The sequence below is a fragment of the Verrucomicrobiota bacterium genome, assembly GCA_038744685.1.
In the GTDB taxonomy this organism is placed as follows: Bacteria; Verrucomicrobiota; Verrucomicrobiia; order Opitutales; family Puniceicoccaceae; genus Puniceicoccus.
Window position 1 is genome coordinate 1 of record JBCDMB010000010.1, and the last position, 104,176, is coordinate 104,176.

The following is a 104,176-nucleotide window of genomic DNA, read 5'->3' on the forward strand; positions in this document are numbered from 1 at the left end:
GCCGCCGGCCCCCTGGCTGCCCCGAACTCTTTCAGTCCGAAGCGACTTTTTCCAGTCCTTCCTCCGACGAATGAAAGATATCCATTCTCGGAAGAACTGTAAAAACTGACTCATGAGGTTTATCCTACAAGTCCGCGGTCCGTAAGCAAAAAGAATATCCTGTTCAGAACACCGATCCTACCCGCGCTTCAGCAACTTCCCGCGGCCCATTCGACCAACGAAAGAACCATCTCTCACGCAGACTCCGCCCCTTACCGTCACGACAGAAGGCCTTCCTTTGATCGGCATACCTTCGAATCCAGAATAGTCCGTGTTCATCGAATGGGTCGCAGCGGAGATTTTACCTTCGTAATTCGGATCGTAGACAACGATATCTGCATCAGATCCGATCTCTAGAGCTCCCTTACGGGGAAAGAGACCGAATTGCTTCGCTGCATTCGTGGAGGCAACCGCAACAAATCGTTGGAGATCAATTCGACCCGAGACAACGCCGTAGGTATAGAGCAGGTTCACACGGTCTTCGATACTGGGTATCCCATTCGGAATCAGGGTAAAATCCGCGCCCTCACCCCGCAGCTGAAAATCCGCAGTCACGGCCTTCTCCGGATTAGGGTGACCCATATGTTTCTGCGTCTCGAAGTCGAAAGGTGCGTGATCGGTTCCAACGGTATCCACCGTGCCGTCAGCTAACTTATCCCAGAGAAAGTCTTGATGTTCTTTTGCCCGCAAAGGTGGAGACATCACATATTTTGCCCCTTCGAAGTCGGGTAACTCTGCATAGGTTTTGTCCAGGACCAAATAGGGTATGACCGTCTCTATCCCAGCCTTCACCCCTCGGCCTCTTGCAGCTAGTATCGCCTCAACAGCAGGGATACAAGACGTGTGCACGACGTATACCTCGGCACCAGTCAACTCAGCAAAGGTCATCAGATGGTGGCAGCCCTCTGCCTCCACCGCAATTGGTCGGGACGGTTCGTGCCATTCGGGCCCAGTCTTCCCCTCGGAGACCAGCTTCTTCTGAGTCTCGGACACTAAGTCTGCGTTCTCGCAGTGAGCCGTAACGACCACCCCCAATTCCTTCGCCAATCGCAACGTGGAATAAAGCTCCCAGTCGTCGATCCCAAACGCACCTTTGTAGGCAAGGAAAACCTTAAAAGAGGTAATGCCAAAATCGGATACAATAGTCCGCAATTGGGCCTCTGCCGTCTCATCGAACCGTGTGACGCCCATATGGAAAGTGTAATCACAGGCAGAAACACCCTCTGCTTTCGAATTCCAAAGATGGAATGCTTCAAGAGGCTCTTCCAGCCGGGAAGGGCAGCACATCTCAATCAAAGTTGTCGTTCCCCCAATCAAGGCAGCTTTACTGGCGGATTCGTAGTTGTCCTTCGAATACGTTCCCATGAAGGGGAGGTAGATGTGGACATGGGGATCGATAAAGCCGGGAAAGACATACTTTCCTCTGGCATCAATCACCTCGTCGGCCTCGACTTCCAGATTCTCACCAATTCTGGTGATCTCTTCTCCTTCGCAAAAGACATCGGAGAGAAATCGTCTTTCTGCGGTTACAACTTCGCCGTTTTTGATGAGTAGGGACATAATCTTGTGATAAAGAACTTACTACTTTGTGATCCGTCGCCAAACAAGTTGCATTCAAGTAAACCTTCCCTGGAGGGACATTGTCCTCAATGTCCGGAGACCCTTCCAGTGATATGGATCGGATTCCGCGATGCACACCAACCCGCACGATTCACCCCATCAATCCTTGTGCCAGATATCACCCTCACCAGGGGCAAACCAACGCTCCGTGTAAACTTTCGCCCTCGTGAAAAACAGGACTGACTCACGTCCCTGTAAATGGAGATCTCCAAAAAAGGAATAGTCCCATCCGGAAAAAGGAAAATAGGCCAATGGGGCCGGCACTCCTACATTGATTCCAACCATACCCGCTTTCACCCGGTGCCGAAACTCCCGGGCAGCCCGTCCGCTTTGGGTGTAAATACAAGCACCGTTTCCGAAAGCTACTTTCCCAGCCAAATCCAACGCCTCATCCAGATCGCTCATCCGCATCACGTTGAGGACCGGGCCAAACACCTCCTCCTCAAAAATAGTCATCTTGGTAGTAACCCGGTCAATAACCGAGGCTCCCAGGTAAAAACCGTCTGGATGATCGGCCACAGTAACGTTGCGCCCATCGACGATCAGGTCACCCCCTTCGTCAACAGCAGAATCGATCAACGATACAATCCGATCACGGTGACTTGGGGTAATCACTCCTCCTAGTTTGGCAGATGGTGACAAGTGGGTAGGTCCTACGGGCAAAGCGGCGGCGGAATCGGCCATCGCCGGGATAAAACGATCGGAAGCATCTCCGACGGTAAGTGCCGTGGATCCGGCCATGCACCTTTGGCCCGAACACCCAAAGGCCGCGTCAGTCAATCCCTCGACAGCCTTCCCGAGATCAGCGTCAGGCATAACGACCACAAAATTCTTAGCACCACCGGCTGCCTGCACCCTTTTGCCGTTTGCTGTCCCGGTCTTGTGAATGTACTCAGCCACCGGCGAGCTGCCGACGAACGAGATCGCCGCCACATCCGGATGGGTCAGGAGAGCGTCTACACACTCTTTACCTCCATGAACGACCGAAAAAACTCCGGGTGGAAGACCAGCCTCCTCCAAAAGTTCAATCAGGCGAATCCCTGTCAATGGAACCTTTTCGCTGGGTTTGAGGATGAAACAATTCCCGCAAGCGAGAGCCATCGGGAACATCCACATGGGAACCAGTGCGGGGAAATTGTATGGGCAGATGCCGACGCAAACCCCAACCGGTTGGCGCACCATCGAGCAGTCGATCCCAGATGCAACGTTCTCCAGCACCTCACCTTTCAGCATGTCAGTAATCCCGCACGCATATTCTGCCACCTCGATACCCCGGCGCAGATCGCCACGGGCTTCTGTTCGGGTTTTCCCATGTTCCTCGACGATCATATTAACCGACTCCTCGAAATTCTCTTCGAGGAGTGCACAATAGCGCATCAGAATCCGAACTCGCTGAATCGGTGGCGTCTGCCACCAATTCGTGAAAGCCGCCTTCCCTGCAGTGGTGGCTGCATCGACGACATCCGCACCACAATGAGGCACCTCGGCGATCACCTCGCCAGTCGAGGGGTTATGAACGGGGCTGGTCTCCTGAGTTTCTGGAACAGACCAGTGGCCGTTGATCAGGATGGGACAAGGTCTCAGTGACGTTGCTTTGAGCCTCATACGCAGCAATTTGTCTGCCCTGACTGTAGGGGGTTGTGGGCACAGGCTAAAAGTTCTTCCTGAATCGATATCCTAAGGTCCCCGTGCAAACGCTCTGAATAAGGCGGTGCTGTATTCCAATCATAGAAGAATGGCGGCATCCTTTTTAATTCCTCTGGTTCATCTTCGAATCTAGGGAAAATGTGAGCATGTAGCTCGGGCTCAGCATTTCCAAGGATCTCATAGTTCATTCTTTTTGCTCCGACTACTTTCTGGATGGCTTCACCCACGATCGTCATCTCTTTCAAGAATTCGATTCTCTTTTCCATCGGCAAATCGTTAACCGTTGGAACCACTGGGTCTGAGAGAAGCAGGCAGTACCCTCTCAATGGTTGAACGTCTCCTATGACGACCCATCCGGACCTCAGGCGACAGATCACCTTGTCGTTCTTACCCTCGTTTGCTAAGTCAACTCGTTCCTGGATAAGAGCCATGTCTATTTCTCTTTTTTTGAGAGCTAGTTTGTCGCCAGTTCGCTGGACTGCTTCACAAAATCATCGCCGTCCCACTCGCCGTCTTTCACCACCATCGATTCTTTGGCCGCTTTTTCGGCAGCTTTACGCTCCGTCTGCATCCGCACCAATTCTGCATGGGTGGTAAAGTAACCGAGAGCGTGACCCTTGAAGTCATCGAGCGTATCGAAGTTCTTGGTCTCCATGAAGGCCAACAGCTCATCACACATCTTCTGCACGTGCCCATAGCCGAACTTCATCACGCCAGTGCACACCTGAACGGTATCGCCACCCATGAGGATGAATTCCGCAGCGTCTTCACCGGTTTCCACTCCACCAAGAGCAGACAGGGTGCGACCAGGGAACTCCTGTCGAATCAATTGCGCCACTTCCATGACCATCCGCAAAGCAATCGGTTTCACCGCCCGAGAAGAATAACCTCCAGGCGTTGTATACCCTTCCACGGTGGGCATGGGGCGAAGGGTTTCCAAATCGACTCCCATCACCGAGCGGATGGTGTTGATTGCGCTCACTCCTTCGCATCCCGCGGCAAGAGCCGCACGTGTTGGATCTTCGATGTGGGTGATGTTCGGGGTCATCTTCGCCCAGACCGGAATTGTGGCGACCTCGTTTACCCATGTGCAGACCTCCTCCAAAATCTCCGGGTCCTGACCCATTGCTGCCCCCATCTTCCGCTCCGGTAACCCATGCGGGCAGGAAAAGTTCAACTCAAAGGCGTCCACGCCTGCATCCTGACAGCGGGTCACGATTTCGCACCAAGCGTCCTTATTGTATTCCTCCATAATGGAAGCGATCAGGACCCCATCGGGATACGCATCTTTGCTTTCTTTAAACTCATCCAGCCACTTATCGAAGGGTCGGTCGCTGATCAGCTCAATGTTCTCCCAGCCGATGACTTCCTTTCCGTCGCTGGAGTGGAGCTTCGCGTAGCGGGGTCCTACGTTGACTACCTTAGAGCAATCCAAGCTTACGGTTTTTGCAATTACCGCACCCCAACCTTCTTTGAAAGCGCGCTTGATCACTCGAACATTCGTGCCGGGAGGGCCAGACCCTATCACGAACGGATTGCTCATTTTCAGCCCATCTACTGTTGTTTCCAGTGTGCTCATTTCTTATCTTTCGTTTCAGATTTTTTGTAGTGTTTCATCTAATACGTCCGCAGCAAAATCAGCATCTTCCACCGTAAGACACATGGGTGGTTTGATTCGCAGAACGTTTCCAAAAAGTCCCCCTTTGCCTAGCAGGAGCCCCACATCTTTACAGCGATTCCACGCAGCCACACAGGCTTCTGTCGCTGGTTCTTTCGTCTTTCGGTCGGCTACCAATTCAATTCCGAGCATGAGTCCTCGGCCTCGCACTTCTCCGATGATGGAGTGCTTCTCTTTCAATTCGGTCAAGCGGTCCATGAAGTGTCCTCCAACAACTAAACTGTTTTCCTGCAAACCATCTTCGTCGATTGCCTCGAGAACGGCCCGACCGATACGGGAGATAAACGGGTTTCCCCCAAAGGTGTTGAAATGAATGTGGGTCGTCAGGGACTTGGCAATCTCCGGTGTGGTCACCACTGCAGCCAGCGGAAACCCGTTTCCAATACCCTTGGCCATAACCACTATGTCTGGCTGAACCCCCTGCTCCTCAAAGCCCCAATAGTAAGATCCCGTTCGCCCAAATCCAGCCTGGACTTCATCCGAAATACAAACCCCTCCGTGAGCGCGGACGATTTCATAGGTCTTCCGAAGGTAGCCGTCGGGAAATACGACCGCCCCGCCGACTCCCTGAATGGATTCAGCTATGTACCCGGCAACTCTTCCCGGAGTCGAGAACTCAATTAGCTCCTTCACATCGTTGGCGTAATCTGTCGCCTGATCATTATGACCGGCAAAGGGCCCTCGATAAGGGTCCGGATTTAGGGCGTGGTGGATACCAAATCCTTGCGGTGTATTGAACTTCCAGGTTCCATGAGCGGTAAGCCCCATCGTAGAATGAGAGCCTCCGTGATAGCAGTTCCTCAAGGCAATAAGGTCGTAGTTACCCGTGTGTAGTCGCGCCATCAGCAAAGCAAGGTCGTTGGCCTCCGAACCTGAGTTCACAAAATAACAAACGGAGAGGTCGCCTGGCAGTTTATCCGCCAAGGCTTTTCCATAAAGCGCCACTTCGGGATGAAGGTAAATGGTTGTGCTATGGACGAGCGTGTCCATCTGCTCCTGCGCTGCCGCGTTAATCTTTGGGTGGGAATGGCCACAGCTTACGGTGACGATACCACCAAAAGCATCGAGGTATCGCTTTCCTTTTTCGTCGTAGAGATATTGCATCTTCCCCTCGACCAGCATGACCGGCTTTTCATAGTAGGTAACCAGTGCCGGAGTCAGGTGTGCCTGACGTAGATGCATGACCTCGTCGTAACCCGGCCCTTCGTAGGGCTTGGGCACATGGTCAAAAGGAGGAAGCGAAATCATTGCAGCTAGTTATCGATCACGGTTGAACCAATGATCCGTAAGACTCCGGCCGACGATCTCTGAAAAACTGCCAGGTATCCCGCACTTCCCGAATCTCCGAAAGGTCGAGGTCCGCGACGATCAACTCATCCTGATCGCGGGATCCTTCTGCGATCAGCTGTCCGCGTGGGTTGCAGAAATAGGATTGCCCGTAGAATTCTCCAATTCCCCATGGTGCTTCGGTTCCGACCCGGTTAATTGCACCTAGAAAGTATCCGTTGGCTACACAGTGCGCGGGTTGCTCCAGTTTCCAGAGGTATTCACTCAACCCTGCAACTGTTGCGGAAGGGTTGAAGACAATCTCGGCGCCATTGAGTGCCAGAGCGCGCGCCCCTTCCGGGAAGTGCCGGTCATAGCAGATATAAACACCGATCGTTCCGACAGCGGTCTGAAACACCGGGTAGCCCAAATTGCCAGGTCGGAAATAGAACTTCTCCCAGAAACCCGGGTGGCAATGCGGAATATGGTTTTTCCGATACTTGCCTAGATAAGTGCCATCGGCATCGATCACTGACGCGGTGTTGTAGTAGATGCCCTCCACATCAACCTCATAAATTGGGACGATCAGCACCATGTTGTGCTTCGCGGCCAGTTCACACATCAATTGTGTCGTCGGTCCATCCGGAATCTTCTCGGTAATGTCATACCAACGAATTTCCTGCTCAGCACAGAAGTACGGGCCATAAAACAATTCCTGTAGACAGAGCACCTGGACACCTTTCGCTGCCGCCTCGGCAATCTTCGTGACGTGCTTTTCGACCATCGCGCTGCGAATGATTGATGGATCCTCTTCTCCCGAGTGGGTCGAAGAAGCCTGAATGAGACCTGCTTTTACAATTTCAGCCATAATTAAGAATCGCTAGAGGGTTTCGTTTGAGATAAGAATGATTCAATTCCCCGTTCGGCATCGGTGCCGGGAATCGTGTTGTCGAGGATTAGCGCAAGAAAGGCACCGACCGCCATTCCGGAGCTACCGATCGTAATGATGATTCCTGCAAACCACTGTAGTGATTCGGGAAACAATCCCAAAATCGCCTCTCCATGAGCGCCAACATACTCCGGTAACGATAATCCGGAAAACAACGCAAAACCAATGATAAAAAGGTTTCGAGAAGAGTTCAGGTCAACAAACTGCAGATTCGATAAACCGACTCCCGTGACCATTGCAAACATTACGCAATACATACCTCCGACCACCGGGCTAGGTATCGATACGAACAGTGCTCCGAACTTTCCAAAGACCGCAAAACCCAACATTAAAAACCCCGCGGCCTGAATCACCCGGCGGCTCCCTACGCGGGTCAATCCGATCGCTCCGATGTTCTCCGAATACGAAGTGGTTCCGTTCCCCGTTCCGAAAATACCAGCGAGCAAGCACCCCAACCCTTCAAACCCAATTCCACGGTTTATGGTTTTGGCGTTTGGAGTGGGTGCTTCGGACATCCGCGCGGCTGCAAAATAGTCCCCTGTCGATTCAATCATGCTGGCGATGTAGCCGGACAACATGCCAACGATTGCCGCCACGCCAAAAATAGGCATCCCCCATTGAAAAGGACTAGGCACTTGAACCCAAGGAGCTTCCTTTACCGCTTCGAAACTAACGTAAGCCGGATGGCCTAGTTCAAAGATCCCAGCGACACTGAGTATTGTTGCCACGAGCCAGGCACTGACCAAACCCAACAAAATCGGGAAGAGATTCAAAAGCGGGTGAGCTTTTCTAAAATATTGGCTGAACAGGATCAAAAGAAGAATCGTCAGTCCACCAATCCCCCAATACTCACCCGCTACGGGTGCCCCGAATTTGAACAGTGCCAATCCGATCAAGGCAATTGTCGGAGCAATCGTGACTGGCGTAATAAATTTAAGAATACGTCCCATCAATCCGCCGAAACCCACCAGCATTTCAAAAAAGGCCCCTGCGATAACGGCTCCCTGAACGTGCTGCATCCGCACTTCGAAACCCGCATCGGCCAAAGACGCCATCCCGCAGATCGCAATGGCTGGACCGAGAAAAGAAAAGGTTCCCCCCTGGACGATGGGTAAACGCGAGCCAAATGTGGTCTGCAACAACGTGGAAATTCCACTGACCAGAAACATCGTGCTGATCAACAAAGCCAACTCCGCATTCGAAGCTCTCAAGTGGGACTGGAGCAACAACGGGATCGCAACCGTTGAACCAAACATGGTCAAATACTGCTGGAAACCCAGCACGATTGAGGTCGGCCAAGGCGGCTTATCTTCGATAGTGTAGAGCATTGAGAAGGGCTGGCTGAGCAATTCTGGGACCAATATCATTTCGCTTCGAAATGGTCTCGCGGTAGAAATCGGGCTTGCTCTCCAGCCGGGACGATTTGATGGTGTATTTTTGATCACTATTTATTGCATCCTGGATTCGATGAGTAAACCTACTGAATTCCTTTGGAAAAAAGTTCCGTTCACCGACGTCCTGAACTACCGACTAGCCGATGCTGCCTCTCGAGCCGACAAACAATGAATGCCAGAAGTAAGAGCACCGAGAAACTGCCTATCCACACGATACGTGGACAAGCGGTCGTTCTGGACAGCAGCCTGGCGAAACTGTATGGAGCCACTACTGGGAACTTCAATAAGGCGGTAGGTCGAAACCTAGCTCGCTTCCCCGAAGAGTTTTCCTTTGTTCTGTCCGATCAAGAATTCGAGGATTTGATATTCCAAATTGGAAGATCAAAGGGACGCGGGGGAAGACGAAAGCCCCCACGTGTCTTCACTGAACACGGTGCCTTGATGGCCTCTACGATTCTAAATTCGGAGAAGGCGGTTTCAATGAGCGTTTATGTGATTCGTGCCTTCGTCGAAATGCGGGAGCAGCTCATGACCAACGCGAAAATCCTCAAAAGGCTCGCCGAAATCGATAAAACTCTCATGGAGCACGACCAAACGCTCTGGGATATCTACCAAAAACTCCTACCGCTCCTTCAGCCAGGTGAGGAAAGCCAAAAACGCCCACTGGGCTTCCACGCCGATACCGACTCATGACGAGTCATCCCCGCTCTCGTAGGCATGCCCCGCCTATACACCGGTTCATCGCTCCCATATCTGTGGTAATTGCTTAGAAGATTGATCACTAATTAAAAGCTGGCACCAGACCGTAGCTGCACTCTTGCAGAAATTATCAATGAGGCCGTGTGAGTCAGTCTGGCGGCGCAAGCGAAAAATAGGGCGCAATCCAGTCCAATTCGTCCACTCAGGACTTTCCGCAGATCCGGTATGTGTTCGGGCGTCGACCTCAACCATTCGGCGTCACTACTGGAATCGATGAAAGAGTGATGTTCCTTCTTGACGTAAATTCATTGGTTCATGCTCACCGGGAAGATGCCGATCAACACCTTCCAATCAATGAATAGCTCATGAAGGCACTTGCCAGGGGAAACGATGTCGACGTCAGCGAGCTAGTGCTTGGTGGGACGCTGCGTATTCTGACTCACCCCAAGGTATTCCAGAATCCAACGCCACTCCCAGAAGCGGTCGACTTCATCGAAGATTTCCGTGCTCGCCCCACGGTTCACATCCTTTCGCCGGGTGATCCGCACTGGCCAATATTCGTCACACTTTGCCGGAAGTACGAAGCGCTGGGCAATCTAGTGCCTGATGCCTATCATGCCGCGCTGGCAATCGAGCATGGCTGCCATTGGGCCTCGCTGGACCGGGGGTTTGCTCGGTATGAGAGCCTCGAATGGGTTCACCCACTGGATTAGCGAGAACAGTAGGAAGGAAGAAACGACTTTCTTCGGTCCTTTACGCTTTGGGGGAGACTTTCGGGAGGGTCAGGTAGCGGAGGAATACCCTCAGCGTGCCTAGAAACATTGCTGTGAGGAGAAAGGCGACGAACTTTTTGGATTCGTCCCCTCCCAGGTAAGCCTGCCAGGAAACCCATGAGCGCCATGTCGAGGCGGCAAGGACAATGATCAGGGTTACGCCCGCGCCGATCCTTGCCACTCGGAACTTTCTTTTCCAGAGCCAGGACCAGAATATGTGGATGCCTCCGAAGAAGCCCCCAGTAGCAAGTGCGGTCTGTGCTTTCGTTGGATTATTCAGGTAGCCAGCAACCCCAATCGCCACCAAGAAGATCCCGTAGCACAAGAGAGTGAAGGAAAAGCTCCGAACCTTGCGGGGCATATTGTCGAAGTCAGATTTCAAATTTGAGATCTGAAATTCTAAATCAGGCCCAGCTCCATCTTGCCAGTCTCGGAGATCATGTCCTGATTCCAGGGCGGATCCCAGACGATATCCACTTGCGCTTCTTCAACTCCCGGCACCTGAACCACTTTGTTGCGGGCGTCCTCGGCAATTGAAGGACCCATTCCGCAGCCCGGAGCGGTCAAAGTCATCGCTACGTTTACTTTGTAACCCCCGTCATCGCGCTCGAGGCTTTCCATGCTGTAAACCAACCCTAGGTCTACAATATTCACTGGTATTTCCGGATCGAATACCTTTTTAAGCTGTGACCAGATCGCCTCCTCATCCGGTGGACCTTCGCCGGATGCCTCAGAAGAACCAAAGTCGGTGACTTCAGGCTCTTCTCCGAGTGCGTCGGCGTCTTCACCGCCAATTCGGAACATCCCGTTTTCAGTCATGATTGTATAATTACCCCCCAAGCGATGGGTGATTGTTACACGGGATCCTTCCGGCAGCTCCATCGATTCGCCATGGGGAATCAACGTCGCTTTGACGTCACGGGAAAGGATACGGTCAGTCTCCTCGATCATTGCAGGAATCCCTCTACGCCGAAGCAACCGCCTGGAGTTGCTTCTTTGCGAATTTCTCCCGGATCAGCTCCCTCAAATTCTCTTCCATTTCGGCGCTTTCAAACTGTTCAATGACCTCTTCAAAAAACCCGAAAACCATAAGCTGCTGCGCTATGGTCTTGGGAATCCCGCGCTGGAGAAAATAAAACAGCTCTTCGCGATCCAGCTGTCCCGTAGTTGCACCGTGACTACACTTCACATCATTCGCCTCGATTTCCAATCCCGGAAGCGAATTCGCTTGAGCCGTCTCGTTCAGTAAGAGGTTTCGGTTGGTTTGGTAGGCGTCTGTCTGCTGCGCGTCTTTTGCTACCTTGATCAAACCTGAAAAGATGGTCCGGCTGTGATCCATCAACGCGTTCTTGTAGAGGAGGTCCGAAACAGCGTTTGGCGCGTTGTGGATCTGCAGGGTTCGTTGGTCGAACTCCTGATCGTTCTCTGCAATCGTAAGTGAGTAGAGCTTCACGTCTGCCCCGGACCCGTTGATGCGCACCTCGTTTTCGAAGCGGGATCGCCGGCCTCCGAGATTCAGATTGATCCCACGAACCGAGGTATCTCGATCCACGTTGTTGGTATCCAACTGAAAAGCGACTGACTTCTCGTTGTAGTTCTGAACCGTTTTGCGGAAGATCCGTGCACCCGATTCTGCAAACACATTCCCTACCGAGCAGCCAAATCCCTCACGGTCATCGAACAAAGACTGATGAACGTCGACGACCGAGAACCTGCTGTTTTCTCCACCGATGACGAGGATGTGGGGGAAAGTCGCAGTTCCGGGTGCCGACTGCCAGTGGTCGACTACAAATGGCTTTTCAATCTCAACATTCTTGGGAACATAAAGGAAGTACCCTGTCTCCGAGTAAGCGTTGTGAAGCGCGTGAAATTTTTCGGATCCTAGATCTGTCGACTCTTGGAAAAGGTATTGCTCTACGAGGTCGCGGTGTTTCTCGAAAGCTTCCTCAAGAGGGAGGAAAATCACCCCTCGGCTCAGGGTCTCCTCGTCCAAATTGTCGCGATGTACCAAGAAATTATCCACAAAAATGAATCTTCCCGAAAGAGCACCAACGACATTCGAGCGCTTGACTGCCTCAGCAACCACCTCCTCAGAAGGTTTCTCCGCCAGCTGGTAAGAAGAAAGCTCGAAATCGATCCGTTTGGAAAAACGCCAATGCTCGTCCCGACTCTTCGGCATCGGAAGATCCTGAAACTTTCTCCAAAACTCGATTTTCCAATCCTTCCACACCGTAGGCAGAGTTGAGGCGGAAAGATGCCGTTCGAAGGAGGCCTGATCATCAAGGCCGGTCGCGTCCATTGCTAGGTCTGAGACTGCAGTTGTCATCGTGTTGGTTTGAACTGTTTCCATGGTATTCCCTGTGCTCATCCTACCGAACCCTCCATTTCCATATCGATTAACCGTTTCAATTCGACGCTGTACTCCATCGGGAATTGGCGCACGAGATCGTTCACAAATCCGTTTACCGCAAGGCTCATAGCCTCCCCTTCTGACAACCCTCGCTGCATCATGTAAAAGATCTGCTCTGCGCTCACCTTGGAAACACTTGCCTCATGCTGCACAGAGTTCCCTTCGCCTTGAACATTGATCGCCGGATAGGTGTCGGTCCGGCTGTTCGTGTTGATCAACAACGCATCGCATTCGGTGTTGTTCTTGCAGCCCTTGAGGTGCTCCGGCATCTGCACAAGCCCTCGGTAGGTCGCCCTACCCTCTCCCACAGATATGCTCTTGGAGATGATGTTGCTGCTGGTTTCATCCGCTTGGTGAACCATTTTCGCTCCAGTGTCCTGATGCTGGCCATCATTAGCCAATGCGATGGAAATGACTTCACCACGGGCTTTTCTGCCCTTCAGGACTACGCCGGGATATTTCATGGTCAGCCGCGAGCCGATGTTACAATCGATCCACTTGACTTCGGCTCCCTCTTCAGCCCATGCCCGCTTTGTGACCAGGTTGAAGACATTGTTGGACCAGTTCTGAACCGTAATGTATTGGATCTTCGCACCTTTGAGTGCAACAAGCTCAACCACCGCGCTATGGAGAGTGCTCGTCTCGAACTTAGGTGCAGTGCAGCCCTCCATGTAAGTTACCTCTGCGCCTTCGTCGGCGATGATCAGCGTCCGTTCGAACTGTCCGAAACTTTCGGCGTTGATCCGAAAATAAGCCTGAAGGGGCTGCTCTAGTTTCACGCCGGGAGGGACGTAAATAAAACTACCTCCGCTGAAGACGGCACTGTTCAGCGCCGCAAATTTGTTGTCGTTAGTCGGGATGACCTTTCCAAAAAACTTCCTGAAAATCTCCGGATGCTTGTCGAGTCCTTCTGACGACCCTACAAAGATCACCCCTTCTTTCTCCAAGGAATCCTGCATACGGGAGTAGGCTGCCTCGCTGTCGAATTGGGCCTCTACACCCGCGAGGAACTTTCGCTCTTGTTCTGGAATCCCGAGGCGCTCAAACGTCTCTTTCACCTCATCGGGGACTTCTTCCCAAGACCGACTGGGAACCTGACCCTGGGAAAGATAGTAACGGATGTTCTCGAAAACGATGTTTTCCAGGTCTTTAGTCGCCCAGTGGGTCGGCATCGGGAGACGGTTGAAAACCTTTAGGGCTTTCTTTCGGAACTCATTGATCCAGGCCTCCTCGCCTTTCGCCTCGGAGATGTAGTCGATCGTCTCCTCGGAAAGCCCCGTCCCCGCGTCGTATTCATACTCGACGTCGTAGCGGAAGTTCCCCTTCTCGCGATCTATATCGATTGCTTCGGTTTCGTTCATGGCTGCTTTTTTCCCATTCGGTTCCAGATTTTGTCTCGTTCGGCTGAGCTCAGCCAGCAACCGCCAGCTCTTCCCGAACCCATTCGTATCCCTTGTTCTCGAGCTCGACGGCTAGATCCTTATCGCCGGTTCGGACGATTTTTCCTCCATACATGACATGCACCTTGTCCGGCACTATGTAGTCGAGTAGTCGCTGGTAGTGGGTGATTACCAAGATACCTCGATCCGGCCCTCGCATCAAATTCACTCCGTTCGAGACAACTTTAAGGGCATCGATGTCCAATCCACTATCGGTTTCGTCCATCACACAGTAAGAGGGCTCCAGCATGGACATTTGGAGGATTTCACATCGTTTCTTTTCCCCACCCGAGAACCCCTCATTGACCGAGCGAGATGAGAACTTCCGATCAATCTCCAAGAGATCCATTTTCTCGTAGAGCTTCTTGTAGTAGGCAGGAGCGTCGAATTTATCTTCGTCGTCCTGCCGGGCCTGCAATGCTGCCCGGATGAAGTTTGCAATGGACACACCGGGGATCTCCAGTGGGTATTGGAACGCTAGAAAAAGTCCCGCTCTCGCAATCTCGTCAATTTCTTCGCCGAGGATTTCTTCGCCGTCCATCAAGACGGAGCCACTCTCCACCTCGTAGTCCTCATGGCCGGCGAGAACCTTTGCCAAGGTACTCTTTCCCGTCCCGTTAGGACCCATTAAAGCATGCACTTCCCCCTTGGGCACGGTAAGAGAGAAATCCCGGAGGATTGATTGGTCCGCAATCCCGGCGTTTAGGTTTTTAATTTCAAGTTGGCTCATGGTTATTCTACTTGGAAACAGGTGTGTGTGGAGAAAGTTGGTTATCTTCCGCTGAGGTCCCGGCGACACTGATCTCAACATGCTCGGCACGGAGGCCATCCGGGAGTTCTTTTTCAATCAAGCCGCGGATTTTATCGGAGAGAACGACATCAAAGATGTTCCCCGTCCGGCGGCAGAGGAAGTGCGCAAAGTGCCGGCTGCCTTCATTCAGGGGGCAATACCGGGAAGACTGCCTCTGGAAATTGAGCTGGCGGACAAGACCTGCTGCCACAAAGGACTCAAGGCAGTTGTAGACAGTCGCTAGAGAGACCCCTGCCATTTTTTTCTTCGCTCTCTCATGGACCAGCTCCGCGGTCGGGTGGTCCGTCTCCTCGTCAATTACCTCGTAAACGACTTTCCGCTGCCGAGTAGGACGCAGTCCCGCGTCAGCGAGGAGCTGACCGATCGATATTGTCTCTGAGTTGGAAGTTGACATTGGTTGTGTGAAACGTGACCGAACTGGAGTCGGCATTTTCAAAATCGCAACTACAATAGACTTATTTTTATTATTATTCTAAAAACTTCGTGGTTTTCTCCAGTTTTTACCCACCTTTCGATGCCTGCTGTCCTCTTTATTTGCACTGCCAACTACTACCGCTCGCGATTCGCTGAATCCGTCTTCAACCATTTGGCTAACCGTAAAGGCCTCGATTGGAGGGCTTTTTCGAGGGGAATTATTCCAGAAGAAGCACCGGAGGGCCTATCTCCCCATGCCGCGAATGGTCTGAAAATTGTCAAGGTAGACCCTGAATTCATCTCAAAGACAAAGACCCCCCTTAGCGAAAGCGACTTCACGGCGGCAGATCGCATCATCGCACTGAAGAAAGACGAGCATGAACCCATGCTCACCGAGCGGTTCGCCGATTTTGTCAATCGAGTCGAGTTTTGGGATGTCAGCGACATTCCGCTGGTCTCCCCTCCGCAAGCCATGTTGCAGATCAAGGAGGGCGTGGAAAAGCTTATCGAGGAGCTTGAGGCACAGTCAAAACAGACGGAATGAAGTGGATTCGCCATGCCTGCCGGGCGGTTATCATCCGAAACCACCGGTTGCTAGCGATTAAAATGTGTGATCGCAGCGGCATATTTTACGTCCTACCCGGAGGAGGTCAGATCCACGGAGAAACGATGCGGGAAGGTCTCGTTAGGGAGTGCCGAGAGGAAATCAACCTCGATGTTCGCGTGGGCAGACTGCTGTACGTCCGCGAGTATATTGGTAGAAACCACAACTTCTCGAAATTCCACCGCGACTTCCATCAAGTGGAAACCGTGTTTTCCTGTTCCATTCCCGAGGACGCTGAGCCTTCTCCCGGCACCGAAACGGATCGCAAACAGATCGGCATAGAATGGCTGGACCTCAAGACCCTCACCTCGGTCAGATTCCTTCCCACAGATGCCGTTTCAGTGATCCAGAAAGAACTGGAACTAGAAAACGATCTCTATCTCGGGGATATCAATTGAATTTCTGCTTTTCCGGCAGGGATTCACTCGAAATTCAAGGTCGCGGCGACATCCCTGCGGGAGAGGTGGAAACTCGGCGCCGTGAGACAGTGATCGAGAGGAGTCTCCCTACCAAACCAAGAATCCCTGGTATCCTTTTATCGCCCAAACCGAGGCGTTCGAAACGGCATGAGCGACGAAGCATGGGAGCAGCGAATGGCTCTTGTTACCAAACGAAAAGCGAACCACATAAAACCATAGACTATTCGCGAAAACGGCGGCGGTGCTAAAAACGCCTTTTGCCGTCCACTCAATCGAGAGCTTCCCCTCTTCCCAAGTCCACAGGTAAGGGTGGATGACCGCGAAAAGAAATGAAAAGGTAACAACACTTCCGACCAGCCAAGCTTTTCCCTTTTGGTCGATCACCAAGTAACCCCTGAACACCAACTCTTCAATCACAGCTGCTGCCAAGAGCGGGACTATAGCGATTGCCGCCAATTCGGACTGCTCTGCTGTAAGTCCGAGGAGACTCTCGCCCCAAGTCTCGAGAAGCGTGATGACTAACCCTCCAGCACCCGCGATCAATACTGTGCGGGTCGGAGCGAGGGTCGCGCCAGGAAACCCGGTCTGGCTTTTTGAACGCACATCCGAAGCCCACAAATACAAGACCACAAGCGCAGCAGCACCATAAAAAAGACCCATCACCCATCCGCCTGGTTGCAGAAAGTTCATCCTAGCAATCAAGCGAACGCCGGTTGCTATGGGAAGGGAAAAGCACTACCACTCATCCGGTCAGCCTCTGGCCGTCTCATCGCCTCTACTGGACCAGGCGTTTTCGGATCCGGTGAAACGCGACCGCTCCGAGTACGAGTGTGAACGCCAAAAGGATGGTGCCATGCCAAAGGTAGGTAACAAAAACTCCATTACCCCAGACCGTCATCTGAATCAGTCGCACTCCATGATAAAACGGTGAAAACTGGACCACGTATTCAAGGACGGGAATCCCAGACACCGGGAAGAATATCCCCGAAAGATAAAAGATCGGGGAGATTAGGAAGGAGTATATGGTTTGAAACTGGTTGATGTTGCGAACGAAAGACGAAGCGATCAATCCGATCCCGCCGCAAGATAAAGAGACCAGTCCGGCAAGAAGCGGGCACCAGACCAAGGCCGCTGGATTGGGCAGCAATCCAAAAGCCAACAAGACAATGGAAACCCCCAAGGCCATCAGAGCTGCACGAATAAACACCCAAATAAACTCACCGAGGATCACCTCGTTGACGCCGATGGGGGTTGTGAGCATGGCCTTGAAAACCGACTCGAATGTCAAGGTGACGTAGAAACCATAGCTACATTCAAAAAATGCGGTGAACAGGGCTATCGTTGCGATCATGCCTGGAGCCAAATACCCGGCATAGCTCAATCCATCGATTTCGCCTATGAATGGGGACAACCCAAATCCCAAAGCCAGAAGGATCAGGGCTGGGTCCGCGATACTAGGAGAAATATTGGCCAAAAAATCCTTGCGGTACACCGTCCAGTTGCGGACTACCACCTGCCATGCCAATCGCAAACTCTCAGAAACCATTGTCATCCTCTTCCAATACTCGACCTGTCAGTTTCAGGTAAACGTCTTCCAGGTTAGTCGGCCGGAGCTGGCGGGCCTCAAGACCCACTTCTTTCTGCAGTTCAATTAAATCATCGAATCTGGGTGCCCGGACGCAGAACTGTTCGCCCTGAGGGTAGATCTCCCAGTCCGCATTTGCAAAACGGCGCAGGGTGGCCTCGCCCTCTCCCGGAAAAATACCCACGTATCCGGGTGTTTCCCGATCAATCAGTTCTCTCGGTTTTCCGTTGGCTACGAAACGCCCGTTGTTCATGACCACAATGCGGTCGCAGAGTGCTTCTGCTTCGTGCATGTAATGAGTAGTTACCAGGACTGTCCTACCTTCTTTTCGCAGGTCCGCGACCGTATCCCAAAGCAAATGACGGACAGAGGGATCGAGACCTGTCGTTGGCTCGTCGAGGATTAGTAGTTCCGGGTTAGACAGTAGGGCACGAACGAAAGTGAGCCGTCGCTTCATTCCACCCGAGAGGGTCCGAATTTCCGCATTCCGTTTCTTGTCCAAGGCCATGTAGCCCAGTAATTCCTCGATCCTCTTCGTCGAGTTCGCTCTCCCCAAGCCCTCAAACCTCGCGTAGAGCTGCATGTTCTCCACTACCGTAAGCCCCTCGTCGAGAGCGTTTTCCTGAGGAACAACCCCTATTCTCCGTTTGATTGCACGATCATCTGAGGCGGGATCGAGTCCAAAAACCAAGAGCTCGCCGGACGTCCGTCTCACCACTCCATAAAGGCACCCGATAAAGGTAGACTTTCCCGCTCCGTTCGGACCCAACAAACCAACGCAATCTCCCCGACCAACCTCCAGCTCGAAGCCTTCCAGTGCTGTAAATGAGCCAAATTTCTTGGTCACATTTTTAGCTCGTATGACCGTATCCGATAACATCCGCCGAAGAGCCCGTTACTCGTATCTTTTAAAGTGGAATCGGTTGAGTGTAGCAGTGAATGCCACCTCCAGCTTGAGCGAGACCGACTGCTTTCAAGGGAACAACCTCGAAAAACTGTCTGACGATTTCGAGTGCGGTTTCTTCCTCTTCTGATTCTCCCGAAACCGGAACGTAAGCGATCGAACCTCCGCTACCAATGTAGAAATTCATCGTCACAACGTTACCCGCCAGTGGTACCTCAACCACCTCCAAACTGTGGGCCAAAAGTGTTTTCTTGGCGTCCTGGCAAATCTGGTAATTTACATCCGACCTATCGTCAGTTGTGTGGAGTAAAACAGTGTCTTCCGAAACAAACTTCAGCAACCCGTCCACGTGCCCATCAGTAATAGGGTCAGGCATTAAGCCACTTTCGATCCAAATGATTTCTTCGAGGCTCAGCATCTCTTTCAGCTCATTTTCCACATCCTCCTTAGACCAATTCGTTCGGTTTGGATTGAGAACGCTGGATTCGGTCACAATACCGATACCTCCAGCCATCTCGATGGATCCTCCTTCCAACACGAGATCCGAATGAAAGATCGGCCACCCCATTTCCCTAGAAATTTTATCTCTGGAATGAACGTCTGCTCTCCACCCCGGGTATTTTCTGCCCCAGCCGTTGAACCGAAACCCTGCCGAAGCTAGCTCGCCCCCAGGACCTTTTAGAACCATCGGAGCGGTGTCTCTCGCCCAATCGATTGAAAATGGACCCACTCGGATGGTGAGATTAGGAGTTTCTCCAATGAATCTCCGACACTCTTCTTCATCTGAGGAATAACAAAATACAGTCACCGGCTCATTTTCCGCAATCGCCCTTGCTATTGCTGCGAATTCCTCCCGTAGGCCGGTTGCATCTCTTCCGTATTGGTGCTTTTGCGGGAAGATCATCATGGTTCCCTGCCTCTCCTCCCATTCATCGGGAAACGTAAACCCAAGGGATTTCGGTGAATCCGGCTCCGCACCCCTAACCACGATGCCCACTGAAACCACAAAAGTTAGGATCCATCCAATAGAGAATCGTTGGAATAAATCTCTATGGCTCGCGATTCTCAATATCATATCGCCTCTTCATCAGGAGCACCATCCCCTCCGAAAGTGAGGATGCCACTGCTGTACTCTGAACCAAAACTGATCCGTAAGCTGTAAACTTGATAGACTGCGGATAGGACATCATCCGAATCCAATGAACGCAGCGGATGAATGTAGGCTGCGTACAAGACACCTCCACTCACTGCATACCGCGCATCCAGCGCACTGTGAAAGTTAGACTCCATCATCTTATCTTTCTCATTTTCAGTTACTTCTGTATATCGCGTGATCGGGGATATGATTCTCATGCGATTGTGTGGTTCGTCATAAATGCACACCAACTGCAGGTTACGAAACTCGAACTCGATCCAATTTTTACCGACGACAACCTCATCTCCCGCCAGTTCGCGAATAAGATCCTCGAGACGCTCGCCCGTCATAGAATCGACGTCGCTGAAAAGGTTTGTGGTAAACCCAAATAAGAGGGTTAGAAATGCTAGTGTCTTTTCTTTCATTAGAAATAACTCCTTTCCCAAAAGCCTGTTGAAACCGTGTTTTGCCCGCAAGACTCAAGAAACACCACCTACCCTATGCTTCTACACGGTCCGGCACTAAGCATTGAAACTCAACGGTTTCGGTTTGCCAGAACGAACGATCCTGCCATTCTCAGAATTTCCTATGTTCCAAGTCAACTTCAGCGAACAAAGCATTCGTCAGCTCGACGGGTTGGATAAATTCGTTCAGATGGGCTTGGTTGAGCAAATTAGCTCCCTCACCGCCGAAAATCTTAAAGAGCTAAACGAGTCCCTCGGGAAATTCCATCGGAACGGAAAGACTCTTTACCGACTTCGTGCGGGCGAGTACCGACTCTATTTTGAGAGGCATGAAGGTACTCTCTTTTGCCACTACGTCCTCCATAAAAATACCCTGACTGATTTCATCTATCGGTTTAAGCTTCCCATTTCGGAAGAGCAGATGCTCGAGCAGCATGATTCCTTCTGGAAATACTTGGAGACCCTCAAGAAATGACGAAGCCCTGTGTGAACAACACTGTGGAGATCCGGTTGAAGTGGCCGTTGGTGCTCTGTAATAAGTCGACTTGTTCAGATTTTTCCCATCCCATTCAGGCGTGGCGTAACAGAATTGTTGCGAAATAGAAGGTGTTTAGAGCATTGGCATGCAGCGATTTGTGTTTTTATCCACAGTATCCACAGACCATAATAAGAATAATACTGTACTCTTTATTTTCCTCCTATTCTTCATCTAAACTAGGTAGAACGGCACTTCTCTCACTTCATTATGAAATTCAAAGTTAATCGTGACCATTTCAGCAATGGGCTCAATCAGGTCCTCAATGTCGTGAGTGCTCGGCCCACTATGCCGATTCTACGCAACGTTCTGGTAGAAGCGTCCGATGGGATGGTCACCTTCAAAACCACTAATCTAGATCTGGCTATTCGATGCTCGATAAAGGCGGAGATTGAGGAAGAGGGAGGTATGACTTTGCCGGTTAGGAAACTGTCCTCCATTTTTCGGGAGCTTCCCAACCTCGAGGTTTTTGTCGAAACGGATTCTAAGCCATCGGCGAGGATCAAGAGTGGAGGGTCCAGCTACCAAATTCTCGGGATTGCTGCAGACGAGTTTCCACCCCTGCCGACTTTCAACGACCAACACGAATTTCAGCTACCGCAGGATGAGGTCCTCTCTATGCTGAGGAGCGTATCCTACGCGCAATCTTCCGATGAGACCCGTTACATCTTGAATGGAGTCTTTTTCAATTTTGCCGGAGACAAACTAACGATGGTAGCAACGGACGGCAGGCGGCTGGCGATGGTTGGATTCGATGTTCCTGTCGACGATGGTAAGGCAGGGCATTTGATTCTTCCTGCCAAGACTGTTGCCGAGCTGGAACGGCTGCTTGGCCAGGGCGAGTCGGTCAAAATTACTTTTAACGACCGTCAAGTGGCCTTTGAAGTGGAGCTGAACGAGAGCTCGAAGGAAAGCGGCTTAGTTGAGAGTCTCTATCTGGTTTCAAAAACCGTGGAAGGTCGTTACCCGGACTATCAGCAGGTGATACCGAAGGAGACCGAGCACCGAGTGCGGATTGAGCGTGAATTGATGCAGGAATGTGTTCATCGAGCCGCGCTTGTGATCAGCGAAAAGAGTAACTCCGTGAAACTGAAGATATCCGAAAATCTTTTGGAGATTAGCGGTCGGAGCGCTGAGTATGGAGAGTCTCATGAGTCAATGGCTATCAAGTATGAAGGGCCAGAGGTTCAAATCGCTTTCAATCCACAGTTTCTCCTCGATCCATTGAAAGCAGTGGATCAGGACGAAGTGTATCTAGAGTTTAAAGACGAGCTAAGCCCAGGTGTATTTAAAACACTGGAGAACTTCCTTTGTGTGGTAATGCCGTTACGGCTGAATTGAGGAAAATGCCGTTTCAGACCAACCATAGGGTTGGATTAAAACCGGAGAGTTATGACTGATTCGGTGGTAGGCATTTTGGTCGTTGGCTTGGCAGGCCTTCTACTCGCTGTAACGTTAAGAGTCCGCCAGATCCCAACATTTTCCCTGGTCCTCCTGTCAAGGTGGTTACGCTGGATTCTTTTTGGATTCGGAATGGCCTATCTTGCAAGGCTCTGGTTTGAATCGGACCGGCCCTACTGGGCTTTGGCACCCTCGTTTCTTCTACTGTGGATCCTTATTGAGAGCGTCTACACTTGGTTGGTCGTAAGAGCTTTGAGTTTGAGCAATATCCCGGTTTATCCTTCCTATCGTTCCACTGACCGGGAAGTGACCTGGCCCGTAGCGCGGGATTACCTTCGTATCAAGGATGAGATTCACTCTTTGGGTTTCGAGGTGCGGAGTAGTTTATCAGCTGATTTGAGCGGAGAGATTGAAATGGGTTCTATTCTCTACCTAAACAAAGACGGAAATATTCGGCTCCAAGTGATATTTGCGCCAAGGGCGACGGGTCGCCCGGCCGTCTTTTGCGTTTATTCAAGTTATTCTGTGAACAATCGTTGGGTCACGGACAATGCCTGGCTTCCTCACGGCGGAGTGTTTCCTGAGGAATGGAACGTGTTACGGAAACCTTTTAATGGAAGTCCGAAGGCCCTTCTTGGTATACACCGAAAGGAGCTGGAGCAGGCAAAAGAAGATCTCGGGAAGTTTGTCGAAGACCCCGAAGAGTTGATAGACCAGTTGAACGAAGAGCAAGGTGTCCTTGACCGTGAGAGCACGGAAAAGGGAATCCTCTTCCCTCGAGGAATGAGACCGGAGCTGGGTAAACTCACCGGAGACGGTCGTTATCGAGTTTGGAAGCAGATACTGCTGCTCAACTACCTCGGCCGAGTGGGTAAAGAAGCAGCGAAGTGAACGAAGACGATTTACTTCACCCTTCTATTGCTGCATGCCCCATCTATGAGCCGGGTCTACCGATTGAAGAGGTCGTGCTCAGGAAGGGTCTGGATCCTTCGAAGATCGTCAAATTGGCATCGAATGAGAATCCGCTGGGTCCATCGCCCCTAGCCATTGAACGACTGAAAGGTTCTTTGAGAGGGTTGCACCTATACCCGGACGGAGGTGCCTTTTCGCTGAGAGAAAAACTGGCAGAGAAATTCAATCTCGACCCCAACCAAATCCTGGCGGGAAATGGTTCGAATGAGATTCTGGAAATGATCGCTACTGCGTATCTTCAACCAGGTGAGAATGCTGTCATGGGGCAATACGGTTTTGTCGTCTATCGATTGGCAACTTTGCACGCAAAGGCAGAAGCCCGGGCCGTTCAGATGCCGAACCTCGTTCATGATCTCGACCGATTCGCTAATAATATCGATGAACGCACGAAGGTAGTATTCCTCGCCAATCCAAATAACCCGACAGGCGATTTGGTTCCGAGGAGGCAAGTCATGGATTTTGTCGAAGGACTACCCGAGCACGTTCTCTTTTGCTATGACGAGGCCTACGTGGAATATCTTGAGGATCCGGTCGACTTTCGTCCTTTGATTCGGGAAGGCCGACGAATCATCTGCGTCAGAACTTTTTCCAAAATTCATGGCCTTGCAGGGCTTCGGATTGGTTTTGCCTATTCGACGCCTTCAATCGTTGCGAGCCTTCAGCGGGTTAGGCAACCGTTCAATGTGGGAAGCGGTGCACAGCAGGCGGCAATTGGTGCTTTGGACGATTACGAACACCAGAGCAGGACGCGTCAGTTAAATCTGGAAAGTTTGGATTATTTTGAAGGGAAAATGCGAGAGATAGGGTGCACCTTCAGACGAAGTGATGCGAATTTCGTCTTGGTGAAGGTGGACTCTGCCCGAGAGTGTTTTGAAGACTTTCTTGATGAAGGCGTGATCGTTCGTCCTCTGGATGGCTACGGATTGGGAGACTACATCAGAGTATCGACAGGCACGATGATGGAGAATAGGAGATTCCTCGAAGTGCTAACCTCTTGGGTGAGGAATCAACGATGACGCTTAGCCTCTCTATGCTCGTGCCGATTCTCTTGGTGTACGCGTTGCTAGTGGCTGTGGAATTTTCACTGGTAAGAATCCGTTATTCTCACATCACCCCTGAGACTTACGACCGTATCACGCGGCCTCGATTAATTGGCGCGCTCGTTAAAGAACCGGACAGAACAGCGCGAGGTTTGAGGTTTGGAAGGGTCCTGCTGATTTTGTTTTGGAGCGGTTCTTTCTTCACAGCATCTAAACCAATCTGGCTCTCTCTCTATGGGTCGCTCGGCGTGTTTTTGGGCGGGTTCATCTACCTTTGCTGGTGTTTCCTGGCAGGTGCCGTCTTTTATGTCCTAGCGGAACTGCTACCCCGAGCCATAGCGATTCGCAGTCCAGAAAAGGTGCTCAGTCGGAGCGGAAGCGTGGTATCCCTTTCGCTTTTGTTTCTTAGGCCAGTTCTTTGGGTGATTGGAAGGCTGAAAGAAAGAGTCTACGGTCTCCTTCAGCTAAACCTCGACAACGACCTTAATCCTCTCGATATCGAGGTGCAACTGCGGGCGTTGGGCGAGGATCATGTCGTCCTGTCTCCCTTAGTTCGTAAGATTATCGACAAAGCTATCCAGATGCCGGAGCTTGATGTTTCTGACGTCCTCCTCCCGCGAAACCAAGTGCACTGGATTGATTTGCACGAGTCCCCCAAAGAGAGTCTAGCTCTAGCGAGGAAAGCAGGACATACCCGATTTCCGCTGGTAGAGGGAGATCTGGATCATTGCCTCGGGATTATTCACATTAAAGATGTCTTTCGGAGTCCGTTAGCCGATCACGAGATCGATTGGCGAAAGATTCGTCGCCCGATCACCACCTTGGGCCTCAAAGACGATCTTCTTGAGGCGCTCCAAAGACTCTTGGGACTTAAAGTCCACATGGCATTGGTTGTGGATGAGTTTGGTGGGGCAGTTGGAGTCGTTACGCTGGAGAGGATTTTGGAAGAGTTGGTGGGAGAAATTCAGGACGAGTTTGATATGGAGGATGAAGAGATAATTCACCTCGGAGTAAACCAGTTTACGGTTGCGGGTCTGACGCCCATTCACGACCTCGAGGAGCGGCTCGATGTCGAGATGGAGAGAGACGACGTTTCGACATTTTCCGGTTTGATTACTTCTGAATTAGGACGCATCCCGGAAAAGGGGGAAGAAATTCACTACGGCCCGCTGAGTATCCGAATCACAGAGGTCGACGAAAAGCGGGTGATCTTTACTGAAGTCACCGTTGCTTTACCGACTGACGAAGACGAGCAGAATGAGGGGGGACGTTAAGACCCGATCGTTGTAGAGGGACTGACGATGAGCTCTTCGATCCGAAGCAAGAGGGTTTCCCTGTCGCTAAGAAAGAGATGTCGGTCGCTTCCTAGTTCTTGATAAGCCTCAGTGAGAACCTCCTGATTGGGAACCCTCATCCTCAACAGATCTCGGAGGTGATCCACAAAGTCGCGACTTTTCCCCATGGTAATGTCATTCAAAACAAGGGTCGCTAAGACTGGCTGATCGGCGGGATTTCGCTGGTAGCTCTCGGTGAGGATCTCGTTGGCAATATCTGGAGCACCGAGTTCGTCAAACATCCTCGCGACGGCGATGTGAGTCTGTGGGCGGATTTGGTCAGATTTTAAGAATTCCCGCACAAAAATCTGTGCGTCAAGAGTTCTCCCCGCTCCGTGTAATGCTAGAGCGCGCAGACCGTCTTCAAGCGATTGCAAGCGACTGAGCCACTCTGGTTTTTCTTCCCGAAGTTGATCTGAAAACGCAAGTGCGTCGTCATATTCCCCTCCCCTAATCAATGATTCCTGGAGCAAGAGAGTGAAGGGAGCGATGCCCAGATCGCCTTGGAGGGCAAGGTCGTAGGAAATCCGAGCAATATCCGTGCGGCCGGTTTCGGCGGCGAATTGAGCGAGAGGGAACGCGCTTTCGTTTGCCGGGAACTCCGCGACGATCTCTTCCACTCGCGGCAGGACCATTCCTTTGCCCTCAGTTGCTTCCAGCGCATATAATTGGTCAATCCGCGGGCCTACCTTCTCGGGAAACCGAATGCTCCGAATGGTAGCGTGACGAAGAATGAGGTCCCATTCCTCATCCTCGCGGTAGAATCGCATAAGGGCACTGAAAATATCATCTCTATCGGGATTTTGTTGAAGAGCTCGGTGGAGTATCGCGATTGCACGATCTCTAAGACCGCGATTCCATCGTATCTGCGCAAGAAGGATTTGGCCCTGTGGGCTCTGAATAAGACCAAATTCATCCAAGAGGCGCTCCGCCTCTTGGTAGTTTCCTCGAAAAATATTCGCCTGGATAGTCGAGAAAGCGATCAAAGCCGCCTCTTGGCTGTTGGCTGGAAGTTTGGGAAGAAGTTCGGTGGAGAGTTCTTTAATGCGATCATCAAACTGATGGAGAAGTAAAATGCGGAAAAGTGGTTGCAGATAGGAAGGTTGGAGAAACTCTGGGTTTTCGTCGGCATACTGAAGTCCCGTTTCCAGAATCTCTGCTGCTAGATCGGGTCTCTGCAATCCGGATTCAAAGATTTGGGCTAGCACGACTCTTCCTTCAGCATTGGCTTTGGACCTCGCTATACCGATGCGAAGCAAATGAAGAGCGGATCGGAGATCCTGCGCTTGAACCGCCTCCAACCCCCTTTTGACGTGAAAGTCTCCCATCTCTACGCGGTGGTCGTCCATTCGGAAAGGCAACACCAGCATCTTTGGATAGCTGACGGCTTCAAATCCGTGTCGGTGTTTGAAGAAAAGGTAGAGAACCCCTGCACCCGCAAACCAAGCTACAGCCAAAAGCAGAACGAGTGCTGTCAAGACCCGCGACCAGAGGATCCGCAACTGGACCGGACGATTCGGCTCTCGAGTGAGTTTCCCGAATCCAAAGAGTGCGGGTGCCTCAAAAATAGAGTTTTGTTTCGAAGGTGGCATAAGCAGAAGGTCGGGTACTTTGAGTCTAAACTAGAATAGATCAAGTCCTAGAAGGGACTTGACGGAGCTCGTCGATGGAATCATCGTTCAAGTCTCTTCCTGCTACTACTATGAAAAATCTATTTCTCTCTGCTGGGCTTTTCTGCGCCCCACTGTCCACAGTTTTCGGATCGCCTCTTCTTTCGATAGGCGACCACGCGGATCTATTCGCCGAGCTCGACGGATCCGTAGCTTACACGGACAACCTGACTCTCGATGCGAGCAACGAACTCGATGATGTCCGGTTCATCGTGCAGCCAGGATTGGCCTTGGAGATTGGAAGGGGTCTGACCAATGTCGATGCGAGCCTGAACGCGATGTATGGCTTCGTGAGGTATGCTGATAACAGCGATTTCGATACAGAGCTTTGGAATGTTGTTGGAAACGCAGCATTTCGTGGGCCTCGATACAATCTAGGAGTGAGTGGTGGATACATCGAGAAGCAGCAGAACGAGAATGACGTTAACGCTGTCCAGACGTTGGTCTTGCAACAGACCGCCTTTGCTAACGGCAACATAAGGTATGAGCTTTCAGAAAAGTTTGCTCTCGGTGTGGCTGGCCGATTTGACAACATTACCTACGACGGCGGAAACAATCTCGATCGCGATATCTATGCGGTTCCAGTCGATCTGTTCTATGAGCTAACTCCGAAGCTGGATGCGTCCGTAGGATTTCGTTACCGTCAAACCGACGTAGAAAGCGGACAGGACTTTGACGATTACTTTTACAACTTGGGGTTGACTGGAGCGTTGACGGAAAAATTCTCGACAACCGCCAGGATCGGGTATCAAGAACGGGAGTTTGATGGCAGCAACGACAGCGAGGGCACACTAACCCTGATTTCCAGCTCTGATCTTGATGTTTCTCCTCGAGCTACTGCGCGCCTGGTTCTCAACCGTGATTTTGCGACAAGCGGTGATGGACAATCAGTTGAGCGAACTAGCGTTCGAGGCACACTTTTCTACCTGATCACACCGAAACTCACTACCGACATCACCGGTTCGTATACAGTGAGTGACTATCAAACTTCTTCCCGAGAGGACGATACTTATCTCGTGCGTCTTGGTGGTAGCTATCGTTTCAATTCACTGGTTTCGCTAAACGCATTTTACACTTATCGAGACAACGATTCTAATCTCAACCCAGCGAGCTATACCGAAAACCTGTTCCAAGTAGGGGCAAGCCTCCGGTATTAGAGTCATGGGAGATCTAGACTTGTTTTGGTGGTATCGCGCTGGCATAACCGGCGCCACCCACGATGAAACCGAATAAGAATCTCTTTCTCTTGGCAGGAGCGATCGTTTGCGGAACCGTATACTCGCAAGACGACCCACTTTCCTCAAGCACAGGAGTCCCAGTCAATCCGCCGTCTTCAGGTGACGTGGCGGTGCGAGGTGGAGTCCCAGTGGCCCCTCCGAACTATAAAATCCAGCCATCAGATATTCTTTCTATCCAAGTGTTTCAGCAGCAGGATTTGGACAAAGACTCAAGAGTGGAGGCCGATGGAACGATAACTCTCCACCTCATTGGGAGGGTGAATGTGCAGGGGCTTACAGTCGGCGAGGCCAGAGAAAAAGTGACTGAGCTTTACAACCGCGACTTCCTGGTAAATCCCCAGGTGGATCTGCAGGTGACGCAGTTCAAGTTGGAGCAGGTCCAGGTTTTGGGGCAAGTTAGAAATCCTGGTGCAATCGGTATTCCCCCCGACGAGGACCTTTCGTTACTACAGGCGGTTTCGCGTGCTGGAGGTTTCACCCGCTTGGCGAGGAAAGGCTCTGTGCAGATCCGTCGGGAGATTGACGATGAAGAGACTAGAGTCTTTGTGATCAACGCATCAGACATGATTAGTGATCCTGATTCTGAGGTGTTTATCCTTCGCGACGGAGACATCGTCTTTGTTGAAGAGCGTTTGATTTAGGAAAAATCTCCAAAATGCCTAAGAACGAAAACAAGGTGCCGTACGGTGAGGGGTACGGAGGATATGGCGATTACGGTTACGAGGTGGGTCAGACCCAGAGGAATCTAGCCGATTACTTGGTGCTGTTGCGGGAACGGGTTTGGTATATTGTAATCATTTTTTTGGTAATGGTGACCGGTGTCTCCCTATACACCTTTAAGAAAACCAAACTATATACTGCCGGAACATTAATCGAAATCTACAGAGACGACCCGGGCCCGATGGGGGGAACCTCGGGCGATATTGACCTAAGTCAGATCCGATCTGCAGAGGATCTGAACACTGAGATAAATTTTCTAAACAGCGGAAGACTGATTGAAGCAGTCAACAAGAGAATTACGGGTCCTGAACGAGAGGCTTTCATGGCCCCTTATGAGGACACCGTCACATTTTCAGGACCTCTTACGCCTCTCGAAATTCTGGGTAGAAACCGTGATGTAACACCGGCGAGGCTGTCGCTCAATGTGTATCTGTCTTATACCCACCCAGACCCAGCAATAGCCGCGGATATCGCCAACATCTTTGCCGAGGAATATGTCGCTTTCAGTCTCAACCGAGGCTTGGAGTTGACGATTCAGGCGGTTGAAAATTTGAGGAGAGAGGCTGAGGCAAAACAATCTGTCGTTGATGATCTGGAGGCTCAGTTGGCGCAGTACCGCCGGGAAAATGACGCGGTTTCAATAGACCGAGGGGAAAATGTAGCGCTGAGAGAACTTGAAATTTTGACAGGTCGCCTAAATACCGCAGAGTCAGCTTACGCGAACGCAAAAATCCAGTGGGACTTAGTCCAAGAGTTTGAGGCAGAAGATCGGCCGCTTTGGGAGCTGGACTTCATCTCGGTGATTCCCCTTGTCAATGACCTCCTTTCTCGCCGGGCAAACGCGATGATCAATTACTCGACCCTCGGTAAACGGTACCGCGAAAAACACCCTATAATGATTGAGGCAACGGAGAATCTCGCGCAGATTGATATCGAGCTTGATGCTGCAGTAGATATCTCGAAATCGGGTTTCCGAGCGATTTACGAACAAGCTGAATTGAACTTAGTCTCAGCCCAAGAGGCTCTGGCGAGGAGTGAGGATAAAATGCTTCGGTTGGCGGAAGTTCGCACTGGTTATAACTCGATCCTGCGCGAATTTCAGGTTGCTCAGGCAAGTTACCAGCAACTCATTTCACAACTTCAGACACGGGAAGCAGAAACCAGCTGGAAGACGGCCCAAGCAGAGATTATTGATCGAGCTGCAATCCCTCTTAGACCGAGTTCTCCCAACGTCCTACTCAATCTTGCTTTGGGAGTCATTGGGGGCCTTGGATTGGGTGTCGGGTTCGCTTTTGTCCTAGCATTGTTAGATAATCGCGTTAAGAGTGCCTACGATGTGGAGGAGCTTGTGGGGCTTCCGCTATTGGGAATCGTCCCCAAAATTGATCGTCGGCTGTCTTCTCCCGATCGTGCCCGGGCAGTTCTGACCAATCTCGACAGTAAGGTAACAGAATCTTTCCGGACAATCCACTCTTCGATTTCGCTGAGCGATGAGGGTAAACTTGCCCAAGTGATTGCGGTTACCAGCACTCTTCCGGCGGAAGGCAAATCGTTTATCGCAACAAATCTCGCACTTACTTTTGCAGGACAGGGACAGAGAACGCTGATTGTTGATTGCGATATGCGCCTTCCCAACGTTGCGAAATCGTTCGGCCTGAAGCCAAAGACAGGAATGTACGATTTCTTCTTTGGAGAAAAGTCTCTTGACGAAGTGATCATTAGAGAGGTTGCACCAAACTGCGATATCTTGCCTACAGAGAGGGCTCCCGACAACCCAACGCAGGTCCTGAACAGTGTCGAATTTGAGCAGCTGCTAATCCAGCTGAGACATTCTTATCACAAGATTGTCATAGACTCACCTCCCGTTGGAGCTGTGAGTGATACTCTCTGCTTGCTTCCGTTGATTGATGGAGTGGCGTTTGTTCTTAAGTTTAACGATGTTAAGAAGAAGGCCGCTAAATCTGCGGTTCGGACCCTTAGTGAATCCGAGACACCCGTCTTTGGAGCGGTGATGAATGCGATTAGTGCGAAGATGTCGAACTATTACTATTCACACTATTACGATTACAGTTACCACGATTACTATTACACCAAGAATCCAGGAGAACGGCAGTCTCTCAAAGAAAAGAGCGGACCTAACTCTCCTACCCCATCAGGCCAAGTTCCTCTCGAAGAAGATGGCACTCAGAGCAAGGTTACCGAGCCTGCAGGCAAGGCCTAGAATTTATATTTGAGCTTAGCTTTAACGGCGAGGCCTCATTTTTTCTGCAAGGTATATAGCCCGGACACGATCAAAGTCTTCATCCTTGGAACTGGTTTCGAGCAGGTAGTGAAACTCTTTGGCTGACTGTAGTTCAGTCCTTGCGGTCTCTATCCTTCTTTCAATTTCTTCCGTGGAGTCTGTTCCTCGCGCTTTGAGGCGGGTCCTGAGCTCATCAAGGCTCGGCGGTTGAATAAAGATAGTCACCACCCGATTGCGGAGCCATTCAACGGACTCCGCTTTTTCGAGAACCTGCCGCATCCCCTGAACGTCGATACTCAGCAACACGTCTTGAGCATTTTGAAACCGCCGGACCACCTCCGCTTTGGGAGTTCCATAGGCTCGCCCATGGACGAGTGCCCATTCGAGCAACTCATCGTTCTCGACCTTTTGTTCGAACTGCTCCTGTGAGAAAAAGAAGTAATCTTCACCGTCAAGCTCGCCTGCTCTCATTTCCCGAGTCGTTGCGGTGACGATCCGTTCGAGCGTGTCAAACTCTGCAAGAAGCCGGTTGCAAAGAGTAGTCTTTCCGCTTCCTGCCGGCCCGGACAGAATGAAAAGAAGGGGAGTCTCGCTGGATTCCATGGTTCGCGTTCGCCTCCGATAGAAGGTTTTAACCAGTAAAGGTCAGCGCCAGCAAGCAGAGCAAAGCTCCATAGGCAGAGGCCACCAGAGCGACGATTCTACGCAACTTCGGTGCTCCATTGATCTTGTCGATCCAGTCTCTTACGCGATAAGGGGCAGCAGCGAGGTAGAGGCAGACAACGACGACAAAGTAGGCAAATAGAGCTAGGAAAAACTTTGTGTCATACGGCTCAAAATAAGCTGCTGAAAGGAGTTGCCCAGCGAATAGGAGGCCTAAAACGGACAAAGCACGGATACCTAGAAAATCCGGAACGGTAAACCATGCCCCCACCGCCAAAAGTGCGAAAAAGACCATTAATATCTCCTTGTACTTTCCAAAATCTGCCTCACCAAGTTGGCTGACGTTGACGAGAACAATTGCAGATGCGGCAACGAGAAGAACAAAGGTCGCTGGTTTGGATCGAGGGAACCTTTGTAAAAGATGGCGCATCTTCTCTGAGTAGGTCCAAAGGTAAATTCCGATGATCAGCAGGATAGCACCTGCAACGACAGAGGCGACTGCAAGACTCATAGAATGGAAAGTTCTCTTTCTGTTTCGTTGACACCCGTGAGCACGGGTGCGCCAAACAAGGTACTCACTGTGGCAGATTGGATTTCGACAAATACCAACTCACCCACTTGCCTGGGCTTTCCCGGGAAGACTACTTTACGGAAACCACGGGTACGTCCGACAAACATCCCCTCCCCTTTCCGGGCGGGTCCCTCTACCAGAATCTCAATTTTTTTGCCGATGAGAGCTCGATTACGCTCCAGCGAGTGCCTCCCGAGAATTTCGAGAAGCACCTGGTTTCGCCTTTCTTTTTCCTCTTGAGGAACCTGATCTTCCATTTCTGCAGCAGGAGTTCCAGTCCGAGGGCTGTATTTGAAGATAAACGCCATGTCGAAGCGAAGCTCCTCAAACAATCGTCTGGTTTCTTCAAAGTCTTCTTCGGTTTCTCCGGGAAACCCTACAATAACATCGGTGGAGAAGTACATTTCGTTTACCGCACCCCGCAGTGCAGCGACGATCCCACGGTACTTCTCTACCGTGTACGGCCGTTTCATGGCCCTAAGAATGCGATCAGAGCCACTTTGCAAGGGCAGGTGAACATACTCACACAATTTCGGAAGATCGCGATAGGCTTGCACTAAGTCCTCGCGAAAACCTCTCGGATGCGGCGAGGTAAACCGGATGCGCTCAATTCCCCGAATATCGTTCACTTGCTCCAGCAACTGCACGAACGGAGTCTTGCCACCGACTCTGGGAAATTCTCTTTGCCCGTAGCTGGTGACGATTTGGCCGAGAAGGGTAACCTCCTTGGTTCCTGCGGCCGCGAGTTCTTCCACCTCCTGAATGATATCATCTATCGGGCGAGCCCGCTCAGAGCCTCTCGTGGTGGGAACAATGCAAAAGCTGCATCTCATGTTGCACCCCTGCATGATGGAGACAAAGGCGGAAACCTTATCTTTCTCGGAATCATGATGCTTGATCTCATTCTGAGATGCCTTTTCCTCATCCAGATCGATGATTGTAGTAGGCTTCGGGCCCTGTCCCTCCAGACTCTCAATGAGTCGATCCAGATGATCGGGCACCCGGTGGAACTTTTGCGTTCCCACAACAAGATCCAAATCCGGAAGGCGGTCGAGCAATTCTTTACCTCGATTCTGGGCCATACACCCCATAATCCCCAAAAGAAAGTTGGGGTTCTGGCGTTTTCTCCTGCGGAGATATCCCGCCTTTCCAATGGCCTTCTGTTCCGCCTGATCCCGAACACTGCAGGTGTTTAGTAAAACAGTGTCTGCCTGATTCTCCTCATAGACAATTGAATAGCCTCTCGCACGCAGAAGCGCAGCAACAGCTTCAGAGTCACGTTCGTTCATCTGGCAGCCGTAGGTCTTAATATAGACGCGATTCATGAGGGTGGGTCAGATGTTTCTTTGGTATCGGCTTCTGGTTTTGCAACCTTTCTTGCGCGGGTAGGTTTCTTTCTGGCTACCTTTTTTGTCGTTTGTTTCCGCGTCTTTTTCTTGGCTTTCTGGTCGTCAACGACTGTTGTCGCTTCGGCTGCTTTCTCTGGTGAGAAGCTATCGCTGGATCTTTCCGTTGGAGTTTTTTCCTCTCCAGGCCTTTCGGCCAGGGTCTCTTTGTTCTTTGTTCTGGTTCGGGAGGGTCGCCTCCGGCGTTTGGCTTTTTTTGAAGAAGTTTTCTTCTGTGAAATGGACTCTGAATACTCCGCGATCTCTTCTTCTGGGTAGCGCTCGTCGTTTTCCCCTTCGCCATCCGTTATGTCTTTTACCTCGGCAATTTGCACGTAGTGACGTGGCTTCTCAGTTGGAATCAGAATTAAATCCTTCTCAGATTCCTCTTCAACGGACAAAACCGTGGTCTGATAGGGGTCGACTCGTGAAATTAGGTTGGGAAGTTTCGTCACCGGACCTACTCCACGTGGGGTAATGTCTAGTTCCCGAAGGACGCAGGTTTCTTTTTGGCGGAGAATCGTCTCAAACGCGCCTGATACTGCATCCGCGATTTGATAGGTATCGTCATCTCCTGCAACGTCCTCGTCGGGAACAGCGAAAAGGATGCGAGCTGTCCTAAGTCCATGAACTGCGTTCTGTGAGAAGAGATCATCGTAAGCTCTACGCACCAAGTCTTCGCAGTATCCAGCAGCAACCACGAGATCCTTATTTACAGGTCTCCGGTGGGCCTGAATCAAAAAACCTTTACTTTGAATTAGGGCGGGAAGGCAGATTGACGCCGCTAACATAGGTTCGGTGAGGCAGGCACTTATCCGGCGAACCAGTTGCTCTGGCGAGAGTTTCTCCCAACCCGCGACCAGTTCTGCACCACCTAGTCCAACAAGAAGGTCAATTCTAGTTTCAGTTTTTACGATCTCGTCGAGCGCGTTTTTCAGTTCGGACAGTTTCCCAGGTCCGCACGGATGAGCGATGTAATAGCGTTCGTCGTAAGCGGAAGGGTTAGGGTTTTGCCCAAGTGCGTGGATGCGAAAACCCATCTTTAGTAGGGTTCGACAAGCCGCATCGCCGAAGCGACTGTCGGCACCGGTTACGATTGCGACGTCCATTTCGAAAAGGTTGACGATCAAGGTTATGAATGAGGAGGTCAACAGACATATGGAGGGGCGATCCCCGAGAAAGTGCCGGTTGATCGTGCTGGCCATCTCTGACGAGTTGCGCACGGCGATTCGCTTCTCTATTACAGGAGCTCTTTGAAGGTATACTCCCACGAAGGTTATTTTTTCCCACTTCCACTGGGCCATCCGTTTCAAATGGAAAAGTTTCCGGAGGGACGGAGACTGGTCGAAAGCGGAGTTCCGCAAGCGGAGGTACTAGAGGCACGTCCAGCATCTGTAGAGGAGTTGTCGCTTGTGCACTCTAGTGAGTATTTGGCAAAAATCCGGCAGGGGACCTGGACGTCTTCAGAGGCAAAGAAGATGGGCTTGCCAGTGGATCCACTTTTGTTTCGGAGATGTGCGCTTGAGGTCGGTGGAACCGTTCTGGCCGGAGAGGCGGCGTTGACGGAAGGACTGTCGGCGAATTTAGGAGGAGGTACGCATCATGCCGCGCAAAATCGTGCCTCCGGATACTGTATTCTCAATGACGTTGCGGTGGCAATTCGTAGCTTGCGGAAACAGCGGCCTGATTTGTGGGTCATGGTGATCGATACGGATGCTCATCAGGGAGACGGAACGCACGAGATCTTTTGTGATGATCGTCGCACGTTTACGTACTCGATCCACGTGGGACCTAATTTTCCATCCAAAAAGATTTCCGGTGACATGGACGTCGCTGTAGATCGTTGGACAGACGGGCCACGGTACCTGGAGTTGCTAAAACCATCGCTTCGCAAGGTGCTCCTTGATTTCGAGCCGGATCTCGTATTCTGGGTAGCAGGAGCCGATATCCACCGCGAGGACCGCTTTGGGCAGATGGGTCTTTCGGTAACTGAAATTGAAGAGAGAAACCGCTTTGTGCTCGAGCTAGTGCTCGAGTGGAGCATACCGACCGCCATTGTTTACGGTGGAGGTTATAATCGGGATGTCTCCCTGACCAACCACCTTCACGCCTTGCCGGTTCTCCAGGCGGCGGCGTTGATCGACCGAAAGTAGGCTGCAGTTAGTTATAGTGCTTTTGTAGCGTTCGGGGATCTACTCCAAGAATATCGGCTGCTTTTCGCGTAGTGCGATGGACTTCGCGGGCCCGTCTGGCATAGAGCCCAACCCAGTCGGAGAGTGGGATCTCCGCGCTTTGATAGAGGCGGGTGATCTCAGGTGCTTCTGACGGATCCCCGATTTCATATCGGCCTGTGACCACGATGTTGCGAATTGCCTGCTCAAGTTCTCGAAAGTTTCCCGGCCATCCATACCCATCGGGAATTTGATCCCGGAGGCTCTCGCTGATCTCTGGGGCTACCGTAGCGGAGGCCGACTCGCCAAACAGATTCCTGCAGACGAAATAGACAAAGCGCTCCAAATCGTCCGGTTCATCCAAGAGGATTGAGTGAAGCGAGGGGGTCCGCACTTGGTCTCCGCACAGTCGGTAGAAGAGATCCTCCCGAAAGCGGCCTGCCTTCATTTCGGCTCCCAGATCACGATTGGTTGCTGCGATGACTTTGCCGCCGAAGGACTGGGTGCGACTCTCTCCGATTCTCTGAAATTCTCCCGATTGCAGGAGGCGGAGAAGCTTTACCTGGAGGTCCTGCCCGACGTCGCCGATCTCGTCCAAGAATACGCACCCGGAGTCTCCAGCGGTCTCGAACAGGCCTTTGCGGTCGGTATGGGCTCCAGTGAAGGAACCGCGCACATGGCCGAATAGTTCGGACTCCAAAATGGTTGGTGAGAGAGCAGACAGGTTTACGGGATAAAAGGTGGGCTGGGTCTCATTGGAAAAAAGTGCGCTCCCCGAGTCGTAGGACAGAAAGCGGGATTGGCCTATCGCTCGAGAGACTAATTCTTTTCCCGAGCCCGAAGGTCCGAGAACGAGGGTAGGAAATCGACCGACAGCTTGAAACATCCACAACTGGAATCGCTTCATGTCCCGTGTGAAAATAGACTCCCAGATGCGTCCTCGTAGGTCTTGAACTGGTTTCGCGTGACCGGTCACCGAACGTTCGATTTGATTGAATGCCCTCCGCAGTTGAAAAAAGCAGGCGAAAAGATGGGCAGGTTCGAGCCAAGCCGACTCCTCCGCCGCGGAAATAACCGTTTTTCGAGGAGCGAATTTTTCCGAAAACTTGCGAAAGACTCTTCGATTGACGGCGGACTGTGTGCCCCCGGCCTCGACGATTTTATCCAGGTCTACAATCGTCTCGTGATAGAGCCGGGATAAACAAGAGTAGGCGGCGGGCTCCTTGAACCGGGTAGGAAGCGTGTCGGCTGCGATTTGCCGGCCCACCTCTGCTTCAAAAGGATCCAGGACCTCGATAATAGCGGCTATCCTTTCCTCCCAAGAGTGAGCACTTCTTTCCATCGTGCCGAGAATCCGGCATTCAGCCGCGGAACGTTCGGGTAGAAACGGATTTGCAAAAACCAAGGTTTAAAAGCACGGGAGGATAGTAAGAAGTTGGCGAGAATGCATACAAATTCTGTATTTTAGGAATACAAAATTTGCAGTAAAAATCCAAATCTTTTGCTACTAAAGATTTTTGGATTCTATATACCGCGCAATATCAGTGTTTAATGAAAACAGAAAGATTTGTGGCATGGACAGTGTAATAGCTGTAGTCCATGAAAAATCATTCCAAGTTCATCGCACGGCTTTTTGCCGTTACCACCCTTCTGTTGGGGTCGATTTCCCACGGAGCGGGTATACTAACACCTACGGGCAGTGCGGATCTGGGAGTTCGCATGCTGGATCATCATGTCGATGTCCGAATCACTGATGGCTTTGCGCAGACCACGATCTTACAGACGTTCTCCAATCCGAACCCTCATGACGTTGAAGCACTGTACGCTTTTCCGGTTCCGGAGTCAGCAAGCCTTTCATCCGTCGTAATTCATTCGGGTGAAACGGTGTTAGAGGGAGAGGTGATTCCGCGGGAGGAAGCTGAGCGAATCTATGGCGAAGAAAAGGCGAAGGGGAACGATGTCGGAATGGCTTCGAAGGAAAGCTACCAACGGTTCGAGTTTCGCGTTTTTCCCGTTCGACCCAACGTAGAAACGAGGATCGAGGTCATTTACTATCAGCCGCTTTCCCTCGATGCGGGTATGGGGCGCTACCTCTATCCAATTGAGGAAGGAGGAACGGACGAACAGGCGGAATCGTTTTGGACACGGAACGAAGCCGTAGAGCGATCCTTTTCCGCCAATGTCCGGATCCATTCCGGATATCCACTCGATGGAGTTCGGGTAAAGGGCTTTCCGGGTGATCCGGTCCAATTGGACGAGAATACCTGGGAGTGGTCATTCTCTGATGCCGGTGGGACCTTGAATCAGGATCTGATCGTATACTATCGACTGGCCGATAATCTTCCGGGGCGCGTGGACCTTTTGTCTTACCGTAGTTCGGAAAACGATCCGGGATACTTCATGCTAACGCTGACGCCAGGAATCGATTTGGAGCCGATAAAGAATGGAGCCGACTATCTCTTCGTCCTCGACACCTCGGGGAGTATGTCCGGAAAGATTGCAACTTTGGCTGGAGGAATGGAACGGGCTTTGGGAGAACTTCGTCCCGAGGACCGTGTTTTCGTGGTAACCTTTTCCAATAACGCGACTTCGCTGACGCGGGGGTGGGTGCCTGCCACGGAGAAAGGCGTCCTTTCTCTGATTGAGAAAGTTCGCAATCTAAACTCATCCGGGGGAACCAATCTCTACGCTGGCCTCAAGGCCGGCCTCAGGGAGGTCGACGCAGATCGCCCGACCAATCTCATTCTTGTGACGGACGGAGTATCGAATCAGGGAATCCTTTCTCCGGCAAAGTTCCACGAGCTCATGAAGACGGTCGATCTGCGGTTCTTTGGATTCCTCATGGGGAATAGCGCGAATGCGCCGTTGATGAAGGTTCTTTGCGAAGCATCAGATGGATTCTCGGCTCAGGTTTCCAATGCGGACGACATTGTCGGGCAAATTCTCCTCGCGAAGGAGAAAGTCGCCTATGAGTCCCTTCTGGACGTGGAAGTGGAGTTCAAAGGCATTGGTGCTTCGGAAATCACTGAGGAATTCACCGGACGCGTGTTTCGTGGACAGCAGTTGTCGTTGTTTGGCCGATACGCGAAACCGGGAGAGGCTGAGATTGAGCTGAAAACCCGACAAACCGGTGGAGAGAAAATCTACTCCACGACGGTATTGTTTCCTGATAAGAAAATCGATTTCCCAGAACTCGAACGCCTGTGGGTCATGAGCCGGATTGAAGAAGTGGAGCTGCAGCGGGATCTGGGCCGTCTTCCGGGAGAGGAGGCATCGGATGCTATTGAAAACCTAGGCGTGGAATACCAGTTAGTGACCGACGAGACTTCGATGATCGTTCTTTCTGATGAGGGATTCATCCGTCATGGAATCGAGCGCCGAAATAGGGATAGGTTGGCTCTGGAATCCGCCGCCCAGACCGCTCGGATACAACCACCTGCATCTGGTTCGAATGCTCCGGTTCGTCCTCAAACCACGAGGGTCGATGAGAAGAAACCGATGTTTAATCAGTCTGCTCCGCGGATTGGAGGTGGAGGTGCCTTTGGCTGGGAAGCCTTGGTCCTCCTAGGCCTTCTCGTCGGGGCCGGTTGGTCGGGAAGGAAGGCTTTGGAGGCCAGAAGGCGAAACAGTTGGGACGGGAGAAACAGGTAGAGGAAAATGAGGTAAGGTTTCGCGGGCAAAAGGGGTATTTCCGAATCTCTCCATCTCCTAAGAATGGCGATAGGGAAACATCGGGAGCCCCGCCCGTGAGACCGCAACAAACGAGAATATGAACAAGGAAGATTCACGAGGCTTTCATTTATCGAGATCTTCGATTCGAGCTTTAGCGCCTCTTCTTTCGTTGTCTTTGTGCGGTTGTGAGACGTCCATGCTGATCTCGGACAGTGACATTACCGGGGCTCAACAAACGCATGAGAAGCTGATTGGTCTCCCGATTTCGTTAGCTATTGATACGGTTATGCTCCCACTCTTGTTTGGTGCTTACGTGGAGGTCGCTGGGTCACAATTGTTCGGAGACACGGATGACACTTGTGAAAGCCGGAATGTGGTGGCGATAGATTCACCGGTTGTAAACAAATCACCGAACCCTCTCGAATCTTCTCTTAACGAAGCAGACATTTGGTGGAGAAGAGATGAAAACTAGGATGATAGATTTAGGAAACGGGTCCCGTTACGGACTTTTTCTCCTCCCAGCAATCCTCCTTGGCGGGTTCGCGACCCTTTTCCCGGGGTTCGCGTCGATGAACGCTCTCGCGCTGGCCAACGGACATTGGTGGACGCTTTGGACGGGGCACTTTCTCCATTGGACTACTGGTCACCTGATCTGGGATTGGAGCCTATTCATGATCTGCCTCATGTTTCTCGCAAAAGGAGGCTGGAGGGTATGGGGCTGGATTGTAGTCGGGTTGCCGATCCTTGGGATAGGAATTTGGCTGGCTCGTCCCGAGATGTGGGAGTATCGCGGGTTATCGGGGATCGATACCGTCCTCTTTGTGCGGGTTGCAATGGGGTTCTACGGATATCGCAAATGGCTCCCCCTTAGCGGCCTCGGCCTGAAAATCGCCTACGAGTTTCTGACAGTGCAAACTATCTTCAGCGGTGATTTGGGAAGAAACAATGTTCCAGTACCGGAAATACATATGATGGGTCTATTTTTTGGACTGATCTGGTGCTGGGCGAGCAACAGGAATCATGTTACTGATCGACAGCACGAACATCTGATTCCTTCAAAATCTATTCCCGCCGAAGCCTGATTTTTGCGAGGATCAACAGAATCACCAGGGTGCTAAGGAACCAAGGAGCAAAGAATTCGAGGGCTTCCCCGAAAGCTACATCACTTGATGCTCCTTCGCTCCTGAGTCTTTCAATGAGAAAACCGTAGAGGAGAGACAGACCGCCGTAGCCAAGATTCATGGCGAGCCCGCGAAAACTAAGCACTGTGGCCCGATGCCGGGACTCCACTTCCCGGTTTAGGTAGTGGCTAAGGAAAAAGTCAGCGAAGCGCATTGAGACCATCGTGGTCACTGCAAACAGCAGCCCAACTTGCGGTAGAAGAAACGATAGACCAAAGAGCGACGCCGCCAACCACGCTCCTAGTAGCAGTGTGTTTGTGAGAACGCTGAAATTTTCGACCATAAACCTCGCCACCCGCGGTAGGAAGAGGCCGAGAAGAGCAACCCCTGCTCCGATAATCCCGTAATAGGCCTCCGGAATCTGAATCAGGCGGAAGTACTCGCTCACCAGAGTTACGAAGACCCGCGAAACGCTGTCGAAAAAGAGGCCTCCAAAAATGAGAAGGAAAGGAATGGGTGAGCGAAGAATCCACAGTCCCGTTTGTAGGGTCGTTTTCCACGGAGCCGCTAGCGAGGGGTCATCGTGATCTGTTTGGGTTTTTGGCTCTATCATTCGGAAGGCGGCCCAAAGCGCTCCGAAAGCGGTGAGAAGATTCAGATAAAGGGGCCAACGGAGTGTGTCGTCCTGTTGCCATTCCCGCGTGAACCCGAACCATCCGGCCACTTTGCCAACCAGGTTGGGATCGTAGACCGCGGCGCCGACGATCATGGCGATAAAAAAGCCTACGCTTTGCAGCTTCATCAGTGCCTCGAGGACCCTCGGCCATTCCCCTTCCCTACCCCGTTCGGAGAGCGTGTCGTAGGCGAGCGCTTCATCGGCACCACTGGCGGCAGCCTCAGCGGCTCCGGACAAAATGCGGTTCACTAGAAAAATCCAAAAGAGCCATGGCGATGCCCCGATCGGAGCTAGGCAGATCAGGATCATTTCGAGGACCATCAGACAGCCTGCGATACGAACGAGCCGGCGCCTCCCCCAACGGTCTGCCAAAGCCCCCGAGGGAACCTCTGCGATAATAATGGTAGCGGCCCAGGCGGCGTTGAGAATGGCAAACTGTTCGAGGGTGAGCCCGAAATCCAGAAACAGGATCGTAAAGATGGGATAGTAGAACCGGGCGTTAAAAAGAACCCGGAAGGCAATAAACATCCGCACATTAGAGAGCCGTAGAATGCTCTCCGAGCTCCTACTTTCAGTCATGAAAGTAGCCAGGCCTCGAGTTCCTCAAATCCTTCGACGACGGGACACCCTGATTCTCGGAGGCGCTCAGCAGTGTGATGCCCGTGGGCAACCAGAAGACAGCTCACTCCCATGGCATTGGCGACTTCATGGTCGTGGAGAGTGTCTCCAATCAAAAGAGCGCGTGTAGGATCGACGCCCGAGGACTCGATCCAAGAGACTCCCCTCTCCTCTTTTCCATGAGCAAAAATGTCTGTCGCCCCTACCAGGTGCTCAAAGCAGTGTTCCAAACGGTAGACCCGAATAGACTCCTCCAGAGAGGATTGAAGGGCTGCTGAGAGAACGGATTGAGAGACTCCTCGTTCAAAAAGGTGGTTCAATAGCTCCTCTGAGCCTTCGTGGAGGGGACACTCGACGGACCTTTCGTTGTATCGGGCGATGAACTGATGAGAAGTTTTTTCGAAGCGCCCCGGCTCGGTAGGAAAGCCGAGTTCACGATAGAATTGCACGACGGGGAAGTTGAAAGTGGCCCGGTAATGGTCGTCGGTTATGGGCGGGAGTCCGTATTCGGCCATGATTTCGTTCAAAACGGACACACAGACTCCAGTGTCTGCGAGCAAGGTTCCATTCCAGTCCCAAATGAGGTGGTCCCACTTCTCTACCATTCCTTATTGGTTGGAACTCTCTTTAGCCGCTGAGTCAAAGCATCGCTGCAGTTGGATATGATCGAAGAGCGTAAAAGTGGTGAACAAAAGAACATATTTCTTGCCTTTTGGGGGATGAACGGTCTTTTTGGGCAGAAAGGAAAAGTAATGCCCAAACAACCACCCGCTAAAGAGAGTCAAAAGACAGGAAATCGAGATCTCGATCTCGCGATTTCGAGCATCAACCGACAGTTCGGCGAGAACTCGCTGATTCGCCTAGGAGAGGCGAAGAATATGAACATCTCGACGATTTCGTCGGGATCAATTGCTCTCGACCTTGCTTTAGGAGTTGGCGGACTACCGCGGGGCCGTATTTGCGAGGTCTATGGTCCGGAGTCTTCAGGAAAGACCACGCTTTGCCTAAGCTTGATTGCCGAGGCACAGCGAAATGGGGGTAACGCGGTCTTTATCGATGTAGAACATGCTCTTGACCCTCGATACGCGCGGACGGTCGGAGTAGATTTGGACAAACTAATGGTCTCACAGCCGGAATCTGGGGAAGACGCGCTCAATATTACCGAAACACTCATTCGCTCTGGTGCGATCGACATCATCGTAATTGATTCGGTGGCTGCCCTTGTTTCCAAAAACGAGCTGGATGGCCAGATGGGCGATACGACCGTTGGGTTACAAGCTCGCATGATGAGTCAGGCGATGCGGCGGCTTACGGCGGCGATCAGCAAGACGAACTGTCTCTGTCTGTTCACAAACCAGATTCGGGAGAAAATCGGAGTCATGTTCGGCAGTCCAGAGACTCAACCCGGTGGTCGCGCTCTTAAGTTTTTCTCTTCCGTCCGGATGGACATCCGGAGAATTGGGCAAATCAAGGAGCCATCGGGCAAGGTGGTCGGCAACCGGACTCGCGTGAAAGTGGTGAAAAACAAAGTTGCCGCACCGTTCACGGAATGTGAGTTTGATATCGTCTACAACGAGGGAATTTCGCGCTCCGGCTCACTGATTGATCTGGGCGTCGAGCAGAAGATTCTCGAGAAAAAGGGTGCCTGGATATCCTACAACGGCGACTTAATTGGTCAGGGGAGAGAAGCCGCGAAAACCTATTTGCGAGAGAATCCAGAGTTGATGGACGAGCTGACCGCGAAAATTCGGGAAGGAGTCAAGGTTGAGGTGGGTAACGTTCTTGCCGGAGGTGACGACAAGGAACTGAATGGATCAGAACCGGAAAAGAAGTAGATCTTTGGGCAGAGTTAAATTTGGTAAATCATTGATTGACAATAGTTAATAGATGATTTGGCGAACTAAAAAGTCGCCGGAAGAATGACGGATTCATTTTTCTCTTCCATGGCTTTCATCGGTGATTAAGTAGATCCCCGTGAATGACACTTTTCATGCGCTCGCGACGGTGCCGGGGACTTCAGCTATTGGGGTCATTCGAGTGACGGGTTCAAAAGTCGTTGAGTTGATCCGGGGTTCTTTGGATGTTGATGTGTCCGAAAAAGCGTTTCGCAAAGCGATTCTGGGAACCTATCGTGTAATCAGCGGAACACCGGTGGATCAGGTGCTGTGGACTTACTTCCCACCCTACTCTTCTTATACCGGGCGGGATTTGGTCGAGATTTCCTGCCATGGAAATATGTTCCTCGTGGAACAAATCCTCTGGGATTTGGAGAGGCGGGGTTCGCGCCCAGCGGAACCAGGAGAGTTTACGAAAACGGCATTTCTTGAGGGCCGGATGGACCTGTCTCAAGCAGAGGCGGTCGCAGATTTGATTGCAGCTCGGAGTGAGGCTGCAGTGCTGGCTGCCCAGAAACAGCTGGCTGGTGGACTAGGCCATGAGATCGAGTCCTGCGTTTCCAGAATCCTATCGGTTCTCGCCGAGATCGAAGCTTACATTGATTTTCCTGAGGAGGACCTCCCGGGAGAGACTACCGATGGTCCGCGAAAGGAGCTGGCAGTGCTCATCTCGCGACTTGGGGAAATGATAGCTACCGGACGCCAGCGTGAGCTTCTTCACCGCGGCATTCGGACAGTTCTTCTCGGGGAGGTGAATGCTGGAAAAAGCAGTTTGCTGAATCGGCTTCTGGGAGAAGAGCGGGCGATAGTAAGCGCTACCCCTGGTACAACCCGTGATTTTCTTGAGGACTCCTTTACTCTTGGCCGTTTTTGTATCCAAATTTTTGATACGGCGGGGATTAGGGAATCTGCGGACGAAATCGAAAGAGAAGGCGTGCGACGGACACAACGTCTTGCGGGAAACGCAGATTTCAATTTGGTGGTGATGGACGGAACGGAGGATTGCCCTACCCTTCCCCCTGAAATTCAAGCAGGTTTCACGGAAGAGAACACGCTACTGGTTTTCAACAAGTGTGATTTGCCCGAATTCTCAATGAATCCGAGTTTCTATCCGCAGTTGCGACGAGTGAGTCTGTCGGCAACTGAAGGAATGGGCGTAAGTGACTTTCTTTCAATTTGGGAATCGATGATTCGTGAGGATATGCTCAAGGGTGCTGAGGATCGTGTTCTCTACAACCAGCGGCACATAGGATATTTGAAGGAATGTCAGACAGCACTGGAGCGCGCCCGCCTGGCGTTGCAGGAAAAGACTTCTACAGAATATGTGGCTCCGGAGTTACGGGATGCGTTAGACGCATTGGGGTCGATTGTCGGAACCGTTGACAACGAAGCTATGTTGGATGTTCTCTTCGGAGAATTCTGTATAGGTAAATGAGCGTAGCGTTGCGGTATGGGACTTCGTGTCCCTACGAAGTAATTGTATGCGGAGCCGGCCACGCGGGCTGCGAGGCTGCGCTTGCGGCCGCAAGGCGCGGAGGAGACACCTTACTTTTGACCGGAAATCTGGATACAGTTGCTCAGATGAGTTGTAATCCAGCAATTGGTGGTCAGGCGAAGGGTCACATGGTTCGGGAAATCGATGCACTTGGTGGAGAAATGGCTGTGAATGCGGACACCACCGCAATCCAGTTTAAGCTTCTCAATTCATCGAAGGGACCTGCGGTACGGGCTCCGCGGGCGCAATGCGATAAGAAGGCTTACCAGTTCAGGATGAAGCAAACCCTGGAGTGGCAGAGTAACTTGACCTGTTTTCAGGCGCTGGTGACATCGCTGATTTTTCGCAGCGGCCGGGTTGTGGGTGTAAGGACGAATCTAGGCGTTGAGTTTTACGGCCAATCAGTGGTCGTCACCACGGGAACGTTTTTGCGTGGGTTGATGCATATCGGTGAAAATCAAAACAAAGGTGGGCGACTGGGTGATTTCTCCGCAGAAGGATTATCCGGAAGCTTTGCGGAGGCGGGCATCGAACTGGATCGCTTTAAAACGGGAACTCCACCCAGAATCCTAGGCAACTCCTTGGACTTTTCTCGATTGAAGGAGCAGCCAGGTGATTCTGAACCCACGTTTTTTGCCTTTTATGATACGCGGTCCGACGCGGATTTGTTCCACGTGGAACAATCGGGCGAAACCCGTGCGGGATGGGTTCCTGGGTCGGAATCTGTTTCCTGCTGGATGACTGAGACGACCGCTGGGACGGAACAGTTGATCCGAGAGAATCTGCACAGGTCACCACTTTACGGTGGGGAAATTCAAGGCGTGGGCCCAAGATACTGCCCGAGCATCGAAGATAAAATTGTAAAGTTTGCAGACAAGGAGTCTCACCGGCTTTTTCTTGAACCTGAAGGCCTTCATACGAGCGAGTGGTATGTAAACGGTCTCTCGACGAGTTTACCGTTCGACATTCAAGCCGAAATGCTTCGCACAATCCCTGGGATGGAATCCGTTGAGATGTTGCGACCTGCCTATGCCGTAGAGTACGATTTTGCTCCACCTACCCAGCTTTACCCGAGTCTCGAATCCAAGAAGGTTGAACGTCTCTTTTTCGCGGGACAAATCAACGGAACCTCTGGATACGAAGAAGCAGCAGGGCAGGGGTTGATCGCAGGAGTGAACGCGATTGCAAGGGTGAGGGAAGAGGAACCCCTGGTCCTGGACCGCCAGCAGGCCTACATTGGAGTTCTTATTGATGACCTCGTGACGAAGGGGACCAATGAGCCATACCGTATGTTCACAAGCAGGGCAGAGTTTCGCCTCCTTCTCAACATGGACTCCGCTGAAATTCGTCTGGTGGATGCTGCAAAGCAGTACGGGTTGGTGCAATCAGACCGGCTTTCTCGCATGGAAGAGAAAAAGAAACGGGTTCTCGGCAACGTGGAGAGGTTTGAAAACGAGCGGGATGCTTTCGGAACCTGGGGAGATCGAATCCGTCGAGGTGCACAGATGGTAGAGTTTCCAGAGTCTCTCCAGTGGAGTTCTGCAGAAACCGCGGAATTGGATTATCGCATTCGATACCGGGGTTATCTGGAGCGAGAAGCAAGAGAAGTGGAGAAGTTTAGGAATCTCGACTCGATAAAAATTCCAGAAAGTGTTGAATATCAACAAGTAAAAGGACTCAAAAAAGAAAGTGGACAGAAACTTCAAGCCGTCCGTCCAAGGACTCTCGGCCAAGCCCTTCGAATCAGTGGGGTGAGTCCGGCCGATGTTTCGATTCTACAAGTGTTTCTCAAGCGGAACCCATAGTTTCTGGATTGTGACAATCAAGCAGGCGTATGCACTTGCTTTTTTCTTTGGTCAGAGCTTTCACTGGGGGAGACTTGGGTCCCTATGAGTGTAGAAGTGCCTGCAAAGATTTTGGTGGTCGATGATGAAACCGACGCGACCGATTTGCTGTCTTATCAGCTTGAGAGTGCAGGTTTCACCCCGAAAATCACAAACCAGTCGGAAAAGGCCATTTCACTGGCCAGAGAATTCTGTCCTGACCTCATTCTCCTCGATGTGATGATGCCGGGACTGAGTGGTCTGCAAATTTCTCATGCCCTGAAGGCAGATGAGGCTCTCTCCCGTATTCCGGTGATCCTCTTGACTGCGAGGGGTGAACCTGAGGACCGAATCAAGGGTCTTGAAACAGGGGTGGATGACTACTTGGCCAAACCTTTCGACTCTAGAGAATTGATTCTCCGAATCCGTGCGGTCTTGAAAAGGGCAGGGGAAGCAAAATCTGCCAATTCGAGGGAGGTAAGGCTTGGTAAACTATTGGCAGACAAAGATTTAAATCAGGTTGTAGTCGATGGAGAGATCGTGATGTTGACTCTTACGGAGTTTAAGTTGCTACAGCTCTTGATGGAAAACCCACAGGAGGTGTTTTCCAGAGAAGTTCTTCTCTCGAAGGTGTGGAATTACGAAAGCGACACGGAAACCCGGACGGTTGACACTCATGTCAGGCGTTTACGGGAGAAGCTGGGGGTTTATGCAGGAATGATCGAGACAGTCCGGGGGATAGGGTATCGAATGGTCGATATCAATCTGTCTGTCGAACAGTAATTCCATTCCAGGAGACTCCCATTGTTAACGACGGTTCTAATCGCTGCGATTGTCCTGCTTGTTTGGTTCTACGAGCGGCGCTGGCGTAGGATTAGGCGCATCATCCGGGAGCTGGGCGATTCTATTGATGCGGATCGAGAGCTTCTAATGGACGGAGAAAAAACGCTTTCACGAAAGTCAGGTCTTAGCCAGCTAATGACAACTATCGGGGTAAAGATGGAGGAGCGAATGCGCCTGCAGGAACAAAGCACGTCCCAGATGGAACAGATCGATACGACTTTCCGCAACATGCGTGAAGGGGCGGTCGTAATTGACGGAGAGAATCGAATTTTGGTCTCTAACCGGTCGGCGGACCGCCTTTTGAATGAGGGGCTTCCCATGGTAGGTAGAAGGGTCGAACGTTTTGTTCACCACCCCTCATTTCTTGATCTCGTCAGAGAGGTGGGGGAGGAGAACAAATATGGGTATCGCCAGATTGAAGTCGATCTCATGGGCAGAACGGCATGGCTGGAGATATCGGGAGCCTCGCTCGACTCTGGAAGTGGAGAAGGTCTAAGCCTTTACTTAATCAATGACATCACCCGACTGAAGAAACTGGAGGCGATCCGCAGGGACTTTGCAGCGAATGTTTCTCACGAACTTCGAACACCGATTACGATAATCAAGGGATTTGCGGAAACGTTGTACGAAGATGGAGCTTCGTTAAGCGAAACTCAAAAGACATCATTTGTAGAAAAGATTCACCGGAACACCGAACGACTCCACAGGCTGGTCGAAGATCTTTTGAGCCTTTCCCGCCTCGAGTCACGGACCTTGGAGTTGAATAAGGAACGGGTCGATTTAGTGTCTGAGGTTCGCACCTTCACGGAAGAGTTCAGAAAGCCGAAGAGTGCCACGGCTGATCTTAAACTAGATTGCCCGTCAGACCCGGTTTGGGTCGAACTGGACCGGACCTACCTAAACCGCGTTTTGAGTAATCTTGTGGAAAACGCTTTTAAGCACGGCATTTCGTGTAGCTTCGTGGAGATTGGTATCGAAGAAGACGTTGATCGAGGAGTAGTTGAAGTGACTGTGACGGATGATGGGGTAGGGGTGCCAGAACGGGCGCGGGATCGAATCTTCCAACGCTTCTATCGGTTGGACAAGGGCCGGTCTACTCGAACTGGCGGAACTGGACTTGGGTTGAGCATAGTTCGCCATGCTCTTTTGGCTCATGGTGGTAACGTGCGGGTAATGCCGGTTCTCCCCCATGGGACGAGGTTTATTTGCGTTTTTCCTAAAACAACCCGGTCTCCGGAGGAAATTGTTGAGTGACTCCGGGAGAGCGCTGGCAGAGGCCAAACGAACGGCAAGGCTGTCAGAATTGAAGTGCACCCTTGAGGGATTTCTTTCGGAGGAAAAGCGGAGGGTGATTTTGGAATTGGGTTGTGGGCACGGTCATTGGCTTACCTCCCTGGCTGGGCTCCGCCCCAATGAATTGATGGTCGGTGTGGATTTGATCTCGCGTCGCATTCGGCTCGCGAGGGAAAAGCAGGAAAAGCGTGGTTTGGAAAATGTCCTTTTTCTGAAGGCAGAGGGAACGGAAATATTAGAGGCGTGGCCCAAGCAAAATCCGGTGGCTCAGGTTTTCCTTCTGCACCCCGATCCTTGGCCAAAGAAGAGGCATGCGAAAAACAGGATGACCGGAGAGAAATTTCTCACCCGGATCGCTCGGGTAATGGGGGAAGGGGGAGAGATTTATTTTCGAACAGACGATCCCGAATTCTTTTCCTGGAGCAAGGATTCGTTCGCAAACCACCCAGACTGGCGCCTTGTAGATCTACCGTGGCCTCACGAAGCTGGAAGCTACTTCAAAGACTTGCTGGGAGTCCACGGTGCTCTAACGGCTACGCGGACGATGAGTTAAATCGACTAGAGTATTTGGAAGGGAGTTTTTCCACGCGGAGAAAATACCGCGGGCAACAGGTGCGGCGGTAGTTCCACCCTGAAACTGATCTTCCTCGGTGACCCCTTCGATTACAATCGCGACTGCGATCTGCGGATTCTCGGTCGGAGCAAAACCGATAAACCACGCGAGCGTGAGTGGTTTACCTCCGGGATAGACTTGGGCTGTGCCTGTTTTTCCGGCAACTGATAGATCGGTGAACTGAGTACGTCTGGCGGTCCCTTGTTCCACCGCCTGCACCATTCCTTGGACAATGGACTCATACTCAAGAGGGGCTATGGGAAGTGGTTCGAGGTCTTTTTGGGTCGAGTGGTTCGCTTGCAAAAGCGTTGGCTGAAGGCCGGTAGACCCATTTGCCAGACTGGCGGCGACCAAAGCCATTTGTAGAGGTGTGACCCGAAGAAAACCTTGTCCGATCGAGATGTTGGCGGTGTCTCCGGGAAACCACGAAGAACCTTGAGTGTCTCTTTTCCACTGTTTGGTCGGCACGATCATCCGTGAGGTTTCGTGCGGAAGTTCGATGCCGGTTCTTTGTCCCAACCCGAAACGCGTGGCCGTTTCTGAAATCCAATCGATCCCAGCGCGTAATCCGACCTGATAAAAGAAGACGTTGGAACTTCCCGCAATCGCCCGCGGCAGTGCAATTTCTCCAAAACCGGGCGGAGTGTGTTCCGGAAAACTGCGGTTGCCAACCTGGTGTGATGGGCCGCAAAGGATGATTTCGTCAGGTTCCAGAACGCCTCGGTGAAAAGCGGCTACTGCTGTGAGAGGTTTAAAGGTTGATCCTGGAGGATAGAGACCTTGAATCGCGCGATTCAGCCAGCCTCCGGCGAGGTCGATCTCCCGATAAACCTTCCGGGATATGTAGGGAGTAAGATCATTGAGATCGTAGGTTGGACTGCTGGCCATCGCAAGAATCTCGCCGGTTCGGGGATTCAGCGCGACAGCAGCACCCACCTTACCCTCAAGACCACGCTCCGCCGCCTGTTGAATCGCAACATCGATACTCAGCCTCAGATCCTCTCCCTTTTCCGGTGGATCGATTGAAAGTCTTTCGTACTGGAAACCTTGTGGATCCACCCGCCAAATTTCGTTTCCGTTTTTACCATCAAGGAGAGCGTCAAATGACTTTTCTACTCCCGCTTGGCCGACCTTTCCGTAGTGGCTAAAGGTCATTAGTTTGACACTGTCGCTCAAGTCTTCCTCGGCGAGGCTTTCTTCCTGATTGACGACATAGCCGAGCACGTGAGCCGCTAAGGAACCGAACGGGTAGTAGCGGGAGCTTTGGGTCCAAACTTGAATCGGCGAGTTGGGTGCCAACTGATCGACAAGCAATGCGTACTCCTCCTCGGATAAATCGGGGAGCAGTTTTAGAGGAAGCAGGATGCGATTGTTGAAATGGCTCTGCAGCTCTCGGAGAGAAATCTCGTCGGTGCGCCCGAGGATGCGGTTGATTTCATCCAAGTGGCGTTGAACTACGGCAAGGCGAGCGCCCCAAACTAAATCGTTGTTCGAAATATCCACCTCTTGTCCAGTCTCAGCCTCCTGTCGCCGGACCTCATTGATCTGGGCCAGGTATTCTTCTCGGAACTCTTGCCGCAGTGCATTGAGGAAGACAGCGGCAGAAAAGCGGGCTCGGTTTCCGACCAACAATTGGCCGTTTCGATCAAGAATACTACCACGGGGTCCCGGTAAGAGGATCTGCCGCATGTTTTGCTGCTTTTCGCGTGCAAGATGCTCTTCATTTCTGATCACCTGTTCGATGAAGAGCTGGGCTGCAAGAAGGCAAAAACCCAAGAAAGTAAGGACGAAGAAGGGAATCATTCGTCGATTCCGCCGGGTTTGAAAATCGAAGAGTTTCGGTTTGCCGGGCGGCGGAACGGGCTTCTCAGTTTTTTTCTTAATGGTTCCCATGGTCAGGAGAGCTCTTCGGGTGTCGGTTGAGCGCCTACCAGTGAAACAGAAACTTCCTGGAGATCAAAGATCCAATAAGCAAGAAGCACGACAACGGCCTCAGAAAGCAGGAGCTCTATCGCGCAACGGGAAGCGTAGGAAAAGAAAGCCGCGCTGGGGAGGAACCAGACTGAAACAACAAGGAGAAGAATAAAGTTCGTTCCGAGAGAAACCACGGCAAGATGGAAGGTTCGGCGCGACCGGAATCGATTCCGTTGCAGGTAGAGTCCAGCATAGAGAAATCCAAGGACGAAAAGGTAGAGTCCAAATGGAGCAGGGGTGATGGCATCCCAAAGTGCTCCAGTAAGCAAAACCACCGGAAATCCTGTGTTCAAAGGCATTCGTAGCGCGGGATAAACTACGAAGATTCCTCCAACCGTGATGTAGAGGGAGTAGGAGGCGATAAACGAGTTCAGCTCAAGAATGATGAATAGAACGAGACCGTTTGCCAGAAACGCGACCAGAGCCTGTCGGAACAGCTTCATACTTCGGTCGCCCTCATGGATTCGTGGGTAATTCGTAGGAAAAAACTTCCTCAGTGGCTTCGCCTGCCGGAAGCAGAACGGATACCTCATGGAGATCCAGAAGGGCTGGTTCCAATTGCACGATCCCCTGCTGAAAAAGACCCGAACTGTCCGTCTCCATGAAGCGTACTTCGCCAATGTGAAGACCATCGGGAAAGACGCCTCCCAATCGGGACGACACGAGGATTAGAGGGTCTTCCGGAGATGCAAATAGATCCGAGGGAACGTCCCGGACTGAGCCCTTCGGATTCTGAAGAGAGGGAACAATGGCCCCCTCGTACCGCAACGGGCGGGTGTCACCTGCAAAATGGGCGGCCATCCGAAACGTTCGGCTACTGATCAGCTCTACGGTTGAAGTATAGGCGTGGACCGATCGCACCCGGCCAACTACACCGCCGGAAAAAACGACACCAGCGCCCTCGGTAATACCAGCATCACGCCCTTTACGGATGATAATGGTTTGCCACCAGTTGCTAAGGTCACGGCGAACAACCTGTGCGGTCTCGAGGCGAAAATCGGATGGAGCAGGAATGTCGAGAAGTTGACGAAGCCGTAGATTGTAACTGCGAAGAGACTCATTTTCTCCTGCCTGCACCCGATAAAGCGCATTGAGGCGAGCCAGCTCCCTCCCGGTTTCGATTAAGTCTCTCTTGGATCGAGTGCGGATCGACCAATAGGCACCGAGGTCTTCCAGGTGAGACGAAAGAACCGCGGATGGCGCCTGAAACTCGTAGAGAGCATTCTCTCCAAAACGCTTGAGAGTGGGCGGTAAAAGCAGCCAAAGGAGAAATAAAATCCCAAGGATAACGAACGGTCTTCCGGCTTGAGAGCGTAAACGGAGCAAGGTGACAGTCTCCGGGGCGGCCTGTTGGCTCAGTCTTTGCGGTGTATCGCGATTTCCTTAATGAGCGATTCCAGCTCTTCCAGGACCTTTCCAGTTCCCATCGCCACAGCACTGAGCGGGTCCTCGGCCGCAAAGACGGGAAGCCCGGTTCCGTCGCTAAGCATCTGGTCGAGGCCACGGATGAGTGCGCCTCCACCCGCAAGGACGAAACCACGATCCACCAAATCCGCAGAGAGTTCAGGGGGGCACCGTTCAAGTGCGTTCCGGACCAGATCCAGGATAGCGCCGATAGTGTCCGAGAGGGCTTCTCTAATTTCCTGCGAGGAAATGTGGATGGTCTTCGGAAGTCCAGCTACGGAATCCCGGCCTTTCACCTCCATCGTTAACTCCTTCTCCAGAGGGAACGCGGAGCCAACTTTGAGTTTAATTTCCTCGGCGGTGCGTTCTCCGATCGTGAGATTGTAGGCGCGTTTCATGTAATTGATAATCGCACTGTCAAACTCGTCGCCGCCGACGCGAACACTCTTTGTGTAAACCACTCCCGCCAGAGAAATGAGTGCTACTTCGGTTGTCCCTCCACCGATGTCGACAATCATGTTCGCGGTAGGTTCTTGGATGGGTAAACCGACTCCAATCGCTGCTGCCATCGGTTCTTCGATAAGAATAACATCACGAGCACCGGCATTGATGGCAGACTCTTTCACAGCACGTCGTTCCACTTCGGTAATACCTGATGGAACCGCGACGACCACCCTTGGAGGAACAAAACGAACGCCTTTCTGCACTTCGCGAATGAAGTGTCGCAGCATGGCTTCGGTGATCTCGAAGTCGGCAATGACCCCATCTTTCATGGGGCGTAAAGCAGTGATCGTTCCGGGGGTCCGCCCCAACATTCTCTTGGCCTTTTCCCCTACCGCACAGACTTTCCGCGACGCTGAATACACTGCGACTACGGAGGGTTCCCGAAGAACAATGCCTTTGTCCTTTGCAAAAACCAAACTGTTGGCGGTTCCTAGGTCGATGCCAATGTCGTTGGAGAGAAGTCCAAACACGAGTGAGAGTGATCGAAAATTGAAAAAGCTGACCGAAAGACCTGGCCGCGGAATGATTAAACTGTGGAAAAGAGCGAAAAATGTTGTCGCTCAACCCTTTGTTTTGAATGTTGCTCGTCCCATGTCAATTCGTTTCAAGGTGCGTTTGCCTCTTTATCGGTGGCTCCTACGGGGTGTAGCAGTTTCGTTGGTGGCTGTTTTGCTTGGTGGTTGCGGCACCGTTTCACGGCAAACAATCGACATCGAGACGGCCCCTGAAGGTGCTTTTGTTTACGTGAACGGGAAGTTCATTGGTAACTCTCCAGTGGACGTTCGCTTGAATCGGCAGGTGCCGCATCGGGTTGAGCTCCGGAAAGCTGGGTTTGTCACCGAAGAGGTGATGCTTTACCCATCTTTCACCGATGGCGAGGAGCCAACGGTTGTTTTTGGACCTTTACGCACGGCTGGTTACTACCGGGAGCTGAGCCCAAATCCGGTGTCGACTGAACTCGTTTATCAAGGTCTTGCGGAACGGGAAGAGACCCTTGGCGAGGGCGAAGCAGCCGCGGTGCTGGAGAGAATTGCAGCGGAGGTGGAGGCTGGAGAGCTCTCTGCGGAGGATGCCGAAATAGCGGCACAGCAGGTGATGAATCGATTGCCTACCGCCGATCAGACAGAGTAGTCAGCGGGTTTTAGAGAAGAACCTTCACAGTTCGAAAGACCTGTTGATACTGGTCTCTGCTTCTGTGAAGGAGTGCCGCTTCTCTTTGGAAAGAGGTCGAACGACGAATTCGGTATCACCCCTGAAGGTGCGGCGGGTCGGGCTTCTTGATTGAGGAAAAATTCATTCCTGTTTTGAGGGATCGAAGGAGCTGGAAGGGGTTTGCTATCTGTGCCCGAGTCTCCCATGGTAAGGTTCGATCTTTGAAGCACGGGCATTCGCTTTTCTACTTTGGTGGAGGAGAGGAAAGTCCGGACACCGTAGAGCAGGATTCCCTCTGAAAAGAGGGGCACGGCGTGTAAAGGCGACGTGACGGAAAGTGTCGCAGAAAACAAACCGTCCCGCGAATGCGGGATAAGGGTGAAAAGGTGGGGTAAGAGCCCACCGCTCGTCAGGTAACTGGCGAGGCAGGATAAACCCAATCCGGTGCAAGGCGAATAGAGGATCGGGTGGCTCGCCCTTTGGTCCCGGGTTTAGCTGCATTTCGCTTCGGCGAAAAGATCGGTTTGGGCCGATCTAGATGAATGGATGCCATTCCTTGCCAACGGCGAGGGATACAGAATCCGGCTTACAGTGCTTCAAAGGTCTTTTTGATGGTTTCAGGAAACGGTTTATCCCTCGACATCGTTGGCCGAGGAATAAACGCTGTCGGTGAAAGTCCCGGTATCATGCGTTTTTTGGTTCTTAGTTGTAGTCTCAGTGAGAATAGCCGTAGTCGCCGGATGGCAGAGGTCGTCCGGAACGATTTAGACGATGCCGGTGAAGAGGTTGACTTCGTTGATTTGCGGCATCACGCGCTTCCCTTTTGTGATGGTGGGGCAGCTTACGGGGATCCGGCAGTCGCACCAATTGCCGAGCGGGTAAAACGGGCCGACGGTATCATACTCGCCGGACCGATCTATAACTACGATTATAACGCCGCAGCAAAAAATGTAGTCGAAATGACGGGTTCGGGGAGTTGGAGCGGAAAAGTAGTAGGGTTTATTGCTGCTGCCGGAGGGCAGGGGAGTTACTTATCGGTCTTGCCTCTAGCGAACAGTTTGATGGCGGATTTCCGCTGCGTGATCGTCCCCCGATTCGTTTATGCTGATGGAAGCGCCTTTGGAGACGACGGCGAGTTGGACAATGAAGAGGTTCGGGAGAGGATCCGTAGTCTAGGAGTCGACCTCGTCGGATTCACACAAGGTCTTGCCGGAGTCCTTGAGAACCGTTAGCTTGTATCCATACAGGGAATAGCCGGGGCCTCTGGGGCCTTGGGCATTCTTCGGAAGATATCGTTAGGCTACTTCGCAACTAGCGAACAGAAGCTTCGGTGGCAGCGGCACGTCCCTTTTCCAGTCGTTTGAGGAATTCATTTTTCTCTCGAAAGTCATCGCTTGGCCTGAGAATGAACCGCTAGGTTTGCTAAGATGAACAAACGCGTCGGATCGTTTTACTTCGCGGGATTCTTCTTGTTGGGGGCGGCTGGCTGGGCTTTTTACCCTCTGGGTCTGATCTTTCTTTGGCCAGCGGTTTCTCTTGGGGTGATCGGATCCGGATATTGGGGGTTAGGAGCCGGTGTCTATGGAAAGCAGGGTGGATCGCACAGTTGGGCCTTTCGGGCTTTTCATTGCTTTGCGATCCAGGGGCATGAAGTGTCCCGGAGATATTATGCGCGTCAGTGCGACCTCTTGAACGAACTGGCTCCTCGACTTTGGATCGGCCGCCAGTTGACCTCTCGCGAGACCGAGGGGCTAATCGAAAAAGGAGTCACCGCGATTCTCGATCTAACCGCTGAATTCTCGGAACCGTCTCCTTTGAGAAGATTGAACTACCTCAACCTTCCGATTCTCGATCTAACCGCACCGAGTGATGAACAGATCGAGAAGGCGATTCGCTTTATTGATGAGGAAAGGTCTAAGGGCATGGTCTACGTGCATTGTAAAATCGGGTACTCTCGGACTGCGGCGATTGCGGGATGTTATCTCTTGCACAAAGGCCTCGCCAAAGGAGCGGATGAGGCGATGAACTTCATGCGGGAAGCGCGCCCTGGGTTGGTCATTAGACCCGAAGCTGAAGCGACCCTTCGACGTTGGAAGGAGGGAACCTAGTGACAGCTATTGTAACCCATCCTCTTGTTTCCGGGCGTTTTGGCAATCTGGTTACTTTGGCTCGCCGCTACGGCATCTCACCGCGTCACATTCCTGCTTTTGCGGGGGTGATCTTTTTGAGTTTACTGCGGCAACCGGGAATTTGGTTCGAAGGAAGGCGATATGAAAAGCGGATCAGTGGGAGCGAGCTGCCGTCCAATCCGGTTTTTGTGATTGGCCATTGGAGAAGTGGAACCACCCACCTGCAGAATCTCCTCAGTCAGGATCCCCAATTCGAGTCGATGACTATCCGCGAAGCTGCGATGCCTCTTGATTTTTTGACTCTGGGGAAAGTATTTCGACGACAGATTGAAAAGGCCGTTCCGAAGAAACGATTGATGGATAATGTTGCGATGTCAGCCGATTCGCCTTGGGAGGAAGAACTGGCTCTGGTCGCTTCCTGTCCTTTTTCCTTTTATCATGTCTCGTTCTTTCCGAACGCGATGGAGCGCATCTTCCAGAACGCGGTTTTTTTCGATGGTCGGGACCCCACCTTGATCGAAGCTTGGCGGAGAGAGTATCTCTATTTTCTTCGCAAGGTTTCTCTCGTTCGACCGGGAAAACCGTTCCTCCTGAAAAATCCCGCTAACACTGCGCGGATTGATTTGTTGCTGGAGATGTTCCCTCGAGCGCGATTCATCCACATCCATCGCAATCCTTACGATGTGTTTCGTTCAACGGTCGATCTTTACCTCAAGGCACAAACGGAGTGGGGGTTTCATCCGGTAGATCGAAACCGGATCGTCGAACATGTCTTGGAGAGTTATCCGCTGCTCATGACCGCTTACCTCGAGCAGCGTGATTTAGTTCCTAAGGATTGCTTGGTCGAAGTTGCCTTCATGGACCTCGAGGCGAAACCGATGGAAACCCTATCGTCGATTTATTCCGATCTGTCTTTGGAGGGTTCTACGAGGGCCACGGATCGCTTTCAGCATTATCTTCGAGAGGTGGGAAACTACCGCAAAAACGATCCCGGTTTGGCCGAGGAGGAAAAGAGAAGGGTTCGCTCGGAGTGGGAATCCTTTTTCGACGCGTTCGGATATGAGGTGTAGGGCACTTTAGATGGATTTTTCTGTAACGGCGGAATCAATCCGGTAGGATGGAGCAAAGCGAAGGGTGAGTATGGAAACGGAAAACTGGACGGTTACGAGTGACGAGTTCGAGAGCTGGGATGGTACCCGATTGTTTTTCCGAACGTGGGAGCCGAAGGTGAGATCCGATCGCGCCCTGATCGTTATTCATCGGGGGCACGAACATTCGGGTAGGGTAGAGCGACAGATCGAAGATCTTGGACTATCCGATTCTTGGGCCTTTAGCTGGGATGCCCGCGGCCATGGTGAGTCGCCCGGCGAACGTGGAGACGCGGAAAGCTATTACCATCTCGTTAAGGATTTAGACTCTTTCGTCCGATTTGTCTCTGGAAACCACGGCATTCCGGTCGAGAACATGGTCATTCTTGCAAATAGCGTGGGGGCGGTAACGGCGAGTGCTTGGGTGCATGATTACGCCCCCAGAATCCGTGCAATGGTTCTCGCCGCTCCCGCCTTTCGCATTCGGCTTTACGTTCCCTTGGCAATTCCGTTTCTGCGACTCCTCCTTCGGATCAAACCGCGGGCGAAAATCAGTAGCTATGTGAAGTCGCGGATGCTGACCCACGACCCTGAGCAAGCAGCCCTCTATGACAAAGACTCTTTGATTACCCGCGACATCTCGGTGCGAGTTCTCCTTGGGCTCCACGATACGGCCACCCGGATTCTCGCGGACGCGGCTGCAATCGAAACTCCGACCCTCGTCCTTTCCGCAGGAAGCGACTGGGTGGTGAAGAACGGAGCTCAACAGGCTTTTTTCGAGAAGCTCTCGTCTCCAGTCAAAAAGATGAAAAGTTATCCGGGCTTTTTTCATGCAATTCTTCACGAGAAGGAACGGCAGTTACCGGTCGATGCCGCCCGCCAGTTCATTCTCGAGGCTTTTCGGTGCCCTGTCGACCGGAGCAATCTCTCCCGCGGGGATGACTCGGGGTATACGCAGCGCGAATATGACCTTCTTCGGTGTTCGCCGCCGCTTTGGAAGGGTTTGTTCTTCGGCCTTCAGAGAATGGCTCTCCGCACAGTTGGGCGATTGAGTAGTGGGATCTCCATCGGCTGCGAAACAGGCTTCGATTCCGGAACGTCTTTGGATTACGTCTACGAAAACGAACCAAGGGGAAAAACTTTTTTAGGAAAGTGGATCGACCGAGCCTATCTGAATGCGGTGGGCTGGCGCGGAATCCGCGAACGGGGAGAGAATCTCCAAGCGTGTTTGGCGGAGGAGATCCGTAGCCGGGGCGGAAAAGAGGAGTCCGTGCGTGTTCTCGATGTCGCAACGGGCTGTGGCCGCTACGTGCTGGAAGTGATCCGGACGAATCCGGATCTAAGAATTGAGGCCCGCCTCCGGGATAACACACCGCGAAACGTCGAGACGGGAACGAGAAATGCCGCAACCATGGGGGTTGAGTCCGTCGAGTTTGTTTTGGGTGACGCCTTCGATAAAGAGTCGCTTTTGGCTGAATCACCCCCTCCAGATATCGTGATCGTCTCTGGCCTCTACGAACTGTTCCCCGAGAATGCCCAAGTAGTCCAGTCGCTGGAAGGAATTGCCGGAGTGCTTAAGCCAGGCGGGAGCCTAATATATACCAGTCAGCCCTGGCATCCCCAGATTGAGATGATTGCTCGCACCTGCAACAACCGCGAGGGTGAACCGTGGATCATGCGACGGCGGACCCAGGCCGAGATGGACGAATTGGTAGCCAGCGTTGGATTGGCGAAGACGAGAATGCTCCCCGATTTCTATGGTATTTTTTCTGTTTCCGTGGCTCTGAAGCCGGAAGGAAATGGTGGTGAGGCGGTATGAAACGAAAGATCGTTTCCGCCGTGTTGGTGTTTCTGATTCGGTTGGTTTGCGGTGCTGTAGTGCGAAAATCGCCCCGAATTTTGCCGGATGGGCCACTCGTTTTCTTCTCCAACCACACGAGTAACCTCGATTTTCCCGTCATCTGGGCTGGCTTACCGCCGACGGTTCGCAGTCGGGCCCGACCTATCGCGGCCAGCGATTACTGGGATCGCGGCAGGTTGAGATCGTATCTTGCCCGAAACGTGTTCAAGGCGATTCTAATTGAGCGAAGAGCGGTGACGCGCGACAACAATCCCATGGAGGCAATGCAGGCTGCATTGAAAGAAGGTGGATGTTTGATTGTTTTCCCGGAAGGAACGAGAAGTCGCTCTGGGGATCTTGGATCTTTTAAAGCGGGTATCTCTCACTTGGCACAGCTAGTGCCGAGTGTGCCTTTCGTTCCAGTCTATCTGGAAAACCTTTTCCGCATTTTGCCCAAGGGAGAGCGCTTTCCCTTGCCCCTTGTGGCGACGCTCGCCTTCGGCGAACCACTTTTCTTCGATGAAGCAGAAACAAAGGAGACATTCCTAACCCGGGCTACGGATGCATTGATAGAGTTGAGTGACTCTGGATCTCGAGAAGGTTTGCTGGGTCAAGAAGTGGTGAATGAGTCTAACTGACGATCCAGAACTTCTTTTTCTTTTTGGTGGAGTTTACCTTCTCCTGATCGTTGCCCATTTGGCGGCGTTCTTCTTTAGAAAGCGTTGGTTGAGGGTAGACGAGGGCCGTTTCTACAGGAATCTAATTTCGCGGATTCAAGCTTGGTGGGGAATCGTCATCGTTATGACCCTGGCCATGCTTTTCGGGAAAATTGCGGCCCTGATCGTTTTTGCCGTCATTTCCTTCCAAGCGCTCAGGGAGTTCATAACCATAACGCCAACCCGCCCCGGAGACCACCGCGCCCTCTGCTGGTCTTTCTTTTTTATCCTCCCCGCTCAATACGTAGCGATTGGTTTGGGTTTGGAGGTCATGGCGGCGATTTTCATTCCGGTTTACGCTTTCATATTCATACCTATTCGAGCCGCTCTCGCAGAAGACACGACGGATTTTCTCGCCCGCACCGCGAAAGTTCAGTGGGGGCTGATGGTCTACGTATACTTCATCAGTCACGCACCCGCTCTTCTTCTGATCCCGGTCAACGACTACCGCGGTGAAAACATGAAACTGCTCTTCTTCCTTGTCGTGATTGTGCAGCTCTCGGATGTGTTGCAGTATTGTTGGGGCAAAGCGATTGGGAAGAGGCCAATCTCTCAGAAATTGAGTCCCAGTAAAACGGCCGAAGGTCTTGTCGGTGGAATTGTTTCGACTGCAGCCATCGGAACCCTTCTCTGGTGGGCGACCCCCTTTTCGCCATTGGGAGCCTTCGTGTTATCCGTCGTTCTGTGTCTGATGGGATTCTTCGGCGGACTCGTGATGTCGGCTATCAAGAGGGATCGTGGAATCAAGGATTATGGCAGTCTACTATCGGGTCACGGAGGCATCATCGACCGGATTGATTCACTCTGTTTTGCCGCTCCTGTTTTCTACCGCATCATCGTCTTCTTTTACGGATCTTGAGAGATGGTGAGCGTCTATGATCTCAAGACCCGCTTTCAAGCCCTTCTTCGGCCTTTGGTGCTCCGACTCGCGGGTTGGGGAGTGACGCCGAACGCCATAACCGTATTGGCCTTGATCCTCTCATTGGCGGTAGGGATTTGGCTCTTCCTCGCGCCGGAATGCCGGATCGTCTATTTCGCTTACCCGGTCTTCTTGTTCGTCCGGATGGCATTGAATGCAATCGATGGAATGCTTGCCCGGGAGTTTGAGGGCAAAACCCGCTTAGGCGCCTTCCTCAACGAGATAGGCGACATACTCTCGGATGCAGCGCTTTACTTACCTCTGGGTTTTCTTCCGGGAGCGAGCCCCGCCCTAGGATCGGTTTTTGTAGTAATGGCAATTTCTACGGAGTTTTGCGGTCTGATTCCTCAAACGCAGGGAATGTCCCGGCGTTACGATGGCCCGATGGGGAAAAGTGACCGCGCTTTGGTGGTCGGGGTGTTTTTTTTCGTAGCCGGGATCTGGCCCGGAGTTCTTCCGGCGGTAAATCCGATCCTCGCCGTTTTGGGACTGCTTTGTGCCGTGACTTGCTTCCGCCGCGTTGAAAAGGCTTTGCAAGAATGACGCGGTCCTTCTTCACAACACTCTCGCAGTATACGAACCTAACGGTTCTTAAAACACCGCCAATGACATTGTAGTAGCTGCGACGCGGTTCTCAAAAAGGCCTACCGGCCCACAAGGCCATTGCCATACTGCCACGGGAGGCCGCTTTCCCTTAAATCGATCAAAAGCATACTGAGGCTGATCCTAATCGGGAATTTAATCTTGCACCCGAAGTCAAATGATAAATGATAACGATATATGAGAACGATTGTCGATTTGCCAGAGGATCAACTCGACGCATTAGCGCATTTGTGTAAGGAGCAGGGGATTTCACGGGCGGAGGCCATTAGACGGGCGGTTCGCAGTATGCTCGCCGAAGAGGTAGACTCTTCGCGGATCCAAGCTTTTGGTGCGTGGAAGAGGAAAGAGGATTCCCGTTTGATCGTAGAGAAGATTAGGGAAGAGTGGGATCGGTGAAGGCGGTAATAGATTCCGATGTTCTTATCGACTATCTGCAGGGATTTGGGGAGGCGAAAACAGAGATGGATCGATACGACGAACCGATCTATTCGGTGATCTCTTGGATGGAGGTCATGTGTGGTGCGGGGAGTGATCGCGAGCGGGCTGCTGCAGAATCGCTGTTTCGTTCGATGAAAAGAGTGGACGTCTCCATGGAGGTCGCCACGGGCGCTGTGAGGGAACGGCGTGCCTTGCGACTCAAGTTGCCGGATGCGATCATCTTTGCGACTGCTAGCTCGGAAGGTTGTTTTTTGGTGACCCGCAATACGAGAGACTTCGATACAAGCGATCCTCGGGTGCGAATCCCCTACCGGCTGTCATGACATTGCGAGTAACCCAATACGGTGAAGCCGTCCTTCGTGAAAAGGGGGAAGCAATCACGACCTTTGATGATTCTCTGGATGCTCTTGCTCAAGAGATGCTGGCAACGATGTATGAGGAGGGGGGGATCGGTTTGGCTGCACAGCAAATTGGTGAGGCGATCCAGCTTTGCGTTGTCGACCTCGGAGAAGGGGCTCAGAATACCGGCGAAGCTCTGTTGGACGGAAAAGAGGTGCCGCCCCCACTTTTAATGCCGTTGGTTTTGGTGAACCCCGAGATTCTGTATCCAGAACCTCTGGAACTCGAAGTAGTGGAGGAGGGTTGCCTGTCATTATATCAGGTAAGGGGAGATGTGCCTCGACCGAGCGAGATCGGTGTGACCTATCAGGATCTCGAGGGCGTCCAGCATACGCTGAGCTGCGAAGGTCTTTTCTCCCGCTGCATCCAGCACGAAGTCGATCATTTAAACGGAATCCTGTTCATCGACCGGATGGAGAAGGCCGATTTTGCCAAGATTCGGGGAAAGGTTAGGCGCTTAAAAAAGAAGGCGGGAAGGCAGCTCAAAGCTTCTTCATAACGAGCTCTCTGGAGGAAAGGGATACCAGATATCAACGTCTGGCTCCCCGTCTTCATCCATATCGATGTGTCCGGTAAAGATTCCGTCATCAGGGAACTCCTCAACGGGGATTGCGGAAACTACGGAAACCGAACCATCTACCCACCCGACCAAGGTTTCCTTACTATTGACCAAGCGAACACAAATAGAGCTTCCTCCAGCAGTGAGATGGCCTGGAGGCCAGATCATTTCCTGGCTGGCTGCTTGACCAAACCGATTAGTCGCGCTGATGGTGAACATCACGGTTTTGGAAGGGTTGATTACCGCAGATCGAGGATAGGCGTTGTAGTTTCCTATAAAGGAGCCGTCCTCCTCTATTTTCCGCTCCCCCAGATACAAGCCATTATACCCATATCCTAGGTTGCCGGGGACGTTGAAGGCCTGCTCAACGAGCTCCTGCATTTCGGGAGAAGGTTGCCATACCGGGCAAGTAAGCACGTCTTTTGCGTTTTCCAGATAGGGTGCCAATAGACCACCAGAAAAAGGGTTGTCGGTCTGAGGTCCAAACCGAGCGTAGCACCACTCCCTATTCTCTCCCAACTCCTCGTCGAAAACAGCATGAGGAGGAAGCTTTCCTCCGTGATCGTTACTGTAGAGTCCGGCAGCAGCACCCATTTGACGAAGATTCGAAAGACTACCGGCAACGGCTGCGCGCTCTCTCGATGAGCCCATGGATGCAGCGAGGATGCCGATCAGCAGGCCAAGAATGGCTATGGACGTGAGCAATTCTATGAGAGTGAATCCCTGCTCCCCGAATTTATGGTGCCTTACCATTAGTTGCTGTCATCTGGATGCATCTTGACTTGTCGAGACTAATTCTCGAAAACCGGCAATGTCTACCATGAATCTTTCGCAAGCAATCCTATTTACCGCGTCAGCTACTTTATTTGGCTGGCACTTGAGTGCTCAAACCTATGTCGATTTGGGAGGACCCGCGACCGGATCCTTTGCGATTATTGGAGTCAAGAGCTCGTCTACCCAGAATGGTATCGAAGGCAAGGACTCCTTCGGAAACCCAACTGTCGGACACAATGGGTTACCGGATTACCCAAATTTCCAGCAGCCTGGTGGCGGGAACTGGTCTGCGATCATCGCGTCTCCGCTGGATGCTTCCTCCGATTACTCTGGATTGTTTTCCTCGTTTTTCCCCTCCGATCCTGCACCAACGGTCAACAACCAGACCGAAACACAGCCTGACGCTGCAAGTTTAAGTGCCGGTAGGATCGAATTCACACCGGTCTCGGGAGTGGGGCTTCAGGTAATCAGTGTCGGCGATCTTACCTTTGTTTTTGACACCTACACTTGGGATGGGTCGATCAATGGAGATGGAGGCGACGCTGTGGATCCCGATGCAGAGAACACCGCAGTTGTTTCTGGCGGGCCTTTTCAGATCTCTCCCCTGTCTCCTGTCTACACGCCTTATAATGACGCCAGTGGTTTTGGGAACGCAGCGGTTATTTACAACATATCGGTTTCGAACCCAACGGGCACCGGTTTAACCTTTCAGGATGGGGTGCTGACATCCATGGATATCACTGCGGACCTTTCCGTGCAGGCGCGCTTAGCTCAAAATCTTGTATTCCCTGTGACATTCACTGGAACATTTTCCGCGTCTGGACTTTCGTATTCCTTCGACGTTGCGGATACCCAACTCGGATTTAGCCTCTACTCTGATCGCAAAGGAAACGTAACGGTAGTCCCAGAACCGTCTTCTTTCGGAATCGCGCTTGCCGCTCTTGCGGGTCTCTGGACCGGTCTGCGGCGGAAGAAATCTTTCAGAGGTGAGATTGGGACGAAGTCTCAAAAAAGCGTTGACAGCGTATGCGAACCGGAATTCGTACTAGCGAAGACCTCAACTTCCTAATTTATTTGAATGATGATGAATCAGCGGCTCTTTATTTCTACAGGTCTCCTGATCTTGGCGGGGAGTAGTTCAGCAATGGTAATCAACTTCACCCCTGACGGTGGAAGCCAGTTTATTGATTACTTTTCGAACGGCTACGCTCAGTTAGATCTCGATCCCGATGGTATGTACAACATCGGGACGACGGATTTGCAGAATCCGGGAGGTGGAGGTGTCAATGGGTTTGCAACCGACTGGTCCAATATTGGAACACTTACAATCGACGGGACTGAAACACCTACAATTGACGGGACCTTTGATATAATTGGCACCACAGGTTTCGACATTAACTCCTATGTTGATGGAGATTCGTTTTCGATTTATTCCGGCTTTGGGGGAGGGTCATATACGACGACCATCAACAATATTGACCCGAACTCGGAAGTGACGTTTTCTAACGGCATCGTCACAGATCTTCAATTTGACGCTGACATCACCTTTGCGATGCAGGGCCTGTGGCCGTTCAGTGGAACGATACAGATAACCGAAAGTTCGTTTAGTATTCAAGTTGACGAGACTTTTATACAGCCGCCAAGCAACACGCCTATCAGACAGGCATGGAACCTTTTTGGTGGAAGCGCAGCGGTGCCAGTCCCGGAGCCATCTTTCTCAGCACTTCTACTGAGCTTTGGGGCCGCAGCTTTACTTGGACTATATCGGCGCCGGAGAATTAGTTGAACGAAGTTCGGCATTTGTCTATTCCTGTATCTCTGAAACTGCTCGATTTCTGCTCGTAGTAAGGTTTCGCGTATTGACGCCGCACGTTTCGTATCGTGATCGGAATGTTTTTAAAGTGCTATGACCAACGTCTTTTCTTCGTTAGACTAAGAATTTAGGGGAGTGGTTTTTTCGCAAGCGTCCAGTAGATGGCTTGATTTCCACTTGGTTCCGACGATGTGTTGCGGTCTTCAGGTAACGAGCTTTAACAGCGTTTCAATAGCTACTTTAAACCATTTTTTGAAACGGTAGTAGGTAATTGGCCACTCCAGTTTTATCTCCGTGGCTAGTGAAATCGATTTCAAACGGGATTTAAATTTTCTAGTGGAGCACCTTCAAGACAGTTTCTGCGACAGATTCAGCTGGCCCCGGCCCCTTAGGAAAGTTGGATAGATTTGTGAGAACAACGATCTTTGTTTCGGTTTCGTTGTGGATTGCGAAGAAGGCCTGATACCCGGGCACGTCACCGCGGTGCCCGATCCAGTCATTCCAACTTTCAATGCCAAACCCGTATACGACCGCGGACGTTTGGGTATCAGCCCAGTCGAAAAGGTAGGTCTTGGATTCTTCGGAGAGATAGGAGCCCGTCGCTATCGGACCCACCGCTCTGAGTAAATCGTCAGCCGTTGCGAAAAGAGACCCGGCAGCGTTTGTCCAGCTCACGTTGAAATCAGTCACGTCGGTGAGGAAATCACCGTATCCAATCGGCCAGTTTTGTTTAGCGTATCGATAACCCCGGGGCCTTTCCCGCGTATCGATACCATCCAGCCGGAGATACGTTTCCGACATGCCAAACGGGGTAAAGACCTTCTCTTCCAGCAAGGCTGAGAGGTTACCCTTGGTGGCTTCCTCAATGATCTGCCCGAGGAGAATGGTATGGGTGTTGGAATAACGGGCAATTGACGCCTCCTCGGGAGGCTCAGTTTGCTCGAACGCAAAAGGCAAAATCTCTTGGGCAGTCCAACTGTCAGACGGATTGGCAACGAGCATTTTCTGGAAATCCGCGTTACGAATCGCGTCGGGAAGACGGGCGGTGTGATTGCCGAGGCTCCGTATCTGCTTTTCAGATACAAAATCCGGGACACTGAGAAAATTGCCGACGGTCGTCTCACGATCCACGAGACCCTCGTCGGAAAGCAAAAGGAAGAGTGCGCAGACGAAGGGTTTTGCGACACTACCGACCGGAAATACAAGATCGGGCGACATGGGGCGGTTCGTTTCCGGGTCTGCGTATCCAACGGCGAATGTATCGGTTCGTCCCTCCGCCGTTCGATAGGCCACGACCGCACCCGGGATAGCGGTATCCGCAACGAGATCTTGCACGGCGGAGCGCACTGAATCCGTCGCGTTGGCGCGGGTTCCGACCGTAAAGGTGGTGAACAAAGCGCCAAACAAAAGCGTTCTTAAACCGGGTATCGACGAAAAGTGAGTGAGGGATAAGGCGAAGAACTTTTCTGGGATTACAGGAATGAGCCTCCGCAGAAACCCAACGGCGTTAAGAGCTATGACTTCACTGTTCTGGCCAACAGAAATTTTCATCATCGTTATCCCATTTTTAGCTTTAGCAGGGTATCAACAAGAGGCAGATATAAGCCTATGCCCTCCCGACGGCGCAACTTTGGATTATTGATGGCGATGGCGTTTTCTTCGCAGGCGCTAGGTGCCGAATTGGGTTATCCTTCGGAAACGGTGTCTGAAGCGATCGAAACGCTGCAGACTTTTGAGTTCTCGGATGGTTCTGCCGGGGGTGGGGTGGCAGTTGTTTCTGAGGATGGTTGGGTTGTCTTCCAAGGGTTGGGGGTTCTCAGGGACCGTTCTGATGCGATAGCGACCTTTTCTTTTCGAGCCGGTTCGGTGAGCAAATTGATCACGGCTCTTCTGGCGGCTCGATTGGTGGATTCGAGTGTAGTTGATTGGAATGATGTTATGGACGGACCGGAAAGAGGTTGGTTCGAGAATCGGTGGCCGGAGAGTCCAGTTACTCTAGCTCAGCTCTTTGAACACACGGCGGGCTTGGAGGGTTCGGATTATGTGGATTTTGGACAGTGGCCGGCTGATATTACTGCCGGAGAGTACATCAGTAGCCGAAAGCCTTTCGTTCTGCGATGGGAGCCGGGGAAACATTACTCCTACGCGAATAGCGGGGCGGTCCTCGCGGCAGGCTATATCGAAGCCGTCACTGGGATTGATTTCGATCAGCTGGTGGCAGAAGAAGTTTTTGCACCACTCGATATGGGAGCATCGACCTTTTTGCCGGAGATGGATTTGGAACCATGGTCGCGACCAGTTGCAGAGGAGGAACAAGGGATCCGCTGGTTCCCTGGAGTAAGAGCGGCCGGAAGCTTGGAGAGCACGTTACAAGACTTGAGTCAGGTCGTGCTGATGTTTTTGCGCGATGGTGCCGGTTCGGATGGGAGTGTTTTTCTCGAGGAGTCCACTATCGAACGGATACAGCGCTCCGAATCCTCGTTGGCGGCTAATCATGGAGCTGGAGATGCTGCCTATGGAATTGGTCTGTTCCCTTTTGTGATCGATGGCCGTGTTTTTCGCGGGCATTGGGGCCGGATTGATGGTTTTCAGACTACGCTGGGGTATTGTCGAAATACCGGTCGTGGATTCGTTGTGTGGACCGATCTAGCGACTCGCGGTGAAATGGGACAACTTCGATCGAAGGTGGCTGCAGTTATCAAGGATCCTGATCCTGTCAGCAATGGCACGGGCAACCTCCAGGAGGGAAGAGACTGGGAGTGTTTCTCGGGTATCTATCGTAATTTCACTCACGACATGAAGGTGCGCACGGGCCTTTTTGGTCTTTTGAGTGCCATCCGTATCGAGTCCGTCGGAGAGTTAATACAAATAAGTGGCGTTTGGCCATGGAGCCCATCGATGTCTGTCTGGGAGCCAGACGAGAAGGGTGTTTTCCGGCTTCAGGATTTTCCTCTCGCTTCGGGAGTGCTCGTGGAAGAGGGGAACGCCTCTTACTGGATTGATGGGGAGAGTTGGCGGAGAACGAACGCTTTGACATTTTGGGTGGAGGGAGTGGCACTTTTTGGCGGAATTCTGATGTTGGTCATCGGAAGCACTCTCTTACCGGCCTACGTCGCTGGTTCGGCGGTGATTGCAATCTTCCGAAGAACCGCCCTTTTTTGGGAAAGCGTTCGGTTTTGGGGCTGGATCTGGATCACTCTGGGATCGTGGGTGGGCCTTCTGTTTCTTCTTAGCTTTGTCAGCTGGGGCATCTTTGGCGGAACAGGAGATATCGCGGAGCTTTCACGGCCTGGGCCTGAAGCACTTCTGTTGGCGGCCTGTAGTGTGGTCGGCCCTCTTCTCTCGATAGGTTTGTTGTTGGCGTGGAGGAGGTTGGGTGGTTTTCAGCGGATTTTGGCGATCAGTCAGCTGGTGTTTTGGATTGAGTTAGTAGTTCTTGGGCTCGTTCCCTTGATTTCCTGGGTCTGACCAATCGAGGACACAAGATACCTCTTTTTATTCACGTCTCCGTATCAGATTGAGATTGTTGGGTTGTTTCTGAGCGGTTTGCTCAAGGCTTGCGATAGTCGGGCTCAAGGACTCGAAATGCTCCTTGGATAAGGCCGTTGCAAAGAGGGCGACCGCGGCCGGTTAGTGAGAGGGTTTGAAGTGCTTCTTTCAAATGATCGGGTGCGTCACCACACGGCCAAGCGTACCAAATGGGAAATTGGGACTGCCCCTTTTTCTCCGCGAGCAGTGGAAGAAACCCATCAGTGATCCAATTGTGGAAACGGGAGCCACCGACGCCTGGAGTGAAGAACGAGCGGAGGTTCTCCTCGGTCTCACGCAACTTCCAGCCTTTGCGTTTCGATGATACGCGGAGTGGCGTGCCCTTCGTCCAAGTGGCTCGGGGTAGATTGGTTCGGGATTCCAAGTCCGTAGGCCACGCCACGCCGCGCTTTTCGATCCACGCTCCATAGTTCAAAAGCCGTCTTCGTGGATGATTGGCCGGACGAAGGCCGGCTAACTTCCATTGACCTCCCATGGAGGCATACGCCTCATTCGCAGTGGATTCGGGGTCTTGAGACCATTGTTCAAGTGGGAACGTTGCGGCAACTACACTCATGGGAGCCCGATTTCGCCTAAGGCCTAAAACTTCAAGAAACACTTGGTGGCAGGCATCCGTCCATGATGTTGCCAAAAGTCGTCGCTCGGCCACTTCGCACTTCCTCGACCATCGCTCCCAAGCCGCTTCCAGAAGAACGGTTTCTCTTGCCTCGATCGGAAGGGAAGCCAAAGGAGCCAGTTTCTGAGGCAAACCCTTGTCCAAAAGGTCCTCAGAGCCATGGTCCTCAAGGTAGCTTTCCAGGTCCTGATCCAAGTATTTGAGCCACTCCAGAGTTTCAAAGGAGGGGACAGGGAGATCGGACTGCCCCTTCTGCCGTTTTGGGAAAAGAACAACGTGAAGAATGACGTTGGCAAAGTTTGGGTCTGATCCGTGTTTGTGTTTCCACCAGTCCTCCTCATGGAGGTGGATTTCGATGTCACCATGCACGCGCACTCCGTCCATTTCCAGAATAGCACCACGGAAGTCCGGACCTTCCTGAAAGTTCCATCGTCCGGGATCGAGGATTTCAAGGCGTCGGCCGCTTCGAGTCACCATGTCGGCCTGGCGAAAGGTGCGGGAAGCCCAAATTCGCTGAACTTGTTTTTCCTCTAAAAACACCGGACCGTACAACCCGGTGAGCTCCTCTACGCGGGCAGTCATTCGAGATCCTCCCAGAGATCTCCCAGTGAGTTCTCCCAGGTTTTCGATTTCTTGCCGCTCGATCGGGAAGTGATTCTTTTTTCACAACGCGTTACCCAATCCTCGAAACCCGAACCATCAATGAAGAAGGCTCCTCGGGCGGCAGAGGCCTCCCGGATCATGTTGTCGCGACTGGCAACGGTGATTTGTTCGGGCTGTCTAGAGCGGGCTAGTAACTGCTCAATGACCCCGTCTGCTGAAAGCTGACTCGAAGCATAGACAACAGAAAAAGTGACCCTTTGACACGGACGCTCGATTTGAACAGTTTTCTCCCGACCGTCGAAGACTACCGTAACCCGTATCCCCTCTTCGTCGTGAATCGCACGAGCCATACGGATGAGGCTTTCACACGCGGCTTCCTGGCTCTCCTCAAGAAGCTTTTTCAGCGAAGGGAGGCTATGGATCACGTTGTAACCGTCGATCAATAGATGTTTCCCTTCCTGCTTCATGAACCGCTCCTACCTCCTCGGAGAAAGAGCAAACCCTTCTAGATAGAACCGCAAACGGATTCTCCTTTTGGAAGAGCCCGAAAGGATAAAAGCAACCGACAGATATTCATAAGGGCCTGACTAAGAATGGCTAACGAGTAAAATATGGAAGGGAACGAAGGGTGGGCGAACAAAAATAATGTCAAATAAATTTAACCTGGTTTATTTTAATCAGATTCCGGGTCCGGAAAGTGGTCTCTATTCTGCTCTCTCGACTCCCATGATTTTGGGGTCTTTTCTTCAGTTTGAGCTATTTGGGGGCAACCGGATTTGGCAGATTGGTGGGCTCTTCTTAGTACTTCTGGTGGGTCTGATCGCTGGGAAAATCCTGAAGGGGATTTTTCGACGGCGGTCAGACCATTTGGTAGACAAGCGCCCTGTTACAGCCGCTTTCTTAGGCGGACTCGCGAGCTCGGTGGTTTTCCTCACCTTCGCCCTCGGGCTGTTCTCAGGCACGAGTCTTCTTTCGCTCGGAGATGCAGCTGAACTGATTCAGACGGTTGTCGGTGTGGTTCTGACTCTGGCCGTAGCATGGACCGCCCACTGTCTGATCGAGGGGCCAAAGGTTTGGATGGCGGGTAGGGCGAGCAAGACTCAGAGCAAGTTGGATGACATGCTGGTCCCGATTGTTTCCAAGAGTCTCTCGATCACCATTGGAGTCCTAGCGATCGTTCAGATTGCGCAGATCCTTAGTGGGAAAGAGGTCTCATCCATCCTCGCGGGTCTTGGGATTGGTGGTTTGGCCTTTGCTTTGGCCGCCCAAGATACGATTAAGAATTTCTTTGGGTCCATCCTACTTCTTTCGGACCGGCCCTTCGAAATTGGTGACCGTATCCTGGTCGATGGATACGACGGACCGGTCGAAGCTGTAGGGATGAGATCCACCCGAATCCGCACCCTCACGGGTCACGTCGTCACTATACCGAACGGCGAGCTTGCGAATAAGTCGGTAGAGAATGTTTCAAAGCGGCCTCATATCCGCCGCCTGTTCAACATCACCATCACTTACGACACTCCACCGGATAAAGTGCGGGAGGCGAAAGCCATTTTGGAGGATATTCTCAAGGATCATGAGGGGATGGATGCCAACTTTCCACCGAGGGTCTACTTCAACAATTTTGAGAGTAGTGCGCTCAACCTCTTCTGCATCTACTGGTATCATCCAGCTGCCTACTGGGACTTTCTTGCATTTGGCGAGAAAGTGAATCTCGAGATTCTGGATCGCTTCAATGTGGCAGGAATCGACTTCGCCTTCCCAACGCAGACGCTTCACTTGGCCGGAGATCCCTCCCGGCCGTTGGAGATTGGGGTGGCCGGGGGCTTATCCTGAATGGGCTAGTTTAAGGATGTGTTAGGAAAATTCTGTAGCATCGCGCCGTAAGGCGGATGATCGCGCCACTCTCGGGTTTCATCGAGCAATACGGGTCGTCGGTGTAACCACCGACGCTACCCTCGAAGGTTCCTCAGTGCACGGTAAATTGGTGTCATTTGGTTCTACCCTCTCAGTAGCATAATGCTCCTATTTATGAACGGGAAGATCGAGACGGAACTGGTGGGCTTCGTTCTCTTTGTAGACGCTGAGGGTTGCCTCTGAGCCAGAGACTCCCGGTTGTGCCGCTTCCAACTGTTTACTGGCCAAGACCCACGAGAATATCGCGATGTTAGATGGTGAACTTTCGTAGAGCAGAACGGAGTTAGGAACTCTTTCGTTATATTCGGGAGAGTACCAGCCCTGGAGTTGGCCCTCCTCGACGCCTCGCAACTCCTCGACGCCTGTCGGCACGTTTGCTGCCATTCGCCATATCGCGACGGTCTCCTCAGACTCTTTGACAGCCCAGCCTTTCGGATGACGAACCAGAGCAAGGTCAGGATGAAAGCGCCATCGAAAAGTCACTTGATCGGAAACCGGTAACTCGACTAGATCGACAATCCAGACAAAGCCATCCCCTAAACTCACGGTTCTCTGGTGCCTCCCCTCCCAACCGGAAGAACCTACCTGACGGAGTGGGATCTCTCCTGTTACCCGAAGCAGCCCGTCGATCTCTTCGATCTTTAAATCTTCCTGAGGGACGGAGGCGATTCGGTCAGGGATTACTCTTTCGAATTTCCCGAAGGTTGGAACATTGTGCGAAAGCGGGCCCCGAAAAAACGCAGACCATTTGTCATCGCGGTAGACATAGCGCCCTGAATCAACGAGTAAATTCTTGCCCATCAGGCTGGCTGAAACGTGGAGCCGGTCATTCTGCTGATGGTCCGCACCGAAAGGTCCAGCATCGAAGAATACCCAATCGGCTTCGGGTCCCCAATCGGATCGCAGAATTGCCTGCCCAGCCCACGGAAATACTTTTGATGGGGGATCCTCCGGTGCTTCCCCTTCCTCCTCCTGTGTCGCTATGTAGAGCCAGTCGGGACGGTCATAGTAGCGGGCTAATAGCTTTAACTGGGCTGCATTCGGTTCGAGATCGGAGTCGTTGTTGAGGGGGCCCGTTCCGTCTGGGCGTGTCACTCTAGCGTAGTAATCCCAGAGCATTTCCATTTGAGGTTTCATCTTCTCTGCCGAATCAGACGCGTCCGAGCCGACAAGGATGCTGTAGAGGCGCTGGAAAGACGATCCGGCGATCCATTGATAGTGATTCGCCAGCTCCTTGTGGGCTCCGTCGGGATAGATTTGAAGATCCATTTCCTCCAGGGCACGGTCCACGGCATAGCCCATCCACTCCTCCGCATGGTTAAATTCGGGCCAAACTGCTGCGATCGCCGCGAGGGACATCATCTCGGTTACCAGGTGATTTCCGCCGAAGTGATGAAAGTTCTTCAAATAATTCGCGTGGCGCGCAGCCCCTGCAATCACCGCCAACTCAGCTTCCTCACTGAAAGCAGGGTGGTTTCGAAGTTCAGCGTATACCGGCAACCACGAGTCGACATAACGGCGGGCTGCTTCGAGAGCGCGCCACGATGCAGAAAAACTCTGCTTATCCGGAGGTGGAAACTTCCAGAACCAATCCAGTAGATAATCATTCAATTGGGCGACAAACTCGTCATGGCCCTGGGCTTGGTAGAGGACCATCATTTCGCGGAGAAAAAAATGGCGGTGCAAAAACCAGGTCCACTCAGGATCACCCCGAGGGCCGCGGTTTTCCCAGTCGATAGTTCCATCTTCAAGGAGCGCATCACCCTCAACCCCTTGGAAGGAGAAACGCCCCCGCCACGCGGCGAGTGCGTTGATCAGTGTTTGCTGCTCTACGGGTAGTGGGTCTGGCAGTGCCCAGATAGGAATCTCTTTAGCGCGAAAGTACGTGAGAAGAGTGTTCTGGGCAGTTTCAAAATCTTCTTGGGTGATCTGCTGAAAAAACTCCTGCAGGCCCGGCGTTTCCGGATCTAGGCGTTCCGCAATTTCCAGTAAGAGTGCTTCTTCCGCGTTAGAGGGTCGTTCTGCTACTTCCTTATCAGAAGAACATCCGACAAAAAAACCTGGCAGTGCGAGCAGAAGTGCTCTCCACATGCTAGCGATTCTTCACAGGGAGTTGCTCAAGACCGCGCGCCAGAAGCCGCCCTAATGGTCCAGAGAAAAAAAGGATAAGGACTCCCGCCAAAACCAGGATTGTTGGGGGTAAAACCACGGTTACCAAAAACGTTTGCCAATAGACTAAACCGATTTTTCCCCAGGAAGCGGCTACGCCGGTGAGGCCCTGAAGTACTCCCTCAAGGATCGAATAGAGCCCGATCAATCGAATCACCAGGACCGCTAAAGTCTGTGCCGTCATAGGGGATGGATGTCAGAAGTTGCAGCCCACGGCAAGTTTCCCTGAAACCAATCCGCTCATCCGTTTGCAGTGGAGTAAAAGTAGAACCCACATTTACCAATGAGATCCTGGGAACCCACAAGAGATGCTGGCCTGCGAAGACTCGATGAGTTTTTGTCGGCGGCAGGAAGGTACGCCCGGCAGCGCAATTTTGACCGTGGACCAGAGGACCGGTCGAACGTATCCGTTCTCTCCCCCTACATCCGGCATCGATTGATTACCGAGAAGGAGACCTGTGAGGAAGTGCTTTCGCGCTACCGCTTTGGCCAAGTCGAAAAATTTATTCAGGAGGTCACTTGGAGAACCTACTGGAAGGGTTGGCTGGAAATGCGGCCCGGTGTTTGGGAGGACTGGCTTCGAGAGCGCGATCTTGATCTGGAACGGCTCAGCGAAGCTGGTAGAGACAGTCTAGCCAAGGCGGTTTCCGGCGAGACGGGCATCCAGTGTTTCGACCAGTGGAGCCGAGAGCTCACCGAAGACAATTACTTGCACAATCATGCCCGTATGTGGTTTGCCAGTATTTGGATTTTTACTCTCGAGTTGCCGTGGACTCTCGGTGCGGATTTTTTCGTCCAGCACCTTCTTGATGGCGACCCCGCGTCCAACACGCTGAGCTGGAAGTGGGTAGCGGGTCTACAAACGGCGGGGAAGCACTACCTCGCCCGTGAATCCAACATCGAAAAATACACAGAAGGTCGGTTCACAGCCTCTGGCCAGCTGCGTGAATCTGCGGATCCTTTGCCTTTTTCCGGACATCCAGAGCCACAGACGCCTTCTTTACCAGAATCCCTCGAGGACGATCCTCCACAGTCAAGCGACGGTTTGTTTCTGACGATAGACGACCTCAACCCGGAGTCTTTCTTCGAGGACCTTTCGGTTTTTCGGATTGTTGGCGGGGGAAGGCCCGAACGTTCCCGTGAGTCCGTTCGAGAGGCTGAACCAGTTGCCGAGTTTCGGGATCAGGCAGCGGGGGATGCCTTGGAGCGGGTTTTGTCCGCAGGGGCTCAAACGATTAGGGCTCTACCAGGCTCGGAAACAGAGACAGTAGTCGACTGGGCCCGAAAGGGAGGGGTGAAAAGACTCTGGATCCCTTATTCCCCGATAGGCCCAACCAGGGACGGATTACGCCCGATCATTGAGCAGCTCGAACAAAATGGCATTTCAACAAGATTCTACCTCAGGGAATGGGACCGCAGCCTGTGGCCCTACGCAAAATCGGGGTTTTTTCGGTTTAAAAAAGGGTGCGAGAAAAGAATACAGGACCTTCTAGAAATTCCAATCGAATGATCGCGGCCTCTTGACCTCGGCGGGATACCAGAGTAGCACTCCGCTCACGGAATGAAACGATACTGCCTACTGCTTTCACTGGTTCTTGCGGGCCATCTAGACTCCCAGATCACGGAGACGTATACCACCGTTCAGTCGGATGCAAATGAGGAGGACTTACCCCCTCCCGTCGATCCCGATGTTCTTTCCACTCTCGTAAGGAGTGACCAAACGGGCGGACCTTCTCTCTCTTTGGGGCAGGCGATGGCCCTTGCTCTCCAAAACAACTTTACCCGCAAGATTAGCCAAGAGAACGTTTCGCTGGCGAGGGCTGCCGTAGACCAAGCGCGAGGTCCGGTTTTGCCTCAGGTAGGAATTGGAGTGACCTACCAGCAGGTAAACGAAGACCAGACACAGGTGCAGGCAGGTTTCTCTCCGGAAAATCAGACCAGTTTGGATTTTACCGCTAGTCAAATGATCTACGATGACTCGCAGGTAACTGATTTTCGGACGAGTCGCAGAGAGCTTGAGGCTGCACAGGAAGCGGATGATTCAGTTAAACTAGACGTCGTTGAGGAAACTGGGATTGCTTACGTCAGCGTTCTTTCCATCGCGTCCTCGCTTCGAATCGCTGAAGACAATCTAAGGATTACACGAGAGAATCTCGAACTATCACGCATCCGTAGGGATATTGGGACGGCAGGACCAGAGGAAGTCCTTCGTTTTGAGTCGGAGGAGGCACAGCAGGAGAGCACGCTGTGGTCGACTCGGAGTCTGCTGCACAGCGCGGTAAATGATCTCAACCGTGCTCTCGGCGAGCCACCGGATCGGTCGTGGACGCTGGAAGACCTGTCGCTGGATACAAACGTTTTTCGTACTACTCTCTCTGTTCTCATACCACTTGCGAACACCCAGCAGTCATCGGATCAGTTTCGGGTAGCGAGTATCCAGTTTGCGTTGGCGCGGTCACCCGAGCTTTCTTCGCTTAACTTTTCTGCGGATGCTCAGAGGCTTCGGCTTGCAGAGAGCCGACGGAGTTTTTTCGTTCCCGAAGTCTCGGCCTCTTTTGTTTACAGCCAGATTCTCGATTCCGAATATACCTCCGGCGCATTGGGCGCGACTGATGAGGAAGACACCTGGACTTTTCTGGTCGGCGCGACTCTTCCCTTGTTTGAAGGGGGTAGCCGTTTTGGCGATGCGCGGCAGGCTCGGGCGGAAGTGAGAAGCCTCGAGTTTCAGGAAGCGCGTTTGCGGCAGACGATCTCAGTCAACGTCAGCAACTCGCTCTCGGATCTGGCTAGTTCCTGGCAGTCAATCCGTCTGTCGAGAATCGCAGCTGACCGCGCGCAGGAGAACTTACGGATAGTTCAGGACAAGTACGAACAAGGGAGTGTATCCAACATTGACCTACTCGACGCTCAGAACAATGCCCTCGTGCAGCGGCAGACTGCGTCGATTGAACTCTACCGTTTCTTCGAGGATCTGATTTCTTACCAAAGATCATTGTCCTGGGCGGAGCCGCTGGCGGACAACGCAGCAAGAGAGGAGTTTGTCGAGAGCTTCACGGCACTAATGAATGGTGGGTGAGTGTGGCTTCCTCAAAGGACCAAGTAAATGAGCTACAAAGGACTCTAGAGTGTTTGTAGAATGTCATTGCGCAGCGGCATTCGGACACCCAATTCGAAGTCGAATTCAGGTTCTATAGCTCATGAGCACGAAAGTGAATTAGACGAAGCGTTCGTTTCCGGTAGAAATTTAGAACCAACTGCCTTCGAAAAGCTGGACTTGTAGAAATCAGGAAAAACAGCCATGTTGGTAGCATGAACGCAGCGCAAGTCATTGAGGAAATCGATGCCATGTCCGCTGAGGAGCGTGACAAAGTTATGGCCCATTTTAGTCACGTCCAGGAGTGTCGATTCCACGAAGAGCAAGCGAAGATCGCCGAGCAGAGACTGGAAGACCTTGAGAGCGGTTTGACCTCAACAGTATCGCACGAAGAAGCGATGAGAATGGTCCGCGAAGGCTAGGTGAATGCGGATCCGCCACCTGAAAGAAGCCGTCGCCGACCAGCGGCGGGAAGCTTTGTTTTGGCAAAAACAAAGGTCCGGACTTGAAAAAGAGTTCGCTAAGGAGTTCGAAGCCGCGATCCAAGCGATCAGCCTTTCACCCGATGGATACATCCGGGTCTCAAAGAAACGGGAACTGCGACGTTTCCACGAGAAGCGGTTCCACACGCAAATCATTTACGAATATTTGCCGGATGAAGATCTTCTGCGAATCGTTCGCGTCTACAACGCCCGCATGAATCCAGCCCCGTTTGTTCCGAAGAAATGATTTGGCTTCCTTCGGAGCATTGGTTTTGGAGTCGAAGCTGGTCGTTTTCGACGCAGCCTATGCCTCGGATAGAATCGAAGTACAGCCCGAGGACGGTGTCGGTTTTTTCCGTTGGGCGCGTCGGAGGGGAGCGGGCACTGAGCTACAACACAGCGTCCGGTGTTGTAGAACGCACTTTGCGGTCGATTTGGTTTTCCGCCGCAATCGCAATTGTCTTGTTCTATCGAACAAGGCTACTGGGTTTCATTAGGTGCCCTGTATTCGACACGCCCCAGAGAGGGACCCACGAAACCGCTTGAGTTCAGGGGTTTCTCTCTCTGAGATGGGGCGTTTACATGGCCAGTCGTAAAAAACCCGCTATCGCCGAGCTGACTCGTGATGAGAAGCAGCAGCTGCTCCGTTTGATGATCGAGAGTCGGATGGGCGACTTGCGCGAGCAGAGTTTATTGCGGCAAGGGCACGGGTGGTTCCACGTTGGCGGGATTGGCCATGAAGCGATAGCGGCGGTTGCCGCGCATTTAACTCCGGATGATTTTATTGCTCCTTACTACAGGGATCGAGCGCTTGTTCTGGCCCGTGGACTCACCACTCATGACATAGCGCTTACTTTTTTTGGGAAACGGGGTTCATCCAGTGGCGGACGGCAGCTACCGGGGCATTTCTCTTCCCGGAAAAACAATATTTGGTCTCACCCATCTCCTATAGGGTCTCACCTTCTTCCGGCGTGCGGAATCGCCTGGGGAATCAAACTGGATGGCAAGTCGGATGTGGTGATTGCTTCTACCGGAGAAGCGGCGTCACGTCAGGGAGACTTTTTCGAAGCGGCCTGTGTGGCCGTAGAGAAAAAACTGCCGATCGTTTTTGTTGTCGAAGACAACGGTATCGCCATTAGCACGCCTAACCGTGATGCGAATCCACTGGCGCTCGGAATTTTGGATCCTGAGCGGTGGGTGAAAGCAGATGGCGCTTCCGTAGCGGAAGTGCATACGGCAAGTGCGGAAGCAATTTCCAAAGCGCGATCCGGAGGGGGTCCGAGTTTCCTCTGGCTCGATCTAGAGCGGGGCACAAGCCATTCCAGTGCGGATGACCATCGTCTCTATCGGGGAAAGCCTGAGCTCGACCTCACCGAGGCGCGGGACCCGATCAAGGCATTGCAGGAAGAGCTCATTCAGGATGGAGCTTTGTCCGAGGAGGGGTTGGCTGCACTGGAGAAAGAACTGAAGGACAGTGCCCGGAAAACTTATCAGGAAGCACGAAAGGCAGACGATCCGGATGATTCAGAAGTGACTCTACACCTGACGGATTCCGCTCCCCCTATCGCACAGAAACCTCCGGTCAACCTAAAGGAGCGGATGCGCCTTCTCGATGCGGTCAACGAGACGTTCAAGCAGGTTCTTTCCCGAAACAAGGACTCATTGTTTTATGGCCAGGATATTGCCGATCCAAAAGGGGGAGTGTTCCGGCTGACCGCAGGGCTCTCCACGGCCGATCCGGAGAGGGCAATGAATTCGCCCGTTGCCGAGTCGACAATTCTAGGGCTTGCCTGCGGTCTCGCCTCCTATGGTAAGAAACCGTTCTTTGAAATTCAATTCATCGACTTCATCGGGCCCGGGTGGAATCAATTGGCAAATAACTTGACCAACCTCCGGTGGCGGAGTTTTGGAGACTGGACCTGTCCAGCGGTTATTTATGCTCCCTACGGAGCCTACCTTCCGGGTGGAGCGATTTGGCATAGCTCTTCCAGTGAGGGCCTCTTTGCTAACCTTCCCGGATTGACGATTGTGGTTCCGAGCACACCGGAGGATGCCGCCGGTTTGATCTGGAGTGCAAATCAAGCGACCGACCCTATCCTCATGCTCTTGCCCAAGCATCTTCTTTGGGAGGAGCAGAAGCTGCCGGAGAAGATTCGGGCAGCTCCTATCGGGAGGGCCCGACTACGGAGGTCCGGCCACATGGTCACAGTAGTTGCATGGGGGAACTGTGTTGAGTTGGTCGAAGAAGCGATCGAAAAGCTCGGCGATGATAGCCAGGTCGAGCTCATTGATCTCCGCACCATCGTTCCCTGGGATCGCGAAACGGTTTTCAACTCGGTTCGCAAGACAGGGCGTTTGTTAGTGGTTCAGGAAGATGCCGATCCATGCAGTGTGGGGCAGGCGATTGTCTCAGAGGTGATCGAAACTCCTGATATTTGGCCACGCTTACAGGCGGCACCTCGGATCGTTTCGAGGGATAACGCTCCAGTCGGTTTCCATCCGACCTACGAGTATTCCGCCCTCCCGGATTCCGAGACTATCCTCGGGAAAATCAAAGAGATGGTCACTTCCAAAGCGTCGCCACCGTCAGCGGAGACCATTGCACCGCCGATGCCGGCCTTGGCCCCGGAGATTAACATGGTCGAGGATGAGCCGGTCGTTGCTGGTCCGTCAGAGGAGACGATCAAGGTTCCTGTTCTCGGAGAGGGGATTACCCGAGCGCGTCTACTCACCCTCTTCAAGAAGGAAGGAGAGAGCTTCGAGCCCGACGAATCCATCTGTGAAGTCGAGACAGACAAGGCCGTTTTTCCTATCGAGGCTCCCGAAAGTGGGGTGATTGAGGAATGGATGTTCGAAGAGGGTGACGAGGTCGGGGTTGGCGACATTATCGCCCGCTGCACTTTCGCATCCAGCAGTTCCACCGCAAGTAGTCCGAGCGCGGCGCTCTCAGGGGCCGAAGAGGCAAACATCCGTCGCTTCAAACAATACGAAGAACCGAACGGTGAGATCGCAAAAACCTCCGGATTGTCTGCTGAGATCATTCAGCAAATGCAGGGCCTTGTTCCGGCGACCATTGTAACGAAGGCCCGTTGGGCTCCGATTCGTGCCGTTCGGCAAAAGGCAAAGGACGAAGGCAAAGCCCCACCCAGTCCCTCGGCGATTGCCGGATGGAGTCTGGTCCAGGCGATGAAGAAACACCGACGGTTTACGCACACTCTCCTCATGGGGAAGATGCCTCGGGCAATTGGAGATTTTGACCTAGGGATCGCGGTATCTCTTCCGGGCGATAGCCTTGCGACAGCGATCGTGCCCGACGCCAACCGAAGAGAGTGGGCAGAGTTCCACGATTTGTTCCTGAAAGCAGTGGACGACACCCGGAAAGGACGCTTCCAGCCCAAAACACGGATACCGATCCTACTCTCGACCATGGGTAATTACGATGTCCAGTCGGCTACCCCAATTGTCGTGCCACCTTCCATCGCAACTCTCTTTGTCGGGTCTGCGCATTATGAGTTGGATCCCGAGACCAAGGGTGAGAGTAGTCGCGAAGTGGTCCGTTTGGTTCTCACTTTTGACCACCGCTGGATCAACGGTGCAGGATCGGCCTCCTTCCTGAGTGAAGTAAAGGGCAACTTGGAGAACTTTGACCTCTAGAGGGACCTCAAATGTCGTCCTCTGGTAGTGCTCTCCGTGAAGCTACCGTCCGTATCAAAAGGCCGGATTTTCTCCTGTTTTTCGGACTGGCAGTGGGTTTGGTTGTCTGGTTTTTCCTCTCTCTTCCGGCTCCGCTTCGCGATGCAGAGCAGATTACCAACACTGCGATCTTACTGGGCCTTTTGGCCTTTTACCTGGTGTTTGATTTTAGACCCCAGATTGCGTCACCGGACGAACCGACAGGACTTTCGCTGAACTGGGCAGCGATTGGGTTTATCGTCGCCGCACTGTCGTTCGTTTTAGCACCGGGTGTTGGGAAGGTGTTTCTTCTTTTTGGATCGATTTGCTGTTTCTTGCGGGCAGCGGGAGGTGTGCTTCTTCATCCTTCTGCGAAGCGTCTTATCAATTCTCTTTTCATCGCCTTCACCATTTTCGGTGCGCTTCTGGTTGCTCTGCCGTTTCTGGACTATCCGTTACGGATTCTTGCCGGACAATGGTCGGCGAAGGCCTTTGATTGGATCCGCCAGTCGACCGAGCTCTTCTTCGTCGTGCAGGATGGAGTTCCGATGCTCCTCCTAGTGGTCAACGAGCGTCCATTTCACGTGGCGGCAGAATGCAATGGATTCGGACTCCTCGGAACCAGTTTAATCCTTACCTTTGCGTTCTGGTTTTATCGAAAGGTATCCGTATTGGATGGGTTTCTGCTACTGATAGCCGCTGTATTCCTCGCACTTGTAGGAAATTTGGTCCGTATTTTTGTGATCGTCAGTCTGGCTCCACTGGTAGGCGACCACTACATGCTGATGCACGAGATCGTGGGTACGGTGGCGTTCTACGGTTTTCTGGCGATCCAATGGTGGTTGATCGCAGGTTTTGGGCGGTCGCCTCGACAGGCGAGGGTAGAGACTCCCAATGCAGAGGGCGTTGCGTAAAGTCCATTTCGGCAGTGAGAAGATCATCGGTCTTCGCGACCGATGCTACCATTTCTCACACTCTTATGGAGAGTCCAAAACCAGCAGACGGTGGTCGCCTGCGTCGATCCATCTGGAGTGCACATGATAGACTTTGTCGACCAGCTCAGACTGTAGCACCTCTCTCGGTGGACCGGAGGCCACCGCCCGTCCTTCGGATAGCATGGTAACCTTGTCGGCGTGGTGCATAACCTGATTCATGTCGTGGAGGACAAGGAGAACTGCGGACCCGGCATCAGCCCATTGGCGGGCAATTTGGAAGACCATTTGTTGGAAGGTCAGATCAAGGCTGGAAGTGGGTTCGTCCAAAAGAAGAATTTTTTCGGCAGGATCGTCGAGTTGTGCGAGGATTCTTGCCAAATGCACTCGTTGTTTCTCTCCACCGGAAAGGTGGAGATAGCCTTCGGAGGCACGATCAGCGAGTGCAACGATTTCCAGGGCGTGCTGTATGGCTTCTTTTTTTTCTTCTCTCCGGTCGAGGTATGGAATTCGACCAATCCCGACTACCTCCTCAATCGTAAATGGAAAAGAGAGCGACGAAGTTTGTGGGAGGCAGGCGCGTTTCTTTGCAAGGTCGTTGGCTTCCCACTCTCCGAGCTCACGTCCATCGAGCTCAACGGTCCCTTCGTTGGCCTTGTTCTCGCCGGTAAAGACGCGGAGCAGAGTACTCTTTCCCGCACCGTTGGGACCCGCCAGCACCTGAATTTCTCCAGCCTTGAGGTCGAGGTCCACCCCTTCGACCAGCGTCTTCTTGCCAGCGCGAACGGTTATACCGCGAGCTTTAAGAACTGCCTCATTCATGTTCCGCCAAGAGAGGCACCGCCTTTTCTTGCCCCTAAAAGGAGAGCAAGGAAGAAAGGTCCACCGAGCAACGCGGTCAGGATACCGATCTGCAGTTCAGCCGGCGCGACAACCGTCCGCGCACAGAGGTCTGCCGCCACCAGGACCACGGCCCCCAAAAGTGCCCCCGCTGGAAGGAGGAAGTTGTGGTCGGGGCCGAAGACGGTGCGGATCATGTGGGGAACCACGAGACCGACAAAGCCGATGATTCCGCAAAAGGCTACGGTCACCCCAACCATTAGGGCACTGACGATGATCACCAGTCTTTTCATTCGCTGGATAGAGACACCGAGATGGACTGCCTCGGCTTCCCCGAGAAGGAAAGCGTTCAAGGAACGTCCTTGTCTCAGCGAAATTGCCACACCGGGGATAATGAACAACGCGAGGATTCCAGTGCTTGTCCAATTCGATCCCCCAAGACTGCCGAGGGTCCAAAAGGTGACGGACCGCAGCTGTGCATCGGTCGCAAAAACCGTAAGCATGAGACCAACAAATGCTCCGCCGATCGCATTGACGGCGATTCCCGTCAGCAACATTGCCGGAACATGGGTTTTCCCCCGAACGAGGGAAACCCGGTAGATTAAAAAAGTTAGGCCGATCGCTCCGCCCATTGCGCAGAGCGGAAGAACGAAAGCACCGGCGCCCATTCCGAGGTCGAGATTGGGGAATAGGAGCGGAAATCCGACTATGGCTAGAATCCCACCCATCGCACCTCCGCTGGAAACGCCGATCAGCGCGGGATCCGCAAGAGGGTTTCTAAAGAGTCCCTGCATCAGGGTTCCTGCAAGCGTCAGAGCGGTTCCCACCAAAAGACCAGCGACCAGGCGGGGTAGGCGGATCTCTCGGATTACAGCTTCCTGAAGGCCGAACGCTGCAGACGAATCAGTCCAGGTGGAAAATGCGCTCCAGATAGAGCCCCAATCGGTCTCAACTGCACCTGTAGTGAGGTAACCGAGTCCGAGAGCAACGATAGCAACTACAAGGAGAACGAGTGCAGCAGGCCGGAACGCCCGGATGCCTTTTCCCTCACCCGCCTTCAGTAGCTTACTCAACTCTCTCGCGCCATCTACTCGCTGGGATCGGGATGGACGAACTCAGACCACCGCTGCGCGGCTTCGCCAAGACGGGGTCCAAAGGTAAGGTCATCCAAAGGAACGCCGTAGACCGCCCCATTTTGAATGGCACCAACTGCTCCGAGGGCACGACTTTCCCGGAGGGCTTCAACATCCTCTGGCGTGCCTCCATGGCCCGGCGACATACCGATGATGATTACGTCCGGGTTCATTTGTACCAAACCCTCCCAAGAGACGGGTCGAAACCCCTTGAATTCAGTGGCCGCGTTTTGACCTCCCGCCAACTCGATGAGGGCGTCTGCCCGAGACTCCAGCCCCCCGGCCATCCCGGCCGAAGAAAGAGTAGGGGGCTGCAGAAAGAAAAGAACTTTGGGTCGGGCATCTGTTCCGGAATACCGTGAACGCACCATCTCAAGATCAGCATCAATTTCAGCAAGAACCCTGTCGCCCTCGGCATTCATGTTGAGTTCGGTGGCAACACTGCGGACAGAAGACCTCAGGTCTTCAACGGAATTGGGGTCGGGTAGCCATACTACCGGAACTTCGAAGCGTTCCATCATTTGGCGGGCAGGAGGTGGTCCGAGTGCTCCGGTGGCCACAACCAATGTGGGTTCAAACGAAAGAATTCCCTCCGGTGAAATATTCCGAACATAGCCTACCTGAGGAAGCATGCGGACTTTTGGAGGAAAGGTGCTTGATGTGTCCACCGCGACAATAGAATTCCCCGCCCCAAGGGCGAAAACAATCTCGGTTGCCGCTCCGCCAACAGTTACAATTCGCGGCGCTTCTGCCTCTACACTGACTGAGAATAAAAAGGTGAGAGCAAGAACTGATAACCTGCAGAGTTTGAATAATTTCATATCAGCCATCCAGCGGAATCATCGACTGAGACAGCGGCATGACAAGCCCAATTTTGCAATTGAGTCTCAAGTCGTGGCCTGGATTAGGAAAGTGAAATTTAAGATGCGCTCTTGGCCTGGATGCTCCTAGTCTTCACCCTGTTGGGCTCTAGCGTCAGTGCATTCCTAAATGATGAAGCCTAAAATCGTTTTGATCACCCACTTTGAGCCTACTGATGGGCGCGAAGGTGAGCTGAGCCGTTTTGTAAGCGGATTGGGTTTGGAACCGTTGCGGGGAAAACGAGTCAGTGCTCTTGGCGGACTTTTCGTAAACCCGGATCGAACGATACTTGCGATGGTCAGCGGGGTGGGGGCCGTTCAGTCTGCTGCGAAAGTGGTTGCTGTGGGGATGGCAGGAAACACCGACCTGAGCGAATCACTTTGGCTGATTTCGGGAATTGCCGGAGGGGATCCGGACACGTGTTCACTCGGGAGTCCGGTCTGGGCAGACTGGTGTGTAGACGGTGACTTAGCTTGGGAAGTCGACTCGAGGGAGATACCGGACGATTGGAGCACGGGGATCTTACCATTGGGATCGAGTGCACCCTTTCAGGAGCCAGCTGGGGCTCAAGGGGTCTTTGGTCAGCGATACGAGAAATTTGAACTACCGGAGGAGGTTTGTAGGTGGGCGTTTGAAGTATCCAGTCGGGTTGAATTAGAAGAGTCGGAAGAGTGCGTTGTGGAAGGGAAGCGCTATGAAGAGAGCCCTAAAGCATCTGAAGGTCCAAGCGTGAGAGTTGGTGCAACTCTTTCGGCTGTTCGTTTCTGGCATGGGGAGAGGATGAATGCCTGGGCTCAGGAGTGGGTCACATTGTTCACAAAGGGACGGGGTATCTTTCACACATCGAGTATGGAAGACAGTGGAACGCTCTACGGGATCCGTGATTTGTCTCAGATGGGACTGGCTGACGCAAATCGGGTTCTGCTCCTGAGAGCAGTGAGTAATTTCACCCGTCCTCCACGTGGGCATTCGGCTATTTCGACCCTACTTTCGGGGGATGGAGACGAAGCTTACTTCCCTGGATATCAACTCGCCTTGGAAAACGGCTACAGGGCAGCTTTGGCGATCATCAAGGAGTGGTTGCAGAAGGAGCCTTCTTTGTAGGTAAAAAGAACAGGCACACCAAGCAAACCATCGTCGCTTCGATCAAAAAAAAGGAGTATTCCTCGAAGGGGATGTGTCCGACCCATGGGGTCTGATCCGCAAGGTGCGAAAGCGGGTAACCGAGAGAAACCCCTTCCCCAAATCCCCAGATCCCGAGGTAGACTGCGTAGTTATCCCACGGGGTAGTGAAGGCGAATACGATCAGACAGAGACCCAACCAGCTAAAAATGTGAGCCATCGTTATCCGCTTCCGCAGGAGCACGACTAGAACGGCGATGATTGGAAGGGTGAAAATAAGGTGGTATTGCCAGTAGGTCATAGTGGTATTTCCTCATCCACCCCGAAGGAGCAGGTTCTTGATCAATCCGCAGCCGGGTAGCTCGTGTATTTTGCGAAGGATCTGTCTCTTGCGAAGCGCAAGCTCCTGGCGGAGGACTGGATTCGGTGCGAAAACGACTAAGGTGCCATCTTTCTCGAGTCGCCCCGGAGTGCACCGTTGGGCGTAGTCGGATCCGACTAGGTGTGCCCAGTTTTCGAGAATAGCTGTTTCTGGTCTTTCCCCTTGGTTGAGGGTCATTCGGGAGATGAGCTTGTCTAGAAGTGGGGCTAGAGACCGGGGGCTACGTTTTTTGCGAATAGGATTGCGGGGGTGGCCGCGGAAACGGTCAATCAATGCGAGATCCTCGGAGGAAAATGGCGGACGGGATGGTTTCGTAGGTTGCATCAAACAATATCGATTCTCTCTAGTCCACTGATCACGCCAGGAATGTGGAAATTGGGCGGGAACATGGCGAACACCACCGGTCCCATGGCTCACCGAGAAAACCACTGAGTATTGGCTCCATCCGATCTGTGAAGGAACTCACCATCTCTCTACTCTCCATTGGTTGAAACCGCGAGACCGCTCTGAGGGGTTCCTATCTTCCGAGCTTTCTTCGCAAAAGCAGTCCAGTTGACGAATCGCTCGGTTTCCCGAACTGAGGGTCCAATTGGGCTCGTGCCAGCAGTTGCCATTTAGAAAGGTGCAGTGGAAATTTATCTGAACTGGGGAGACGGTAACCGATAGAAAAACAGTCTGCAAGCTTGTGAGTGAGAGGAGAGCCTCACTTGATTGGGTTTGAAGGGATTTGCCTGCTTGCAGCATCGCAGAATTAGGTCATGTTAGTATCCAAAATCCAAAGACGTCCTTCTTAGCCATCGCAAGGTGAGACACAGTTGCTCTAGCCTTGGGCGGAACATTTCTTTTAAGTGTTGTTAGCCGATCGGGCAACCTAGCCACCACAGCTCCAGAGATGGTCGGGCGCCCAACTTTCCAGCGGGTATACTTTCGAAGCTGCCTTTTGTTGAGTCTAAAAGAAAACTGCCTCACTCAACGCATCCCGCGGAGGGAGAAGGTGTGCTTTGAACGGCCAGTCAGTGGGAGAGCCGTCGTCAAACTTGGCGGTGAGTAGACCGCGCCCTTCACTAAATCGCAAATCAAACGCAAACTGATGGTCGGAGTTCTCGATCACCCATTCGCCGAAGATGCGGTCGGGTTCCCCTTTGAGGGGGGTAAGCTCTTCGTTTAGGGACAGGTTTGGGTCCGCGGTTTCGAGACACTGCTTCATCCATGCGGAAAGGTTATACGCTTCTCCGCTTAGAGGTTCTCCGTGAGTAATTTTGATTCCTTTGACTCCAGCAGCCAGCGCCTCCGGTGGGAATCCGCTCAAATACTGGCCGACGGATTGTCGAATGGGAAGAAGTCTCGCAGAAGCCAGGTCTTTGACGCGACTGGGATTCTTCCAAGGAAGCTGGCAGAAATCGGTGTGTTCTACCGAGCTGTCAAAAAGGATATGCTTGGCCCCGCGGGTGAAAGAGAGGTAGTGGTCGCTGATTCGTTCGGAGGGAACCCGGTGGAACCAGTGGCAGGTCGGCAGATCACTTTCCAGCCAGATCGATATCTGGTTCTGCAAATCCCCCTTTTCATTCGGAGGATAGCCTAGCATGAGAGCTTCGCAGCAGCACATGGTTCGCGGAGTATTGCCGATATAGCACTGCGCAAACAACTTAGCCTCAAGAAAACGATCCGAGGCATTCTCTTCCTCGGGGCAGAGAACGATTATGCGACAGGGATAACGCTGGCTAAAGTGGATGGCTTCTTCGAAGCGCGCACGTGCGTCCTGCACCGTCGTTTGAAGACCGAAGTGCAGGATAAAATTCATTTGTGAGGCGCGAAATTCGGAAGGGGCTCCAGAGCCTTCACGGCCGGGTTGCCACATCTGGCCAAGCTGCCGGTTCACTTCGGCAACAGGCAGGGTGATTCCCGGCAAGGTTTCGAGGATAGGTGTCACGGGTATGCGATTGTTTGAGGATTGATCCTAGGGCCCTGAGCGACGCCACTCATGCTTGTTCTCCCATAGTAGACGTTCTGCAGCGAGAGGTCCCCAGGAGCCTGCGTTGTAGCTTTCCAGACCGGTTTTGCCGTTGGCAGCCCAACTCTCGAGGACGGGTGTGATCAGCGACCAGGAAGCCTCGGTTTCGTCCCCGCGAATAAAGAGCGTAGAATCACCAACCATGGCATCCATGATCAGGCGTTCGTATGCCTCAGGTGTATTGGATCCAAAAGTCGCCGCATAACGGAAGTGCATCTTCACCGGTTGGGTTCTCGTTTCGAGTCCGGGGATCTTCGAATTCAGAAGAAGAGTGAGGCCTTCGTCCGGCTGGATACCGATCACCATAGTGTTCGAAGCCAGATCGAACCGGTCTCCTTCGCTGAAAAGGATGCCGGGGGGCCTTTTGAACTGCACGGCAATTTCACTGACCCGTCTGGCAAGGCGCTTCCCGGATCGCACGTAAAAGGGCACTCCCTTCCAGCGCCAATTGTTGATCGACAAGCGAAGGGCCACATAGGTCTCAGTGAAAGACTCCTGGGGAACATCCTGTTCCGACAAATAGCCTTTCACTTTCTCGCCCTCGATCAAACCCTCGTCATACTGGGCACGGACCACGTCGCCCCCCTCCGGATTGGCATTGGGGACCTGAATGGCCTTCAGCACTTTGACCTTCTCATCCCGGATGGCTTCCGGATCGAGGGAAACGGGTGGCTCCATCGCGGTGAGAGAGACGAGTTGCATCGCATGATTCTGGATCATGTCACGCAACGCACCGCTGGAATCGTAGTAACCGGCGCGGGTCCCCACACCCAAATCCTCGGCCACCGTAATTTGCACCGACTCGACGAATTGGCGGTTCCAGAGCGGTTCGAAGATGCTGTTTCCGAAACGCTGTACCAAGAGATCCTGCACCGTTTCCTTGCCTAGGTAGTGATCGATGCGAAAGACCTGATTCTCCGAAAAGTCCCGCGAGAGCGTCTCGTTGAGAGCCCGTGCACTGGTGAGGTCGCGACCAAATGGTTTTTCAATAATGATCTTGGACTCGCAACGGGTGCGGAGATTATGACGAGCCAGACCGCTTTTTCCCAAATTTTCGAGGATGGGGGTAAAGACGTTGGGCGGTGTGGAAATGTAGAAAAGAAACTGGGTATCCCGTCCGATCTCCTTTTCAATTTTCAGGAGAATCTGAGAGAGTTCCTCGAAAGCTTCAGGGCTATCGTATCCGCCTGCATGGTAATGGATGTTTGAGCGAATGCGGTTCCATACCTCCGGGTTGAGCTCACGACGAGAATGGTCTTCAATCGCAGTTGTTGCGATCTGTTGGAATTCTTTGTCGGGGATGGGTTTTCTTCCGAAGCCGACAAAGTGAAAATCAGAAGGGAGAAGGTTGTCCAACCCGAGATTGTAGAGGGCCGGGATTAACTTGCGGGCAGTCAAGTCGCCGGAAGCGCCAAAGATTACGATGGCGGTGGGAGGAGCCCCACGATGCTTGCTAAGACCCTGAAGAAAAGGATGACGGCTATCTGATTCCATGAAGTGATTCTAAGAGTGTGTAGGACGGTCCTGTTTATGAAAAATCGGAACGTGCTCAAAGTGCCGGAGATCACCGACAGCACCGTTATTGAGTTCCACCTCAACGATGTCGAAACGAAAATGGCGGGGATAGGGACGGGTGCGTTTCAAATAAGCGAGAGCGCAATTGCGAAGAGTGTCGCGCTTTTTCTGGTTCACGGAGTGGTAGCCGGAGACCAGCGCTCCTACAGCCCGCGCCCTGACTTCGACAAAGACCATCGTTTCCCGGTCGACGGCAATGATGTCGATCTCGCCCCGCCCAAAGCGCCAGTTTCGCTCTAGAATACGAAACCGTTTCTCGGTCTTTAACCATTTGGCGGCAGCATCCTCGGCGGCATCCCCCGCCTTCTGCTTCTCAGTCCGCTGGTCCTCTGGAGCGGGCCCGAAGGCGGACCGGATGCGATTCAAAACCCCACTGAACATGAAGATTCCTAGAGAATCACGGTATTCCGCAATGTTGTGGTCTTGCGAGGTATGAATTGTGGGAATCCTTTCGAGAAAAGTAGAGCACGATGCGAAACTCATCATTCGTGCTTGGCTCCCTACCGTCGACTTCTATTCGGCGAAACTTAATCGATGCGATAAGGTCATTCATTTCTTTTCCCAATACGAAGACTAAACAACCAGACTGCGTTCAGTCCTTCTGCAGGTTGAAGGGGTTCCCAGGGACATTGACTTTGCTGTCCGCATCATTAGGTTCTGCTTTCTCATTCTCAAGAGTTGCAGGCATGAGAATGACCCCGCCTTTTGTGATCAAAATGTCTGCATTGATTTCGTCGGCAATTAGGGCGACCACTTCAATCCACGCGACATTTTCTCTCTCGAAAGTTAACCTCTTTTCTAGTTTGGCCTCATCCATCCCAAGGGCTTTGATTTCTAGGGTAGAGGTCATGCCATCGCCAAGTCCTCGGATTAACTGACTTATCGGGGCATCTTTTGCGGTGAACTTTGGGATGCGACCTTGAAACGCTGTTTGAACCGTCCATTCATAAGAGATTGTCTCTGGGAAGACCCAGTCCATCGCACAAATCGGAGTAGAAGATGCCACGGCAAAAAGAATGACGGTGAGTTTCTTCATCGTTTTCCTGGAACAATACTTGTTCGACGAAAGTCAGTATAATAGAAATATCCTACCAGAATCCGCATTCGCCTAGCTAAAATTGTTTCAGGGGACTTCGAAAACGACAATAGCGTTGATCAGTGGATTGTTGCTGGAGGCGGTGACAACGATATCGAGGGAGTCGTCGGCAACAGTTGAGGAGAAAACCAAGTCGACAGCCACCCATTTCCCCGGTGCAACTTCATGGATGTCAAAATCATCCAGTCTTAGCTGACCTTCGATGGAGAGATCGAATACGCGACTGTTGTCGGTGGAGAAAAATGTTTCCGCGAATTGTAGGAGAACGAGGTAGTTTCCATCGTCCACGGGTATCGAGTAACCAGTGAAGGTGCTGTTTTTTGATCGCGCAAAGTTGTAGAGGAGATCATCTTCGGTTCCCGCAACAGAGTTGCCCGGGAACTGGTCCGCGCCGCCCCCGACGAAGTAGATATCAGAAACATACTCGATCCCGGACAGCGCCGAATAATCACCACCGCCGCTGTTGATCGCAATCACGATATCCGAATCTTCGAATACCACGACCTTGGCAGTGTCGAGGGCGCTTGTGCCGCTGGCGTCGGACGCTTCAATCGACAACTCATAGGTACCGGCGGCGGAGAAAGTCGCAGTCGTTTGGAGTGATTCGTCATCGCTGAACGTCACGGTTCCCGGACCACTTTCCTTCGACCAGGATGTGGTTGTGGCGTTCGCAGCAGTTGCCTCGAGGAAGGCACTACCGGACAATGCAATCCACTGGTCGCGACCCGCATCAGCGGTCGGTTCCTCAGATGTCGCAGTTGCAGGTTTAGAGACGAGACGGACGAACCAAGCCTCTGAACCGGGGTCCGGGACAACCCGAACGGTGACCCGCTCACTCTCCCCATCTGGTTGAGCCGCACTCCCAACTTCTTCGACGAGTGCTGATTCGATTCTCCACTCACCGGATGCGAGAGTGGTGCTATGCTCTAGTGCAAAGAGGGAATTCCTCGCTGTGTAGTTAAAACCGTCTGAACCGCTGCCGTCCAGCCACTGGCGAAACGAAATTTGGAAGTCTTGCGGGTCACCAGACTCAATCCGTAAGTCGAACCACTCTTTGGAATTCCCATAATCGCGAGCGAGAAAGCGAACGAGGCGACGGAGAATTTCCCGATTGTCCTCCATGTCGATGTCGGATCCGGGGCCATTGTTCCATAGCGGCTGGCGGTCGAATATTGCCATGACGTGACCCTCTCCAACCTCAGCAAGTGCGATGGCAGCCCAATCTGGATTGGAAATCGTTACGTTTACACTATCGATGTTCAAATTGCCTCCGGAGGCTCGATTCTCTGACCTAAAAGGAATAACGACCTCGGCCACGCCGAGAGGATCAACGGCTATCGGCGAGACCCCTTCACCTTCAAAAATCAACTGCGGGTAGACCACAGGATTCGAGGCGTCTGCATCAGCGAAATATCCGCGGGTTCCGCCACCTTGATCCACAGTAACCTGCATACCATAATTCGACAAAATTGAATTTACCGCACTCTGTCCTACTGAGTTTTTAATACCCACCAAACTAAACAGTCCACCGGCTGCTGAGTCGCTGTACAGCAGAATACCACCCCCGGCTTGAATCCAATCATCGAGAACTGCTTGCTCAGTTGGGGCCCAAATTCGTTGGTGCAGGCCGAAAATGACGACGTCGTATTGGGCTAGAAAGGCCGCGTTGAAATTGAGGGTGCGATCATAGTGTTGCTCGATGGTGTAACCTTCTCCTTCCACTATGCCCTTAAAGACCGATAGGCCAGTGTTGCCGGGATCAGTCAGCAACATTTGATCATAGGGAGCAGCAGCGCCGGACGGAATCGTTCCATCAGCAGCAACGTCTCCGTAAATATAAGCGACTCGTTTATTCGCCATCAAATGAGAGCAAAGAACGAGGCAGTATATAATTGGTAGTGCGGTTTTCTTGAAGCGGGTGAACATGGGCGTTTTTCAATCAGACCTTTCGCCGGTTGGCCCAAGGGTTTTCTTACAGAGGTCAATAGTGGGATTATCGATCCTCGAATAGAATCTCAATCACATTCGTGGTTTGCGTCTTGCCGAAAGTGAGTATCGCCGGTGCACTCCTCGGGAGCGTTCTCGAGGTCAACTACTTCGGAAGGTTGGTTCTGGTCGGGATTTCGGTAGTAGATGAAGTAGACTAATCTCCGGTCGGCAGTTGATTCTCAGTCCGTGGAGATTTCCGACTCCTCTGGTGATGTGAACATACTTGCTATCAAATTGCCGTAGTCCCTCTGGAAAGGATTTGTCTTTTACGGGCAGAAATGGCCGATAATCGACCAGAGGAATCACCAACTGTCCTCCATGGGTGTGCCCACAGAAAAGAACATCCCAGTCCAACTTTTGAAGGAGGGATTTGGAATCAGGGTTGTGGGAAAGGACTAACAACGGGTTCTCCGTGTCTCTTTTCGCTTTCAGCACCTGTCCAGGTTTGCAGTCCTCTGACCAGAGGTCACCCAGGCCAACGATCGTTAGCCTCTCTCCACGAACATGAACCTCCATTTTCTGATTGAATAGGAATTCAATGCCGCTTGTGCGTAGAAGATCCGCGACCTTGTCAAAATTGGGGTAACCGTAAGTTCTCGCCGCCCATCGACCCCCGTCGTGGTTACCGATACAGGCAAAGGTAGGCATCCGGGCTGACAACTTGGTCAGGATTCTTTGATACTCTGCAGGATCGAGTAACTCAGAGGTGATGTAGTCACCGGTGAGCAAAGCAAGGTCTGGATTCATAGCGAGCGACTGATCCACAGCAGCTTCAATGGTTTCATAGCTCACATCTGGAGAGGCATGGAAGTCTGATAGGTGCAGAGCCTTCAAGGGCTTTCTGAGGCGCGAAAGAGGGATAGTCTTTTCGGTAGCTTCAAGGTTCTCTGGTTCAACGAGTCTCATCTGTAGTCCAGCCGCAATTGCGCTCAATGAAAGGCCGGCGCCGCTCGCAAGAAAGACTCTACGGGATACTTTCATGTGGAGGTTGAGGAGAGAGCTGTCGGTCTTGGAAGTGATTTGGGCTATTCAGGCTATTGTAGGCCTTTGGATCCTCATCTTTCGGAATAACCAGATCGCCAGAAAAACTGCGGGGATAGAGATGTAAAAGTACTTCACGAAGAGAAACGGAAGCGCGAATGCGAAAAAAGCGAGACTACCGAGAAAGGGAGTCCAGAAATTCGGGTTCCGTGGTTGGATCCATCCTTCGCTTTTCAGTCCCGCTTCTTTGAGAGCATCTGCAAATTCCTTGGCCGTAAACGGACCAACAGGTTCGTCAGTGCTCTTAGGGATGAGAAAGAAGAACTCTCTATGAGGGTCCACCTTTTCAAGAGTGTCTCCCTCGAACCGGTTTCTCGGAGTTCGGCCGAGGGTTCGGGCCAACAAATAATTCTCATTCATCTGGTAACCAACAACTGGTCCTACGTCCTCATACATCTGTGGGTAGAAAATGAGGCCTCCTCCCTTCTTCCCGATACAAACCTCAAGACTATTGGCTCGGAGCACCTCGTAGCCGTCTCCGATATCCAGCGTGTAGTCCGTCCATCCAGCACCGGTTGCCAGGCTAAAGCTGCCGAGCAGGATCAAAAACGGGCAGAGAATCTTCAGCCCGGCTAAACCATGGAAATGCTCGCTGTGGCGGGTCCGTTCGTTCTTTTCCCTTTCTCGCATGGTTTCACCTTACATCCCGAGTATGGAGAGAGTGTGAACGCTGGATGGAAAAGACTGAAAAAATCCCTTCTTTCTGGTCAAATGGACCGCCTTACCTACGAGGGACAAAGCTGAATGATTCGCAGGATAGTCGGTTGGGCGAATCGGATCGAGCAGCGCAGCCTGGTTCAACGCTCCGATTTCTACCGGGACGCCCTTGGCCTGCCATTCACTTTGGCGGGAGCACCTCCAATTCTGGTTGAGGCTTCGGACTGACCTCCGGCTTCGACTCGGTAGCGGTAGCGGGTTGGTTAGCGCAGTCTGGTTCGACTCAGGCAGTTCTCCTACGCCGGAGAACAACGAATCCTAACCCTCCTAGTCCTAGAAGGAGAGCCGATGATGGCTCAGGAATAACTGTTATTGTGATTTGTTCGTCCACGCCCCCAGATCCCCAAGTTCCAGTGACAGATTGACCGACCACCAATCCCAGTGACGCTATCGTAGTCCCATTGAAGATGGCTGTTTCATCCACTGTTCCAGACAATTCTCCGGCTGGTGCGGCAAACCTCGGGCTCGGGTTGGATTCAGTTCCATCAAAATCGACCCACACAGGAATATTTGTTGTAAGGCTAGAACTGGGAAATACGTCAGAGGTCCCGCTGAGAATGCCTGAAAAGCTGGCTGCATACCTTACCCCGTCGAGTCCAGCATTAAAACCAAATGCATTCAAAGTAGGCGCAACGGCGGCATCCGTTCCAAGAGAACCTGTTCCAATACTGGTTGCGTTGGTAACGTCAAAACTACCTGTGGCCCTCAAAGTCAGGTTGATGCCGTCATCAGAAATCGTCATTAAAATCCCACCATGCGCCCCCCCTGCGAGCGATCCATAAGCAATTAGAGTGGCAGCGAGGGTGGCCACTTGTGTGTGCTTTATTCTCGTAAAGAACATGTTGCCAAGTATAGGCAAAAGATAGGCACCTGACTCTGGGACTCAAGCACAACTTCCGGGCGCATATCCTCGGGTAGACCGCCTCCTCTGATTAGGCGGATTTGAGTCCGACTTCATCGTGAGAGTAAAACACAAACCGTTGCCCCGATGCCCCGAGAACGTAACAATCCCAAAGCATGAGCACTGCATAGATAACTGTGGAAACCGTGGCATCAAATTCTTTCTTCTGGATAAGTTGGCAGGGTAACTCAGCAAGCTTTTCTGAAATCCCATAAGAGAGTCGAAACTGTTGAAAAAGATGCTCCCACTGGCCAGACGGCCACACGCTCCAATCATTGAGCCAAACACAGGTTTCTTCTTCATCGCAAAAGGCGCGCATGTGACCTCGAACCAACGCCACTCGAGCGCCTGCGTCCTCCGGGATGGAGAATTTTTCTGTGGTAGGAATGAGTGAAGGCAGTCCACCCGAATCTATCTCAAAATCATGGGCCTCGCACCACTCTTTTGCTGCTGTCTTGTCAATAGCCTTCATCTTACTCTGAACGATGAGGTGTCTCAAGACTGTAGCGCGGAGCCCGAACGGAACTAAGACCACCGCCCGGTCAGGCCTCCCTGTGTAGTGTTACAGTGATCTTGCCATTCATGAAAGTAACCCTCTCTTCCTCAAATGAAACAGTCCAGCCATCATCGACTTTCGCGCCCGTGATATCGGCTCCCTTCAATTGATCTCTGTGGACATAGCTGATACCAAGGAAGCTCTTTCTGTAGGCAACTGGGATTAATACCCTTTCTCGATCAAAGCTCACCATGAATTTAGATGACCATATTCGATTTTTCCCTTCACTGACTTCCCGCGGGAGGTCAACGATAACGTAGTCGCTTGCAAACAAGGGTACTCCGGTGCTCCCCTGTATTTTTGCCCCACCTTCTTGCTGATAGGTAACACTCCAACCGCAAGGAACAATTGGAGCTACGAACAGAAGAGCTCCTGTGACGCAGATCAGAAATGCGATAAGAGCAGTGACTATCAGTTTCTTCATTCTATCGCCTAGCGTCGAAGCTAGGCGACCCAGCCCGATAGGTCCAGCGTTCTGTGGGTTTTCGATTTCACGGGCGAGTTCATCGAGTTGGCAACGCCTTTTCGTTAAGAGTGGTTTAGCTGAGTAGAAAATAATGGCCATGAAGTATGAATGGCCATTATTTTCATTCCCTTCGATTCAGCTGTTCTTTGATCTCTCGTAATTCGGCGGTGATTTCATCCAGTTTTTCATTCTTTTCTTTGCTCCATTTGGAAATCTTCGACCAGATAACGAAGGGGAGCGAAAGAAGGGCAACTATGAGGATTGTATTTATTACCTGACCAACCACGAATGGATCTGTCTGTGCCATGATGTGATTCATATGCTTCTCTGAACGGAAAGCACTATCGAGACTGAAGCGCGGAGCGCGAAGGGAGTTGATAGCTATGACTGGAACTACGGTTCATTTTTCTACTGTTCGATTTGAGTAGTATTGATGGTTTGTGGTTCTTCGCTGTTCATAATTGATTTTCGTTCATTCTTAAGTGCTAGGAAGGCGATTGGAGATAGGATTAATCCGAAATAGACTGGATACGCTGCTATGAAATACGGAAAATCAACTACTGCAGGCGTTAGATACTTCGTCTCCATGTGAAGCATGAAGGGAAGAATTATGGGTAGAGCTAGGTAGTGTGCCGAGTGATCAATAAAGCTGGGGACTCGATCCGGCCAGATGTGAATCACTAGAGTGCAATAAGCCGAACAAGCGAGGATCGCTAAATAGTAATGGTGCAGTCTAATGCTGTTCATTCTTTCTGTAGATCGTGGAGGCTAGGCGACCCGGCCTGAGGGGTCCAAATTCCAATAGCTTATCGATTTCACTGGTGCCTTCATTGGGTTGCCTACGCCGGCTGGATATGGCCCCGAATGCTTCTTGTCTATACATTCCGTTACATCGGAACCACCGATGAACACCGATAAACACTGATCCCGTGGGAATGATCCTGATACGATTCTTTCATTCCCTTTTTCTCTCTCTTATCCGTGTCTATCCGATTTATCCGTGGTTCAAACTCTTCTCTTTCCCATATCGTGGAGGCTAGGCTATCCGGCCTGAGAGGTCCAGAGTTCTGTAGGTTACCGATTTTACTGGCACGTTTATCGGGTTGCCTACGCCGTTTGACTCTACTCACTCGTGTCTCTTTGAAGTCTTAGAGATTCCTCTCTTCCCCTCAGAAGACTTTAGACTTAATCCATATCGCCATGGGGATAGCTAAAACTGCCTGATACGTCCAGAATAGGTGGGGTGTTAGCCCAAGGGCCGGAAACAAAAAGAATCCAATAATCCAAAGTCCGGTAAAGATGAGGGCCGGTTTTAACCCTATATTTACGGCCGTAAGACCGACGCATGTCCAGAAAGCGACTAGTATGATGATACCCATTTTGTTGTTCTGGTAGAACGCTACAGTAAAGTTATCCCGGTAAAAAACCTGACTGGGAACAGGAATCTTTGCAGATTTGTCCCAGATCGTCGATCGCGAGGAAAGCTTCTACGATTTGTTCTGTTTCCGCAAACCTCGCTCGGATCTCCTTCACCCATCTACCACACATAAATTCGCTTCAAGAAATCGTCCCCGTACTCTGACCTAAGAACCCTCTACTCGCACCACCAGGCAAAACTCACAGGTCCATAGGCACACAGTCGTGTCGGGAAAAGAGGCAAAGGCTTAGCGAATAGACCGCCTGAAAAGCAAATTTATATCAGTTGCGTATGCGGCGCCGGAGAGTGACAAACGCCAAGGCAGCAATTCCGAAAATGATGGCGTAGGTAGTGGGTTCGGGAACTTGCGTCACATTAATGGATGTCACGTTGAGTGTTCGGCCAAAGCCAATGTTTACGAGGCTAAGATTCGTTTCCCCGGAAAGAGTGACCGAGAATTGATTGAATTGGTTGTCTGTGGAGTCCCCGAGAGCGTAGGTGTAAGTCGGGGTGGCGCTGCCGAAGAAAACGCTGATCGATCTGCTTTCACTACCCGATGCGAAGGTTTCGACTGTGACGTTGTATTTGCCGGGTGCGAAAGGTTCAGCATAGGTCAGTGCGGAGACTGTACCAACAGCCACAAAGCCATCTCCAGTGAAAGGTGCTCTGAAATAATCGACAAACCCGCCTGTGGCTCCAAATGGACCAATGTTCCAATTGCCTTCGAAAAAGCTTGTCGGATCTCCTGCGAGGATTCGTCCGCCATTCGTTCCATCACCGTAGCTGTTAAAATCTTCGACCAGGTTGATTACACTGGCCGAGAGAGGTGCTGTGGATACGCAACATAAAAGAGCAAGAATGAGGGAGCGCATATTACTGTTGGTGCTGCGGCAGGATTACCAATGGGAATTTGCTTTTAGACAGCGACAGTCGCCGGGAGAGAGGATTGACGGGAGAGAGGGCGCGGCAACAAAACTGCAACGTTGGAGGTCCGAGACTACTTCACTCAAGTTCCTGATCACCGTATGAATGTTGTCCAATTAATTTGTCGGAGTCGTCAACAACAATTTTGCCAATTTCATCCTCAGTCATCCTTTGAATCTTTTCAGAGCGTAGAGAGTAGGCACGCGAACCAGCGGACTCGAGCACAAGGCTGGGCGTGAGTCTCGGGTTGATTACTCGTCTTGTTCGCACTGCTCGGTCAAGAAGTCTCAAAGATCCCTCCATTCTCTTCCACTGATTCCCGAGCAATCTTCTCTACCGTTTCTCTAATTCTATCCATTTCTTCATTCTGCTTGGGGTTCCTTTTGAATCGAAAATGGTAAGGAGGCCCTTTTGGGTTGATGTCGCCAGTGACCCACGAATCTTGCAACGCATTCAAATTTCTTCCGTGCCATGCAGGAGATTGGCACTGAGGTAGAGCGGTATCGAAGAACTCTCCAATAGACGAAATCTGATTCCAGTCGATTTCGACTAGCGTCACCTCTTCAGATCTCATTTTTCAAAGTCGAGCAGCGAGGACCGGCGCGCCTTTAGGCGTTGTCCAGCTCCACGTTGTTTTGCTTTTGTGATTTGTTTTCAGCTAAGAAGGCCTCCGTGCGATGATCATTATCGCCGCGTGAAGAACGACAATGAGGATTGCCGAAGTCGCATGGACTACGGGTGTCGCTGGAATCGAAGCAAAAATCCAGACTGCAAGAGGTAGGAACAGTATCGAAGATGTCCAAAGTCCTGGATTGTATTTCCGAAACGCTACTGCCCAAACCACATGGACGAACCCATTGATTGCTAACAAGTAAGCCGCCAAAACGCCCCAACTAGAGGACTCTTTTGTTAGGTAAAAAGTGGCTAATAGCAAAAACCAAACAAAGATCACATTGATGATCCAGACATCAGACGGGGACAAACCCTTCTTGTCTGTTCCCACTAGGCCATTAAGAAAGTCCACAAACCGGTTGTCCTCGTGCTCTTCATATTGGTGGATCATGTAAACCGGAAGAGACAAGAATAGAGGTAGAGCAATCGACATCTCGATAAATGGATAAAGCCCAATAAGAAGTAGTGCGAGTGGGGGAGTTGCATAAACCCAGTTCTGAAATAGACGAGCAATCATATTACAATTCCAGATAGTAGCAGGTGGGGCAAAGGAAGTAGTCTTTCAGTTTGGCCAGGCATCCTGTGATTTCTTTCTCTGCAGAACGTGGAGGCTAGGCGACCCGGCCAGCGAGGTCCAGCGTTCTATTGGTTGTCGATTTCACGGGCGCGTTCATCGGGTTGCCTACGCCGACTGGTTCGAGCCGGAGTGGGTATGGCTCACGCCAAGACGCAAAGACCCGGAGTTGAGAGGCAGATCCAAAATGCAATTCTCTCACGGAGGCACGGAGCACACAGAGCTTGTTTCTCTCTGTGCCTTGGTGCCTCTGTGAGAAACTCTGTTCCATTCTGCTGTTATTCTTTTCAAGCAGTTGTATTCACTTCAATCACACGCAATCAGTACCTTGCTCAATTTCCTTTTTCTTTTCTCGAACGTCGAGGACAGGCAACCCGCCGGTGAGGCACCTAGTCCAGTTGATTTTTAGGATTTTCGGGCGTGTTCACTGGACTGCCTGCGTCGTCTTGTCCTATTTTGTCGCATCTGATTCCGGCGACATAGAACCGTTGAGGCGTTTTTCAACAGCTTTGAGTAGCCTTTCAGAATTCAGAAAATCTATATCTGACTCGACTAGTTTGGATGTGGACGGTGTATCAATGTTGATCTCCACATCCGAAGAGATCTCGAAAATGTGACTTTCAACCTTTCCATCTTTGAATGTAACTTCTTGTGTTCTCTCGGGGCCATCATCGATATGAATAAACGTAATCCTTGTTGCCAAGCCGGATTCGAAAGCAGAAAGGTAACCGTTCTTTTTCTCTTCGTCACCTTGCGCAAGAAACTCTGACAACTCTACCGCGCTCATTCCGAACGTGTCTCTCAACTCAATATAGTTCGATGGATACAAGATAAGCTCCAACCTCGGCTCCTGACTTTCTTCCCAAGGTCCAAAAAATCCTCTTTCAACTCTCTCGCTCAGCAAAAGAAAAAGCCCGATTGCCAAAACAATGGTTACCGCAATACCGGTTGCGAATCCGAAAACGAATTTTCTCATTCTTTGACTGAATGGTGAACAGTAGGTGCGAGCGGTAGCGAGTTGCCTATCCGGACTGGTTATCCCTGTTTTTCCAATAGTAGGGTCGACGTTTTAAGTGGGCCACGGCTACTACATAAATAATCGCGCCTTCCACTCTGAAAATGATCCCGTAGGGAAATCGGGGAGTAAGGAACCGCCGATAAGGATCGCGTATGACCCGCGAGGCCTCAGGAAACTTTTTGATCTCCTGAATCGACTCATAAAGAATCTGGATGAACGCACTGCCCAAGCCCTCAACCTCTCCTTCGTAATAGCGCTCGGCTTGGGCTACTTCCTCCCGAACTTCGGTAGCGAAGCGGACTTCCATCTAGCATCGCACGAAACCCCGAAAAAACTCTTCCTCGCTGAGTCCTGGATCAGATCCGCTTGCGAGCGCAGCAAACCGTTCCTCCGCAAGTGCAATCCATTCCGTCTCTAATTCACTTAATTCTTGATTGTGAACGCTTTGGAAGAGATGGTTCGCCAAAGTCTCTCGATCAGATGCAGAGAGATTTAAGGCCTTCTCTTCTATTTCTTTTAGCTCCGGCGACACGATTAAAACCTATCAGATATCAAACGACCGTCAATAGGCTCTTTTGTGGAGAACGTCGAGGAAAGACAACCCGCCAGTGAGGCCCTGAGTCCGTATGATCTTTAGAGTTTGTCGGGATGGACATCGGGTTGACCTGCTCCGCCTGGATGGCTCCCTCAGTCTTTCGATAGATCCCGGATGATCTTTCTTGCCAGCATCTCATTGATTTCTCTATGACGTGGAATCGGGTGAGTCGCTCCAGTATTGGGGTTGTGGTAGATGTCGTGTTTCCCTCCGTGCCGAAGCAATTCGCTTGATTAGATCCCTGCGCTTCACCCGACTTCGATTTCTTCCATTTTCTTGATTCCTGGAAGGTCGTGGATGGTGAATTCGTGGTATAAATCACGAAGGTGCGCTTTAAGATCCTCAAGGTTATCGCCTTGCGTCCAATGGTCGGGATAATCGTTCAAATACCCCAAATACTTTCCGTCTGATTCTTTCCAATAAGTGATCTGCGATTTCATGTTTTTAATGTGACTCGGGAACCAAAGAGTTCAATCGCCAAACTCTTCGTTCTTTTAGCCATTGCGGCCATCGCGAAGCGATGGACGCAATGTCGAGGCTAGGCGACCCGGCCTTGGAGGTCCAGCGTTCTGTGGGTTGTCGATTTCACGGGCGCTTTCTTCGGGTTGCCTACGCCGTTTTGTGTGTGCCCGGCATGGGCACGATGTAAACCGGGTTAAAGTCCCGCATAGTAAGAATCAGAATGAACGAACTATTACC

104 protein-coding genes and 1 other RNA gene are annotated in these 104,176 nt (G+C 52.1%); 46 read left to right on the forward strand and 59 right to left on the reverse strand.

The annotated features are described in order from the left end of the window. Window positions 1–177: 177 nt before the first annotated feature. From hydA to AAGJ81_07610, 7 genes are all read right to left on the reverse strand, one after another. Window positions 178–1,599 (reverse strand): dihydropyrimidinase, encoded by a 1,422-nt coding sequence (hydA, locus tag AAGJ81_07580; GenBank protein ID MEM0965989.1) that lies wholly within the window; start codon window positions 1,597–1,599, stop codon window positions 178–180. A gap of 159 nt (window positions 1,600–1,758) precedes the next feature. Continuing rightward, on the reverse strand, window positions 1,759–3,264 hold the full coding sequence (locus tag AAGJ81_07585; GenBank protein MEM0965990.1) for a CoA-acylating methylmalonate-semialdehyde dehydrogenase: 1,506 nt from the start codon (window positions 3,262–3,264) through the stop codon (window positions 1,759–1,761). Further along, window positions 3,261–3,737 carry an HIT domain-containing protein gene (locus AAGJ81_07590; GenBank protein ID MEM0965991.1) on the reverse strand — a complete coding sequence of 159 codons (477 nt, stop codon included), beginning with the start codon at window positions 3,735–3,737 and terminating at the stop codon, window positions 3,261–3,263. The genes AAGJ81_07585 and AAGJ81_07590 overlap by 4 nt, the downstream gene beginning before the upstream one ends. 23 nt (window positions 3,738–3,760) lie before the next feature. Next, complete coding sequence (gene preA / locus AAGJ81_07595; protein ID MEM0965992.1) at window positions 3,761–4,885, reverse strand: NAD-dependent dihydropyrimidine dehydrogenase subunit PreA; 1,125 nt, start codon at window positions 4,883–4,885, stop codon at window positions 3,761–3,763. A gap of 15 nt (window positions 4,886–4,900) precedes the next feature. Beyond that, window positions 4,901–6,232 carry an aminotransferase class III-fold pyridoxal phosphate-dependent enzyme gene (locus AAGJ81_07600; protein MEM0965993.1) on the reverse strand — a complete coding sequence of 444 codons (1,332 nt, stop codon included), beginning with the start codon at window positions 6,230–6,232 and terminating at the stop codon, window positions 4,901–4,903. Between the two features lie 16 nt (window positions 6,233–6,248). Next, window positions 6,249–7,118, reverse strand: a complete 870-nt coding sequence (locus AAGJ81_07605; GenBank protein MEM0965994.1) for a nitrilase-related carbon-nitrogen hydrolase — start codon at window positions 7,116–7,118, stop codon at window positions 6,249–6,251. A gap of 2 nt (window positions 7,119–7,120) precedes the next feature. Then, window positions 7,121–8,566, reverse strand: coding sequence for a solute carrier family 23 protein (locus tag AAGJ81_07610; GenBank protein ID MEM0965995.1), 1,446 nt, complete (start codon window positions 8,564–8,566; stop codon window positions 7,121–7,123). 195 nt (window positions 8,567–8,761) lie between these two features. Between AAGJ81_07610 and AAGJ81_07615 the strand changes: the two genes are divergently transcribed. Next, the gene (locus tag AAGJ81_07615; GenBank protein MEM0965996.1) at window positions 8,762–9,286 is read left to right on the forward strand and encodes an ORF6N domain-containing protein; all 525 of its coding nucleotides are present in this window, start codon (window positions 8,762–8,764) and stop codon (window positions 9,284–9,286) included. 371 nt (window positions 9,287–9,657) lie between these two features. Beyond that, window positions 9,658–10,005 (forward strand): TA system VapC family ribonuclease toxin, encoded by a 348-nt coding sequence (locus AAGJ81_07620; protein MEM0965997.1) that lies wholly within the window; start codon window positions 9,658–9,660, stop codon window positions 10,003–10,005. A 40-nt stretch (window positions 10,006–10,045) separates the two neighbouring features. Here the strand turns inward: AAGJ81_07620 and AAGJ81_07625 are convergent, their stop codons facing one another. From AAGJ81_07625 to AAGJ81_07650, 6 genes are read right to left on the reverse strand one after another with little or no spacing between them, the layout of a single operon-like run. After that, window positions 10,046–10,426, reverse strand: a complete 381-nt coding sequence (locus AAGJ81_07625) for a hypothetical protein (protein ID MEM0965998.1) — start codon at window positions 10,424–10,426, stop codon at window positions 10,046–10,048. A gap of 38 nt (window positions 10,427–10,464) precedes the next feature. After that, window positions 10,465–11,016, reverse strand: a complete 552-nt coding sequence (gene sufT / locus AAGJ81_07630) for a putative Fe-S cluster assembly protein SufT (protein ID MEM0965999.1) — start codon at window positions 11,014–11,016, stop codon at window positions 10,465–10,467. A 13-nt stretch (window positions 11,017–11,029) separates the two neighbouring features. Then, complete coding sequence (gene sufD / locus AAGJ81_07635) at window positions 11,030–12,415, reverse strand: Fe-S cluster assembly protein SufD (GenBank protein MEM0966000.1); 1,386 nt, start codon at window positions 12,413–12,415, stop codon at window positions 11,030–11,032. A gap of 14 nt (window positions 12,416–12,429) precedes the next feature. Beyond that, window positions 12,430–13,836, reverse strand: a complete 1,407-nt coding sequence (gene sufB / locus AAGJ81_07640; GenBank protein ID MEM0966001.1) for a Fe-S cluster assembly protein SufB — start codon at window positions 13,834–13,836, stop codon at window positions 12,430–12,432. A 49-nt stretch (window positions 13,837–13,885) separates the two neighbouring features. Then, window positions 13,886–14,644, reverse strand: coding sequence for a Fe-S cluster assembly ATPase SufC (gene sufC / locus AAGJ81_07645; GenBank protein ID MEM0966002.1), 759 nt, complete (start codon window positions 14,642–14,644; stop codon window positions 13,886–13,888). A gap of 7 nt (window positions 14,645–14,651) precedes the next feature. Continuing rightward, window positions 14,652–15,119 carry a Fur family transcriptional regulator gene (locus tag AAGJ81_07650; protein ID MEM0966003.1) on the reverse strand — a complete coding sequence of 156 codons (468 nt, stop codon included), beginning with the start codon at window positions 15,117–15,119 and terminating at the stop codon, window positions 14,652–14,654. Between the two features lie 120 nt (window positions 15,120–15,239). Here AAGJ81_07650 and AAGJ81_07655 point away from each other — a divergent pair, with 120 nt between their 5' ends. Beyond that, entirely contained in the window at window positions 15,240–15,683 is a 444-nt protein-coding gene (locus AAGJ81_07655; GenBank protein MEM0966004.1) for a low molecular weight phosphatase family protein, read from the forward strand. Further along, on the forward strand, window positions 15,680–16,141 hold the full coding sequence (locus AAGJ81_07660; GenBank protein ID MEM0966005.1) for an NUDIX domain-containing protein: 462 nt from the start codon (window positions 15,680–15,682) through the stop codon (window positions 16,139–16,141). Before AAGJ81_07655 ends, AAGJ81_07660 begins: the two co-directional genes overlap by 4 nt. Window positions 16,142–16,249: 108 nt before the next feature. On the opposite strand, the gene AAGJ81_07665 is transcribed toward AAGJ81_07660, so the two are convergent. The 5 genes from AAGJ81_07665 to AAGJ81_07685 form a co-directional block, all read right to left on the reverse strand. Then, complete coding sequence (locus AAGJ81_07665; GenBank protein ID MEM0966006.1) at window positions 16,250–16,852, reverse strand: CPBP family intramembrane glutamic endopeptidase; 603 nt, start codon at window positions 16,850–16,852, stop codon at window positions 16,250–16,252. 85 nt (window positions 16,853–16,937) lie between these two features. Beyond that, the gene (locus AAGJ81_07670; GenBank protein MEM0966007.1) at window positions 16,938–17,708 is read right to left on the reverse strand and encodes an ABC transporter permease; all 771 of its coding nucleotides are present in this window, start codon (window positions 17,706–17,708) and stop codon (window positions 16,938–16,940) included. Further along, on the reverse strand, window positions 17,698–18,594 hold the full coding sequence (locus tag AAGJ81_07675; GenBank protein MEM0966008.1) for an ABC transporter ATP-binding protein: 897 nt from the start codon (window positions 18,592–18,594) through the stop codon (window positions 17,698–17,700). The genes AAGJ81_07670 and AAGJ81_07675 overlap by 11 nt, the downstream gene beginning before the upstream one ends. 61 nt (window positions 18,595–18,655) lie before the next feature. Then, entirely contained in the window at window positions 18,656–19,726 is a 1,071-nt protein-coding gene (locus AAGJ81_07680; GenBank protein ID MEM0966009.1) for an agmatine deiminase family protein, read from the reverse strand. Continuing rightward, the gene (locus tag AAGJ81_07685; protein MEM0966010.1) at window positions 19,723–20,211 is read right to left on the reverse strand and encodes a hypothetical protein; all 489 of its coding nucleotides are present in this window, start codon (window positions 20,209–20,211) and stop codon (window positions 19,723–19,725) included. The genes AAGJ81_07680 and AAGJ81_07685 overlap by 4 nt, the downstream gene beginning before the upstream one ends. Before the next feature lie 163 nt (window positions 20,212–20,374). Between AAGJ81_07685 and AAGJ81_07690 the strand changes: the two genes are divergently transcribed. The 5 genes from AAGJ81_07690 to AAGJ81_07710 all read left to right on the forward strand — a co-directional run bounded on the left by AAGJ81_07690 (window position 20,375) and on the right by AAGJ81_07710 (window position 25,472). Further along, the gene (locus AAGJ81_07690) at window positions 20,375–20,725 is read left to right on the forward strand and encodes a cytotoxic translational repressor of toxin-antitoxin stability system (GenBank protein ID MEM0966011.1); all 351 of its coding nucleotides are present in this window, start codon (window positions 20,375–20,377) and stop codon (window positions 20,723–20,725) included. Between the two features lie 270 nt (window positions 20,726–20,995). Continuing rightward, window positions 20,996–22,126: a DNA polymerase III subunit beta gene (dnaN, locus tag AAGJ81_07695; GenBank protein ID MEM0966012.1), complete on the forward strand. Its 1,131-nt coding sequence runs from the start codon at window positions 20,996–20,998 to the stop codon at window positions 22,124–22,126. Between the two features lie 51 nt (window positions 22,127–22,177). Beyond that, on the forward strand, window positions 22,178–23,077 hold the full coding sequence (locus AAGJ81_07700) for a hypothetical protein (protein MEM0966013.1): 900 nt from the start codon (window positions 22,178–22,180) through the stop codon (window positions 23,075–23,077). Next, the gene (gene hisC / locus AAGJ81_07705; GenBank protein ID MEM0966014.1) at window positions 23,074–24,174 is read left to right on the forward strand and encodes a histidinol-phosphate transaminase; all 1,101 of its coding nucleotides are present in this window, start codon (window positions 23,074–23,076) and stop codon (window positions 24,172–24,174) included. The genes AAGJ81_07700 and hisC overlap by 4 nt, the downstream gene beginning before the upstream one ends. Continuing rightward, the gene (locus AAGJ81_07710; GenBank protein MEM0966015.1) at window positions 24,153–25,472 is read left to right on the forward strand and encodes a hemolysin family protein; all 1,320 of its coding nucleotides are present in this window, start codon (window positions 24,153–24,155) and stop codon (window positions 25,470–25,472) included. Before hisC ends, AAGJ81_07710 begins: the two co-directional genes overlap by 22 nt. Here AAGJ81_07710 and AAGJ81_07715 read toward each other — a convergent pair. Continuing rightward, window positions 25,469–27,124, reverse strand: coding sequence for a hypothetical protein (locus tag AAGJ81_07715; protein ID MEM0966016.1), 1,656 nt, complete (start codon window positions 27,122–27,124; stop codon window positions 25,469–25,471). The genes AAGJ81_07710 and AAGJ81_07715 overlap by 4 nt on opposite strands. Before the next feature lie 110 nt (window positions 27,125–27,234). On the opposite strand from AAGJ81_07715, the gene AAGJ81_07720 reads away from it, so the two are divergent. The 3 genes from AAGJ81_07720 (at window position 27,235) to AAGJ81_07730 (ending at window position 31,381) form a co-directional block, all read left to right on the forward strand. Continuing rightward, entirely contained in the window at window positions 27,235–28,359 is a 1,125-nt protein-coding gene (locus AAGJ81_07720; protein ID MEM0966017.1) for an outer membrane beta-barrel protein, read from the forward strand. Between the two features lie 62 nt (window positions 28,360–28,421). Beyond that, window positions 28,422–29,081, forward strand: a complete 660-nt coding sequence (locus AAGJ81_07725) for a polysaccharide biosynthesis/export family protein (protein ID MEM0966018.1) — start codon at window positions 28,422–28,424, stop codon at window positions 29,079–29,081. Window positions 29,082–29,095: 14 nt separating this feature from the next. After that, window positions 29,096–31,381: a polysaccharide biosynthesis tyrosine autokinase gene (locus tag AAGJ81_07730; protein ID MEM0966019.1), complete on the forward strand. Its 2,286-nt coding sequence runs from the start codon at window positions 29,096–29,098 to the stop codon at window positions 31,379–31,381. Between the two features lie 21 nt (window positions 31,382–31,402). Here AAGJ81_07730 and gmk read toward each other — a convergent pair whose 3' ends face one another. From gmk to AAGJ81_07750, 4 genes are read right to left on the reverse strand one after another with little or no spacing between them, the layout of a single operon-like run. Further along, the gene (gene gmk / locus AAGJ81_07735; protein ID MEM0966020.1) at window positions 31,403–32,005 is read right to left on the reverse strand and encodes a guanylate kinase; all 603 of its coding nucleotides are present in this window, start codon (window positions 32,003–32,005) and stop codon (window positions 31,403–31,405) included. Between the two features lie 28 nt (window positions 32,006–32,033). Then, on the reverse strand, window positions 32,034–32,576 hold the full coding sequence (locus tag AAGJ81_07740) for a hypothetical protein (GenBank protein ID MEM0966021.1): 543 nt from the start codon (window positions 32,574–32,576) through the stop codon (window positions 32,034–32,036). After that, window positions 32,573–33,961, reverse strand: a complete 1,389-nt coding sequence (miaB, locus tag AAGJ81_07745) for a tRNA (N6-isopentenyl adenosine(37)-C2)-methylthiotransferase MiaB (GenBank protein MEM0966022.1) — start codon at window positions 33,959–33,961, stop codon at window positions 32,573–32,575. Before miaB ends, AAGJ81_07740 begins: the two co-directional genes overlap by 4 nt. Next, window positions 33,958–35,325, reverse strand: a complete 1,368-nt coding sequence (locus AAGJ81_07750) for an SDR family NAD(P)-dependent oxidoreductase (GenBank protein MEM0966023.1) — start codon at window positions 35,323–35,325, stop codon at window positions 33,958–33,960. Before AAGJ81_07750 ends, miaB begins: the two co-directional genes overlap by 4 nt. A 9-nt stretch (window positions 35,326–35,334) precedes the next feature. On the opposite strand from AAGJ81_07750, the gene AAGJ81_07755 reads away from it, so the two are divergent. Beyond that, entirely contained in the window at window positions 35,335–36,174 is an 840-nt protein-coding gene (locus tag AAGJ81_07755; GenBank protein MEM0966024.1) for a histone deacetylase, read from the forward strand. A 7-nt stretch (window positions 36,175–36,181) separates the two neighbouring features. On the opposite strand, the gene AAGJ81_07760 is transcribed toward AAGJ81_07755, so the two are convergent. Further along, window positions 36,182–37,534, reverse strand: coding sequence for a sigma 54-interacting transcriptional regulator (locus tag AAGJ81_07760; GenBank protein ID MEM0966025.1), 1,353 nt, complete (start codon window positions 37,532–37,534; stop codon window positions 36,182–36,184). Window positions 37,535–37,791: 257 nt separating this feature from the next. On the opposite strand from AAGJ81_07760, the gene AAGJ81_07765 reads away from it, so the two are divergent. The 3 genes from AAGJ81_07765 to AAGJ81_07775 all read left to right on the forward strand — a co-directional run bounded on the left by AAGJ81_07765 (window position 37,792) and on the right by AAGJ81_07775 (window position 40,946). Further along, window positions 37,792–39,843: a VIT and VWA domain-containing protein gene (locus AAGJ81_07765; protein ID MEM0966026.1), complete on the forward strand. Its 2,052-nt coding sequence runs from the start codon at window positions 37,792–37,794 to the stop codon at window positions 39,841–39,843. A gap of 217 nt (window positions 39,844–40,060) precedes the next feature. After that, window positions 40,061–40,336: a hypothetical protein gene (locus AAGJ81_07770; protein ID MEM0966027.1), complete on the forward strand. Its 276-nt coding sequence runs from the start codon at window positions 40,061–40,063 to the stop codon at window positions 40,334–40,336. A 1-nt stretch (window position 40,337) separates the two neighbouring features. After that, entirely contained in the window at window positions 40,338–40,946 is a 609-nt protein-coding gene (locus tag AAGJ81_07775; GenBank protein ID MEM0966028.1) for a hypothetical protein, read from the forward strand. Here AAGJ81_07775 and AAGJ81_07780 read toward each other — a convergent pair. Further along, on the reverse strand, window positions 40,927–42,240 hold the full coding sequence (locus tag AAGJ81_07780; protein MEM0966029.1) for an MFS transporter: 1,314 nt from the start codon (window positions 42,238–42,240) through the stop codon (window positions 40,927–40,929). The two genes, AAGJ81_07775 and AAGJ81_07780, sit on opposite strands and share 20 nt — an antisense overlap. Beyond that, window positions 42,237–42,884, reverse strand: a complete 648-nt coding sequence (locus AAGJ81_07785) for an HAD hydrolase-like protein (protein ID MEM0966030.1) — start codon at window positions 42,882–42,884, stop codon at window positions 42,237–42,239. Before AAGJ81_07785 ends, AAGJ81_07780 begins: the two co-directional genes overlap by 4 nt. A 147-nt stretch (window positions 42,885–43,031) precedes the next feature. On the opposite strand from AAGJ81_07785, the gene recA reads away from it, so the two are divergent. From recA to trmB, 6 genes are all read left to right on the forward strand, one after another. After that, window positions 43,032–44,114, forward strand: a complete 1,083-nt coding sequence (gene recA, locus AAGJ81_07790; protein ID MEM0966031.1) for a recombinase RecA — start codon at window positions 43,032–43,034, stop codon at window positions 44,112–44,114. Between the two features lie 139 nt (window positions 44,115–44,253). Continuing rightward, entirely contained in the window at window positions 44,254–45,609 is a 1,356-nt protein-coding gene (gene mnmE / locus AAGJ81_07795) for a tRNA uridine-5-carboxymethylaminomethyl(34) synthesis GTPase MnmE (protein MEM0966032.1), read from the forward strand. Then, the gene (gene mnmG / locus AAGJ81_07800; protein ID MEM0966033.1) at window positions 45,606–47,474 is read left to right on the forward strand and encodes a tRNA uridine-5-carboxymethylaminomethyl(34) synthesis enzyme MnmG; all 1,869 of its coding nucleotides are present in this window, start codon (window positions 45,606–45,608) and stop codon (window positions 47,472–47,474) included. Before mnmE ends, mnmG begins: the two co-directional genes overlap by 4 nt. An 84-nt stretch (window positions 47,475–47,558) precedes the next feature. After that, window positions 47,559–48,275 carry a winged helix-turn-helix domain-containing protein gene (locus tag AAGJ81_07805; protein MEM0966034.1) on the forward strand — a complete coding sequence of 239 codons (717 nt, stop codon included), beginning with the start codon at window positions 47,559–47,561 and terminating at the stop codon, window positions 48,273–48,275. Between the two features lie 21 nt (window positions 48,276–48,296). Beyond that, window positions 48,297–49,589 carry an ATP-binding protein gene (locus AAGJ81_07810; GenBank protein MEM0966035.1) on the forward strand — a complete coding sequence of 431 codons (1,293 nt, stop codon included), beginning with the start codon at window positions 48,297–48,299 and terminating at the stop codon, window positions 49,587–49,589. Then, complete coding sequence (gene trmB, locus AAGJ81_07815; protein MEM0966036.1) at window positions 49,579–50,181, forward strand: tRNA (guanosine(46)-N7)-methyltransferase TrmB; 603 nt, start codon at window positions 49,579–49,581, stop codon at window positions 50,179–50,181. The genes AAGJ81_07810 and trmB overlap by 11 nt, the downstream gene beginning before the upstream one ends. Here trmB and AAGJ81_07820 read toward each other — a convergent pair. The 4 genes from AAGJ81_07820 to AAGJ81_07835 form a co-directional block, all read right to left on the reverse strand. Then, a complete protein-coding gene (locus AAGJ81_07820) occupies window positions 50,155–52,044 on the reverse strand; it encodes a penicillin-binding transpeptidase domain-containing protein (GenBank protein ID MEM0966037.1) in 1,890 nt (629 codons plus the stop codon). The two genes, trmB and AAGJ81_07820, sit on opposite strands and share 27 nt — an antisense overlap. Window positions 52,045–52,136: 92 nt before the next feature. Beyond that, window positions 52,137–52,658, reverse strand: a complete 522-nt coding sequence (locus AAGJ81_07825; GenBank protein MEM0966038.1) for a hypothetical protein — start codon at window positions 52,656–52,658, stop codon at window positions 52,137–52,139. A 13-nt stretch (window positions 52,659–52,671) separates the two neighbouring features. Next, window positions 52,672–53,541, reverse strand: a complete 870-nt coding sequence (gene mreC / locus AAGJ81_07830) for a rod shape-determining protein MreC (protein ID MEM0966039.1) — start codon at window positions 53,539–53,541, stop codon at window positions 52,672–52,674. A gap of 29 nt (window positions 53,542–53,570) precedes the next feature. Beyond that, window positions 53,571–54,593: a rod shape-determining protein gene (locus tag AAGJ81_07835; protein MEM0966040.1), complete on the reverse strand. Its 1,023-nt coding sequence runs from the start codon at window positions 54,591–54,593 to the stop codon at window positions 53,571–53,573. A 121-nt stretch (window positions 54,594–54,714) separates the two neighbouring features. Here AAGJ81_07835 and AAGJ81_07840 point away from each other — a divergent pair, with 121 nt between their 5' ends. From AAGJ81_07840 to def, 12 genes are all read left to right on the forward strand, one after another. Further along, window positions 54,715–55,254: a PEGA domain-containing protein gene (locus tag AAGJ81_07840; GenBank protein MEM0966041.1), complete on the forward strand. Its 540-nt coding sequence runs from the start codon at window positions 54,715–54,717 to the stop codon at window positions 55,252–55,254. A 241-nt stretch (window positions 55,255–55,495) separates the two neighbouring features. Beyond that, window positions 55,496–55,880, forward strand: an RNA gene (gene rnpB / locus AAGJ81_07845) — RNase P RNA component class A. Between the two features lie 6 nt (window positions 55,881–55,886). Further along, entirely contained in the window at window positions 55,887–56,507 is a 621-nt protein-coding gene (locus AAGJ81_07850; GenBank protein ID MEM0966042.1) for an NADPH-dependent FMN reductase, read from the forward strand. A gap of 195 nt (window positions 56,508–56,702) precedes the next feature. Then, window positions 56,703–57,383: a dual specificity protein phosphatase family protein gene (locus tag AAGJ81_07855; GenBank protein MEM0966043.1), complete on the forward strand. Its 681-nt coding sequence runs from the start codon at window positions 56,703–56,705 to the stop codon at window positions 57,381–57,383. Further along, complete coding sequence (locus AAGJ81_07860) at window positions 57,383–58,474, forward strand: sulfotransferase (protein ID MEM0966044.1); 1,092 nt, start codon at window positions 57,383–57,385, stop codon at window positions 58,472–58,474. Before AAGJ81_07855 ends, AAGJ81_07860 begins: the two co-directional genes overlap by 1 nt. Before the next feature lie 70 nt (window positions 58,475–58,544). Continuing rightward, window positions 58,545–60,311 carry a bifunctional alpha/beta hydrolase/class I SAM-dependent methyltransferase gene (locus tag AAGJ81_07865; GenBank protein MEM0966045.1) on the forward strand — a complete coding sequence of 589 codons (1,767 nt, stop codon included), beginning with the start codon at window positions 58,545–58,547 and terminating at the stop codon, window positions 60,309–60,311. Further along, window positions 60,308–60,970, forward strand: coding sequence for a lysophospholipid acyltransferase family protein (locus AAGJ81_07870; protein ID MEM0966046.1), 663 nt, complete (start codon window positions 60,308–60,310; stop codon window positions 60,968–60,970). Before AAGJ81_07865 ends, AAGJ81_07870 begins: the two co-directional genes overlap by 4 nt. Further along, the gene (locus AAGJ81_07875; GenBank protein MEM0966047.1) at window positions 60,957–61,907 is read left to right on the forward strand and encodes a phosphatidate cytidylyltransferase; all 951 of its coding nucleotides are present in this window, start codon (window positions 60,957–60,959) and stop codon (window positions 61,905–61,907) included. Before AAGJ81_07870 ends, AAGJ81_07875 begins: the two co-directional genes overlap by 14 nt. A gap of 3 nt (window positions 61,908–61,910) precedes the next feature. Beyond that, window positions 61,911–62,510, forward strand: a complete 600-nt coding sequence (locus tag AAGJ81_07880; protein ID MEM0966048.1) for a CDP-alcohol phosphatidyltransferase family protein — start codon at window positions 61,911–61,913, stop codon at window positions 62,508–62,510. Window positions 62,511–62,747: 237 nt separating this feature from the next. Then, window positions 62,748–62,966: a CopG family transcriptional regulator gene (locus AAGJ81_07885; protein MEM0966049.1), complete on the forward strand. Its 219-nt coding sequence runs from the start codon at window positions 62,748–62,750 to the stop codon at window positions 62,964–62,966. After that, the gene (locus tag AAGJ81_07890) at window positions 62,963–63,331 is read left to right on the forward strand and encodes a PIN domain-containing protein (GenBank protein ID MEM0966050.1); all 369 of its coding nucleotides are present in this window, start codon (window positions 62,963–62,965) and stop codon (window positions 63,329–63,331) included. The genes AAGJ81_07885 and AAGJ81_07890 overlap by 4 nt, the downstream gene beginning before the upstream one ends. Further along, on the forward strand, window positions 63,328–63,906 hold the full coding sequence (gene def / locus AAGJ81_07895; protein ID MEM0966051.1) for a peptide deformylase: 579 nt from the start codon (window positions 63,328–63,330) through the stop codon (window positions 63,904–63,906). Before AAGJ81_07890 ends, def begins: the two co-directional genes overlap by 4 nt. On the opposite strand, the gene AAGJ81_07900 is transcribed toward def, so the two are convergent. After that, entirely contained in the window at window positions 63,901–64,719 is an 819-nt protein-coding gene (locus tag AAGJ81_07900; protein ID MEM0966052.1) for a type II secretion system protein, read from the reverse strand. The two genes, def and AAGJ81_07900, sit on opposite strands and share 6 nt — an antisense overlap. Window positions 64,720–64,786: 67 nt before the next feature. On the opposite strand from AAGJ81_07900, the gene AAGJ81_07905 reads away from it, so the two are divergent. Next, window positions 64,787–65,809 (forward strand): hypothetical protein, encoded by a 1,023-nt coding sequence (locus AAGJ81_07905; protein MEM0966053.1) that lies wholly within the window; start codon window positions 64,787–64,789, stop codon window positions 65,807–65,809. 9 nt (window positions 65,810–65,818) lie between these two features. Continuing rightward, window positions 65,819–66,526 (forward strand): hypothetical protein, encoded by a 708-nt coding sequence (locus tag AAGJ81_07910; protein ID MEM0966054.1) that lies wholly within the window; start codon window positions 65,819–65,821, stop codon window positions 66,524–66,526. 360 nt (window positions 66,527–66,886) lie between these two features. Here AAGJ81_07910 and AAGJ81_07915 read toward each other — a convergent pair whose 3' ends face one another. Next, a complete protein-coding gene (locus AAGJ81_07915; GenBank protein ID MEM0966055.1) occupies window positions 66,887–68,107 on the reverse strand; it encodes a serine hydrolase domain-containing protein in 1,221 nt (406 codons plus the stop codon). 54 nt (window positions 68,108–68,161) lie between these two features. Between AAGJ81_07915 and AAGJ81_07920 the strand changes: the two genes are divergently transcribed. Next, window positions 68,162–70,021, forward strand: coding sequence for a serine hydrolase domain-containing protein (locus AAGJ81_07920; GenBank protein MEM0966056.1), 1,860 nt, complete (start codon window positions 68,162–68,164; stop codon window positions 70,019–70,021). Window positions 70,022–70,103: 82 nt separating this feature from the next. On the opposite strand, the gene AAGJ81_07925 is transcribed toward AAGJ81_07920, so the two are convergent. Further along, on the reverse strand, window positions 70,104–71,300 hold the full coding sequence (locus AAGJ81_07925) for a DUF2851 family protein (protein ID MEM0966057.1): 1,197 nt from the start codon (window positions 71,298–71,300) through the stop codon (window positions 70,104–70,106). Continuing rightward, window positions 71,297–71,788, reverse strand: coding sequence for an NYN domain-containing protein (locus AAGJ81_07930; GenBank protein ID MEM0966058.1), 492 nt, complete (start codon window positions 71,786–71,788; stop codon window positions 71,297–71,299). The genes AAGJ81_07925 and AAGJ81_07930 overlap by 4 nt, the downstream gene beginning before the upstream one ends. Window positions 71,789–71,966: 178 nt before the next feature. On the opposite strand from AAGJ81_07930, the gene AAGJ81_07935 reads away from it, so the two are divergent. Further along, window positions 71,967–73,157, forward strand: a complete 1,191-nt coding sequence (locus AAGJ81_07935; GenBank protein MEM0966059.1) for a mechanosensitive ion channel family protein — start codon at window positions 71,967–71,969, stop codon at window positions 73,155–73,157. 189 nt (window positions 73,158–73,346) lie between these two features. Here AAGJ81_07935 and AAGJ81_07940 read toward each other — a convergent pair whose 3' ends face one another. Both AAGJ81_07940 and AAGJ81_07945 read right to left on the reverse strand, forming a co-directional pair. After that, the gene (locus tag AAGJ81_07940) at window positions 73,347–75,329 is read right to left on the reverse strand and encodes an alginate lyase family protein (protein ID MEM0966060.1); all 1,983 of its coding nucleotides are present in this window, start codon (window positions 75,327–75,329) and stop codon (window positions 73,347–73,349) included. Window position 75,330: 1 nt separating this feature from the next. After that, complete coding sequence (locus AAGJ81_07945) at window positions 75,331–75,591, reverse strand: hypothetical protein (protein ID MEM0966061.1); 261 nt, start codon at window positions 75,589–75,591, stop codon at window positions 75,331–75,333. Between the two features lie 99 nt (window positions 75,592–75,690). Between AAGJ81_07945 and AAGJ81_07950 the strand changes: the two genes are divergently transcribed. The 6 genes from AAGJ81_07950 to AAGJ81_07975 all read left to right on the forward strand — a co-directional run bounded on the left by AAGJ81_07950 (window position 75,691) and on the right by AAGJ81_07975 (window position 83,569). After that, window positions 75,691–76,917 (forward strand): FAD-binding domain-containing protein, encoded by a 1,227-nt coding sequence (locus AAGJ81_07950; GenBank protein MEM0966062.1) that lies wholly within the window; start codon window positions 75,691–75,693, stop codon window positions 76,915–76,917. A 51-nt stretch (window positions 76,918–76,968) separates the two neighbouring features. After that, entirely contained in the window at window positions 76,969–78,483 is a 1,515-nt protein-coding gene (locus AAGJ81_07955; protein MEM0966063.1) for a TolC family protein, read from the forward strand. Between the two features lie 233 nt (window positions 78,484–78,716). Continuing rightward, window positions 78,717–78,923: a hypothetical protein gene (locus AAGJ81_07960; GenBank protein MEM0966064.1), complete on the forward strand. Its 207-nt coding sequence runs from the start codon at window positions 78,717–78,719 to the stop codon at window positions 78,921–78,923. Between the two features lie 4 nt (window positions 78,924–78,927). Next, a complete protein-coding gene (locus AAGJ81_07965; protein MEM0966065.1) occupies window positions 78,928–79,230 on the forward strand; it encodes a hypothetical protein in 303 nt (100 codons plus the stop codon). Window positions 79,231–79,565: 335 nt separating this feature from the next. Then, complete coding sequence (locus AAGJ81_07970; protein ID MEM0966066.1) at window positions 79,566–82,637, forward strand: thiamine pyrophosphate-dependent enzyme; 3,072 nt, start codon at window positions 79,566–79,568, stop codon at window positions 82,635–82,637. A gap of 11 nt (window positions 82,638–82,648) precedes the next feature. Further along, a complete protein-coding gene (locus AAGJ81_07975) occupies window positions 82,649–83,569 on the forward strand; it encodes an archaeosortase/exosortase family protein (protein MEM0966067.1) in 921 nt (306 codons plus the stop codon). Window positions 83,570–83,632: 63 nt separating this feature from the next. On the opposite strand, the gene AAGJ81_07980 is transcribed toward AAGJ81_07975, so the two are convergent. Genes AAGJ81_07980 through AAGJ81_07990 form a run of 3 tightly spaced genes read right to left on the reverse strand, consistent with a single transcriptional unit; the run spans window position 83,633 to window position 86,381 of the window. Then, window positions 83,633–84,409, reverse strand: a complete 777-nt coding sequence (locus tag AAGJ81_07980; GenBank protein ID MEM0966068.1) for a heme ABC transporter ATP-binding protein — start codon at window positions 84,407–84,409, stop codon at window positions 83,633–83,635. After that, window positions 84,406–85,500 (reverse strand): iron ABC transporter permease, encoded by a 1,095-nt coding sequence (locus AAGJ81_07985; GenBank protein MEM0966069.1) that lies wholly within the window; start codon window positions 85,498–85,500, stop codon window positions 84,406–84,408. The genes AAGJ81_07980 and AAGJ81_07985 overlap by 4 nt, the downstream gene beginning before the upstream one ends. 14 nt (window positions 85,501–85,514) lie before the next feature. Further along, the gene (locus AAGJ81_07990; protein ID MEM0966070.1) at window positions 85,515–86,381 is read right to left on the reverse strand and encodes an ABC transporter substrate-binding protein; all 867 of its coding nucleotides are present in this window, start codon (window positions 86,379–86,381) and stop codon (window positions 85,515–85,517) included. A 169-nt stretch (window positions 86,382–86,550) separates the two neighbouring features. On the opposite strand from AAGJ81_07990, the gene AAGJ81_07995 reads away from it, so the two are divergent. Further along, window positions 86,551–87,525 (forward strand): purine nucleoside permease, encoded by a 975-nt coding sequence (locus AAGJ81_07995; protein MEM0966071.1) that lies wholly within the window; start codon window positions 86,551–86,553, stop codon window positions 87,523–87,525. Here AAGJ81_07995 and AAGJ81_08000 read toward each other — a convergent pair. The 9 genes from AAGJ81_08000 to AAGJ81_08040 all read right to left on the reverse strand — a co-directional run bounded on the left by AAGJ81_08000 (window position 87,491) and on the right by AAGJ81_08040 (window position 96,267). Next, a complete protein-coding gene (locus tag AAGJ81_08000) occupies window positions 87,491–87,844 on the reverse strand; it encodes a lycopene cyclase domain-containing protein (GenBank protein MEM0966072.1) in 354 nt (117 codons plus the stop codon). The two genes, AAGJ81_07995 and AAGJ81_08000, sit on opposite strands and share 35 nt — an antisense overlap. A gap of 12 nt (window positions 87,845–87,856) precedes the next feature. Next, on the reverse strand, window positions 87,857–88,249 hold the full coding sequence (locus AAGJ81_08005) for a DUF721 domain-containing protein (protein MEM0966073.1): 393 nt from the start codon (window positions 88,247–88,249) through the stop codon (window positions 87,857–87,859). 625 nt (window positions 88,250–88,874) lie between these two features. After that, entirely contained in the window at window positions 88,875–89,855 is a 981-nt protein-coding gene (locus tag AAGJ81_08010; protein MEM0966074.1) for a glucose-6-phosphate dehydrogenase assembly protein OpcA, read from the reverse strand. A gap of 27 nt (window positions 89,856–89,882) precedes the next feature. Next, a complete protein-coding gene (zwf, locus tag AAGJ81_08015; protein MEM0966075.1) occupies window positions 89,883–91,430 on the reverse strand; it encodes a glucose-6-phosphate dehydrogenase in 1,548 nt (515 codons plus the stop codon). A 9-nt stretch (window positions 91,431–91,439) separates the two neighbouring features. After that, window positions 91,440–91,997, reverse strand: a complete 558-nt coding sequence (locus tag AAGJ81_08020) for a YraN family protein (protein MEM0966076.1) — start codon at window positions 91,995–91,997, stop codon at window positions 91,440–91,442. A 106-nt stretch (window positions 91,998–92,103) separates the two neighbouring features. Then, a complete protein-coding gene (locus tag AAGJ81_08025; GenBank protein MEM0966077.1) occupies window positions 92,104–92,547 on the reverse strand; it encodes a hypothetical protein in 444 nt (147 codons plus the stop codon). 87 nt (window positions 92,548–92,634) lie between these two features. Then, window positions 92,635–94,533, reverse strand: coding sequence for a malectin domain-containing carbohydrate-binding protein (locus AAGJ81_08030; protein ID MEM0966078.1), 1,899 nt, complete (start codon window positions 94,531–94,533; stop codon window positions 92,635–92,637). A gap of 162 nt (window positions 94,534–94,695) precedes the next feature. Beyond that, entirely contained in the window at window positions 94,696–95,577 is an 882-nt protein-coding gene (gene yaeI / locus AAGJ81_08035) for a phosphodiesterase YaeI (GenBank protein ID MEM0966079.1), read from the reverse strand. Window positions 95,578–95,625: 48 nt separating this feature from the next. Next, the gene (locus tag AAGJ81_08040) at window positions 95,626–96,267 is read right to left on the reverse strand and encodes a hypothetical protein (protein ID MEM0966080.1); all 642 of its coding nucleotides are present in this window, start codon (window positions 96,265–96,267) and stop codon (window positions 95,626–95,628) included. Between the two features lie 114 nt (window positions 96,268–96,381). Between AAGJ81_08040 and AAGJ81_08045 the strand changes: the two genes are divergently transcribed. Continuing rightward, window positions 96,382–96,522, forward strand: coding sequence for a hypothetical protein (locus AAGJ81_08045; GenBank protein MEM0966081.1), 141 nt, complete (start codon window positions 96,382–96,384; stop codon window positions 96,520–96,522). 55 nt (window positions 96,523–96,577) lie between these two features. Here the strand turns inward: AAGJ81_08045 and AAGJ81_08050 are convergent, their stop codons facing one another. The 11 genes from AAGJ81_08050 to AAGJ81_08100 form a co-directional block, all read right to left on the reverse strand. Beyond that, window positions 96,578–97,195 carry a PEP-CTERM sorting domain-containing protein gene (locus AAGJ81_08050; GenBank protein MEM0966082.1) on the reverse strand — a complete coding sequence of 206 codons (618 nt, stop codon included), beginning with the start codon at window positions 97,193–97,195 and terminating at the stop codon, window positions 96,578–96,580. A 91-nt stretch (window positions 97,196–97,286) separates the two neighbouring features. Further along, window positions 97,287–97,727, reverse strand: coding sequence for a hypothetical protein (locus AAGJ81_08055; protein ID MEM0966083.1), 441 nt, complete (start codon window positions 97,725–97,727; stop codon window positions 97,287–97,289). A 70-nt stretch (window positions 97,728–97,797) separates the two neighbouring features. Then, window positions 97,798–98,235 (reverse strand): hypothetical protein, encoded by a 438-nt coding sequence (locus tag AAGJ81_08060; GenBank protein ID MEM0966084.1) that lies wholly within the window; start codon window positions 98,233–98,235, stop codon window positions 97,798–97,800. 450 nt (window positions 98,236–98,685) lie between these two features. Further along, window positions 98,686–99,024, reverse strand: coding sequence for a hypothetical protein (locus AAGJ81_08065; GenBank protein ID MEM0966085.1), 339 nt, complete (start codon window positions 99,022–99,024; stop codon window positions 98,686–98,688). Window positions 99,025–99,975: 951 nt separating this feature from the next. Further along, complete coding sequence (locus AAGJ81_08070) at window positions 99,976–100,566, reverse strand: PEP-CTERM sorting domain-containing protein (GenBank protein MEM0966086.1); 591 nt, start codon at window positions 100,564–100,566, stop codon at window positions 99,976–99,978. A 329-nt stretch (window positions 100,567–100,895) separates the two neighbouring features. Beyond that, on the reverse strand, window positions 100,896–101,192 hold the full coding sequence (locus AAGJ81_08075; GenBank protein MEM0966087.1) for a barstar family protein: 297 nt from the start codon (window positions 101,190–101,192) through the stop codon (window positions 100,896–100,898). A gap of 84 nt (window positions 101,193–101,276) precedes the next feature. Beyond that, complete coding sequence (locus AAGJ81_08080) at window positions 101,277–101,807, reverse strand: HXXEE domain-containing protein (protein MEM0966088.1); 531 nt, start codon at window positions 101,805–101,807, stop codon at window positions 101,277–101,279. A 508-nt stretch (window positions 101,808–102,315) separates the two neighbouring features. After that, window positions 102,316–102,840 (reverse strand): hypothetical protein, encoded by a 525-nt coding sequence (locus AAGJ81_08085; protein MEM0966089.1) that lies wholly within the window; start codon window positions 102,838–102,840, stop codon window positions 102,316–102,318. 46 nt (window positions 102,841–102,886) lie between these two features. Beyond that, the gene (locus tag AAGJ81_08090; protein MEM0966090.1) at window positions 102,887–103,189 is read right to left on the reverse strand and encodes a type II toxin-antitoxin system RelE/ParE family toxin; all 303 of its coding nucleotides are present in this window, start codon (window positions 103,187–103,189) and stop codon (window positions 102,887–102,889) included. 380 nt (window positions 103,190–103,569) lie between these two features. After that, window positions 103,570–103,701 (reverse strand): type II toxin-antitoxin system HicA family toxin, encoded by a 132-nt coding sequence (locus AAGJ81_08095; protein MEM0966091.1) that lies wholly within the window; start codon window positions 103,699–103,701, stop codon window positions 103,570–103,572. Between the two features lie 24 nt (window positions 103,702–103,725). Further along, window positions 103,726–103,917, reverse strand: a complete 192-nt coding sequence (locus AAGJ81_08100; GenBank protein ID MEM0966092.1) for a type II toxin-antitoxin system HicB family antitoxin — start codon at window positions 103,915–103,917, stop codon at window positions 103,726–103,728. Between the last annotated feature and the right edge of the window lie 259 nt (window positions 103,918–104,176).

What these genes read in the sequence shown, in the direction of transcription:
- hydA (MEM0965989.1), bottom strand. Translation starts at nt 1,599, where the DNA reads ATGTCCCTACTCATCAAAAACGGCGAAGTTGTAACCGCAGAAAGACGA.
- AAGJ81_07585 (MEM0965990.1), bottom strand. Translation starts at nt 3,264, where the DNA reads ATGAGGCTCAAAGCAACGTCACTGAGACCTTGTCCCATCCTGATCAAC.
- AAGJ81_07590 (MEM0965991.1), bottom strand. Translation starts at nt 3,737, where the DNA reads ATGGCTCTTATCCAGGAACGAGTTGACTTAGCAAACGAGGGTAAGAAC.
- preA (MEM0965992.1), bottom strand. Translation starts at nt 4,885, where the DNA reads ATGAGCACACTGGAAACAACAGTAGATGGGCTGAAAATGAGCAATCCG.
- AAGJ81_07600 (MEM0965993.1), bottom strand. Translation starts at nt 6,232, where the DNA reads ATGATTTCGCTTCCTCCTTTTGACCATGTGCCCAAGCCCTACGAAGGG.
- AAGJ81_07605 (MEM0965994.1), bottom strand. Translation starts at nt 7,118, where the DNA reads ATGGCTGAAATTGTAAAAGCAGGTCTCATTCAGGCTTCTTCGACCCAC.
- AAGJ81_07610 (MEM0965995.1), bottom strand. Translation starts at nt 8,566, where the DNA reads ATGATATTGGTCCCAGAATTGCTCAGCCAGCCCTTCTCAATGCTCTAC.
- AAGJ81_07615 (MEM0965996.1), top strand. Translation starts at nt 8,762, where the DNA reads ATGAATGCCAGAAGTAAGAGCACCGAGAAACTGCCTATCCACACGATA.
- AAGJ81_07620 (MEM0965997.1), top strand. Translation starts at nt 9,658, where the DNA reads ATGAAGGCACTTGCCAGGGGAAACGATGTCGACGTCAGCGAGCTAGTG.
- AAGJ81_07625 (MEM0965998.1), bottom strand. Translation starts at nt 10,426, where the DNA reads ATGCCCCGCAAGGTTCGGAGCTTTTCCTTCACTCTCTTGTGCTACGGG.
- sufT (MEM0965999.1), bottom strand. Translation starts at nt 11,016, where the DNA reads ATGATCGAGGAGACTGACCGTATCCTTTCCCGTGACGTCAAAGCGACG.
- sufD (MEM0966000.1), bottom strand. Translation starts at nt 12,415, where the DNA reads ATGGAAACAGTTCAAACCAACACGATGACAACTGCAGTCTCAGACCTA.
- sufB (MEM0966001.1), bottom strand. Translation starts at nt 13,836, where the DNA reads ATGAACGAAACCGAAGCAATCGATATAGATCGCGAGAAGGGGAACTTC.
- sufC (MEM0966002.1), bottom strand. Translation starts at nt 14,644, where the DNA reads ATGAGCCAACTTGAAATTAAAAACCTAAACGCCGGGATTGCGGACCAA.
- AAGJ81_07650 (MEM0966003.1), bottom strand. Translation starts at nt 15,119, where the DNA reads ATGTCAACTTCCAACTCAGAGACAATATCGATCGGTCAGCTCCTCGCT.
- AAGJ81_07655 (MEM0966004.1), top strand. Translation starts at nt 15,240, where the DNA reads ATGCCTGCTGTCCTCTTTATTTGCACTGCCAACTACTACCGCTCGCGA.
- AAGJ81_07660 (MEM0966005.1), top strand. Translation starts at nt 15,680, where the DNA reads ATGAAGTGGATTCGCCATGCCTGCCGGGCGGTTATCATCCGAAACCAC.
- AAGJ81_07665 (MEM0966006.1), bottom strand. Translation starts at nt 16,852, where the DNA reads ATGAACTTTCTGCAACCAGGCGGATGGGTGATGGGTCTTTTTTATGGT.
- AAGJ81_07670 (MEM0966007.1), bottom strand. Translation starts at nt 17,708, where the DNA reads ATGGTTTCTGAGAGTTTGCGATTGGCATGGCAGGTGGTAGTCCGCAAC.
- AAGJ81_07680 (MEM0966009.1), bottom strand. Translation starts at nt 19,726, where the DNA reads ATGATATTGAGAATCGCGAGCCATAGAGATTTATTCCAACGATTCTCT.
- AAGJ81_07685 (MEM0966010.1), bottom strand. Translation starts at nt 20,211, where the DNA reads ATGAAAGAAAAGACACTAGCATTTCTAACCCTCTTATTTGGGTTTACC.
- AAGJ81_07690 (MEM0966011.1), top strand. Translation starts at nt 20,375, where the DNA reads ATGTTCCAAGTCAACTTCAGCGAACAAAGCATTCGTCAGCTCGACGGG.
- dnaN (MEM0966012.1), top strand. Translation starts at nt 20,996, where the DNA reads ATGAAATTCAAAGTTAATCGTGACCATTTCAGCAATGGGCTCAATCAG.
- AAGJ81_07700 (MEM0966013.1), top strand. Translation starts at nt 22,178, where the DNA reads ATGACTGATTCGGTGGTAGGCATTTTGGTCGTTGGCTTGGCAGGCCTT.
- AAGJ81_07715 (MEM0966016.1), bottom strand. Translation starts at nt 27,124, where the DNA reads ATGCCACCTTCGAAACAAAACTCTATTTTTGAGGCACCCGCACTCTTT.
- AAGJ81_07720 (MEM0966017.1), top strand. Translation starts at nt 27,235, where the DNA reads ATGAAAAATCTATTTCTCTCTGCTGGGCTTTTCTGCGCCCCACTGTCC.
- AAGJ81_07725 (MEM0966018.1), top strand. Translation starts at nt 28,422, where the DNA reads ATGAAACCGAATAAGAATCTCTTTCTCTTGGCAGGAGCGATCGTTTGC.
- AAGJ81_07730 (MEM0966019.1), top strand. Translation starts at nt 29,096, where the DNA reads ATGCCTAAGAACGAAAACAAGGTGCCGTACGGTGAGGGGTACGGAGGA.
- gmk (MEM0966020.1), bottom strand. Translation starts at nt 32,005, where the DNA reads ATGGAATCCAGCGAGACTCCCCTTCTTTTCATTCTGTCCGGGCCGGCA.
- AAGJ81_07740 (MEM0966021.1), bottom strand. Translation starts at nt 32,576, where the DNA reads ATGAGTCTTGCAGTCGCCTCTGTCGTTGCAGGTGCTATCCTGCTGATC.
- miaB (MEM0966022.1), bottom strand. Translation starts at nt 33,961, where the DNA reads ATGAATCGCGTCTATATTAAGACCTACGGCTGCCAGATGAACGAACGT.
- AAGJ81_07750 (MEM0966023.1), bottom strand. Translation starts at nt 35,325, where the DNA reads ATGGCCCAGTGGAAGTGGGAAAAAATAACCTTCGTGGGAGTATACCTT.
- AAGJ81_07755 (MEM0966024.1), top strand. Translation starts at nt 35,335, where the DNA reads ATGGAAAAGTTTCCGGAGGGACGGAGACTGGTCGAAAGCGGAGTTCCG.
- AAGJ81_07760 (MEM0966025.1), bottom strand. Translation starts at nt 37,534, where the DNA reads ATGGAAAGAAGTGCTCACTCTTGGGAGGAAAGGATAGCCGCTATTATC.
- AAGJ81_07765 (MEM0966026.1), top strand. Translation starts at nt 37,792, where the DNA reads ATGAAAAATCATTCCAAGTTCATCGCACGGCTTTTTGCCGTTACCACC.
- AAGJ81_07770 (MEM0966027.1), top strand. Translation starts at nt 40,061, where the DNA reads ATGCTGATCTCGGACAGTGACATTACCGGGGCTCAACAAACGCATGAG.
- AAGJ81_07775 (MEM0966028.1), top strand. Translation starts at nt 40,338, where the DNA reads ATGATAGATTTAGGAAACGGGTCCCGTTACGGACTTTTTCTCCTCCCA.
- AAGJ81_07780 (MEM0966029.1), bottom strand. Translation starts at nt 42,240, where the DNA reads ATGACTGAAAGTAGGAGCTCGGAGAGCATTCTACGGCTCTCTAATGTG.
- AAGJ81_07785 (MEM0966030.1), bottom strand. Translation starts at nt 42,884, where the DNA reads ATGGTAGAGAAGTGGGACCACCTCATTTGGGACTGGAATGGAACCTTG.
- recA (MEM0966031.1), top strand. Translation starts at nt 43,032, where the DNA reads ATGCCCAAACAACCACCCGCTAAAGAGAGTCAAAAGACAGGAAATCGA.
- mnmG (MEM0966033.1), top strand. Translation starts at nt 45,606, where the DNA reads ATGAGCGTAGCGTTGCGGTATGGGACTTCGTGTCCCTACGAAGTAATT.
- AAGJ81_07805 (MEM0966034.1), top strand. Translation starts at nt 47,559, where the DNA reads ATGAGTGTAGAAGTGCCTGCAAAGATTTTGGTGGTCGATGATGAAACC.
- AAGJ81_07820 (MEM0966037.1), bottom strand. Translation starts at nt 52,044, where the DNA reads ATGATTCCCTTCTTCGTCCTTACTTTCTTGGGTTTTTGCCTTCTTGCA.
- AAGJ81_07825 (MEM0966038.1), bottom strand. Translation starts at nt 52,658, where the DNA reads ATGAAGCTGTTCCGACAGGCTCTGGTCGCGTTTCTGGCAAACGGTCTC.
- AAGJ81_07840 (MEM0966041.1), top strand. Translation starts at nt 54,715, where the DNA reads ATGTCAATTCGTTTCAAGGTGCGTTTGCCTCTTTATCGGTGGCTCCTA.
- AAGJ81_07850 (MEM0966042.1), top strand. Translation starts at nt 55,887, where the DNA reads ATGGTTTCAGGAAACGGTTTATCCCTCGACATCGTTGGCCGAGGAATA.
- AAGJ81_07855 (MEM0966043.1), top strand. Translation starts at nt 56,703, where the DNA reads ATGAACAAACGCGTCGGATCGTTTTACTTCGCGGGATTCTTCTTGTTG.
- AAGJ81_07865 (MEM0966045.1), top strand. Translation starts at nt 58,545, where the DNA reads ATGGAAACGGAAAACTGGACGGTTACGAGTGACGAGTTCGAGAGCTGG.
- AAGJ81_07870 (MEM0966046.1), top strand. Translation starts at nt 60,308, where the DNA reads ATGAAACGAAAGATCGTTTCCGCCGTGTTGGTGTTTCTGATTCGGTTG.
- AAGJ81_07875 (MEM0966047.1), top strand. Translation starts at nt 60,957, where the DNA reads ATGAGTCTAACTGACGATCCAGAACTTCTTTTTCTTTTTGGTGGAGTT.
- AAGJ81_07880 (MEM0966048.1), top strand. Translation starts at nt 61,911, where the DNA reads ATGGTGAGCGTCTATGATCTCAAGACCCGCTTTCAAGCCCTTCTTCGG.
- AAGJ81_07885 (MEM0966049.1), top strand. Translation starts at nt 62,748, where the DNA reads ATGAGAACGATTGTCGATTTGCCAGAGGATCAACTCGACGCATTAGCG.
- def (MEM0966051.1), top strand. Translation starts at nt 63,328, where the DNA reads ATGACATTGCGAGTAACCCAATACGGTGAAGCCGTCCTTCGTGAAAAG.
- AAGJ81_07900 (MEM0966052.1), bottom strand. Translation starts at nt 64,719, where the DNA reads ATGGTAAGGCACCATAAATTCGGGGAGCAGGGATTCACTCTCATAGAA.
- AAGJ81_07905 (MEM0966053.1), top strand. Translation starts at nt 64,787, where the DNA reads ATGAATCTTTCGCAAGCAATCCTATTTACCGCGTCAGCTACTTTATTT.
- AAGJ81_07910 (MEM0966054.1), top strand. Translation starts at nt 65,819, where the DNA reads ATGATGATGAATCAGCGGCTCTTTATTTCTACAGGTCTCCTGATCTTG.
- AAGJ81_07915 (MEM0966055.1), bottom strand. Translation starts at nt 68,107, where the DNA reads ATGATGAAAATTTCTGTTGGCCAGAACAGTGAAGTCATAGCTCTTAAC.
- AAGJ81_07920 (MEM0966056.1), top strand. Translation starts at nt 68,162, where the DNA reads ATGCCCTCCCGACGGCGCAACTTTGGATTATTGATGGCGATGGCGTTT.
- AAGJ81_07925 (MEM0966057.1), bottom strand. Translation starts at nt 71,300, where the DNA reads ATGACTGCCCGCGTAGAGGAGCTCACCGGGTTGTACGGTCCGGTGTTT.
- AAGJ81_07930 (MEM0966058.1), bottom strand. Translation starts at nt 71,788, where the DNA reads ATGAAGCAGGAAGGGAAACATCTATTGATCGACGGTTACAACGTGATC.
- AAGJ81_07935 (MEM0966059.1), top strand. Translation starts at nt 71,967, where the DNA reads ATGTCAAATAAATTTAACCTGGTTTATTTTAATCAGATTCCGGGTCCG.
- AAGJ81_07940 (MEM0966060.1), bottom strand. Translation starts at nt 75,329, where the DNA reads ATGTGGAGAGCACTTCTGCTCGCACTGCCAGGTTTTTTTGTCGGATGT.
- AAGJ81_07945 (MEM0966061.1), bottom strand. Translation starts at nt 75,591, where the DNA reads ATGACGGCACAGACTTTAGCGGTCCTGGTGATTCGATTGATCGGGCTC.
- AAGJ81_07950 (MEM0966062.1), top strand. Translation starts at nt 75,691, where the DNA reads ATGAGATCCTGGGAACCCACAAGAGATGCTGGCCTGCGAAGACTCGAT.
- AAGJ81_07955 (MEM0966063.1), top strand. Translation starts at nt 76,969, where the DNA reads ATGAAACGATACTGCCTACTGCTTTCACTGGTTCTTGCGGGCCATCTA.
- AAGJ81_07960 (MEM0966064.1), top strand. Translation starts at nt 78,717, where the DNA reads ATGAACGCAGCGCAAGTCATTGAGGAAATCGATGCCATGTCCGCTGAG.
- AAGJ81_07965 (MEM0966065.1), top strand. Translation starts at nt 78,928, where the DNA reads ATGCGGATCCGCCACCTGAAAGAAGCCGTCGCCGACCAGCGGCGGGAA.
- AAGJ81_07970 (MEM0966066.1), top strand. Translation starts at nt 79,566, where the DNA reads ATGGCCAGTCGTAAAAAACCCGCTATCGCCGAGCTGACTCGTGATGAG.
- AAGJ81_07975 (MEM0966067.1), top strand. Translation starts at nt 82,649, where the DNA reads ATGTCGTCCTCTGGTAGTGCTCTCCGTGAAGCTACCGTCCGTATCAAA.
- AAGJ81_07980 (MEM0966068.1), bottom strand. Translation starts at nt 84,409, where the DNA reads ATGAATGAGGCAGTTCTTAAAGCTCGCGGTATAACCGTTCGCGCTGGC.
- AAGJ81_07990 (MEM0966070.1), bottom strand. Translation starts at nt 86,381, where the DNA reads ATGAAATTATTCAAACTCTGCAGGTTATCAGTTCTTGCTCTCACCTTT.
- AAGJ81_07995 (MEM0966071.1), top strand. Translation starts at nt 86,551, where the DNA reads ATGATGAAGCCTAAAATCGTTTTGATCACCCACTTTGAGCCTACTGAT.
- AAGJ81_08000 (MEM0966072.1), bottom strand. Translation starts at nt 87,844, where the DNA reads ATGACCTACTGGCAATACCACCTTATTTTCACCCTTCCAATCATCGCC.
- AAGJ81_08005 (MEM0966073.1), bottom strand. Translation starts at nt 88,249, where the DNA reads ATGCAACCTACGAAACCATCCCGTCCGCCATTTTCCTCCGAGGATCTC.
- zwf (MEM0966075.1), bottom strand. Translation starts at nt 91,430, where the DNA reads ATGGAATCAGATAGCCGTCATCCTTTTCTTCAGGGTCTTAGCAAGCAT.
- AAGJ81_08020 (MEM0966076.1), bottom strand. Translation starts at nt 91,997, where the DNA reads ATGATGAGTTTCGCATCGTGCTCTACTTTTCTCGAAAGGATTCCCACA.
- AAGJ81_08025 (MEM0966077.1), bottom strand. Translation starts at nt 92,547, where the DNA reads ATGAAGAAACTCACCGTCATTCTTTTTGCCGTGGCATCTTCTACTCCG.
- AAGJ81_08030 (MEM0966078.1), bottom strand. Translation starts at nt 94,533, where the DNA reads ATGTTCACCCGCTTCAAGAAAACCGCACTACCAATTATATACTGCCTC.
- yaeI (MEM0966079.1), bottom strand. Translation starts at nt 95,577, where the DNA reads ATGAAAGTATCCCGTAGAGTCTTTCTTGCGAGCGGCGCCGGCCTTTCA.
- AAGJ81_08040 (MEM0966080.1), bottom strand. Translation starts at nt 96,267, where the DNA reads ATGCGAGAAAGGGAAAAGAACGAACGGACCCGCCACAGCGAGCATTTC.
- AAGJ81_08045 (MEM0966081.1), top strand. Translation starts at nt 96,382, where the DNA reads ATGATTCGCAGGATAGTCGGTTGGGCGAATCGGATCGAGCAGCGCAGC.
- AAGJ81_08050 (MEM0966082.1), bottom strand. Translation starts at nt 97,195, where the DNA reads ATGTTCTTTACGAGAATAAAGCACACACAAGTGGCCACCCTCGCTGCC.
- AAGJ81_08055 (MEM0966083.1), bottom strand. Translation starts at nt 97,727, where the DNA reads ATGAAGGCTATTGACAAGACAGCAGCAAAAGAGTGGTGCGAGGCCCAT.
- AAGJ81_08060 (MEM0966084.1), bottom strand. Translation starts at nt 98,235, where the DNA reads ATGAAGAAACTGATAGTCACTGCTCTTATCGCATTTCTGATCTGCGTC.
- AAGJ81_08065 (MEM0966085.1), bottom strand. Translation starts at nt 99,024, where the DNA reads ATGAACAGCATTAGACTGCACCATTACTATTTAGCGATCCTCGCTTGT.
- AAGJ81_08070 (MEM0966086.1), bottom strand. Translation starts at nt 100,566, where the DNA reads ATGCGCTCCCTCATTCTTGCTCTTTTATGTTGCGTATCCACAGCACCT.
- AAGJ81_08075 (MEM0966087.1), bottom strand. Translation starts at nt 101,192, where the DNA reads ATGAGATCTGAAGAGGTGACGCTAGTCGAAATCGACTGGAATCAGATT.
- AAGJ81_08080 (MEM0966088.1), bottom strand. Translation starts at nt 101,807, where the DNA reads ATGATTGCTCGTCTATTTCAGAACTGGGTTTATGCAACTCCCCCACTC.
- AAGJ81_08085 (MEM0966089.1), bottom strand. Translation starts at nt 102,840, where the DNA reads ATGAGAAAATTCGTTTTCGGATTCGCAACCGGTATTGCGGTAACCATT.
- AAGJ81_08090 (MEM0966090.1), bottom strand. Translation starts at nt 103,189, where the DNA reads ATGGAAGTCCGCTTCGCTACCGAAGTTCGGGAGGAAGTAGCCCAAGCC.
- AAGJ81_08100 (MEM0966092.1), bottom strand. Translation starts at nt 103,917, where the DNA reads ATGAAATCGCAGATCACTTATTGGAAAGAATCAGACGGAAAGTATTTG.